Here is an 88,850-nt window from a genome sequence, read left to right as displayed (position 1 = left end):
ATCGCCAGGGCGGCGGCGTTGGCGTACGCGATGGTCTGGTCGGGCTCGACCAGGATCACGCCCTCGCTCAGGCCGGCGATGATCTGCCGGAGTTCATGCCTGTCGACGCCCGCCGTCACAGCTCTCGCACCCCATGCCGCGCTCGCCGCCCCTCCGGCAGCCGGGCACAAACGGGTTGCGCACAAGCAGGTTCCACTGCGCTCGCGTTTTACACTGGTATACCTGCATCATTGACGCTGTCGTTATCGACCAGAGATAAGTTCGCGCCCTTCCGCCGGACGTGTCGTCCGCTGCGACAATGTTTCCATCCCATCGACACGAGAGCTTACCGTGCAGCCCGCCGACGAAAAGCGGGATCTGGCCGACGCGTCCGATCCCGTCATCTCGTATGTCCATGCGCAGCTCGGTCATCGGCTGCGGCAATACTACTCAGAGGTCGTGGCGGTTGATGTCGGCTCGCGGCTCGCCGCCGTGCTGGATCGATTGTCCGCGGCCCTCGATGCAGCCGAAGCCGGCGGGCAGGTTCCCGATGCATTCAAGGACGACCTGATCGCGCTGGTGCCGCGTCTCAGGCGGTACGCCCTGTCGCTGACCTTCGATGGAGCCGAAGCGGATGATCTCGTACAGTTCACGCTGCTCAAGGCCTGGGAGCATCGCGAGCGATACGAGCCCGGCACCCGATTGGTCGCTTGGTTATTCACGATCCTGCGCAACGGCTTCATCAACGGGCGGCGCAAGAGGCGCCTCGAGATCGCGGATCCTGACGGCCTCCACGCTGCCACCGTTTCCGAACCGGCCGCGCAGGACCACGCCCTCGGACTGAAGGAGGTTCAGGCCGCCATCGACCGCCTCGAGCCGGCCTATCGCGAAGCGCTCCTCCTCGTCGCCATCGACGGCCTCCCCTACGAGGCCGCCGCCGCGGTGATCGGGTGCCCCGCAGGCACGGTGAAGAGCCGGGTCAGCCGCGCGCGCGACAGACTCCTGCGGGATCTCGGAGAAGCGTGATCGGGGCGCGCTGCCCTTGCCCAGCGACGTGTCGGACCTCGCTCATTCTTCCAAAGCCGGGAACTTGGGCCGCGGGAAAGGCCAACGTTCCGGAACAGCCGTGCCGCATGCAATGGCGTCCCTCGACGGTCGCGCGGACGCCTGTCCGCCAGGCGTGGCGATCATTCGAGGAGTGCAACAAGCGACAGGAGGCCGCCCGACGATCCGCCGACAGGGGACCGACTGGCCCGGGCGGCGCGCTGCGCAATGGCCGGCGCGGCGGCATAAGGCTGAGCCTGCGCAGGGAATGCGGGGCCAAACTCCGCCACCGTCGTTCCGGAACGTCCCCGATATTCCCGCCAATCGCAGATGGGAGACCCGGCGGTGATCGCGGATGCGTGCGCCGTGCGCAATCCGACACCGGCCACCGCGGCGTCAATCCATCTTTTGATGAGGACGCGGGGGTTTTGTTTTGCTGCTAAGGCGCCGTTGTCGCTGACCGCATCCACCGGACATTCCGTCTTCCGCCCGAGGAACCTCGATGCATGCGATCGGTACGAGGCCCGAACACGCCATCCCCATGGACCAGATCGCTCCCGTCGCGTCCTTTCGCACCCGCAAGAAGCCTCATCCGGCTCTCGTCGTCGCGTCGATTGCTCTGGCTGTCGGGCTCTGGTTCGTCATCTACGCGGTATCCGGCCGCGTCATCTGGTTCTGGTAACGGCGCCGCCTTGGAGCCGGACGTCCATGGTCGCCCGCCCATTCGGAACAGGGCAGCGATAACCGGATCGCCTTCTCCAGCGCCGCAAGTTCCGTGATGCCGTTTGAAGACGCGGCGCGGCTGGCTCGGATCGGCCAGTCAATCGGATACCTCGAACGACGCCTTCCTTGGACGGCGGCCTGGTGAGCCCCTTGCTGGGTCAGCCCGGGTTCCTCGATCCGGATGATCGCGATCATCGCTTTTCCGAAACGGTTGATCCGTTGCTGATGCGGGCGTCTCTGACTGAGTTCGAGGCCTTCCGACCAAAGCTGGCGCGCGCGACATCGGCCGACGGATCGTAGGACGGCTGGCATTGGCCTGATGGGGGGCTCGGAGGGAACTCTTGGCTCCTCACGACGCCCAACAACGGACACGCCGAGTCCAACAAAGCTGCCACCGTCCCCCTGTTACCCGATGAATCGATCCGTCATGCAGGTCTTCGGTGTATCCGAAAGGCTGCTGAAGCCTGTGGCACCCACATGATACATATGAGCCTAACGTAGAATTTTGAAAGCCGATCTATAATCCCGAATGACCGGGCGACAGAGGTGCGGCACTGTATTCTCTGAAACAGCGCTGTCATGCATCCGGCGCGTCCTGGATTCCTCCAATACGACCGCCAAGACATTATGGTCGCCACGAAACCCATCACCGCAGGCAATCGATATTCATACGACTACAAAGTCATTGATTTTACGCCTAAAACGGTTTTGCGACCACGGAGATGGGATTAATCGGCTCTATACTGCGGAGTCAAATCGCATGACAGTCCGCAATACGTTCTAGCGATGCGTCGAGATAGGTTACGCGGCCTCTCGTCCTCGTCCTTCCTGTCGCCTTCCCCACACCGGACACCTAGGGCGATCATTGCGCGAGGCTTGTATCTGAGTGGTCCGGTCTCGAGACCGGGACACGCCTCGCATCTCTCGGCGCGTGCCGTCAGTTCAACCTATTCATGACCGAAAACCGGCCGCTCGGCCCCGCGCGGGTCTGCTCACGAGGCGGAAGAGCGTCCGATCAGAGCCTCGATCTCCTCAGCCGCATCCTGGACGAGCAGCAGGAACCGAAGGCGTTCCTCGGGATCTCGGATACGCCTGTAGGCGTGCAGCAGCGCCTCGCACTGCTGATCGAGGTCGGCGCCATCCGTGGCGCTGTGAGTTCGCGCATTGGCTGCGTCGGGAGCGTAAAGGACGTCGGGTTGAACCTGAAGCGCCCCCGCGATGCGGGTCACGAGACGCCTTGCGTCATCGCCGGCCGAAGCTGAGGGGCGGCTGTCGCTGCGATTTTCCCAGGAACCATCCGACCCGGCCTTCGCTTGAAGCGGCATCTTCTGTCCCATCGCTCGCTCCGCGCTGGCGCGAAAAACGCCAGTTCGGCTGCTTCTTACCACAATCCGTGCCGTATCCGGCACCAATTACACGCTCCGGTTGATATTGTTCTCGATATCGCTTGAAGCCGGAGTGAGTGCTTTTATACATTCGCAACTGAAGGTTGGTCCCGCAGCAATCGTGAGCGTCTCGGTGCCGAAGCTCAAGCTCGTTGACATCCAGACTCGCCCCACTGCATTGCAGCAGGCGTTGGACGCCGTCGAGGTGGCCGGCACCTGGGACTGGGACATCGTCTCGGACTCGGTGCGTGCAGACACGTTCGTGGCATTGATGTTCAACGTCGATCCGGACGCCGCAGCCACAGGCGTTCCGCTATCGGAGTTTGTGGACGGCATGCATCCGGATGATCAGGAGCATGTCCACGCCTTGATCCGCCGCAGCATCGACGAAGACACCCCTTTCGTTGCCGAGTACAGGGTGCTTTCGGCTGATGGTGTTACGCGATGGGTTCTCGACCGTGGCTATACCGTTCGCGACGCATCGGGGCGTCCGATCCGGGGACGGGGCATCATCATCGATCTGACGCGGTCGCGCACCGGCACGAGAGCGGCGACGGGCGGTGAGTTGCACCCACTCTGCATGCCACCTTTAGAACGAGCAGCCGAACTCCTTTTGGCCGCGCAGCAGTCTCTCGCGCAGTTACAGGATCCGAATCTGAAAGCACGCGCCGATGCGCTGCTGTTGGAGGTCGGACGCAAGCTCGCTCAGCAGGAGGTTCAGGCTCGGCGCCGGCACATGAATTAAGTGCGCGTCTGATGGCTTGCTTGGGTCAGGATACTTGAACCCATAAGCGGTGAGCCGACAGCAACGCGGCCCGGGATGGGATCGCAGGGGGTGGTTACGGCGGGGCGCCAGCCTCGGGCGCACGGGCGTCCCGAACCGGCAGCGCAGACGCACACCAGCCTCCGCCGGGTGAGCCTTGAAGCGACCAATGGCCCGCTCGCACGTTGTCTGTGACAACTGTCGTTTCCCGGATTGCCCCATGCTCGCCCGATCCGCACTGCTCTTCATCGTCATGACGACGGGCGCGCAAGCCGCCGCCTTCGACGACCTGAAAGGCTACCTGGCATCCTGCCTGCGGTTCGAGATGAGCGGCGCCGGCGCGCACCGCGGCGGTCCCCTCGCGTCGAAGGTGAGGGATGCGTTGGATCGATGCTCAGACGATGTCGCGCGCCTCGAACGAGCGGATGGGCGTCGTCTGCGTAGCGATGGTGGGATCAGCCCGTCGACCAAGGAGGTGATCCGGAGCGTCGTGGGTGGCGGTGGCGGCGGTATCCGCACCGTCCGGTACTGAGGGAACGGGTCTCGGTGAGAAGACTGCCGACGTGCGTGAGAGGCCCGCGCCGGTGAACCGGGCGGGTCTTTCCAGACCCGAAGCTCAGGTGTCGAGAACACGCGGATCCGCGATCAAAGCTATCACGATACAGCGCAAAAAATGCCCGGTGCGGCCAGGACTGCGGGGCTGAAATGGCGAAGGGTAACCGGGCCGGGACAATCGCACGCCCCCGATCATCGGTCGGATCGACCAGCGATCTGGTCGCAGGACAAAAGGAAGCGGGATTGGCCGCCGCTGGCGCGACGTTGATCCAGATAGACTCAACACAGCGAGCGTGGCGACCATGAACCAGACGGTCACAGCGATTGCATCGGCAATCCTCGCCGGCGCCCTCTTGGCGGCACCCACCGGTGCCCGGGCACAGGCCGGCGGCAGTTTCGCCAACCAAGGCTTCGGCAGCCACAACTTCGGGGCCGCAGCCGCCGGTGGCGGCGGCTTCAGCAATCAGGGCTTCGGCAATCACAACTTCGGAGCTGCAGCGGGTGGCGGCGGCTTCGCCAATCGGGGCTTCGGCAATCACAATTTCGGAGCTGCAGCGGGCGGCGGCGGCTTCGTCAACCAGGGCTTCGGCAATCACAATTTCGGAGCCGCGGCGGCCGGTGGTGGTGGGTTTGCCAACCGGGGCTTCGGCAACCCTCATCTCGGCAGGCCAGGCGTCGGCCACGGGTTCCCCAATCGCGGGCTCGCCCATGACCTCGGCGCCCACCGCGGTTACGGCCTGCATCGGCATTACGGCGTGAACCGAGGCTTCTACGGAAGTCCCTACGGATACGGCTACGGACGACGCGGATATGGTCTCGGCGGGCTCGGCCTTGGAGTGGCCGTGGGAGGCCTCTACGGCGGATACGGTTATCCGGGATACGGCTACGGCTATGACGTCGGATATGGCGGCGGCTACGCTCCGGTCACCTATGGCTACGACGACGTCGATTCGGATCGCACCATCGGTGATGACCGCTACTGCGCGCGTCGTTTCCGGTCCTACGATCCGCAGACCGGGACCTATCTCGGCCGGGATGGACGGCGCCATCGCTGCCGCTGATCAGGGGAGCACGCGCGAGGAACGGAACCGTCTGTGCCGTGCAGACAGGGGACGGTTCCGTTTTCGAGCTTTCATTCGGGGATGACGGGTCGGACGAGCACGTCCGGATCAAGCTCAAGCTGCGACCGAGCGAAAGCCCTGCACAGCCATTCACCGCGGGGTCCAAGGTGGTCTGGCACGGGAGTGTTCACCCGGAAGCGTTTGCACCGCCCAGCCGCATGCGCAGCGCCGCCTGTGGACCCGAACGCTTACGCTCGCACTGGGACGAATGGCCGAAGCCGCTGGCTAATGCGGCCACGCGCTTGCTGATGCCGCAGGCCACCGGCAGGGAGCCAGCGATCGCGCGGCGAGCGGCGGGCCTTCACCCCTCCCGCTTGCGCACGTCCTGCAGGATAGAGCGATCGCGCATCAGGTCGGCGACCTGCCGCCCGACCCGCCAAATTCTCGGCATATCCCTGACGACGAACTGCGTCTTTGAGCGATGGAACGTCGGCACGGCCACAAGGCCTGCGACAGGCGACCGCGGCTAACGCGCCGAGCGCGGCTGCACGCACGAGGCGTAGCAAGCACGGATTGCTGACATCGCGTGGAAAGGCTTCGAGGCGGGACAGCGCGGCCCGCTGGAGTTGCGGGCTCGGGCACCCACCATGGGGTGAAATGCTGCCAACATTTATGAAAAATGCGCCGGTGGCGCTCCCAAGGGGAATCGAACCCCTGTTTTCGCCGTGAGAGGGCGACGTCCTAGACCGCTAGACGATGGGAGCTTTCCGGCGGCGCGGGGGTGCTATAGCCACGACCCGGCGGCGGAGCAAGAGCCTTCGTCAGGAAATCCGCCTCGGCGGGTCAGATCGGGCGCGGACAAGGATCGTGGTGGACAACGGAGACGTCGAAAAAGCCGGGATCGTGGCCGAGGGAGGCGTGCGGCTCGATCGAGCGCTGGTCACGCTGTTCCCGGATCTGTCCCGGGCCCGATTGCAGGACCTGATCCGCGCAGGCCATGTGAAGCGGGACGGTCTCCCGGCGCGCGATCCGGCCGCCAAAGTTGCCGCCGGCGCGTCCATCATCCTCACCGTGCCGCCTCCGGCACCGGCCGAGCCGGTGGCCGAAGCCGCAGACCTGCCGATCGTCTACGAGGATGACGATCTGATCGTCATCGACAAGCCGGCCGGCCTGGTGGTCCACCCGGCGCCGGGCCACGAGAGCGGGACGCTGGTCAACGCCCTCATCGCCCATTGCGGGGCCAGCCTGTCCGGGATCGGCGGAGTGCGCCGCCCCGGCATCGTCCATCGCCTCGACAAGGACACGAGCGGCCTGATCGTCGTCGCCAAGAACGACGCGGCGCATCAGGGCCTCACCGCGCAATTCGCCGATCACGGCCGGACCGGGCCGCTGGAACGCGCCTACGCCGCATTGGTCTGGGGCCTGCCCCAGCCGCGGGCGGGGACGATCCGGGCCAGCCTTGCCCGGTCCCGGTTCCATCGGGAGAAGATCGCCGTCGTCTCCGACGACAGCGGCCGCCATGCGGTCACGCATTATGCCGTCGCCGAGTCCTATCGCGAGGCTACCCTCGTGCGGTGTCGCCTGGAGACGGGTCGCACGCATCAGATCCGCGTGCATCTCGCCCATCGCGGACATCCCCTGCTCGGGGACACGGTCTACGGAGGTGCCTTCCGCACCAAGGCGGCCCGCCTGAGTCTGGAGGCGCGTGCCGCTCTAACGGCCCTGGGACGGCAGGCGCTCCACGCGGAACTGCTCGGCTTCAGTCACCCGCGCACGGGTGAGACGCTGCGCTTCGAGAGTGCGCTGCCGACCGACATGACTGCCCTGATCCTGGCACTCCGGGCCGACGCAGGCGACCCGGCGCGCCTGTAACCGCCCCTTGCGGCGTGCGAAAGAACACCCCGTACCGCGTCACATCGTGACATGGTACGATCAAAATCGCCGGTGGCGCGTTGTTGGCGACGTGGGTGTCATCGACCGTGACCGGCTCCCCGGCGACCCGCATGAGATGGGTGGCCGGCAGGGTCGGCTCAAGAGCGGCCCGAGTGGACGGCACTGTTGTCCGTCGCGTCCGCCCGGCAGGGGGACACAGGTTCAGGAGAAAGCCATGGCCGGTACGCTTCCCGTGCTCGCCAACGAAGGTGGCCTTTCGCGCTACCTCGACGAGATTCGCAAGTTTCCGATGCTGGAGCCGTCGGAGGAATTCACCCTCGCCAAGGCCTGGCGTGATGCCGGTGACCGCGAAGCGGCGCACCGCCTGGTGACGTCGCACCTGCGCCTCGTCGCCAAGATCGCCATGGGCTATCGCGGCTACGGCCTGCCGATCGGCGAGGTCGTGTCGGAAGGCAATGTCGGCCTGATGCAGGCGGTCAAGCGCTTCGATCCCGACAAGGGGTTCCGTCTCGCCACCTATGCCATGTGGTGGATCAAGGCAGCGATCCAGGAATACATCCTGCGGTCGTGGTCTCTGGTGAAGATGGGCACGACGGCCAACCAGAAGAAGCTGTTCTTCAACCTCCGCAAGGCGAAGGGACGGATCTCCGCCCTCGATGAGGGCGATCTGAAACCCGACCAGGTGTCGCAGATCGCCACGCGCCTCGGCGTGCCCGAGCAGGACGTGATCGACATGAACCGGCGTCTGTCCGGTGACACGTCGCTCAATGCGCCCCTGCGCGAGGAGGGCGAAGGCGAGTGGCAGGACTGGCTCGTGGACAACAGCCCGAGCCAGGAGACCGTGCTCGCGCGCGAACAGGAGGGCCAGAACCGCCTTTCCGCGCTGAAAGATGCCCTCGGTGTCCTCAATGCCCGCGAGCGGCGCATCTTCGAGGCGCGACGTCTCGCCGAGGATCCGATCACGCTGGAAGATCTTTCGGGCGAGTTCGGCGTCTCCCGCGAACGCGTTCGTCAGATCGAGGTGCGGGCCTTCGAAAAGGTGCAGGAAGCGGTCAAGCGCAACATTGCCAGTCGCGAGCTGCCGCGGACCGGCATTGAAGCCCGCTGACAGCAGGTCCCCGGCGTAACTGAGCGCCGGGGACGATCCCGTTCATCACTGCCAGGCGTCGAAGGCGCTCTGCATGACCTGGGCGCCGGCGGTCCCTTTCTCGAAGGTCAGCACCGCCCGGCGACCGGAGGTGTAGCGCAGCGCGATGTCGAACCAGTTCCGATGCAGGAGCAGGTCAGTGTTTCGCTCCACGTCGTTCTGCAGCGACGACAGGCCGATCAGGAACAGGTTGTCGCGGACACGGACCGGCAGGCCCGAGACTGGCGAACCGCGGGCGCTCTGCTCATCCTTCGCTTGCAGCAATCCGACATCCTGGACCGTCCGCGCGGTGCCGCTGCTGCCGGTCTGGCTGAACGCGAGGCTCACCGTGTGGGAGGCCGGCAACGTCGTGTCGAGGTTGCGCTGGATGGTCATCACCAGCGTCAGCCCGGCCTCCGGAACGGTCACGGTCGCGACGACCGCGTTCTGAACCGGCTGCCCCTGCTCCCCGTTCACCGTCTCCAGGCGCCACGTCACCCGCCCCTGCGTGACGGTCGGCTGGCTGCTTTCTGCGCCGGCCCCTTCCTCGACGAGTTCAGCCCTCTGGGCGACCGAGACGCCCGCCTCGGCGGGTGGCGCGTTGGTCCGAGACGGAACAGCACCGTCCGCGCGCGCGGGCGTCTTCGACACCGGCGCCGCATCGCCGCCGACCCGATCGCCGAACTTGGACTCGGCCTCGGACTGCTGAGAATCCGCAATCTCCGCACCGCTGGATGGCAGGTTCTGTGGGCGGTCGCGCAGCAGGAAGGCCGCGACGGCGATCAAGCCGATCACGACAGCAAGGACGCTTCCGACAAAGACGTTGCGCAGCACGCGCGAGCGCCCGGCTCGGAGCGGCACCACCTCGATCCGCGGGCGCTGACGGCCCGATCCGACGTCTGCGGTGGCCTCGCCGGCGTCCTGCTCCTCGACCGATGGGCGAGCCGAAGCCGCCGCCTCAGGGGGTAGCCCTTCGGGCGCAGCAGCGGCGGAGGCGCCCGGGCGCCTCGAGGTGATCGGGATCGGTGCCTCGCGCGGTCCGGACTCCGATGCGGGATCGCTATCCCGACCCGGAACTGCGAACGGCGCCTTGGCGGCAGGAAGCACCGGATCGGGCTTCGACGCGACGCTCGGCTCAGGGGGAGACGGTTCGGGGATCTCCGGCTCCGGCTGCACCGCCGGCGCGACCGCGATGGGCTCGGAGACGACCGGTGCAGGCGCCTGTCCCGGAGTGGCCTGAACCGCATCGTTGGCCGGCGCCGGTAGACCGCCATGATCGACCTCGAGCCGTTCGATCGCGGCGTCGAGGGCGCGCCGCTCGAGATCGATATCCGCCTCGGAGAGCGGCGGGTCGAGGGAGCGCAACTGGCTGATGAGCGCGTTGCGCGCACGGTCGTAGACCGCCTTGCGCAGAGCGGGCGTTCGATCCGGTAGCGCATCGAGCGCGCGCGCCAGAAGCGGATAGTAATCGGCCATAATACCCTGGTCCGCCCCTTCGGCCGCCGTCCGGCAACGCCGGTCGAAGGCCGGGGACCGATGGCCGCTCCCGCCGGACAGGTCCGGTCGCGGCCGTCGGCCGGTTTGTCGTATTCCGCCGCACGGACCGGTGCCCGCACGCCGGTTGCGCCGCATACGGCGGATCATTCGCGAGAATGAGGGCCCGACCGCCAGCCCGTTCTAGATCAAGCCTGCGCGGACTGGATACAGGCAGCGCAGCCGGAATCACGCGTCGTCAACGGGATAGCGCGCGACGCGTCAGTCCTCGAACGGGTTGTGCATGAGGATCGTGTCGTCCCGCTCGGGGGAGGTGGACAGCAGGGCGACCGGCGCCCCGATCAACTCCTCGATCCGGCGAACATACTTGATCGCCTGCGCCGGCAGGTCCGCCCAGGATCGAGCGCCTGCGGTCGTCTCCGACCAGCCCGGGATCACCTCATAGACCGGTTCGACCCGCGCCTGAGCGGCTTGGCTCGCCGGCAGATGGTCGATCGGCTGCCCGTCCAGCATGTAGCCCGTGCAGACGCGGATCTCCTCGAAGCCGTCGAGGATGTCGAGCTTGGTCAGCGCGATCCCGTGAATGCCGGAGGTCCGGACCGTCTGGCGCACCAGCACGGCGTCGAACCAGCCGCAGCGGCGCTTGCGCCCGGTGTTGACGCCGAACTCGCGGCCGCGGCTGCCGATGGTCTCGCCGATCTCGTCGAACAGCTCGGTTGGGAACGGCCCCTCGCCGACCCGGGTCGTGTAGGCCTTGGCGATGCCCAGCACGTAGCCGATCGCACCCGGGCCGAGGCCCGAGCCCGTCGCCGCCTGCGCGGCCACGATGTTGGAGGAGGTGACGAACGGATAGGTGCCGTGATCGACGTCGAGTAGCGCGCCCTGCGCGCCCTCGAACAGGATGCGCTTGCCGGCCCGCCGCTCCTCGTCGAGCAGCGCCCAGACGGTGTCGGCGAAAGGCAGGATCTTCGGCGCAATGGCCTTCAGCTCCGACAGCAGCGCCTCGGCATTGACCTCGTCGATCCCGAGGCCGCGCCGCAGGGCGTTGTGATGGGTCAGCACGCGCTCGATCTTGGCCGGCAAGGCGTCGGGATCGGCAAGATCGACGACCCGGATCGCCCGGCGCCCGACCTTGTCCTCGTAGGCCGGCCCGATACCGCGCTTGGTGGTGCCGATCTTCAAGCCGGCATTGGCGGTCTCGCGGAAATGATCCAGCTCCCGGTGGAGCGGCAGGATCAGCGTGGCGTTGTCGGCGATCCGCAGGGACGCGGGGGAGACCTCCACACCCTGGGCCTTGATCCGGTCGATCTCGTCCACGAGATGCCAGGGATCGACCACGACGCCGTTGCCGATGACCGAGAGCTTGCCGCCGCGGACCACGCCCGACGGCAGCAGCGCCAGCTTGTAGGTGACGCCGTCGATGACGAGCGTATGGCCGGCATTATGCCCGCCCTGAAACCGGACGACGATGTCGGCCTGCTCGGAGAGCCAGTCGACGATCTTGCCCTTGCCTTCGTCGCCCCACTGGGCGCCCACAACGACGACGTTGGCCATGCCTGCCTGCTTACCCGCGACGGAAACCGGGACGGCGCCGCCCACGGGTGCAGGCGGCGCACGTCGTGTGCCGTTTCCGCGATCCAGCCAGCGAAATCAAGCAAGACACCGCACGGGCGACCCGTTCTGCGGTCCGGCGATAGGCCCGGCGCGGCTACTTGGCCTCGGTTCCGGGCGTCCGGCCCGGGAGTTCGTGCGGCTTGATGACCGGCATGGTCCCGGACTGATCGGGCTTCACCACGGTCCCGGTCGTCCCGGAATCCGGTGGCTTGATGACCCCGTCGTTCTTTTGAAGCTTGTCGCTGAGCGACTGATCCTGCGGCGGCGCATCCGCGTTCGGGCGCACGCGCTCGGGCGGCGTCGGAGATGGGCTGGTGGTCTGAGCATAGGCGGGCACCGCCGCCAGGGTCGCCGCGAAGGCGGCGATCAGGGTCTTCTTCGGCATGAGAGCCTCCCCGGTTCGGGATACGAATTCGGGGAGGAACAGTCGGAGATGGAATCCGTTCCTGCGGGCCTGGAAGGCCGGAGGGTCCACCTGCGGACGGTATCCGGCCAACCGATGGGCTTCAGCCCCGACGCGCGGCCTCGATGTACAGGTCCCGCAGGCGCCGGGTCAGCGGCCCCGGACGCCCCTCGCCGATGGCGCGGCCGTCGATCTCGATGACCGGCATCACGAAGGCCGAGGCGCTGGTGTAGAAGGCCTCCTGTGCCGCGTAGGCCTCCTCGACCGGAATCAGCCGCTCCTCGATCCGCAGATCCGCCTCCTGGGCGAGGCGCAGGACCGACGCCCGGGTGATGCCCGGCAGGAGCGCCGTGGAGAGCGGCCGGGTGACGAGCACGCGGTCGCGGCTGACGATGAACGCGGTCGAGGACGACCCTTCGGTCACCGCGCCATCCTCGACCATCCACGCCTCGGCGACGCCGGCCTCGGCCGCCTGCTGCTTGGCGAGCACCTGCGCCAGCAGGGCCACCGATTTGATGTCCCGCCGCTTCCAGCGCAGATCCTCGACGGTGATCACCCGGGCGCCGCTCTCGACAAGCGGGTTGGCGAGCACGGTCTTGGCCTGCGTGAACATCATCACGGTGGGTTCGGTGCCGGCCTTCGGGAAGGCGAAGTCGCGCTCGGCCACGCCCCGGGTCACCTGCATGTAGACCAGCCCCTCGGTGACGCCGTTGCGGGCGACGAGTTCGGTCTGCAGGCGCTCCCAGCTTGCCGCATCGTGCGGATTGCGGATGCCGATCTCACCGAGGGAACGGTCGAGGCGGGCGAGATGCGCGGCGTTGTCGACGAGCTTGCCGTCGATGATCGCCGAGACCTCGTAGATGCCGTCCGCGAACAGGAAGCCGCGATCCATGATCGGCACGCGCGCCTCCTCGAAGGGGAGGAACTGGCCGTTGAGGTAGACGATGCGGGGAGCGGTCACGGAGAGCTATCCTGTGTTCGTCGCGGGCCCAAGCAGGAATCGTGCGGGATGCTCAGCGGTCGCCGAACACCCGCCCGAAAATCGTGTCCACGTGCTTGAAGTGGTAGTCGAGATCGAAGCACGCCTCGATCTGTTCGGGCGCGAGCGCTGCGGCGACCTCCGGGTCCGCCTTGAGCAGGGCCAGGAAATCGCCCTCGCCGCGCCAGACCGGCATCGCGTTGCGCTGGACCAGCCGGTAGGAATCCTCGCGGGACACGCCGGCCTGGGTGAGCGCGAGAAGCACGCGCTGCGAGTGGATCAGGCCGCCGAGCCGGTCGAGGTTCTTCTGCATGTTGGCCGGGTAGACCAGCAGCTTCTCCATGACCCCGGTCATGCGGGCCAGAGCGAAGTCGAGGGTCACGGTGGCGTCGGGGCCGATCATCCGCTCGACGGAGGAGTGCGAGATGTCGCGCTCATGCCAGAGGGCGACGTTCTCCAGCGCCGGGGTGACGTAGCCGCGCACCATCCGGGCGAGGCCGGTGATGTTCTCGGTGAGGACCGGGTTGCGCTTGTGCGGCATGGCCGAGGAGCCCTTCTGCCCCTCGGAGAAGAACTCTTCCGCCTCCAGAACCTCGGTGCGCTGCAGGTGCCGGATCTCGATCGCCAGGCGCTCCAGGGACGAGGCGACGACGCCGAGGGTGGCAAAGAACATCGCGTGCCGGTCGCGCGGGATCACCTGGGTGGAGACCGGCTCGGCGGTCAGGCCCATCTTCTCGGCAACGTACTGCTCCACCCGCGGGTCGATATTGGCGAAGGTGCCGACCGCCCCGGAGATGGCGCAGGTGGCGACCTCCTCGCGGGCCGCGACGAGGCGGCGGCGGTTGCGCTCGAACTCGGCATAGGCCTGGGCGAGCTTCAACCCGAAGGTGACCGGCTCGGCATGGATGCCGTGCGATCGGCCGATGGTGGGGGTCAGCTTGTGCTCGAAGGCCCGGGCCTTGAGGGCGGCGAGGAGCGAATCGACGTCGGCGATCAGGATGTCGGCGGCGCGCACCAACTGGACGTTGAGGCAGGTGTCGAGCACGTCCGACGAGGTCATGCCCTGGTGGACGAAGCGCGCCTCCGGACCGACGATCTCGGCGAGATGGGTGAGGAAGGCGATGACATCGTGCTTCGTCACCGCCTCGATCGCGTCGATGCGGGCGACGTCGAAGACCGCGTCCTTACCCTTGGCCCAGATCGTCTCGGCCGCCTCCTTCGGGACGACGCCGATCTCGGCGAGCGCCGTGGTGGCGTGGGCCTCGATCTCGAACCAGATCCGGAAGCGGCTCTCGGGCGACCAGATCGCCGTCATCGCGGGGCGGCTGTAGCGGGGGATCATGGGGGCCTCGGCACGGTCCGTATTGCGTGCGAGGCCGGTAGCATGCGCCGGCCCGGCCGCTCAATGCGCATCGGCCATGACGGGGCGGCAACGGATGTGGACCGTCGGCGGCAGCGGGATCAGTCGATCCGCACCCAGCCCTGGCCCATCAGGCGCTCCTGCGGGCGGAAACGGGACTTGTAGTCCATCTTCCGCGACCCCTCGACCCAATAGCCGAGATAGAGATACGGCAGGCCGAGCCGTTGGGCCCGGCGGATATGGTCGAGGATCATGAAGGTCCCGGGGGAGCGCGCGGCTTCGGCGGGATCGTAGAACGAGTACACCATCGACAGCCCGTCGGAGAGGACGTCCGTCAGGCAGAAGGCGAGCGGCGGCCCGGAGCCGCGGCCGGTGACCGCCGTGTCCGGCCCGTGCCGCCGGTACGACACCAGATGCGTGTCGACGTGGCTGTCCTCGACCATCATGGCGTAGTCGAGCACGGTCATGTCGACCATGCCGCCGTCGCCGTGGCGGGCGTCGAGGTAGCGGCGAAACAGGGCATACTGCTCCGAGGCGGGCCGGTTCGGCTCCGGCGTGCCGATCCAGTCGGCGCTCCGCGCCAGGATGCGTCTCTGGCTGGCGCTCGGCACGAATTCATCGACCACGACACGCACCGAGATGCAGGCGCGGCAGGTCTCGCAGGCGGGACGGTAGGCGATCGTCTGCGAGCGACGGAAGCCGCCCTGGGTCAGGATCTCGTTGAGGTCGCGGGCGCGCCGCCCGACCAAGTGGGTGAAGACCTTCCGCTCCTCCTGTCCCGGCAGGTACGGGCACGGCGAGGGGGCCGTGAGGTAGAATTGCGGTGTGTCGCGCGGATGGCTGGTCACGCTTCTCACAGGCCCTGCGCCGGGTTCGTCCTCTCGGCGCCGGCATGTCAATGTACAGGCGACCGGCCGAGGCTCAATGGCCCGACCGGTCGCACCGTCAGATTTTCATCGCGGGGTTCGACGCTCAGCGGGCGTGGACGACGGCGAGGCCGAGCAGCAGGTCGTGACCGAGACGCCGGTCCGACCGCATCAGGCCGAACGCGATGTCGATGCACCAGAGCAGGAAGGTCGAGATCGCCACGTAAAACAACAGCGCGTGGACCGCGGCCGTGATCACGTCGACCCGCGCGCCGCTCTCGGGTGCGATGGTGCGCAAGCCCATCAACCGCTGGCCGATCGTGCTCTGCTTCGACCCGCCCACCGTGATCGCGCTGTAGATGATGCCGCTCGCCGGCAGCACCGCGAACAGGGTCCAGCCGAGGCCGAACGTGACCACGCCGATCACGGTGATCAGCAAAGTCAGCAGGGCCGTAAAGCCGAAGATGAACAGGATATCGAGGAGATAGGCGACCGTCCGGCCGCCGAGACTCGCCCGCACGAACGGAACCGGCAGCGACGCCGCATAGCCGGGTGCCGTGTCGAAGCGCTGCGCGTATCCGGGTTGGGGGTTCTGCATGATGTCGCGTCCTGCCAGCGAGGCTGCGGGCGAGAAGGTGGGTGCGCGCCGCTCAGGCCGCAAGAGGATGCGTTTGCCCGGCCTCAGCTTCGCGCTGCTGCAGGACTGCCTTACCGTCCGGCCGGGTCGCCGGCCGCGGCGTCCGGCGTGTCGAGATAGAATCGCCTCAGCATGTAGAGCGCGGGCCCCGACAGGGTCGTCCCCTCGGTGGCGAGGGCGACGAGGGTCGTCCCGGCATCGAACCGGCAGGTCAGCCAGTGCGGCCGGGTCCCGTCGGAATAATCGACCCGGACCGAATTCGCCGCCGGTCCCGGCGCCGCCCGCAAGAGCCGGATCCCAGGTTGCGGCGCCACGGCCGGCAACGCCCGCCGGCAGGTGGCGACGCGATCCCGGCGCAGGGTGTCCTGACAGGCGGCGAGCCCGCCGAGAAAGCCGGCGACGACCGCGGCCCCGAGGAGCCAGCGGTGCCCGCGTGTCACGGATGGCTGCGCAGGCGCTCCGCGACCCGCGGCGCATGATAGGTGAGGACGCCGTCGGCTCCGGCCCGCTTGAAGGCGAGGAGCGCCTCGACCATCGCGCGGTCGCCGTCGAGCCAGCCGTTCCGGGCGGCCGCCTCGATCATCGCGTACTCGCCGGACACCTGGTAGGCGAAGGTCGGGACCTGGAACTCGTCGCGGACCCGGCGGATGATGTCGAGATAGGGCAGGCCCGGCTTGACCATCACCGAATCGGCGCCCTCGTCGAGGTCGAGGCGGACCTCGCGCAGGGCCTCGGACGAGTTGCCCGGATCCATCTGGTAGGTGCGCTTGTCGCCCACGAGGGCGGCCTTTGTGCCGATCGCGTCGCGGAACGGCCCGTAGAACGCACTGGCATACTTGGCCGCGTAGGCCATGATCTGCACGTCGAGGAACCCCGCCTTGTCGAGGCCGGCGCGGATCGCGCCCACGCGCCCGTCCATCATGTCGGAGGGGGCGATGATGTCGGTGCCGGCCTCGGCCTGGATCAGGCTCTGCTCGACGAGGACCGCGACGGTCTCGTCGTTGAGGACCGCGCCGTCCTTCATCAGGCCGTCATGGCCGTGGCTGGTGTAGGGATCGAGCGCCACGTCGGTCATGATCCCGACCTCGGGCACGGCCCGCTTCACGGCCCGCACCGCCCGGCAGACGAGATTGTTGGCGTTGAGCGCCTCCGAGCCGGTCGGGTCGCGCAGCGCCACATCCGTGTAGGGGAAGAACGAGATGGCCGGAATGCCGAGGCGCGCCGCGCGCTCCGCGTCGCGGACGACCTCGTCCACCGAGAGCCGCTCGACGCCGGGCATGGAGGCGATCGGCTCGCGCCGGCCCTCGCCCTCGATCACGAACATCGGCCAGATCAGATCGTCGACCGTCAGGGTATGCTCGCGGACCAGCCGGCGCGACCATTCCGATTTTCGGTTGCGGCGCGGGCGCTGGGTGATCTTGAGACCCTCCACGCGGGCGCCCTCGCGGGCGGCCTCCACGGCGAGAGGGCGCGGCTCTGGCAGGGTGTCTGACATGCGGCTTCGCTACCGTTCGCGCGGACCACGCCGCGGATCGCGCGGCGCCCCTGCGCCGGAGGCGTTCGACTACCACACCGGACCTGTGCGGCGAAACCCGACCGTTGACGCAGGACGGCGGAACGGCTTCAACCCGGCGCGTTGCGTTCCCGAAGACCAGGATCCTGTTCCCTGTCCATGAGCCGGCCCATCATCTCCGCGAGTCACCGATAGTGCCCGGCTATTTTCCGATCCGGCGCAGGACGCCCCGGCCCGGGGGGATCCCCAGCGACCGGATCGAGCGCGTCCAGGGGCCGGCACCCGGCACGTGGGATACGGTGCTGATCTGGTTCATGCGGCTCACGGCCCTCGTCTGGCTGCTCAAGAGCGTCTTCGCCTGGGCGACCATCCTCGACGTCGTGCCGGGTGTCCGCCCCTTCGAGGCCGAGCCCTTCGGCCGCCAATCCGCCATCGTCTACTTCGCGGTGATCGATGCCGCCGCGGCGATCGGCCTGTGGCTGACGAGCGCCTGGGGCGGCGTCATCTGGCTGCTCGCCGTCACGTCGGCGATGACGCTGGCGGTTCTGACACCGCAACTCTTGCCGTTATCGGTGCCGCTGCTCGTATTCGGGGGCTGCGTCGTGACGTTGTACTTCCTGCTGTCCTGGCTGGCGGCGCAGGAAGCACGGTGAACGAACCGTTCTTATCTTCATTCAGTTTGTCTTTACCGCGAAGAGTAAATCGCGAATTCATCCTGTCGCTTAAATCGCCTTTCATTCCCGAGCCCTAGCTTAGCCATCATCAACGGCGCCGCATCGAACGGGTGCCGGATCATCGGATGGCGAGGCAGAGATGAAGACCCAGAACGCCCGAGTCGCGCAGATCGAAGCTCCCGAGGAAGGCTTGGGCGCGAAGGGCTCCTACCTGGAGGCGCTCCACCTCGTGGAACGGCTGCACCGCCGCCTGCTCGACGTGATCAAGGACGAGTTCGAGCGCCGCGGCCGCGAGGACGTCAACAGCGTCCAGGCGCTGCTGCTGTACAACATCGGCGACAAGGAACTGACCGCGAGCGAGCTGCGGACCAAGGGGTACTATCTCGGCTCCAACGTCTCCTACAACGTGAAGAAGCTGGTCGAGGCGGGCTACCTCCACCATGCCCGCTCGAAGACGGACCGGCGCTCCGTGCGGATCAGCCTGACCGACAAGGGCCGTCAGGTCCACGAGATCATCCAGGGGCTGTACGACAAGCATGCCCGGACGATCACGCCGATCGGTGGGATCTCCGAGGACGATTTCGCCCGCCTGAATCAGGCGCTCGGCCGCCTGGAGCGCTTCTGGACCGACCAGATCCGCTACCGCCTCTGAGGCTCAGAGGTTGAGGAGCCCGGCAACCCCGGCGATCACCGCATAGGCGAAGCCGGCATTGATGGCGACGCCGAACACGCCGATGACGAGGCCGCCCAGCACGACGAGACCGTCGCGCTCGACGAGGCCGAGCCCGACCAGGCAGACGGCGAGACCGAGCGGGATCTGCCCGACGATGGGCGCGGCCACGATCAGCGCCAGCGCCAGGGCCAGCAGGACGATCCCCATGCCGCGCATGCCGAGCGCGGTCTCGAAGACGCTGACGCGGGGGCGCGACCAGCGCTCCAGGCGGCGCAGGATCGGCACCGCGCGGGTCACAGCGCGCCGGACATCCGTCAAGGCGATGGAGCGGCCCAGCAGCATCCGCGGCAGCCACGGTGCCGACATGCCGGCGGCGATCTGGATCGCCACGAGCAGCAGGAGCAGGCCGCAGATCAGTGGGATCGGCGGCGGCATCGGCAGGCAGTTCGGCAGCCCCAGCAGGACCACGAGCAGCGCGAAGGCGCGATCCCGTAGGACCGCGACGATGTCGCCCACGGTGAGGCGCTCGCCCTCCTGGCTCGCCAGCACGGTGAGGACGTCCGACGTTCGTGCACCGGAGGTCAAGGATCTGCCAACCTTCGCTAACCCGCGGGGGCTCTAGCCGAGAACATCTGGCACGCCAAGCACGGCGGATTCGCGACAGCGCGATGGCGGCCGGCATGTGGCCGCGCACCGCGCCGCGCCCGGCAGCCCGGCCAAGCATTCCCAAAGTCACAGCGCACGCCGGCGGACATGCGGCACGCTTTTGCCGGGCTTCCGGATCATGGCGCCAACAAATCCGGGGATGCCATCGCGCCAATCGATGCAACACGGTTAATTTTATCCTAATCTGATCCTTCCAGGCCGGAGGATCGACCGTGCAAAGCTATCGCACAGCCCCAAAGATCCACACGCTAAGGCCAACGGCTCTGATTGTTCTGGCAGGCATCGTGGGTTTTGCTTCAACGCCACACGCCAGCGAGATCGACACGCTGCTGTTCGGCAGCCTCGACGCGGGCGGCGACACGTTCCTGACCCTCGGCGCGAAGGTCGGCCTTACTTCTCTCGCGCAGGAGGGTTTCGTCGCGCTGGCGACCGTCGGCGGCGGACGGCGCACGGAAAGCGGCGCGGACGGTCCCCGCGCACGGTACACCGTCGCCGCTGCCGCACTCGCCGGGCATCAGTGGTTTTTCGACTGGGGGGTGGTTGCGGCCTATGCCGGCCTCGAGACCACGAGCGAGATGCTGATCGCAGGGCCGACACGCGACGCCCTGCCGACCCGCTTCGGCCTGCGCCTGCACGGCGAGGTCTGGGCACGTCCGACCGCTGCGACGCTGCTTCAGGCGACCGCCGTCGCGGGCTCGGCCCGGGACAGTCTCTGGGCGCGCCTCGCCTGGGGCTATCGGCTCTGGGAGACCTATCTCGGCCCCGAGGCGGCGCTCTACACCGACGCGACCGGCTACGCGAAGTGGAGCCTCGGCCTGCACGGGACCGACTTCGCCCTCGGCCGGTACAGCCTCCGCGCGTCGGTGGGCCTTCAGACCGAGTCGCGCCGGGCCCGGGCTTGTCCCTACGTCACGCTGTCGGTCTGGTCGCCCCTCTGATCGGCGCTCGGCCGGGCCTCGAGGGCATCGAGGAAGGCGGCCGCGTCGCGGCGGATCTCGGCGCGGCGCTTATCGCCGAATCCGCGCAGGGTCCGGTACGGCATCGCCAAGCGCTGATTGCCGGCCAGCCGCTCCTCGTTCTCGATCAGGAAGTTCCAGTAGAGATAGTTGAACGGACAGGCCTCGGGCCCAGACTTGACCTTCACGTCGTAAGCGCAGGACGCGCAGTAATCGGACATCCGGTCGATATAGGCGCCCGAGGCCGCATAGGGCTTGGAGCCCATCACGCCGCCATCGGCCCACAGAACCATGCCGTGAACGTTGGGCAACTCGACCCATTCGTAGGCGTCGGCGAAGACGATCAGGTACCATTCCTCCACCTGCGCCGGGTCGAGGCCGGCGATGAGGGCGAAGTTGCCGGTCACCATCAGGCGCTGGATGTGGTGGGCGTAGGCGTGGGCGCGCGTCTCGGCGACCACTTGCGCGATGCAGTTCAGCGCCGTTTCCCCCGACCAGTAGAACCACGGCAGGTCGCGGCGCGCGCCCAGGGCATTGGTGTCCCGGTAGGCGGGCATCCGCGCCCAGTAGAGGCCGCGCACGTATTCCCGCCAGCCGAGGATCTGCCGGATGAAGCCCTCGACGCAGTGGAGCGGCGCCGCACCGTCGCGGTAGGCGCGCTCGGCCGCCCAGCAGACCTCCTCGGCGGTGAGCAGGCCGGCGTTGAGGGCGGGCGACAGGAGGGCGTGGTACAGGAACGGCGCGCCGGTCTTCATCGCGTCCTGATAGTCGCCGAAGGTCGGAAGGGCCTCGGCCAGGAAGTGCCGGAGCGCCGCGAGGGCGTCGGCCCGGGTCACCGGCCAGGAGAAGCCGGAGAGATCGCCGAAATGGTCGCCGAATTCCGCCTCGACGAGGGCGATGGCCTCGCGCGTCACGGAATCGGGCTGGAAGCCGATCCGGTCCGGCGGACGATGCCCCTTGGGCAGGCGCTTGCGGTTCTCGGGATCGTAATTCCAGCGGCCGCCGGCGGGCTCGCCGCCATCCATCAGAAGGCCGGTCCGACGCCGCATGCCCCGGTAGAAGGTCTCCATCCGCAGGTGATGCCGGCCGTCTGCCCATTTCGCGAAATCCTCACGCGGACACAGGAAGCGGTTGTCGGCGCGGATCTCGAGCGGCATCGGCAGCCTCTCGCGCCAATCCTGCATCATTTCCCAGACGCGCCACTCGCCCGGCTCGGTGACGACGATCCGCTCCGGCCGGTGCCGCGCGACGGCGCGCTCCAGTTCCCCGGTGAAGCTACCGGTATTGCCCGCCTCGGTGAGGCGCACGTAGTCGACGGTGATCCCGTCCGCCTCCAACTCGGCCGCGAAGTGGCGCATGGCCGCGAACAGGAAGGCGATCTTCTGCTTGTGATGGCGGACATAGGTCGCCTCGTCCCGGACCTCGACCATCAGCACCACGTCGCATTCGGGGTCGAGGTCGACGAGGCTCGAGACCCGGCGCGTCAGCTGATCGCCGAGGACGAAACGCAGCGTGCCGCGCGGTGCGGCGGCGCCGCGGCGTCTTCCGGCCATCGTCTCAGCCCTTGGTCCGGAGGGCGGAGCGGCCGCCATCCACGCCGACGACTTGGCCGGTGATCCAGGCCGCCTCATCGGAGACCAGGAAGGCGGCCAGGGCGCCGACATCCTCCGGACGCCCGAGCCGTTGGAGGGCATGCATGGCCGCAATCCCCTGCGCGAGGGTCTCGTTGCCGGTGATCCCCGCAGCGAGCGGCGTGCGCGTCAGCGAGGGCGCCACGACGTTGATGCGGATCTGGGGCGCGAGTTCGGCCGCCAGGGACAGCGCCAAGCCCTCGACGGCGCCTTTCGCCATGGCGACGGAGGCATGCGCGGCAAAACCCTGCGCCACCGCCACCGTCGAGAACAGGACGATCCCGGCCCCCGCCGCGCCGGCACCGGCCTTCAGCGCGCCCGCGGCGGCCTGCACCGCCGAGAAGGCGCCGAGCGCATTGATGGCGAAGTCGCCCTCGACATCGGCCCGCGTCAACCGATTCAGCGGGCGCAGATTGATGGTGCCGACCGCGTAGACCAGCCCCGCGAGGTCCGGGCCCGCCGCCTCGGTCACGGCGGACGCGAAGTCCGGATCGGTGACGTCGCCCGCGGTGATGCGCGTCTCCCCCAGATCCTCGGCGACCTTAGACAGGCGATCCGCGTCCCGGGCCGCGAGATGCAGGGCGTAGCCTCGGGCGCGGAGGGCACGCGCCGTGGCAAGACCGATGCCTCCGGTTCCGCCGTAGATGATCACCCGACGCACGCCGAACCCCTTGCTACCCGCATTGGCCCGATCAAGGTAAGGCGAGGGACGCTCCCGGGCAGACGGCGGATCCGCGCCCTCCACGTGCACAAGGTCGCAGGCGGCAAGGATGAAGTTCGCGTTCGCCGGCATCGACTTCCTCGGCGGAGTCTTCGAGGGACTGCTGGATGCCGGCTGGACGCCGGTGAAGCTGTTCACCCGCCCCTGTGACGGGATCTACGACCACAACGAAGTCATCGTCGCCCGCGCCCGGGCGCTGCGGCTGCCGATCCAGCTGTCGCGGATCCGCGAACGGGATATCGAGGCGCTCCAGGCCGAGCACGGCCGGGATTGGGCGCTCGTGGTCGCGGGATATCCCTGGCTCATCAAGGACTGGAAGGGCCGCGCCGCCTACGGACTCAACATCCACCCCTCCCCGCTTCCGACGGGCCGCGGCCCCTACCCGCTGTTCCGCGCCGTCCTCGACCGCTACGAGAGCTGGGGCGTCACCGCCCATGTCCTTGCCGACGGCTTCGACACCGGCGACATCCTCGCGCAGGATATCTTCGGCTTAAGTTCGCACGAGAGCCACGAGACCCTGCTGGCCAAGTGCCAGATGGCGGCCCGCCGTCTCGCCGCGGGCCCGCTCGGCCGTGAACTGCCCGCACGATGGCGGAGATCCGAGCCGCAGGGCGACGGCTCCTACTGGCCCCGTGCCACCGATTTCGACCGGACGCTCGATTTCCGGCAGGATGTCGCGACGGTCCTGCGCCGGGTGCGGGCCTTCGGCACGGTGGAGACGATCGCGCGGCTGGGAGATGCCCGGGTGTTCGTGGCGGAGGCCCAGGGCTGGCCGGAACGCCACGCGCACACGCCCGGGACGGTGGTGCACCGCCACCGCCGCCACGTCGTGGTCGCGGCCCTCGACGGCTACGTTCAGCTGACCCGCTGGTCGCCGGTGCCCCTCGCGGAAGTTGGGCAGGTCGGCCGCTGACCGACGCCGACCGGGAACCGAAGCGCGAACCCTGATGTTTCCGGCGGCCCAGGACATTACGGAGTCCGACATGTCGACACGCGCCAGCCTCGCCGCAGCCCTCGGGTTTGCCGCGCTGTTCACCGGCTCCGCCTTCGCGCAGGCGGTGATCGTGACCCCCGACGAGTTCGGCCCCGACGACGATGTGGTGGTGCGCGACTACATCGTGCGCCGACCGGTGGGGCCCGGGCCGATCGTCGGATCGATCCCGCTGCGTCCCGGCAGCATCGTGCCGCCCGACGTGCGTCTGGCCCCCTTCACCGAGGCCCCGAATCCGCGCCTGCGGCGCTTCGGCTACTTCGTGGCGCCGGGCGACAAGATCGTGGTCGTCGACCCCGAGACCCGTGCGGTGGTGCGAATCCTCGATCGCTGACGCCCCGCGGCGCGCGGCTCACCAGTCGCTGAGCGCCGCGCGCTTCCAGCGATCGGGCGCGACGCAGCGGTACTCGTAGGCCTCGTCCCAGGCGTGGTCCCCCGGGATGCAGGGTGCGCGGCTGCTCGCGGGCGGCCGCGGCTGTGTCTCGCGGAAAGAGGCGGCCTCGATCTGCCCGGTGTCGCTGACGCGCAGGACCGGTCCGGCTCCCGTGCCATAGACCAGATCGCGCCCGTCGAAGCCGAGGCTGCGGGAGAAGCCGCCGTCGCGGTTGCCGTCGAGCCCGATCGCCTGTCCGGCCGCGAGCAGCATCGGCACGCCGGTAAACCGCGCCGCGGCAGCGTCGATCCCGATGCCGTAGGTCCCCTCCCCCTGGAACGAGATCGCCCGGTCGGTGATGGATCCGGTGAGATTGCCCATGAGGATGCCGTAGCCGGTATGGGCCCCCGGCACGCCGCCGGTGGAGATCTGCAGACCGACCCGCTGGCGGTTCCGATCCGTCGTCGGCGATTGCGCCGAGACGTCGATCTCGGCGCCGATGCACGAGGCCACGGGGTCGGCCTCGTCGGTCATGTCGACGCAATTGAAGTTGCCGGCCCAGGACGGCCCCACCGGCCCCAACCCGTTCGGTTCCTTGAAGATCGTGCCATTGACGGCGACGTTCTGTGCCCCGGTGCTGGCGAGGGCGCGATTGTGCAGTTCGCCCGTGATCGTCCATTCGTAGCCGGCATTGTGCGGGCCGGTGGAGCCGAGCGCCCAGATCGCCTTGTAGGTGTGGGTGGCCTCACCCGACCCTTCGGGCACGTGCCGGTCGACCCGAAGGGTCGAGACCGGATCGAAGGCCTGCGGCCGGTTCCAGAGGAAGACGTGGCCGCCGTCCAGCCCCGGCACGCCGGTTCCCTGGACGCTCCGGGAGAAGGTCGGCAGCCAAGACTGATCGGGGACAGGCGCGGCTGACGGCGGCCGTCCGGGTGCCTCGGCGGCGCCGGAAAGCGGCAGACCGGCCGCGATGCTGGCCAGCAGGACCAAGCCAGGGCGGATGCGCATGATCGTCTCCGATATCCGTACGGCACGGCCGCGCCCGGAACCGGACGGGCGGCCGCCCCTCGGTGCGAGATAGGCTCTGCCAAGCGTCGCGGCGACATCAGCCCCGATCGACCGGGCGGGTTGCGGATTCGGTGCCTGGATCCCGATGTGATCTGATGCAGGCCGGATTTCGCCACCGGTTCGGACCCATGAAAGCCCTTCGTCTCCTGCGAATCTGGCTCCTGTTATCGATCCCGCTGGGCCTCCTGGTCGGCAGGTTCATCAAGGTCGGCAAGGGACCGCCATCGCCCGGAAAGGGCCCGCGGTGATTATGCGAACTCCCACCGATAGACGCGCCACGTCTTGTCCTTCTGCCAGACGATCGGGGACCATCAATCATCTATTAGTAACTATCGCGCATTTTTACTGATATCGCGCCCATCAACGGATCCAGGCAGGAACCTCGGCCGTGTCCCGCACCGCACGCCCTTACAGCGCCCTGGCGGAGCGACGGGCGACCGTGCGGAAGCCCACCGCCCTGCTGGCCTTTGCTCAGCAACGGGACGGCGCGCGTTATCCGTGTCAGGTCAGAAACATCTCCGATCGCGGCGCGATGTTGGAGTTCCTCGGCCAGCAGGCGGCGCTGCTCGAGAACGCGTTCGATCTGGTGTTGACGAGTTCAGAAACGCGGCACGCGGTTCGCCTGATCTGGCGGACGGAGCAGACGGTCGGCGTGGCGTTCGGTCCGGATTCCGATTGAGGCACGCGCCGTCCGGGCTCAGGTCGCCAAGGTCGCCATGAGCATCAGTCCGAATGCCGGGAGCGTCAGCGCCAGGATGGCCAGGGCGTCGAGCGGTGCCGGCCGGCTCGCGGCGAGCCAGCGATGCTCGGCGAACTTCTCGGCTGCGAAGCCGAACAGCACCAAGCCGCAACCGATAAACGTGACAAGCGCGGACATGACCCGGCCCCTTTGCGGAACGCCGCACGGAAGCGTGCGCCTGCCCGGCAGTACCCGCCGCGGAGGCGTAAAGTTTCACCGCAGGTCCGCCGATCGCGAAAATCACCACCCGGGCGCCTACAGGTCCCTGCACTCCGGACACGACCGCAGGGCGGCGCCGCGCCGGCATCTCCACCGTAGACCCGTGCCGAGCGCGTGCCCTCAGGGTCAGGGGGTTGCAATCCCGCGCAGATCCGTCGAGGCGGAAGCAAGCGGCATCGTTGAGGATTGTCGCAGGGAACGGGGGGACTTCGACCTTTGAAGGCGAGCGGCAGCGGCGTGGCCGTGGGACATGAGGGCTGGTTGTACTGGGTCGGGCGCGCCGGCGAGGTGGAGGCCTTCTACGGCGACACCGCGACCTCGCGACGGATCCTCAGACGCTGGACCCGGCTGATCGGGCAACGGGCACGCCGCCTGGACGCCCTCGGAATCCGCCACGTGCATACCGTCGTCCCCGACAAGCTGGCGATCTATCCCGACCTGCTCGGCCGCCCCTTTCCGGGGCTCGACGACCCACCGGGCGTCCGCCTCGCCCGATCGGTCGCCGCCGACAGCGGAGCTCCGATGGCGGATCTTCAGACGCCTCTCGTGGCCGCGCGGGACGGCGAGCCGGTCTACCTGCGGACGGACACGCACTGGACCTATCGCGGCTATCTCATCGCCTATCGCGCCCTTTGCGAAGCCCTGAACGCACCGGTGGCGGACCATGTCTTTGCCGGCACCAGCACCCGCGAGACCTTCACCTTCGATCTCGGCGAGAAGCTCGTCCCTCCGGTCGACGAAGCGTATGTGGCTTACGATTTCCCGCGCCGTGCCGAACGGATCGACGCGAACGCGCTGGTCGAGGTTCGCGAGTCCGGACGCGCCGTGCGACCGCGCGGTCTGTTCGTCGGGTCGCGGGTCGTGCTGCAGAACAAAACGGCCCCTGATCCGCGGCGCGTGATCCTGTTCGGCGATTCCTACATCTACAGCCCGGGGGCGCGTCTCACCGCCATGCTGGCCGAGACCTTCCACGAGGTGCACGCGATCTGGTCGGCGAATATCGACTGGCGCTATGTCGAGGCGGTTCGGCCGGATGTCGTGATCTTCGAGATCGCGGAGCGTTTCCTGCGTCAGGTCCCCAACGACAGGATCCACATCGATCGCTTCGCAGAGGCCCGAGCGCGCCGTGCCGTCCGCCCGACCCTCCGCGAACAGATCCGGCGCTGGCTGCGGTGAGACGATCACGCGGACGCCATCGTCGGTTTCGGCCGCCCCATACGATGGCGCCAACCCCGAAATCTCGCATCATCGACTCGGCGCACAAGGCCGGTTCATCGATGCGGCGGTGAAAAAAGGAGAAAGCCCCGTCGCGGGGGCGACGGGGCTCTGCGTCAAAATCCGTGGCTCGGCTCAGTAGCCGGAGCCGTAGTAACCCGGACCCCGGCTCAGGGCGCCCGCCGCAACGGCTCCGGCGGCCGCACCGGCGATGCCGAGACCGACCGCAGCCCCGGTCGAGATCCCGCGATGACGACGGTAGCCGTAATCCCGGCGCGGGCCGTATCCGCGATGATATCCGTGGCCGTATCCGTATCCGTGATGCCGCCCGTAGCCATAGCCCTGCGCGTCCGCGCTGGTGGCGCCGAGAGCTCCGATGGAGAGGCTCAGGGCGGAGATGAGTGCGAGCTTTCGCATCGATGAATCCTTCACGGTTACGTTGGGGCCCCAACCCAATACGCCGCAAAGAGGTTCCACCGCAGGTTCTGCGAGCGCCAGCGCAATCGGCAACGCACCGCCAATCTGAAAGGGAGTACCCATCAACGACCGAGGGCGGTTCGCCGTTGCCGGTCAGCCGCGTCCGATGGGGATCACCGAGGGTGTGGTGAGCGCGCTGGGACTCGAACCCAGGACCTACAGATTAAAAGTCCGTTGCTCTACCAGCTGAGCTACGCGCTCGCGTCCCGGGCCGATCGCGGTGGCCCGTCGGGGACGGCGCGTCCGCAATAGGTGAGCGGGCCCGGGGGGTCAACATAAGGGACGTGGACAATCCTCAATCCGCCCTCAATCCGCGTCGCCGCGGCTCTGCTCCACGATGCCCCGGGCCTCGGCGAAGGCCGCGTCGGCATCGAGTTCCGTGGTGTCGAGCCGGATCGCGTCGTCGGCCATGCGCAGGGGTGCGGCGCTGCGAGATGCATCCCGGGCGTCGCGGGCTTCGATGTCGGCGAGGATCGTCGCGAAGGTCGCCGACTCACCGCGGCCGACCAGTTCCCGGTGGCGGCGGCGGGCGCGCTCCTCCGAGGACGCCGTGATGAACAGCTTCACCGAGGCCCCGGGGCAGACCACCGTGCCGATGTCGCGCCCGTCGAGCACCGCCCCCTGCGGATCGGCGGCAAAGCGGCGCTGCCAGGCGAGCAGGCCGGCCCGGACTTCCGGCACGGACGAGACGCGCGAGGCCGCCTCGCCCATGGCCCGGTCGCGCAGCCGCGGGTCGTCGAGCTTGCCGGCATCGAGGGCCTGGGCCGCCTGCGCCGCGGCCGCGGCATCCTCCAGCGACAGGCCTGCATCGAGCAGGGCCATAGCCACGGCCCTGTAGAGGAGCCCGGTGTCGAGATGCGGCAGGCCGTAATGATCGGCCAGACGCTTGGCGAGCGTGCCCTTGCCGGATGCGGCCGGTCCGTCGATCGCGATGACGAGCGGCATGCCGGTCACGCCTCGATCCGGCCGCCGAGGGCCTGCATGGTCGGAAGGAAGCTCGGGAAGCTCGTGGCGATCATCGCGCCGTCATCCACCGTGACCGGGTTCCGTGCGGCGAGCCCCATGACGAGGAACGCCATGGCGATGCGGTGGTCGAGATGCGTCGCGACCGTTCCGCCGCCCGGCGCGGCGGCGCCGTCGCCCTCCACCACGAGGTCGTCGCCCTCCACCGCGTGGCGGACGCCGTTGGCGGCCAGCCCCGCCGCCACGGCGGCGAGGCGGTCCGATTCCTTGACCCGCAGCTCGTGCAGGCCGTTCATCCGGGTCCGGCCCTCGGCGAAGCTCGCCGCCACCGCCAGCACCGGGTACTCGTCGATCATCGCGGGCGCCCGCTCGGCCGGGACGTCGACGCCGGTCAGGCGGCTCGCGCGCACGCGCAGGTCGGCCACGGTCTCGCCGCCCTCCTCCCGCTCCGCCACGCGCTCGATCTGCGCGCCCATCTCCAGGAGCGTCGTAATCAGCCCGATGCGCAGCGGGTTCATCATCACGCCTTCGATGACCACGTCGGAGCCGGGGACGATCAGCGCCGCCACCAGGGGGAAGGCCGCCGAAGACGGATCGGCCGGCACCACGACATCGGTGCCGCGCAGGGTCGGCTGGCCGGTCAGCGCGACCTTGCGGCCGTGGCCGCCGGGACCATGCGGCTCGACGACGACCGTGGCGCCGAACAGGCGCAGCATCCGCTCGGTGTGGTCGCGGGTCGCGGCCGCCTCGATCACGGTGGTGACGCCGGGCGCGTTGAGGCCGGCAAGCAGCACCGCCGACTTGATCTGCGCCGAGGCCGCCGGGGTCTCGTAGGTGATCGGGATCGCCTCCTTGGGGCCCCGCAGGGTCAGGGGCACGCGGCCGCCCTCGGCTTCGGCCAGGACCTGGGTGCCCATCCGGGTGAGCGGGTCGAGGATGCGGCGCATCGGCCGCGAACGCAGGGAGGCGTCGCCGTCGAAGGTCGCGGTCACCGGCTGCCCACCGACCACGCCCATCATGAGGCGGGAGCCGGTGCCGGCATTGCCGAAATCGAGGACGTCGGCGGGATCGCCGAGGCCCCCGATGCCGACGCCCCGGACCCGCCAGCGTCCGGCCCCGAGGCGCTCGACGCCCGCGCCGAGCGCCTTCGCGGCGGCGGCGGTCCGCAGGACGTCATCGCCCTCCAGCAGCCCTTCGACCCGCGTCTCGCCCTGGCTGAGCAAGCCGAGGATCATCGCCCGATGCGAGATCGACTTGTCGCCGGGCGGCCGAAGGCGTCCGCGCAGCGGGGTGCCCGGCGCGGCGGTGAGGGGCTGTGGAGTCGAATCGTGCGACACGGGACGTCCGTTCGGGCTCTGACGAGTGGGCCTGGATCCGGCGCGTCGCGCGGCTCGGCCGCGGCGCTGCAATCGGACGGTGAAATCGCCGGGCGGTTAACACGGGTACCGGCCGGCGTCATCAATCCGATGTCTTCGTCGATCCTCCGGCCGATCCTCCGCACGATCCTCGCGCCGATCCTCCGTAGGACGCGGCCCGGAACGCCCCTCACGGGCTCGATTGACAGGGGCCGCCACCGCGACTAACGGGGCCCCTCCCCCGAGACAGAACTGACGACGAGGTGTCCGCCCGTGGCCCGACCGGAACTTGGCTTGAAGCGCCAGTGCATGAGCTGCGGCGCGAAGTTCTACGACCTCGCCCGAGATCCCGCCGTCTGCCCGAAATGCGGCGCGGTCTATCAGGCGGTGGCCACCTCGAGCCGTGCAGCGCCTCCGGCGCTGTCGCGGAGCGCGGCCAGCAACGACGATGAGGACGAGACGGACGAGAAGGGTCCGGAGCTGGTTTCCCTCGACGAGGTCGAAGCCGCCGAGGACGATGCGGATCCGACGCCCGAGGACGATTCGGTCGAGGACGGGGATACCGCTGACGACGACACCTTCCTGGAGGAAGAGGACGCCGGCGACGACGATGTCTCCGACCTGATCGACGGCGATATCGAGAACGACGAAGAGGGCTGAGGCGGTCGTCGCCTCCCCGATCAAAAACCCCCGGCGGCAGCGAAAAAGGGGGTTGAGTCCGCGGTGCGAGCCGCCTATAGAACCGGCCTCGCCGGACGCGATTTAGACCGGCGAGACCCCGTGGGACCCAACCCGCGGTGGATGCTAAAAGTGGGGCCTTAGCTCAGCTGGGAGAGCGCTTCCATGGCATGGAAGAGGTCATCGGTTCGATCCCGTTAGGCTCCACCATCCCACTCTCGCGTGACGCGGCGCTCCACTGGACGCGAAACGCAGTAAAAATTATGGGGCCTTAGCTCAGCTGGGAGAGCGCTTCCATGGCATGGAAGAGGTCATCGGTTCGATCCCGTTAGGCTCCACCATTCATCTCGCGCGCGATGCGGCCCACCATGGCCTCCGCACCCGAGAACGAGACTTTCCAGATTTCGCCGTCGCGAGCGGACCCCGCTGCCACTGATGCGCCGTGGGCGGCCGCGTCCGGTCAGCGGGTCAGGTGCCCGAGCGGCAGCGCGGTCGCGTACTTGACCTGCCCCAGGGCGAAGCTCGATCGGATGTTGGCCACCCCGGGGATCCGCGTGAGGTGGTCCAGGACGAGCTTCTGGTACTGGCCGAGATCCTCGACCACGACCCGCAGCATGTAGTCGGCCTCGCCGCTCATCAGATAGCACTCCATCACCTCGGGGCGGTTGCGCACCGCCTCGTCGAAGGCCTGGAGCGCGGCCTGGGTCTGTTTCTCGAGCGACACGTGGACGAACACGTTGACCGCGAGCCCGAGGCTCAGCGGGTCGACCACCGCCACGCAGCCGCGGATCACCCCCGCCTCCTTCAGGTCGTTGACGCGGCGCCAGCACGGCGACGTCGACAGGCCCACCCGCTCGGCGAGATCCGCGATGCTGATCTCGCTGTCCTGCTGCAGACATTCGAGAATGCGCAGGCTCGCGGCGTCGAGGGGGGCCGGTCGTGCGGGCATCGGTTCGGTCTCCAATCTGGCCGCCGCGAAGCGCAGCCTCCGACGACGACGCGCGAGGCGCTCCGGGCTCGCGACAGAGGCATATTTTGCCGCCTATCGCCCAAATTGCGGAATATCAATCCGGACACGGCGCGATGGAAGCAAATCTTCGGCATGTCCCGCCGTCCCGATCCCCGTATGATCGGGGGAATAAGGGAGGCCGCGTCGATGAACGCCATACCGCCGAAAGCCACGATCGCGCGGTCCGCCGAGGTCGATCACGACCCGGCCGAGACCCAGGACTGGCTCGCCGCGCTGGAATCCGTCTTCCGCACCGAGGGCGCGGCCCGGGCGCGGTTCATCCTCGACCGCCTGGAGCGGCGCTCGAAGGAGATCGGCATCCTCGACGAGGCCCTGCCCTACTCGCCCTACCGGAACACGGTTCCGCTGGAGAAGCAGCCGCGCTACCCCGGCGATCTCGACATCGAGGAGCGCCTGACCTCGATCATGCGCTGGAACGCGCTCGCCATGGTGGTGCGCGCCAACATGGCCTACGGCGAGCTCGGCGGCCACGTGGCCAGCTACGCCTCGGCGGCGGAGCTGTTCGAGGTCGGCTTCAACCACTTCTTCAAGGGCGGGACGGACGGCGACCTCGTCTATTTCCAGCCGCACTCGGCCCCCGGCGTCTACGCCCGGGCCTTCCTCGAGGGGCGGCTCTCCGAGGAGCAGCTGAAGCACTACCGCCAGGAGATCGCCGGCGACGGTCTGTGCTCCTATCCGCATCCCTGGCTGATGCCGGATTTCTGGCAGGTTCCCACCGGCTCGATGGGCATCGGGCCGATCCACGCGGTCTATCAGGCGCGGTTCATGCGCTACCTCGCCGACCGGGGCCTAGCCGACACGTCCGGCCGCCACGTCTGGGGCGTGTTCGGCGACGGCGAGATGGACGAGCCCGAATCGATCGGCGGCCTCGCGCTGGCAGCGCGCGAGAATCTCGACAACCTGACCTTCGTCATCAACTGCAACCTGCAGCGGCTCGACGGACCGGTGCGCGGCAACGGCCAGATCATCCAGGAGCTGGAGAGCCTGTTCCGGGGCGCGGGCTGGAACGTCATCAAGGTGCTGTGGGGTTCGGAGTGGGACGGGATCTTCGCCCGCGACACCAACCACGCCCTGCTGCGGCGCTTCGCCGACACGGTGGACGGCAAGTACCAGACGCTGGGCGCCAAGGACGGCGCCTACAACCTCGCCCACTTCTTCGGCGAGGATCCGGAGGTCCGCGAGCTCGTCGCCCACATGTCGGACGCCGATGTCGACCGGCTGAAGCGCGGCGGCCACGACTTTCGCAAGCTCTACGCGGCCTTCGCCGCCGCCAAGGCCACCAAGGGCCGGCCGACGGTGATCCTGGCCAAGACCAAGAAGGGCTACGGCATGGGCGGCGCGGGCGAGTCGCGCATGACCGCCCACCAGGCCAAGAAGCTCGACGTGGACGCGCTGCGCGCCTTCCGCGACCGGTTCGCCCTGCCGCTGTCGGATGCCCAGGTGGAGGGTCTGGCCTTCTACAAGCCGGCCGAGGACGGCGCCGAGATGCGCTACCTGCGCGAGCGCCGCGAGACGCTCGGCGGCGTCCTGCCGGCCCGCCGCCGCACGGCGCCGACCGTCTCGGTGCCGGCCCTCTCGACCTACGCGGGCTTCGCGCTCGAAGCGGGCGGCAAGGAGATGTCGACCACCACGGCGGTGGTGCGCCTATTCGGAAACCTCCTGAAGCACAAGGATCTCGGGCCGCGCATCGTCCCGATCGTCGCCGACGAGGCCCGGACCTTCGGCATGGCCAACCTGTTCCGGCAGGTCGGGATCTACGCGCCGCAGGGCCAGCTCTACGAGCCGGAGGATGCCGGCTCGATGCTCTACTACCGCGAGGCCCGGGACGGTCAGCTCCTGGAGGAAGGCATCACCGAGGCCGGGGCGATCTCGTCCTGGACGGCGGCGGCCACGGCCTACAGCGTCCACGGCCTGTCGATGCTGCCGTTCTACATCTACTACTCGATGTTCGGCTTCCAGCGGGTCGGCGACCTGATCTGGGCGGCGGCCGACCAACGGGCCCGCGGCTTCCTGATCGGCGCCACGGCGGGCCGGACCACGCTGGGCGGCGAGGGCCTTCAGCACCAGGACGGGTCGAGCCACATGCAGGCGGCCGCGATCCCGAACTGTCGGGCCTACGATCCGGCCTTCGCGTACGAGATGGCGGTGATCGTCGACCGGGGCGCCCGGGCGATGATGGAGGAGGGCGAGGACGCCTTCTACTACCTCACCGCGATGAACGAGAACTACGCCCAGCCCTCCATGCCGCAGGGGGCGGAGGCCGGGATCCTGAAGGGCATGTACCGGCTGTCGGGACCGGAGGTCGGGCAAGGGACGGGGGGCGCCGCCGTGCGGCTCCTCGGCTCCGGGGCGATCCTGCCGGAGGTGATCGCGGCGGCGGAGCTGCTTGCGCAGGATTTCGGCGTCGCCGCCGAGGTGTTCAGCGTGACGAGCTTCAGCGAGCTGGCCCGCGACGCCCGCGAGGCCGAGCGGCAGGCGATGCTCAACCCGGAAGCCGAGGCGCCGGTCAGCCACGTGGCGGCGCTGCTGCCGGGCACGGCGCCCATCGTCGCGGCGAGCGACTACGTCCGGGCCTACCCGCAGCTGATCGCCTCCTATGTCGGCGCGCGCTTCGTCGCCCTCGGCACAGACGGGTTCGGGAGGAGCGACACCCGCAACGCGCTCCGCCGGTTCTTCGAGGTCGACCGGCAGCACGTGGTCATCGCGGCGCTGCACGCCCTGGCGGAAGCCGGGACGGTGCCGCGCGCCACGGTGGCGGACGCGATCCGCCGCTACGGCATCGCGGCGGACGCGCCCGCGCCCTGGACGATCTGAGGCCAATCGGCGAACCCACCCGCGACCTCATCCTGAGGTGCGCGCGCAGCGCGCCTCGAAGGAGCTCTCCAGCCGGCCGTGCGATCCCTGGAGCCCTCCTTCGAGGCCTCCGCTGCGCTCCGGCGCCTCAGGATGAGGGCGTGGCTGGGAGATCCGGCGCGTCGACGACATCGCGCCTCTCTTCCCCTGCCCGCACGCGGACAGGCCGTAACAGCCTTCCAGCAACCGGAATTCCACCCGCATGAGCGCCGCGCTGCAGATCGCCCTTCCGGATATCGGCGACTATCGGGACGTGCCGGTCATCGAGCTTCTGGTGAAGCCCGGCGACCGCCTCGCGGTGGACGACCTGATCCTCAGCATCGAGTCCGACAAGGCCACCATGGAGGTTCCCTCCCCGGTCGCCGGCATCGTCCGCGAGTTGCTGGTCTCCGTGGGGTCGAAGGTGTCGGAAGGAACCCCGATCCTGACGGTGGAGCCCGCGGAGGGCAGCGGGGCCGCACCGGTGCCGGACGCCCCCCCCGCTGCCGCGGCCGCGTCGTCCCCCGAGCGGAGCGCGGGTCCCCTTTCCCGTTCGGGAGAGGGACAGAGTGAGGCATCAGGGTTGTCCGGAGACGGCGCCCCCCTCACCCCAACTCTCTCCCGGACGGGAGAGGGAGCCGGTCGCGCCTCGCCGGAGCCGATACAGGCCGATCCGATCCAGGCGAACCGCGGCGCGGTGCATGCCAGCCCGTCCGTCCGCCAACTCGCCCGCGAGCTCGGCGTGGAGCTGGACCGCGTCGCCGCCACCGGGCCCAAAGGGCGGATCCTGCGCGAGGACGTACACGCCTTCGTCAAGGCGGCGCTCGGCGCGCCGGTCCCGGCGCCCGCCGCCGCGTCCGGCATCGGCGCCGGCCTGCCGCCCTGGCCGGACGTGGACTTCGCCAAATACGGCCCGGTCCGGCGCGAACCGCTGTCGCGCATCCAGAGTCTCTCGGGGGCCAATCTCAGCCGCAACTGGCTCACGATCCCGCACGTGACCAATTTCGACCGGGCCGACGTCACCGAGATCGAGTCGTTCCGGGTCGGCCTGAACACGGAGACCCGCACGCCGCCCGCGAAGGTCACCATGGTGGCCTTCCTGATCAAGGCGGCGGCCTCGGCGCTGCGCGCCTACCCGCGCTTCAATTCCTCCCTGGCGGGCGGCGAGCTGGTCCTGAAGGACTACGTCCATGTCGGCTTCGCGGTGGACACGCCGAAGGGCCTGATGGTGCCGGTGGTGCGCGACTGCGACCGCAAGGGCCTGATCGAGATTGCCACCGAGATGGCCGCGATGGCCGAGAAGGCCCGGGCAGGAACCCTCCCGGGCTCGGACATGCAGGGCGGCTGCTTCTCAGTCTCGTCGCTCGGCGGCATCGGCGGCGACGGCTTCACGCCGATCATCAACGCCCCCGAGGTCGCGATCCTGGGCGCGGCGCGCTCGCGCACCGAGGCGGTGTGGGACGGCAAAGCCTTCCAGCCGCGCCTGATCCTCCCCTTGAGCCTCTCCTGGGACCACCGCGTCGTGGACGGCGTCGCCGCCGCCCGCTTCCTCGGCCATGTGGCGTCGGTCCTCTCGGACCTCCGCCGCGCCCTCCTGTGACCGCCGCCGCCATGCCCGAGACCCTCGACATCCGCGTCCCCGATCTCGGGGATTACGCCGACGTGCCCGTCATCGAGATCCCGGTGGCGCCCGGCCAGCCGGTCGCCAGGGACCAGACCCTGCTGGTGGTCGAATCCGACAAGGCGACGCTGGACATCCCCTCCCCGGCGGCGGGCCGCCTCGTGGAGATGCTGGTCGGCCTCGGCGACACGGTCTCGGCCGGCACCCTCGTCGCCCGCCTCACGGTGGAGGCGCCCGAGGTGCGCACCGAGCCGGCACCTGTGCCGGCCCCCGCCGCGCCGCCACCGAAGCGGCAGGCGGAGGCGGGCTGCGACCTCCTGGTGATCGGCGGCGGACCGGGCGGCTACTCGGCCGCCTTCCGGGCCGCCGATCTCGGGCAGCGGGTGATCCTGGTGGAGCGTGACGCGACCCTCGGCGGCGTCTGCCTCAACGTGGGCTGCATTCCCTCGAAGGCGCTGCTCCACGTGGCTGCGGTGACCGAGGAGGCCGTCCGGCTGGCCGCGCACGGGATCAGCTTCGGCGCACCGACGGTCGACCTGGAAAAGCTCCGGAGCTTCAAGGCCGGCACCGTCCGGCGCCTCACCGACGGGCTCGCCCAGATGGCGCGCCAGCGCAAGGTCGAGGTGATCCGCGGGACCGCACGCTTCACGGGCCCGAGCGCGGTCTCGGTGGCGCTGCATGGTGGCGACACGCGCCACGTCACCTTCGCCAGCGCCATCGTGGCCGCGGGCTCGTCGCCGGTGGCGCTGGCGATGCTGCCGGACGATCCCCGCATCGTGGATTCCACGGGGGCGCTGGAGCTGCCCTTTGTGCCGCGCCGGTTGCTGGTGATCGGCGGTGGCATCATCGGCCTGGAGATGGCGACCGTCTACAGCGCACTGGGCGCCCGGGTCGACGTGGTCGAACGCCTGCCGAACCTGCTGGAGGGCGTCGACCGAGATCTCGTGGCGGTCTGGACGAAGCGGAACGCGCATCGGTTCGACCGAATTCGCACGGGTACGGAGGTGATGGCGGCAGAGGCGACACCGGAGGGCATCGCCGTATCTATCGCTGGCGAGGCCGAGCCGCAGACCTACGACCTCGTACTCCAGGCCGCGGGGCGTCGTCCGAACGGCGCGAACCTGGGCCTCGACGCCGCCGGCGTGGTGCTGGATGGCGGCTTCGTGCCCGTGGACGCGCAGATGCGGACCAGCGTGCCGCATATTCTCGCCATCGGTGATCTCGTCGGGCAGCCAATGCTCGCCCACAAGGCCGTCCACCAGGGGCACGTGGCCGCCGAGGTGGCCGCCGGCCACAAGGCCGGCTTCGATGCCGCCGTGATCCCCTCGGTGGCCTACACCGATCCCGAGATCGCCTGGGTGGGCCTGACGGAAACGGCGGCCAAGGCCTCGGGGCGGGCCGTGGAGGTCGCCCGCTTCCCCTGGGCGGCCTCGGGCCGGGCCATCGCCAACGGCGCCGATTACGGTCTGACGAAGCTGCTGTTCGATGCGCAGACCAAGCGCGTTGTCGGCGGCGCCATCGTCGGCCCGAGCGCGGGCGACATGATCGGCGAGGTCGCGCTGGGAATCGAGATGGGCGCCGATGCCACCGACATCGCCCGGACCATCCATCCCCATCCGACCCTCGGCGAGACGATCGGCCTCGCGGCCGAAGCCGGCCTCGGGCTCTGCACCGACCTGCCGCCGGTCGGGCGCCGGTAGGATCATCTTCGCCCGGGGACGGGTCCGCCAGGCGGCGGGCAGCTCGACGGATGGACGCGTCTTGTATAGATCTTGGCCCGCGTCGCCGACTCGGCCAGGAAACAGCCCGGTCAGCACGTTCTGCCGGGCCTCGACGCTGCGGCGATCGGCGAAGACCTGGTATTTCGACTGGGAGGACATGGCTCGAGATGCTGTGGCACACCGGAAAGTCTTTCCGCCATGCCCTTTGTATTTCGCCATACTTGGCACGGGATCGATCGACGCGCGACGGCCGTCGAACCCGGCAGCCCGCATTCCGCCGGTGGGCGCTGCGCGTGGCTCTGGCGGCGCTTGTCCCGATGACCGGGTCGCCAAGTTCTGCGCGCGATGGGGCGTCCGTGTCCGGTCCTGCCGCCGCGCCGGCGCCGGCTGAAAGCCCGCAGGCGCTCATCGCCTCGCTGCGGAGCCGCATTCTCGCGGCTCACAGCGCGACCTTCGCCCTCGAGAGCTGGTGTGCCGACCACAAGCTTGCGGGGGATCCTCACCTCGTCGCCGAGCGGATACCGGTGGCGGACAAGCCTCTGACGGCGGTGCAGCGGGCGCGGCTGGCGATCGGGCCGGACGAGCCCGTGCGCTATCGGCGGGTCCGCCTCGCCTGCGGCGACCGCGTCCTGTCGGAAGCGGACAATTGGTATGTGCCCGCACGCCTCACGCCGGAGATGAACGCGACGCTGGACAGCACGCGGACGCCCTTCGGCCGGGTCGTGCGTCCCCTCGCCCCGGTTCGCGACACCGTCGCGGTTCGCGCGCCGGACCAGCGCACGGATCCGGGCCCCGACGATCCGCTCTTCGAGATCGATGCCGTGCTCTCAACTGCCGCCGGCGAGCCGTTCTGCGAGGTGGTCGAGACTTATCTGGGCAGTGCGCTGCCCCGAGCATCGCGCTAAGTACCCATCCGCATTCTGGACAGGAGAGGACCAGGGATGGGTTCGAGGCTTCGTCGCTCGATTCTGACACTGCTCGCGATGGGCACGGCGTGCGGTCCGGTTCTGGCGGCCGACCCGGCTGGCTTCTGGCTCACGGAGACCGGCAGCTCCCGCGTTCGGATCACGCCCTGCGGGAGCGGCTTCTGCGGGACGATCGTCAGCGCACCGGGGAAGGGACTCGACGCGAAGAACCCGGATCCGGCCTTGCGCGGTCGCAGCGTCGTGGGCGTTCAAATCCTCGACGCGCGTCAGCCCCAAGGCGGCGGCTACTCGGGTTCCCTCTACAATCCGAACGACGGCAAGACCTATTCCGGTTCGCTGAAGCTCACGGGCCCGGATACGCTCGAAGTCTCAGGTTGCGTGATGAGCGTATTCTGCAAGCAGCAGACCTGGACGCGCGTCAAATAACCGAGGCCCCCGCAGGCCGGCGCCGGCGCCGCAACGATGCAGGATCGGGTCTGCGCCGCTGAGGTCGCGTGGGTCAGAAACCGAAACGGGGGCTCATGACCCAGCCCCTCCTCGCCCGCCTCGTTGGCCTGCCCGCCCTCGCGCCGGACCCAGTCCAGGCACAGTCGCGCCCGCGCCTCGGGCGTTGTGAGTAAGCAGAGCGACGCTACCGGTAACGCCGCGACCGGGACCTACTGCCCCACCGGTCGGCCGGGCGACAGGATGGCGACCGATCTGGCCGCAGCGGGCAACGCCAATCCCCCGTCGCGGGCGACACCACAGGGCGGCGGCGTCGGCGGAAACACGTAAGCCGCCGAGGGCGGGACCCCGACCATCCCGCCGCTCGCCTCCACGGCCGCACCGGAGACGGCGCAGTTCCTTGCGGGCGCGTCTCAGGCCGCTTCGGTGAGAGCCTGCGCGATTGCGTCAAGGGCGGCCTCGGCTCCGGCTCCGTTCGGCCCGCCGGCCTGCGCCATGTCGCGCCGGCCTCCGCCTCCCTTGCCGCCGAGCGCGCCCGCTCCAGCCCGCACGAGCCCGACGGCATCGTAGCGCCCGGTCAGGTCGTCCGTGACCCCAACGACCAGACCCGCCTTGCCGTCCGGGGCGACGCCGACCACCGCCACGATGCCGGAGCCCAGACGCTTCTTCTCCTCATCGACGATCGGCTTGAGGTCGCGCATGTCGAGCCCTTCCACCACCGAGCGGCGGAAGGCCACGCCGCCGATCTCAGTTTGCTGAGCGCCGGAGCCCGGACCACCCTCGCCGCCCATGGCGAGCTTCCGGCGGGTCTCGGCCAGTTCACGCTCAAGGCGCCGCCGATCCTCCATCAGTGACGTCAGACGATCGGGCGCCTCGGAGACCGGGGCCTTGAGAATGCCGGCCAGCGCCGCCAGGGTCCGGGCCTCCTCGGCCCGATGATGTCGCGCCGCGTCGGCCGTGAGAGCCTCGATCCGGCGCACGCCGGACCCCACCGCGCTCTCGCCCACGATGGTGATCGCTCCGATATCGCCGGTGCGCCCGGCGTGGGTGCCGCCGCACAGTTCGACCGAGAAGGTCTTCGGCCGGCCCTGCGCGGCCTCCTCGTCGATAGGCAGCCCCATCGAGACCACCCGCACCTCGTCGCCGTACTTCTCGCCGAACAGCGCCCTGGCGCCCGACGCGATGGCGTCGTCCACGGCCATCAGCTTGGTCACGACCGGCGCGTTCTGCAGCAGCACGGCGTTGGCGATGTCCTCCACCCGGGCGAGTTCATCCGCCTCGATGGGCTTCGGGTGGCTGATGTCGAAACGCAGACGATCGGGGCTCACGAGCGAGCCCTTCTGCGCGACGTGATCACCCAGCACCTGCCGCAGAGCCTCATGCAGCAGATGGGTGGCCGAGTGGTTGGCCCGGATCGCCTTGCGGCGGACATGGTCGACCTTGAGCTCTACCGGCTGGTCGAGGCCCAAGCTTCCCTCCTCCACGGTCACGTGGTGGACGAACAGGTCGCCGAGCTTCTTCTGGGTGTCGGTTACCCGCGCCCGCACGCCCGGCGCCAGGATCAGGCCGGTATCGCCGACCTGGCCGCCCGATTCGCCGTAGAACGGCGTCTGGTTGACGAGGACGAGGCCGGTCTGGCCGGCGTCGAGGCTCTGCACCTCGGCGCCGTCGCGCAGCAGCGCCGTGACGATGCCCTCGGCCGTCTCGGTCTCATAGCCCAGGAACTCGGTGGCACCGACGCGCTCGCGCAAACCGAACCACACCGTCTCGGTGGCCGCCTCGCCCGAGCCCTTCCAGGCCTCGCGGGCCGCCTGCTTCTGACGCTGCATCGCCGCCGAGAAGGCGTCGGTATCGACGCCGATGCCACGGGCCTTCAGGGCGTCCTGCGTCAGGTCGAGGGGGAAGCCGTAGGTATCGTAAAGGGTGAACGCGGTCTCGCCGGAGAGCTTGTCGCCCTGCTTGAGGTCGCGGCTCTCGGCGTCGAGGATCGACAGGCCCCGCTCGAGGGTGCGGCGGAAGCGGGTCTCCTCCAGCTTCAGGGTCTCGGCGATCAGGCTCTCGGCCCGCATCAACTCCGGATAGGCCTGGCCCATCTCGCGCACCAGCGTCGGGACGAGGCGGAACATGGTGGGCTCGCGGGCGCCCAGGATCTCGGCGTGGCGCATGGCGCGGCGCATGATCCGGCGCAGCACGTAGCCGCGCCCTTCGTTACCGGGCAGCACGCCGTCGGCCACCAGGAAGGAGGCCGCCCGCAGGTGGTCGGCGATCACCCGGTAGGATGCGAGCGTCGCCGGCTCCGGCGCCCGCGACACGGCGTGGGCCACGGCGTCGATGAGGGCGCGGAACAGGTCGGTGTCGTAGTTCGAGTGGACGCCCTGGAGGATCGCCGCCATGCGCTCCAGGCCCATGCCGGTGTCGATCGACGGCCGCGGCAGCGGGTTGCGGACGCCCGGCTCCAGCTGCTCGTACTGCATGAACACGAGGTTCCAGAACTCCAGGAACCGGTCGCCGTCCTCGTCCGGAGAGCCGGGCGGCCCGCCCTGCAGCGCCGGACCCTGGTCGATGAAGATCTCCGAGCAGGGACCGCAGGGGCCGGTATCGCCCATCTGCCAGAAATTGTCGGAGGTCCCGATCCGGATGATCTTCTCGTCCGGGAAGCCGGCGATCTTCTTCCACAGGCCGGCGGCCTCGTCGTCGTCGGCGTAGACGGTGACGAGGAGCCTGTCGGACTTGAGGCCGAATTCCTTCGTGATCAGGGTCCAGGCCAGCTCGATCGCCCGGTCCTTGAAGTAGTCGCCAAACGAGAAGTTGCCGAGCATCTCGAAGAAGGTGTGGTGACGTGCCGTGTACCCGACATTGTCGAGGTCGTTGTGCTTGCCGCCGGCCCGCACGCATTTCTGCGCCGTCGTCGCCCGGTCGTAGGCGCGCTTCTCCATCCCCGTGAAGACGTTCTTGAACTGCACCATGCCGGCGTTCGTGAACATGAGCGTCGGATCGTTCTTCGGCACGAGGCTCGAGGAGGGCACGACCTCGTGTCCCGCCTTGGCGAAGTAGTCGAGGAAGGTCGACCGGATCTCGTTGACGCCGCTCATCGGGGCTGACTCTGGCAGGACGGACGGGAAAGGGCGGCCGCGCGTCATCCGCCCGGCGCCCGCATGGCGCCCTCTTAAGGAGGGATGCCGCGCGAGTCACGGGCGGCCTGCCCCGAAATCTCCCCGGGACGCCGCAACTCGGCCACAAGCACGGCCGTGTTGTCGCCACATCTGTCAAGCGATGGTGAGTCCGTAGCGCCACAACGGCGTGTGGAGAGTCGGGATAACGATGCAGGGCCGCACGGTCGGATCGCCGAGGACCATCACCGGCAAGCAGAGCCATTTCGGCTCGAACCGCGCCGACGTGATCGCCGCACAGCCCATGCTGGGCCGTGCCCATGGCAGCCGCCCCGCGCTGTTCCGCTCGCTGCTCACCGTGTCGATGATCGCCGGCGGCCTCAGCGCCGCGCTGATCGGATCGGGCGTGGATCTCGCCAAGGTCGGCCTGTCGCCGGCCGTGTCCACGGCGGAAGCCGCTACCGAACTCCCGATGCCGCGCCCGCGCATCCACACAGTCGCCCTGAATACCGAGCTCGACCAGACGCCGCTCCGCGCCGCCTCCAGTTTCGCCCCCGTGCACGATCTCGACACCGATCTCGGCTCCAACACGGTCGACCGCGTGTCGTACGACTTCCTTCTCTCCGAGAGCGCCGCCGGCGACCCCAACGACATTCTCGAATTCGGCCCGATGAAGATCCGGCGCCACTTGGTGCAGACGATCGTGCGGGCGGCCCAGGCCGTTCAGACCGATCCGGTGCTGCTGATGGCAGTTGCCGACAAGGAGTCGAGCTTCGTCACGGCCGTTCAGGCCAAGACTTCCTCGGCGACGGGCCTCTTTCAGTTCATTGAGCGGACCTGGCTCGGTGTGGTCCGCGACTTCGGGCCCAAATACGGGCTGGAGAAGGAGGCCGCGTCGATCACGTCCGACGCCAACGACCGGCCGGTGATCGCCGATCAGGCGGAACGCGCCCGTGTGCTGGAGCTGCGCCGCGACCCGTACCTGTCGGCCCTGATGGCCGGCGAGATGCTGAAGCGCGACGCCGCCCGCATCGCCCTGCGCATCGGCCGCGAGTTGACCCTCGGCGAGGTCTACCTCGCCCACTTCCTCGGGCCGGACGATGCCGGGGAGTTCCTCGCCAACGTCGTGAACAAGCCGGCCGCCGCCGCGGCGGCCCTGCTCCCGGGCCCGGCCCGGGCCAACCGCTCGATCTTCTTCGCCGCCGGGCGCTTCGTCGGGCGCGGACGTCACCGCAAGCCGATGAGCCTGTCGGTGGCACAGGTCCACGAGAAGTTCGAGGCGATGATGAGCACCCGCGGCACGCGCTATCAGAACGTCCGCGAAGTGTCCGGGATCATGGCTTACGCCGACGCCGACCTGGGCCTCGCCACGCCGTAACGGGCGGCGGGTGCGATGCGGGATTCCCAACGTCGCGCGCAACCAGGGGCGGATTGCCGACTTTCCTCCTCAAGCGCCGCCTCCTTGAGCGGCACGACGTTCGACTTCGGGGGAAGTCCTTGAAAAAGCACGGAACGAGCGCGCCCCTGCCGCTCAATGATACGCTGTCGCCAGGTATTCCTCTCGACCAGATCGGTCAGACACTGGCGTCGTTCTACGATGATCTGGTGTCCGAGGGCATGCCGGAGCACCTCGCCGCGCTGGTGCGCCGCGTCCGGCAGACCGAGGACGACAGGGTCGCCGCAGCCGGGCCGGTCGCCGTGGCGGCCGAAACCGATCCGCGGCGCGTCGCCCTCGTCGTCGAGGACGATCCCGCGATTCGGGCCTTGGCCGAGACCCTGCTCGAAGAGACGGAACTCGACGTGGTCGGCTGCGACAGCGCCGAGGCCGCGCTGTCGGTCCTTCAGGCACGCGGCGGCGACGTCGCCCTGGTCTTCGCCGATGTCCGGCTGGCCGGCCATATGGACGGCCTCCAGCTCGCCCGCGCGGTGGCGACCTTGTGGCCGCGGGCCCGGCTGGTGATCACCTCCGGGCATGGCCTGCCGCGGCCGGAGATGCCGCCCGAGGCCGTGTTCATCGCCAAGCCCTGGCGCCCCCTGGACGTGCTGGTCGAAGCCGAGCGCGCCACTTCCGATCCGGCTCCTCCGGTCGTTTGAGAGCCGGCGGCCTCCCCCGAGTCCGTTCATCGTCGCTTTCGAACCATCCGGCAGAGCCCGGACGCGTCACCCGCGCCTGACGGCAGGGCCGGAAGTCCGGACGGATCGTGAACCCGGATCTGTGCGGGCCGTCGGACCCGTATCGTCGCTGCACGATGCGGATCGGGAAGGCCCGGCCCTTGCATGACCGCCGGTCGTGTCGGCACGAGCCGGGAGACTGTGACGTTGCCGATCCTGTCTGTCCGCCACCGCACGACTTACCGGTATCGACGTCCGGTCGCCTTCGGTGAGCACCGGATCATGTTCCGGCCGCGCGACAGCTACGATCAGCGGTTGATCGCGGCGACCCTCGACATCACGCCCGAACCGGCCTCGCAGCGCTGGCTGTTCGACGTGTTCGGAAATTGTGTGGCCGTCACGACCTTCGACATCCGCGCCGAAGTCCTGACCTTCGATTGCGGCATCACCCTCGACCACACGCCGGAACACGCGCCGGTGTTCCCGCTCGCACCGCACGCGACGCACTATCCGTTCGGCTACGGTGCCGAGGACATGCCGGATCTCGCCCGCTCGATCGAGCGGCAATGGCCCGACCCGCGCCACGAGGTCGATGCCTGGGCGCGAAGCTTCCTGCCGCCTCAGGGACGCATCCCCACGCAGGAATTGCTGGCCGCCATGACGCGCAGCGTACGCGCGAACTTCACCTATCTGGCCCGTGCCGAGAAGGGCGTGCAGGATCCGCTGACGACGCTGCGCACGAAGCTCGGATCCTGCCGGGACTTCGCCGTGCTGATGATGGAGGGCGTGCGCGCGCTGGGCATGGCCGCCCGGTTCGTCTCCGGATATCTCTACAATCCCCGGAACGACCGCGCCCGCCACGTGGGCGGCGGCTCCACCCATGCGTGGCTGCAGGTCTACCTGCCCGGCGCGGGCTGGGTCGAGTTCGACCCGACCAACGGCATCGTCGGCAACCGCGACCTGATCCGCGTGGCGGTGGCCCGCGACCCCGCTCAGGCCGTTCCGCTGCACGGCTCCTTCTTCGGCCTCAGCAGCGACGATCTCGGCATGCGCGTCGATGTCAACGTGGTGGAATTGCCCACCGACGGGACGACGGCCCACAGCCTGCAAGGGCTGCCGCCGCCCCTCGCGCGTTGAGCACGGGTGAGCATCCGGATCCGGGACAGGCATGCGCGGCGAGTGCGCGCGGAAGGCGACAGAGCAAGGTGGCCGCGATGAAGATCAGGACGGGTTTCGAGATTGCGTTCACGCTGTCGCAGCCAACACCGATGATTTTGATGCTCAGCGTCCATCCTTCACGGATGCAGGACGTGACGACCCCGCATGGAATCGGCTTCGATCCGCCGCTCCAGGCCCGTGAATACCGCGACGCCTTCGACAACATCTGCCACCGGATCGTCGCGCCGCCCGGACAGCTGACGATCTCGACGGACCTCACCGTTGACGATACGGGGCTGCCCGATCCGGTCGTGCCGGAGGCCCGCCAGATCCCGGTCCAAGATCTGCCCGACGATGTCCTGATCTTCCTGCTGGGCTCGCGCTATTGCGACACCGACAGGCTCTCGCAGACGGCGTGGTCACTGTTCGGCACCACGCCGGAGGGCTGGGCGCGCGTCCAGGCCATCGTCGATTACACGCACGAGCGGATCCGCTTCGACTACCAACGCGCCGATGCCACGAGGAGTGCGCATGACGCCTTCATGCAGCGCGAGGGCGTGTGCCGGGACTTCGCGCATCTGGCGATCGCCCTGTGCCGGTGCATGAACATCCCGGCGCGCTACGCCACCGGCTATCTGGGCGACATCGGCGTGCCGAAGGATCCGGCGCCGATGGACTTCTCCGCGTGGTTCGAGGTCTACCTCCACGGGCCCGACGGACCGCGCTGGTACACGTTCGACGCCCGCCACAACCGGCCCCGGATCGGCCGCATCGTCATGGCCCGCGGCCGCGACGCCACCGACTGCGCGATCTCGACCAATTTCGGCTACGCCCACCTCGCACGGTTCGACATCCACACCGACGAGGTGACCTGAGCAAGCCGCGGGCCCTGGCCCGAGCCGCGGCGCACCGTACGGTCGAGCGGCCCTGCGTATTCCGCCCAACAGCAGATTCATGGCGGATGTGTGGAACTGCCTGCCTATGCTCACGCTTGTAAAGGCAAAGGTTATTGCACAGGCAGGCCACTCATGAAGACCTCGGTCACCGCACTCGGCGCGCTCCTCGGCGTGGCTGTTCTTGCCGCAACGCCAGCCCTCGCCGCTTCGTCGTACGATCCCTTCGGTACGGACGGCTCCGACGAGTACTACTCGGATCAGGGACAGTACGGTTACCAGGGCACTTACGCCCCGGGCTATGGTCAGGGCGTGCAGGCGGCGCCGCAGGCGCAGGTCCAGCCGATCCCCCGTGAGGTCGTGGCGTTCAACGCGCCCTACGCGCCCGGCACCATCGTGGTCTCCACCGCCGAGCGCCGCCTGTACTTCGTTCTGGGCGATGGTCAGGCGATCCGGTACGGCGTCGGCGTCGGTCGCCCGGGCTTCAGCTGGAGCGGCACCAACAAGATCACCGCCAAGCGCGAGTGGCCGTCGTGGACGCCCCCGAAGGCCATGATCGCCCGCCGTCCCGACCTGCCGCGCTACATGGCCGGCGGCATCGAGAATCCGCTCGGCGCCCGTGCCATGTACATCGGCAGCACCGAGTATCGCATCCACGGCTCCAACGAGCCGGACACGATCGGTCAGGCGGTGTCGTCGGGCTGCATCCGGATGACCAATGACGACGTCACCGATCTCTACGAGCGTGTGAAGGTCGGCGCCAAGGTCGTCGTTCTGAACTGAGTTCGATCCGGCGGGACCATCCTCGCCGGACCCCGCCCCCACGAGACCGGCCGCGCCACCCATCCGAATGCGCGGCCCGTTTCGTTACGGGACGACGCGCCCGACAGCGGTCTGCGGCGGGCTGAACGAGGCGATCGGCATGTCGCAGAAGCAGCGCACGCCGAGGGGCCGCGGGCCGGGCAGAGGACACGAGAACGGCTTCGGTCCGGTGATGCCCTGCTGGACCGCATCGCAGTTGTAACCGACGGGGGCGCGCTGCGCCCGGCGGGGGACAGGCCGGTATTCACCGTCGTAACCCGGATCGTCGTAATATTGGGCCCGCGCCGCGCCGGCCGGCAACGCGGCCGCGAGCGCCAGCGCGGCGATCGCGAGCCGGAACGGACCACGCAGGCCGGATCGGCCCGAAACAGTAAGGCGCATCCCTGATTCCTTCGCTCGGCGCGGACTCAACGCGTCCGCCCGGCGGCTCTCGGCGGCAATACCGGCGAAAACGAGACGACCCGCCCCCGGAGCCCGGGAACGGGTCGCAGCCCCGTTGATCGGTGCGAGCCTCAGTGCGTCGCGCGCTCGGCGGCGTCCTGGGCGTCCTGGGCCGTCTGCTTGGCGGCGTCCTGGCCCTGCTCCATGGCCTTGCGGGCCTCGTCGGCCCCCTGTTGCATCGCCGACTTGGCACGCTCGGCGCCCTGCTGCATCGCGCTCTGCGCGAGGCCGCTGAACTCCTTGGCCTGCGCCTGGATGGCGGCGAACTGGCTGCGCACGAACTCAGCCTGGTGCTGCATGGCCTCCTGAACGTCCTTGGCGCGAACCAGCTTCTGGGCGAGATCGAAGGCCGCGTTCACGTTCTGCTCGGCATACTCGAAGCCGCGCGAGGAGACGTCCAGCGCGTTGGATCGGGCCATCTCGGCCGAACCCTGCACGGTATCGGCCGTGCGGCGGGCCGCGCCGATGAAGCTGTCGAAGGCCTTGCGGGCCTGCTCGACGCTCTTCTCGGCAAAGTCACGCATCTCGGCCGGGACTTCGTAATTCGGGGGGTTGCTCATTCTACGTCTCCTCTCTTGATTGCTCTGTGGATGGCGCTTTGTGCGGTGCACAATATCTGATTCGCCGCCTTATGCCACCCACGCCCATGGCGTTAAGGTTGCCATGACGTAAACGTGTGACGGTTGCGCCCAGAGTCCAGCGTCGCGGCGCAAGGGAGTTTACAATAGGGCTACGGTCACGGGCGTTTCTCGGGCAAAGCGAGCCCATGGAACGTGACGGATCGCGTTTGGGTTCGAGGTCGCGGGCTTTGGAGACGACAGTGACACCGATGGCCGGTGCAGCCCAGCCCGGGCTGGCGACTGCCTTCGCGGCCTGGGCGCGCGTGCCGGCCCTGGCCGCCACGCTCGGCGCTCGGGACACCGTGCATTTCGTGGTCGACCCGTCGGCGGGGCAGATCCTGTACGCGTCCGATGCGGCGGCGCCCTTGGCCGAGACCCTGACCGGCTCCGCGCTCGTCGGTTTGATCCGTCAGATTGTTGCCGCGACCGCAGGGGACGCCGCGCCCCGCCTCGCGCGCCTCCGTTTGGATGTCCGCCGCATCGCCCCACCGGCACTGTGCTGGCTGGCGCGCGGTACTCAGGCGGACGGTCGTCCCGCCATCCTCGTGGTACCGACCACGCCCGTGACGGCCGCCCGCGCCCGGCCGGTCCGCCCCGTCGCGCCCCCGGCGAGCGCAAGCGCGCCGCCGGCGCATCCGCAGGCGACGCCATCCTCGATGGGGCGGGACAACCGCTTCTTGTGGCGCATCGATGCCGCGGGTGTCCTGACCACCCTCACCGGGCCGGAGGCCCTCGCGGGCCTCGTGGGGCAGCGGTGGCAGGACATGGCGGCGACAGGCCTCCTGTCCGAAGCCGACTCCGTGCTGGCGGCCCTGCGCGACCGGCGAACCTTCCGCGGCGAATCGGCGGTACTCGATGGCGGCACCGGGCCGTTCCGGGTCGATCTCTCCGGCGCCCCTCTGGGGCGGGGTGATGCTGCGTTCTCCGGCTTCGGCGGGTTCGGCCTGATCCGGAGCGCGCCGAACGCAATCAAGGTCGTCGCCGAGCCCGCGGCGCCGCCGCCGGAATCGTCGGTTTCGGCGCCCGCGTCGCCTCTCCCCGAGCCCGTCGAAGCCGAAAGCCCGGTCGCGCCTGCGCCGGATCTCATCGCGACACCGCTCTCGACTGATGAGCATGCCGCCTTCCGGGAAATCGCCCGGGCGCTGGGCGCACGCTATGCCGGCGACGAGGTCGATCCTGAATCAGGGGCGCCGAAGGCCGAGAGCGGCGCGGTGATGCCGTTCCCCGCGCCGCAGACCAATCCGGTGGAACTCCCCGTGGTCTCCGAGGAGGCCAGCACGGAAACCGACGGGGCCAGTGTCGAGCAGCCCGTCGATGTGGCCGCTCCTCCGCAGGCCGACCTTCTCGCGGGTCTGCCGCTGCCGACGCTGATCCACCACGACGGCACCATCGTCGCCGCCAATCGCGGCTTTCTGGATCTGACAGGCCATCCCGACCTGCCGAGCCTCGCCCGCACCGGGCTCTCCGGACTTCTCCCGGGTCTGCCGCCTTCGGACGCGCTTGGCGATGCGCTTGGCGACGCGGCACGCCGGACCACGGTGAAGTCGGTCGAGGGCCATACGCGTCCGGTGGAACTTCTGAGCGGCGCCTGCAGCTGGGCAGGCGCCGCTGCGACGTGCCTGATCGCACGCCCTGTCGATGAGGCCGATGTCGCGGATGCGCTCACCGCCGAGCGCCTCGCCCGCGCCGCCCAGACGGAACGGACGGCCCGTGCCGAGGCGGCCCTGAACGCACTGGAGATCGGGGTCGTCACCGTCGACGGGGCCGGCCGCATCGTCGCGTTGAACCACGCCGCGGCCGGCCTGTTCGGATGCGATCCGCGCGAGGTCGTCGGCGGCAGTTTCGTCAGCCTGTTCGACCGTCAGAGCGTCCTGACGATCGCCGATGCCCTGCGCGGCGCGGCCCCGGAGCGGCGCTCCATTGTCCTGGCCGGCAAGCCGATGTCGCTCGCCGTCGCGGGGCCTCTTGGACGACGGGTGGTCACGCTCGACCATGCCGGTCGCGCGGCGCCCGGAGAGGCGGGCGCAGCCAGTCGCCCGGAAACCGTGCCGGGCGGCGGAGAGGCCTTGAGCCGGCTCGACGGCGCCGTGCGCGGCCCCGTCACCGGGATGATCGATCTGGCAAACGCGATGCTGAAGGAGCCCTTCGGGCCCCTCGGCGACACGCGCTACAGGGACTGCCTGGCGGAGATCAAAGCGTCGGGCGAGACGATCCTGGAACGGGTCGGCAAGCTTCTGGATCTTGCCGCAGTCGAGGCCGGTTCGCTGCGCCTCGAACCCCGCGCTCTCGACCTCAACGACGTCGTGGCGGGTTGCGTCGCCCGCCTTCAGGGCGAGGCAGCGCGGGGCCGGGTCGTCATGCGGACGAGCTTCTCCACCGATCTCGGCGACTTGGAAGCCGACGAGCGCTCGGTCAGCCGCGCGGCCAGCCTCGTGATCGAGAACGCGATCCGACGCTCCGCCGCCGGAAGCCAGATCATCGTTTCCACCGGGTCGGCGGAACGGGCGGCCGTTGCCCTGCGGGTGCGCGGTACCGGCGCCGGGCCTGCTCCGCGGGTGGAAGACCCGAAGGAATCCGTCGAGGACGGGCTGGCACTGCCGCGTGCCCTGGTGGAGGCCAACGGCGGCCGCCTCCAGCTCTCCGCACGCCCGGAAGACGGCACGCTCGTGGAAATCATCATGCCGACGCGACGGGTGGCGAACGGATAGGTCCCTGGCCGATCGCGCGCCGACGCGTCCCCGAAAGCGCGCCCTGTACCGGCCATCGTCCGGGGGCGGAAACAGAGGACGGCGGGTGATCGTTCGCCAGGCTCCCCGCGCTTGACAGCGCAGCATCGAAGCCTCAATCAGCTCTTACATTGTGCCCAATTTATTTACGGGACTTGATCTGAGCGCGCGCGAAACCGCGATCATATCGTCATCGTAAATTGTAGGCTACATTACTTTGGAAGTCCTGGCTGCGCGGCCGCCACCGCGATACGATCGGGCACCAATCAGGGATGGAACGCCATGCAAGGCAAGGTCATCGAGGTGAAGGACGCGTGGCGTGAGGGCGCTCACGTCGACGATTCCAAGTATCAAGAGATGTATGCGGCGTCCGTCGCCGATCCGAATGCGTTCTGGGCCGAGCACGGCAAGCGCATCGACTGGATGACGCCGTTCTCCACCGTGAAGAACACCAGCTTCGAGCCCGGCAAGGTCTCGATCAAGTGGTTCGAAGACGGCAAGACCAACGTCGCCCATAACTGCATCGACCGTCATCTGGAGACCCGCGGCGACCAGACCGCGATCATCTGGGAAGGCGACAATCCCGACGAGTCGAAGCACATCACTTACCGGGAGCTGCACGCGCAGGTCTGCCGGATGGCCAACGTCCTGCGCAATCGCGGCGTCGGCAAGGGCGATCGGGTCACGCTCTACATGCCGATGATCCCGGAGGCCGCCTACGCGATGCTCGCCTGCGCGCGGCTCGGGGCGATCCACGCCATCGTGTTCGGCGGCTTCTCCCCCGACTCGCTGGCGTCGCGCATCCAGGGGTGCGGCTCCAAGCTGGTGATTACCGCCGACGAGGGCCTGCGCGGCGGCCGCAAGGTGCCGCTGAAGGCCAATGTCGACGAAGCGATCAAGCGGCTCGACGCGGATCTCGTCGACCACGTGATCGTCGTGCGCCGCACAGGCGGCAGCGTCTCCATGGAGGCGGGCCGGGACGTCTATTACGACGAGGCCGCCGAGCAGGTGACCGACGAGTGCCCCGCCGTGGCGGTGGAGGCCGAGCATCCGCTCTTCATCCTGTATACCTCGGGCTCGACCGGTCAGCCGAAGGGCGTGGTGCACACCACGGGCGGCTACCTCGTCTACGCGTCGATGACGCATGAATACGTCTTCGATTACCGCGAGGGCGACGTGTACTGGTGCACCGCCGATGTCGGCTGGGTCACCGGCCACAGCTACATCGTGTACGGACCGCTCGCCAACGGCGCGACGACGCTGATGTTCGAGGGCATCCCGACCTATCCGTCGACGTCCCGCTTCTGGGAAGTGATCGACAAGCACAAGGTCAACATCTTCTACACGGCGCCCACCGCCATCCGCTCGCTGATGGGCGGCGGCGAGGGGCCGGTGAAGAAGACCTCGCGGGCTTCGCTGCGCGTGCTCGGCTCCGTCGGCGAGCCGATCAACCCGGAAGCCTGGGAATGGTACTACAACGTCGTCGGCGACAAGCGCTGTTCGATCGTCGACACGTGGTGGCAGACCGAGACCGGCGGCATCCTGATCACCCCGCTGCCGGGCGCCACCGCGCTCAAGCCCGGCTCGGCAACCCGGCCGTTCTTCGGCGTGACGCCCGAGATGGTCGATGCCGAGGGCAAGGTTCTGGAAGGGGCCTGCGAGGGCAATCTCTGCATCGCCGATTCCTGGCCGGGACAGATGCGTACGGTCTACGGCGACCACGAGCGGTTCGAGCAGACCTACTTCTCGACCTATCCGGGCAAGTACTTCACCGGCGACGGCGCCCGGCGCGATGCGGATGGCTATTACTGGATCACCGGACGCGTTGACGACGTCATCAACGTCTCCGGCCATCGCATGGGCACCGCAGAGGTCGAATCCTCGCTGGTCGCCCACCCGAAGGTCGCCGAGGCGGCGGTCGTGGGCTACCCGCACAACGTGAAGGGCCAGGGCATCTACGCCTACGTGACCCTCAACGACGGCGAGGAGGGCGACGACGCCCTGCGCAAGGAGCTGGTGACCTGGGTCCGCAAGGATATCGGGCCGATCGCCTCTCCGGACCTGATCCAGTTCGCGCCGGGCCTGCCCAAGACCCGCTCGGGCAAGATCATGCGCCGAATCCTGCGCAAGATTGCCGAGGACGATTTCAGCTCGCTCGGAGACACCTCGACCCTGGCCGAGCCGGCCGTGGTCGACGACCTGATCGAGAACCGGCAGAACCGGGCCTGATCGCATCCGCGCCGCGGCCATAGCGGCGCGGGTTCGGACCGGGACGGGTGCCGGGGCGGCGCCCGTCTCCAACAAGAACCACGAACTTCAACGCGATGAACCGGGGGGCCAGAGTGCCCTCGCGGGAGGAAAAGCCATGAGCGGCACGACACTCGGCCTTCGAGGGCGCACGGCGCCCCCGGGAACACGCGCACTCGGAACGGAGGTCGATCCGCAGGTCGAGCGGATTGTCCGGACACCCGAATTCCAGCAACTCGTCCATGAGCGCACCCGCTTCGCCTGGACGCTGACCATCCTGATGCTGGTGGTCTATTTCGGCTTCATCGGGCTCATCGCCTTCGACAAGTCGCTGCTCGCCGTGAAGGTTGGCGGCACCGCCTCCCTCGGGCTGTTCGCGGGCGTCTTCGTGATCCTGTTCGCTTTCGCACTGACCGGCGTCTACGTGGCCCGGGCCAACACGCGTTTCGACGCGCTGAGCGCCGCCCTCAAGCGGAGCGTCGCCCGATGAACCGGCTCCTCCTCGGCCTGACGCTCGGCACGATCGCCGCCAGCGCGGCCTATGCCGCCGGCCCGGATCTCGGGGCCGTGCAGCAATCGGTCACGAACTGGCCGGCCATCCTGATGTTCCTGTTCTTCGTGCTGCTGACGCTCGGCATCACCTACAAGGCCGCGAAGGGCACGAAGTCCGCCGCCGACTTCTACGCGGCGGGCGGCGGCATCTCGGCGGGGACCAACTCCCTGGCGATTGCCGGCGATTACATGTCGGCCGCCTCGTTCCTCGGCATCTCCGGCCTCGTCTACACCTCGGGCTTCGACGGGCTGATCTATTCCACGGGCTTCCTGGTCGGCTGGCCGATCGTGCTGTTCCTGATCGCGGAGCGCCTGCGCAACCTCGGCAAGTTCACCTTCGCGGACGTGGCGAGCTTCCGTCTCGACCAGACGTCGATCCGCATCATCTCGGCGGTGGGCACCCTCGTGGTGGTGGCGTTCTACCTGATCGCCCAGATGGTCGGCGCCGGGAAGCTGATCCAGCTCCTGTTCGGCCTGCCCTATCTCTACGCGGTGATCATCGTCGGCGTCCTGATGATCGTCTACGTCGCCTTCGGCGGCATGAAGGCGACCACCTGGGTGCAGGTGATCAAGGCCTGCCTGCTCCTCGGCGGCGCGACCTTCATGGCCGGCGCAGTGCTGTTGAAATACGGCTTCAACCCCGAGATGCTGTTCGCGAACGCCGTGCAGGTTCACCCGAAGGGCGACGCCATCATGGCGCCGGGCGGACTCGTGTCGAACCCGGTGGAGGCGATCTCCCTCGGCGTCGGCCTGATGTTCGGCACCGCCGGCCTGCCGCACATCCTGATGCGGTTCTTCACGGTCTCGGACGCGCAGGCCGCGCGCAAGTCGGTGTTCTACGCCACCGGCCTGATCGGCTACTTCTACATCCTCACCTTCATCATCGGCTTCGGCGGCATCGCCCTGCTGATGTCCGATCCGGTCTACTTCAAGCTCGGCGCGGCCGGGACCTTCGACAAGCTGAAGGACATGATCGGCGGCACCAACATGGTGGCGGTGAACCTCGCCAACGCCGTGGGCGGCCCGTACTTCCTCGGCTTCATCTCCGCCGTGGCCTTCGCGACCATCCTGGCCGTGGTGGCGGGCCTGACGCTCGCCGGCGCCTCGGCGATCAGCCACGACCTCTACGCCCAGGTGATCGCCCGCGGGCGCACCACCGAGAAGCACGAGGTCAACCTGTCGAAGATCTCGGCGGTGGTGATCGGCATCGTGGCGATCTACCTCGGCTATGTGTTCGAGAACCAGAACGTCGCCTTCATGGTGGGCCTGGCCTTCGCGGTGGCGGCGAGCTGCAACTTCCCGGTGCTGGCCATGTCGATCCTGTGGCGCGGCACCACCACCTGGGGTGCGCTGGCCGGCGGCCTCGTCGGCCTGCTCGCCGCGGTGATCATGGTGGTGCTGTCGAAAGCCGTGTGGGTGACGACGCTGGGCAACCCGGCCCCGCTTTTCCCCTACGACAACCCGGCTTTGTTCTCGATGCCGTTGGCCTTCGCGACGATCTGGGTCGTGTCGCTCATGGACAAGTCCCGCCGGGCCCAGCGCGAGCGGGCCGCCTTCGAGGCGCAGTATGTGCGCTCCGAGACGGGCATCGGGGCGTCCGGCGCCCACGCGCACTGACCTCAACCAGACGCGTCGGACAGGCGGAGGGCGCGGCGCGCGCCGCGCCCTTCGTCGTTCCGGTGACAACTCGGCGCGCACCTGTGTTGATGAGGCTCTTCACAATCGCTTTACCGGTTGACCCGCCACGCCCTTGAGATAACGCATAGGTGATCTGCGCTTTGCGCAGGGCCGCCCGGGAGCGGGCCGGGAAAGGGCGATCCCATCGTCGGGCCGCCCATATGCGTTTGGGAGGACGTGTCTTATGGCTGTGGCAACCGCGATCCCGCGGGCCGGAGACGCCGCGAGGCCGATGACTTCGGCCGAGAAGCGGGTGATCTTCGCGTCCTCGCTCGGTACTGTGTTCGAGTGGTACGATTTCTATCTGTACGGCTCTCTGGCGGCGATCATCGGCGCGCAGTTCTTTTCTGCCTATCCGCCCGCCACGCGCGACATCTTCGCGTTGCTCGCCTTCGCGGCCGGCTTCATCGTCCGTCCGTTCGGCGCCCTGGTCTTCGGCCGCATCGGTGATCTCGTCGGACGCAAATACACGTTCCTGATCACGATCCTGATCATGGGCCTGTCGACCTTCATCGTCGGCATCCTGCCCAACGCGGCCACCATCGGCATCGCGGCTCCGATCATCCTGATCGTCCTGCGCCTCGCCCAGGGCCTCGCCCTCGGCGGCGAGTATGGCGGCGCCGCAACCTACGTCGCCGAGCACGCGCCCAACGGCCGGCGCGGGTTCTATACGAGCTGGATCCAGACGACCGCGACCCTGGGCCTGTTCCTGTCGCTCCTCGTGATCCTCGCGACCCGGACCTTCACCGGCGAGGCCGCCTTCGCCGAGTGGGGCTGGCGCATCCCGTTCCTGGTCTCGGTGCTCCTGCTCGGCATCTCGGTCTGGATCCGCCTCCAGCTGTCGGAATCTCCGGCCTTCCAGCGGATGAAGGACGAGGGCAAGACCTCGAAGGCACCGCTCACCGAGGCCTTCGGCCGGTGGCGCAATGCGAAGTTCGCGATCATCGCCCTGTTCGGCCTCGTCGCCGGTCAGGGTGTGGTCTGGTACACGGGCCAGTTCTACGCGCTGTTCTTCCTGCAATCGATTCTCAAGGTCGACGGCTATACCGCTAACCTGCTGATCGCGTGGTCGCTGCTTCTCGGCACCGGCTTCTTCGTGGTCTTCGGCTGGCTGTCCGACAAGATCGGCCGCAAGGTCATCATCCTGGCGGGCTGCGCCATCGCGGCGGCGACGTTCTTCCCGATCTTCAAGGGCATCACCTCCACGGCCAACCCGAAGCTCGAGGCGGCGATCGAGAACGTGAAGGTGACGGTGACGGCCGATCCGGCGGCCTGCGGAAACCTGTTCAACCCGGTCGGAACCCGGGTGTTCACCGCGCCCTGTGACCTCGCCCGCGACTTCCTGTCGAAGTCGTCGGTGCGCTACACCACCGCTGCCGGGGCGGCCGGACAGCCCACGACCATCCGGGTCAACGATACGGAGATCCCCTATCCGCAGGGGGGCAACGTCGAGGCCAACAAGGCCACGACCGCGGCACTCCAGGCCGCGGGCTACCCGAAGGCGGGTGACCCTGAGATCGTCAAGATGTCGAATCCGTTCGACATCTTCCGGCCGCAGGTCGCGCAGGTGATCGGCCTGCTGTTCATCCTCGTGCTCTTCGTCACGATGGTCTACGGCCCGATCGCCGCCATGCTGGTGGAGTTGTTCCCGACCCGGATCCGGTACACCTCGATGTCGCTGCCCTACCATATCGGCAACGGCTGGTTCGGCGGCCTGCTGCCGGCGACCGCCTTCGCCATGGTGGCTCAGACCGGCGACATCTATTTCGGCCTCTGGTACCCGATCGTCATCGCGGTCGCGACCGTGATCATCGGCATCCTCTTCGTGCCGGAGACCAAGGATCGCGACATCTTCGCGGATACCTGAGCGGCGCAAACCGGCCAAACGAACCACGCGTCGACGACGCCCAGGCAGTTCCCACTGCCTGGGCGTTTCCATTTCCACAGAGATGTCCGCGCCCCTTCGGGCAGAGGGCCGCCGGGCACGGACCCGTGCCGGGTCGTGGCCGCAAGGCGGGCCGGGCCGTCTCGGCTTGTGTCGAACCCGCAACGCGACGGCGGAATCGCAATCCGTGCGGTCTGTCACGGATTGCGTTGCGGCGGATCCTATACAGAGATCTCAAGTATCGACGGCAGACGGAACCATCACCGTCGAAACGGCGAGCCGACACGGAATGTCCTGATTTCTGACCACCACGTTGCAAGCAGTCAATGACTGCAACTTTCAGTCCGTTTCTCGGCCAATGCCGGTCGTCCAACAAACCTGCCGGCCGCCGGAAACTGTCCGAAATTTAATCTTTCGCCGATCGACCCGGCGGAACCTTAGCGGCACAAGGCCGTATAAGGTTCCCCTACGATCCAGGGCCCCTGGGATTTCCATCGTGAACGATGTCGTGCCACATTTGCGCCGTCAGCCTCATCGGAAGCTGCATCTTCTACTTTTAATTATCTGGATGGCCGTAGCTCTGGGCTTGTGGGCGCTGATCAACACCCTCGCCGGGCGGCTGGTTTGGTGGTGGTGACGCTGGTTACAGCCCGCGATTGTTCTCGGGATAGTCGGTGAGATAGGCGCCGAGCAGATATCCCGCCTGATGGGCCGTCAGATATCCCAGCATAATCAGAACGTGCAGCAGGTCGAGGCCGTAAACGGACATGAAAATGGTCATCGCAGTGAACATGACCACCGATGAGGTCATGGCGATGATCATCACCGAATAGGAGCGGCCGATCAGCGCTCCCACGAGAAACAACAGCGCTGCGACCACCATCTCGTCACCCAACCCGGATTCGTTCCAGGAAGTTCTTCTCACGAGCTTCCGGCGCACATCTGGGCAATGATGGCGTGCAGCCGAGAAAATATCAACCCGCTCCGCAGATGCCACCCATATTCGCAAAGGTGGGGGTATTTGTTCGGCAATAATGCTCAAAAAATAGCATTCGGCGTTACGGGACATCCATTGCTGAGCTTCGGCACAGGCCACGCTTGTTCACGGCAATGCTGAGAGACATCGCAGCCCGAACAAAAATCGCCGCGACCGGCTCCAATCCGTGCGGATCGTTAACGGAAGCGCGGCGGCGCCGCGCGACGGACAGGCCTCTCGGCGGTGCTGGGGCACGGAGGCACGGGAGCGTCACGTCGTGACCCTCCCGACCCCGCCAGATCAATGCCGGAAGTGACGGTGGCCGGTGAGGACCATGGCCAGGCCGGCCGCATCGGCGGCCGCGATGACGTCCGCATCGCGCATCGAACCGCCGGGCTGGATCACCGCCGTCGCGCCCGCTTCGGCGGCCGCCATCAGCCCGTCCGCGAACGGGAAGAACGCGTCCGACGCCACCACCGAGCCGACCGCCAGGCTCTGGGACAGCCCGAGGCGCTTCGCGCCCTCGGCGGCCTTCCAGGCGGCGATGCGCGAGGAATCGACCCGGGACATCTGACCCGCGCCGATTCCCACCGTCGCGCCGGCCTTGGCGTACACGATGGCGTTCGACTTCACGTGCTTGGCAACCCGATAGGCAAACCGGAGATCGGCCAGTTCGGCCTCGCTCGGCGCCCGCTTGGTGACGACCTTGAGCGGCATGTCGTCGACGACCACCGCATCCCGGCTCTGGACCAGCAGACCGCCGGCGAGCGTCCGCACGGTCTCGCCGGGGGCCCGCGGGTCAGGCAGTCCGCCGGCCAGAAGCAGGCGCAGGTTCTTCTTGCCCGCGACGATGGCCGCGGCCTCGGGCGTGGCATCCGGGGCGATGATCACCTCGGTGAAAATCTCGACGATTCTGCTGGCCGCCTCGGCGTCGAGCGTCCGGTTGAGGGCGACGATGCCGCCGAAGGCCGAGGTCGGGTCACAGCTCAGAGCCCGCTCGTAGGCTTCGAGCAGGCTGATGCCTTCCGCGACGCCGCACGGATTGGCATGCTTGATGATCGCCACGGCGGCGGTCCGGGCCGGATCGAACTCGGCCACGCACTCGTAGGCGGCGTCCGTGTCGTTGAAGTTGTTGTAGGACAGCTCCTTGCCCTGGAGCTGCCGGGCGGTGGCCACACCCGAGCGGACCTTGCCGGGCGCGCGGTAGAAGGCGGCCGCCTGATGAGGGTTCTCGCCGTAGCGCAGCGCCTGACCGAGGGTGCCGCCGAAGGCGCGGAACTGCGCCGGCGCATCCGTGCCGAAGCGGCCGGCCATCCAGTTGGCGATGGCGGCATCGTAGGCCGCGGTGCGGGCAAAGGCCTTCTGCGCCAGGCTCCGGCGCAGTTCCGCGCCCAGGGCGCCGTCATGCGCCTCCAGTGCGGCCAGCACGCCGGCATAATCCGACACGTCGGTGACCACGGCCACATCCGCGTGGTTCTTGGCCGCCGCACGGATCATGGCCGGGCCGCCGACATCGATGTTCTCGATGCAGTCGGCATCCGATCGGTCGGCCGCGATTGTGGCCTCAAACGGGTACAGGTTGACCACCAGCAGATCGATGGCGCCGATCCCGTGGGCGGCGAGCGCGGCCTGATGCTCCGGGTTGTCGCGGATGGCGAGCAATCCACCGTGAACCGCCGGGTGCAGCGTCTTGACCCGGCCGTCCATCATCTCCGGAAAGCCCGTGAGATCGGCCACCTCGGTGACAGGCAGGCCGGCCTCCTGCAGGGCACGATGCGTGCCCCCGGTTGAGACCAGCGCGATGCCGCGGGCGTGGAGCGCCCGGGCAAAGTCGACGAGGCCGGTCTTGTCCGAGACCGAGAGGAGCGCGCGGGAGACCCGCACCTGATCGTGCGCCATAGCTTCGTGCCGAAAGTTCGAGATTTTCCGGCGCGGTAGCATGGAAACGGTGAGCCCGGCCAGCCGGCTCCCTCAGGGTGCCACCCCGCGCAGCGGTGCGGACGCCTGACGCTCGAAGCTCCAGCGGACCTCCACGTCCTCGGAGACGCGCAGGTGCAGCACTATCTGGTCGGTGCGGCGCGGCCCCGTCAGGCCCGAGAAGTAGACGCTCTCCTCGATGGCGATCTCGGCGTTCTCGGCGCGGAACACCCAGACCTCGCCGAGCGCCGAGGCGAGTTCGAGCCCGTCCGGGATGCCGCGCACCGCGATGCCGGGATGGAGATGGAAGCGGATCGCCACATCCTGCGGGCGCAACCGCCGCCCCCGGCTTTGCGCCTTGCCCTGGCGCAGGAAGGCGTCGCGGCCCTCCAGCCGCACCGACGCGTGGAACAGCTGCCAGCGGCGCTCGTGCACGATACCGAAATCGGGCGCGTAGCCGTTGTGCCGGGCCGCGAGGACGACGCTGTCGGCCTCCTCGGCGCGCTCGGCGGCCACCGCCGAGGGCCCGCTCAGCACCACGGGCCCGCGCCGGCGAATCAGCCAATCGGCCAGGAGCCGTTCGCCCCACCACCCGGTACGGGTGAGGAACCGGCACGACGAGCTGTGGGCGACCGAGGCCGTCGAGTGGGCCGGCGTCGAACGGGCGAGGAGGCGCAGATCCGCCCCGCTGGCCGGCAGGCCGCAATTGACCACGATGCGCTGGGGGCCGCTCGACATCTCGAAGGCGAGGCAGCCGGCCCCGGCATTCACCGAGTAGGGCAGCGGCGGGCACGCACCGACATCGGCCACGATCACGACCCGGCCGCCTTCCAGGCGCTCGTAGCCCGAGTTCGGCGCGTGCATCAGCGGCCGGGCGAGCGCGCCGTCGTAGACCAGCAGGGTCGCGAGGTGGTCCGCATCCGTGGCGCCCATGCCGTTGAAGTGGCTCAGCGAGGCGTCCGGGTGGCGCAGGAGTCGCAGCAGCGGCAACATCCGGTCGACGGCCCGCAGCAGCGCCATCGGCGGCTCGACGCTGCGGCTGAGGTAGCTCTGGCGCAGGGGCAGGAGGTCGAGGAGCAGATCCATGGCGAAGCGCGGGTCGCGGGACCGGTGGCCACCATCGGTCAGGATCTGGCGGTCGAGCTCCCGCGTCAGAATCCGGGTCGCTCGACGCAGGATCGGCTGAATGCCGTCGCAGCACAGGCCGGCGTAACAGAGCGCCACGGCGGCGTTCAGGCGCCATTGCGGTGGCACGCCCCGCCGCAGATCGCGCTCAAGTTGCTGCGCGTTGCGTCCGATCGCCTTGAGGAAGTTTTGGTAAAAGCCGTGATCGGCCCCCTCCAGCACGAGGGGCGACTGGCACAGGAACGAGATCAACCGGCGGGCCGCCACCGGCGTCTGCCGGGCGAGCGCCGCGTCCCCCCGGCCCGCGATGAAATCGGCCACGAAGGCGCGGGCATTGGCCCTGGCGAGGGCGGTGTCGGCGGCGCGCAGGTGGCGCAGCCAGCCGAAGCCGTAGAGTTCGTCAGCCCATTCCGGCGACGGCGCCGCGTAGTCGAAGGGTGAGCCGCCGCTCGCCGCGAGCGACCGGCCCGCGAAGACGAACAGCCCGGCATAGATGTCGTCCGCAAAGGTCGCGTCCGAGGTCCGCAGGTCCTGCGGGGCGATCACCAGTCCGGTCACCCGCATCCGGGCGAGGATGTCGGGCGGTGCTGTGACGCTGGCTCCGGCCGCGCGGCCCGCGCGTGCAGCCTCGCGCGCGACGAGCCGATAGAAGCGCCAGCGGTCAGGCCCCCAAGCCACGCGATCTCCGAGCTGCGCGTTTTCACAAGGCCCCAAGGCCTTGAGCCCTCGCGTACGAGGATCGGCTGGCACCCGTTTCGTAAGGCTAGTGGGGGCCTCTTAACCGGCGGTTTACGCTATGTCATGCCCGACGCCGTGAAGGCGACAGAGGACGGCACCGCCAGTCGTGGCGGATCGTGACCTGGGCCGGATCGGCACAGCCGCGGAGCACGTCGTCAGGATGGAAGCTCGATCCCGTCCTGTCGGAGCCGGCATCCGGCCATGACACGGGCCAGCCCTCGGCGGAGCGGCTGCAGCGCAATCGATCCGGCGCCGGTCGGATCGGGTCACTTCGGCATGAGCGCGGCGTCGAACGCCGCCAGGTTCGACCGCATCAGGTCGACATAGGTCGCTGCCGGACCGTCCGCCCCGGAGAGCGCGTCGGAATAGACCTTCCCGCCGATGCGGGCGCCGCTCTCGCGGGCGATCTGCTCCATCTGGCGCGGGTCGCTGATGTTCTCCAGAAACACCGCGGGTACGCGCTCGCGGCGAATCTGGCGGATGATCGACGCCACGTCCCGCGGGCTCGCCTCGCTGTCGGTGGAGACGCCCTGCGGCGCGATGAAGCGCAGGCCGTAGGCCGCCGCAAAATAACCGAAGGCATCGTGGGTCGTGATGATCTGCCGCCGCTCCGGCGGGATTTGGAAAATCGCTGCCCGGACGTCCCGCTCCAGGGCATCGAGCTTGGCGAGGTAAGCGGCCGCGGCCTCCTGATAGGCGGCGGCATGGGCCGGATCGACCTTCACGAGGCCGTTCCGGATGTTCGCCACGTAGATCCGAACGTTGGCGATGCTCTGCCAGGCATGCGGATCGAAGGCGTGCTCACCGTGTCCGTGACCGCCCTCCCCGTGGACATGCTCGTCCTGCGCCGGGATCGGCGACACGCCCGTCGAGACGGTCACCACTGGGGCGCGCGTGCCGGAGGCGCGGATCAGCCGGTCGAGCCAGCCCTCCAGCCCGAGGCCGTTGACGAACACGATATCGGCCTCGGCGAGCTTGCGCGCGTCGGCTGGCGACGGGCTGAAGCCGTGAACGTCGGAATCGGGTCCGACCAGGGTGGTCACCGTCACGGACGCACCGCCGATCTGCCGGACGAGATCGCCCAGGATCGAGAAGCTCGCAACCGCCCGGATCGGGACGGTCTGCGTGGTGGCCACCGCCGGCACCCCAAGTCCGAGCCAGACGGACAGGACCGCGAGCGCCGCGATCCGGAATGTTGTTGCCACGCCCCGCACCCTTCCACCTTCCCGCGCCTTCGGTCGCACCTGCCACTAATGTAACATTGTTACATACACAAGCGGGATACATGCCCGGTCCCCAATGCGCGGCGTCGGACGCGTCGCGCCCCGTGGGTTCCGACGCTGTCCGGAGCGTCAAGATGGAGGATTCCATGTCCCGCCGTTTGAGAGCGAGCATCCTGGTGACAGGGGCCCTCGGCCTGGGTGTCGCCAGCGCGGCCGTTGCGCACGACCATGGACCCGACGGCTTCCGCGGTCACGGGCGCTGGAGTGCGCTCACGCCCGAGGATCGGGCGGCCTTCACGGATGCCCGGATCGCCGCCCTGCATGCCGGCCTGAAGCTCAACCCCGACCAGGAGAAGCTGTGGCCGCCCGTGGAAGCTGCAATCCGTGACATGGCCAGGATGCGCCAGCAGCGCCGCGAGGCGATGCGCGACCGCCCCAAGTTCAGCGACGATGCCCCAGCGGCCCTTCGGGCGATGGCAGATGCCGCGACGGCACGTGGAGAGGCCCTACGCAAGCTGGCCGACGCGTCCCAGCCGCTCTACGCCAGCCTCGATCAAGACCAGAAGCGGCGCGCAACGATCCTCGCCCGGCCTATGGGCGGGCATGGTCACGGCGGCTGGCATCGCGGCCGGGAGGGCGGCCGGGAGGGCGGCCGCGGCCCGGACGGCGACGACCGCTGAGTCAAAGGCCTTGATCCGCGGCGATGGCGGCGGCACACCGCTGCCGCCGCGCATCCTGCCCGAGGCCGGCGCTGATCCGACCTGGTAGGTTTCATGGCGCGCCTCCGCGGCGACACGGCTCCCCTCCTCGCGCGCCTCTGGCGCACCTGGCTGTACCCGCACCGGGCCACCCTTGCCGTTGTGCTGGTGCTGATCGCGCTGGTGGGCGCCTCGACCGGCCTCTACCCGGCGCTGATCAAGGCCGCCTTCGACGCCTTCGACCGGAAGGATGCGGCGGCCATCGCCTACGGGCCGCTGGTGGTGATCGTCGTCACCGCCACGCGCGGCTTCGCGCTCTATGGCCAGACCGTTCTGACGAACAGGGTGGTCACCCGGGTCGAGGCCGACATGCAGGCGGCGCTCTACGGGCACCTGATCGAGTCCGATCTCGCCCAGCTCGGCCGCGAGAGCCCGGCGGCGCTGACCCAGCGCTTCACCACCGATTTCGCCTTCATCAAGGAAGCGCTGACCCGCATCTCGACGGTGCTCCTGCGCGACATCGCCATGCTGATCGGCCTCGTGGCGGCGCTGATCTGGATGGATCCGGTGCTGACTCTGGTGGCCGGCGTCACGGTGCCGTTCGTGGCCGGACCGATCGGGCGGATCGGGAAGAAGCTCAGGCGGGTCTCGACCTCGACGCAGGAGCAGATGGGAGCCACCGCCAGCCTCATTTCCGAAAGCCTCCAGGGGGTCCGGGTCGCCAAGACCTACGCCATGGAGGCCTACCTCAAGGGCCGCGCCGCGCAGGCCCTCGACGAGGTGCGCCGCCTCAAGATGAAAGCCGCCAATGCCCGCGGCCGTCTCGACCCGCTGCTGGAGATCGGGGGCGGCATCGCGGTGGCGGGGGTGCTCGTACTGGTCGGGCAACGGGTGCTGGCGGGGGAGAAGACGGTGGGCGACTTCACCGGCTACGTGGCGGCGCTGCTGCTCGCCGCGCAGCCGGCCCGGGCGCTGGGGAACCTCAACGCCATCCTGCAGGAGGCGGCCGCCGCCCTCAGGCGCTACTTCGACGTCATGGACGAGGCGCCGGAGATACGCGAGGCGCCCGACGCGCGGCCGCTCACCGTGTCCGCCGGGACGATCCGCTTCGACGGCGTGCGGTTCCGCTACCGGCCGGATGCGCCGGCCCTGGAGGGGATCGATCTGACGGTCCCGGCGGGCTCGGTCACGGCCCTGGTCGGACGCTCAGGCTCCGGGAAATCCTCGCTGCTCAACCTCGTCCCGCGGCTCTACGACGTGACCGAAGGCCGCGTGACCATCGACGGACAGGACGTCCGCGCGGTGACCCTCGCGTCCCTGCGCGCGGCGGTGGCGGTGGTGTCGCAGGAGGTGGTCCTGTTCGACGACACGATCGCGCGGAATATCGGCTTCGGCCGGCCCGGGGCGTCGCCTGCGGAGATCGAGGCGGCCGCCCGCGCCGCCGCGGCCCACGACTTCGTCGCGGCCCTCCCGGAGGGCTACGACTTCCGTGTCGGGCCCGGCGGCGGCCGACTGTCCGGCGGCGAGCGGCAGCGGGTGGCGCTGGCGCGCGCCTTCCTGAAGGACGCGCCGATCCTGCTCCTCGACGAGGCGACCTCGGCCCTCGATTCCGAATCGGAGCGTCTGGTCCAGGAGGCGCTGACCCGGCTGATGCGGGGCCGCACCACCCTGGTGATCGCCCATCGCCTCTCGACGGTGCGCGACGCCGATCAGATCGCCGTGATGGAATCGGGCCGCGTGATCGAGACCGGACGGCACGACGCCCTGCTCGCGGCCAGCGGCGCCTATGCACGCTTGCACCGGCTCCAGCTGTCGGAGCCCGCGACCGCCGAATAACGCGCATGTGCGGTGACACCGTCATGCGCCGGCTCCGTAGATTCGCGCGCCGGAGCGCGCCATAAGGGCCTCAGTCGATAAGGACCAGACCGTGAGCGACCTGACGTTCGAGATCCAAAGTCATCCCGCCCCGCGGACCGCCGAGGAGCGGGCCGCGCTGATGGCGAATCCTGGCTTCGGCAAGGTGTTCACCGACCACATGGTGGTGGCGCGCTACACGGCCGGTCGCGGCTGGCACGATGCGCGGATCCAGGCCCGCGAGGCAATTCCCCTCGATCCCGCCTCCGCGGTGCTGCACTACGCGCAGGAGATTTTCGAGGGCCTCAAGGCCTACCGCACTGCCGATGGCGGCGCCGCCCTGTTCCGGCCCGACGCCAATGCGCGTCGCTTCCGGCACTCGGCCGAGCGCCTGGCGATCCCACCGTTTCCGGAGGATGCCTTCGTCGACGCGGTGCGCAAGCTCGTCGAGATCGACCGCGCCTGGATCCCCGACACGCCCGACGGTAGCCTCTATCTCCGGCCATTCATGATCGCCACCGAGGCGTTCCTGGGCGTCCGGCCGGCCTCCGAATACCTGTTCATCACCATCGCGTCGGCGGTGGGCTCGTACTTCAAGGACCCGAACAGCACCGTCACGGTCTGGGTTTCGGAGCATTACACGCGGGCCGCCCCGGGCGGCACCGGCGCGGCCAAGTGCGGGGGCAACTACGCGGCGAGCCTCGCCCCGCAATCCGAGGCCGCGGCCCAGGGCTGCGAGCAGGTCGTCTTCCTCGACGCGGTTGAGCGCCGCTACATCGAGGAACTCGGCGGCATGAACGTGTTCTTCGTCTTCGAGGACGGCACGCTGGTGACGCCGCCGCTCTCGGACAGCATCCTGCACGGCATCACCCGCGACTCGGTCATAACCCTGGCGCGGGAAGCCGGCCTGACCGTGAAGGAGGAGCCCTACACGATCGACGCGTGGCGCACCGACGTGCGGGAGGGCCGCCTGACCGAGGCCTTCGCCTGCGGGACCGCCGCGGTGATCACGCCGATCGGCACCGTGAAGGGCCGCGAGGAGAGCTTCACGATCGGGAACGGCAAGGCCGGTCCGGTGGCCCAGCGGCTGCGGAGCCTTCTGGTGGACATCCAGCGGGGCAACACCAATGACGCCCATGGCTGGTTCCAGAAGATCTTTTAAGGCGTCTCGCCAGTTCGAACTCATGGCACGGGGGTCGAGCAGGCTTGGCTCGCACCCTCGGCGCGGCACCCGCACGTCCAACCCATCCCCGCATCGTGAAATGGCGCAGCGCAACGGAGGCCTCGCAGGAGGCCTCCGGACGGCCGCGCGATCCCTGGACCGCGCCTGCGAGGCTGCTGGACAGCACCTCAGGATAAGAGGGATCGATCGGACAGACCGCGTCGTGCCACGGCGGTTGCGCCCGTGACCGCCGCGGCGGGACAGGTTCCCGATGCGGCCATCATCGGCCCGTGGAACCCCGGCGTCCGGTCCGATCTGCCGTCCGCCTTCCTGCCGCTGGTGACCGTCTACCGGTCCGAGCACGTCGAGACGCCGCTGCGCGACGCCCTGGATCTGAGCGACCTCTGCGGACTGCCGGCCCGCCAGCTCAGCCGGTTCCGGGCCCGCCGCCTCGTCGTCCACGAGGTGCTGATCCGCGTGATGTCGGACCTGTCCGTGCCGGTCGGTGCGGTCTATGCCGATCTCGGCGTGAACTTCCGGGCCATCGTGTCCACAATCCTGCGCGAGGGCATCGAGCCCCGCCTCAGTGAGATCGAAGCAGCCCTCGCCCAGATCCGCGCCGAGGCCGACGCGCTGCTCGATCGTGAGGTCGCCGCCATCCTCGACGAGGCGCCGGCCCCGCCGCCGCCCGAGCCGCGCTGGCTCGATAGGCTCCTCGGACGCCGCCCCCCGGCGGTCGTGGCCCCGCGCGAGGATCTCGCGACCCGGTCCCTGCGCCATCTCGAGACTTGGCAGCGGCGCGCCGCCGAATCCGGCGACGGCCTGGAGATCGCCGCCTGCGAGGCCCTGCGCAGCGTGGTGTCCGGCCTTATCGCGCGGCAGAACACCTTGATCCGCGACGGATCCCTGATGCGGACCATCGCCGGTACGCTGGTCTCGAACGGCTACGGCAGCCGCCGCATCGGCGAGCTGATCGAGCCCTGGATCGCCGCAGTGGTGGAGGCGCATGGCTATCGCCGGCTGGCGCCGCAGGACTTCCCGGTGGTGATGAACGTGAAAGGGGCCTCGGCCTCCGGCAAGAGCACGATCCGTCCCTACCAGCTCGGCCTCGCCAGACGTCTCGGCATGGCGTGGTCGGACTTCGCGGTGATCACACCCGACGTCTGGCGCAAGTACCTCCTCGACTACGACAGCCTGGGCAAGGCCTCCCGCTATGCCGGGACGCTGACGGGCTACGAGGTCGAGATCATCGACATGAAGCTCGACCGCTACGTCACCCGCAAGGCGGCCGAGCGGCGGATCTCGAACCTGCTCATCGACCGGTTTCGGTTCGACAGCTTCCAGGCCGAGGCCGGCTCTGACGGCGGCGGGCAATTGCTCACCCGGTTCGGCGACCGGGTCTACATGCAGTTCATGGTCACGCCCCCGGCCGACACCGTCGAGCGGGCATGGAAGCGGGGTGAGATGTTCGGCCGCTACAAGGCGGTGGAGGACCTGCTGGCGCACAACGTCGAGGCCTATACCGGCATGCCGCGCCTGTTCTTCAACTGGGCGCTCTCGCGCGACAAGCAGGTGGTCTGCGAGTTCCTCGACAACAGCGTGCCGCTGGGCGAGCGCCCGCGCACCATCGCGTTCTGGGCCGACGGGATCCTCAACATCCTCGACGTGAAAGGGCTGATCGACATCGACCGGTTTCGGAAGGTCGACATCTTCGCCCGCAGTCCCGAGGCGGTGTTCAAGGGCGCCGACCTTTCGGCATCCGCCAACACCACCTTCCTGCGCGAATGCCTGCGCCGGATGGCGATCGTCCGCTTCGTTCAGGCCGAGACCGGCCGTGCCATCCTGCGCCTCGATCGCGGACGGATCACCGCGCTGCATCCAGCCACCCTGGCGGCGGTGAAGGCGGGTCCGGACTGGGAGGCGGCCTGCGCGGTCATCGGCTTCCCGGCCGATCCGACCGCGATTCCCACGCTCGATGAAACGCTGCACCCGACCGACGCGCCGACGCTCGGTGCCTGGGGCCCGATTTCTCCGTCGGGGCAAACGGAATAATATCGCCGCCCTGACAGTTCATCCCGTCCGTCTCAGGCTGGTATATTGCATACCTAGAACGGATGTGCATGATCGTCGGTGCACGAGAGACGCCGCCACAGCAAGGCCGCGCCGCCCAAGAGAGAGGCTCAGGGATGGAACGCCAGGATTCGCCGTCGGCGAAATGGTGGCAGCTCGCCTTCGGCGTGATCTGCATGGCCATGATCGCCAACCTCCAATACGGTTGGACGTTGTTCGTGGACCCGATCGACCAGCGCTACCACTGGGGACGCGCGGCGATCCAGCTCGCCTTCACGCTGTTCGTCGCCACCGAGACGTGGCTGGTCCCGGTCGAGGCGTGGTTCGTCGACCGCTACGGCCCGAAGATTGTGGTCGCGTTCGGCGGCGTGATGATCGCCCTCGCCTGGACGATCAACGCCTACGCCGACAGCCTGGCGATGCTCTATCTCGGCGCCGTCATCGCCGGCATCGGTGCGGGCTCGGTCTACGGCACCTGCGTGGGCAACGCGCTCAAGTGGTTCCCGCATCGCCGCGGCCTCGCCGCCGGTGCCACCGCGGCCGGCTTCGGCGCGGGTGCCGCCATCACGGTGGTGCCGATCGCCCGCATGATCGCGTCGAGCGGTTACCAGGACGCCTTCCTGTATTTCGGCATCGGTCAGGGCGCCGTGGTCCTCGCGCTCGCCTTCCTGCTGCGCAAGCCGTCGACCAACTCGCCGGTCCAGCGCAAGAGCACCCGCCTGCCGCAGACCAAGGTCGACCGCAGCCCCCGCGAGGCGGTGCGCACCCCGGTCTTCTGGGTGATGTACGCCATGTTCGTGATGGTCGCCTCCGGCGGCCTGATGGCGGCGGCGCAGATCGCCCCGATCGCCCACGACTTCCAGGTGGCCGGCGTGCCGGTGAGCCTGTTCGGCCTCCAGATGGCGGCGCTGACGCTGGCGATCTCGCTCGACCGGATCTTCGACGGGTTCGGGCGGCCGTTCTTCGGCTACGTCTCCGACAACATCGGCCGCGAGAACACGATGTTCATCGCCTTCTCGACGGCGGCGCTGGCGGTGATCGTGCTGCTGACCTACGGTCACATCCCGATGGTCTTCGTGCTGGCCACCGCGGTGTATTTCGGGGTGTTCGGCGAGATCTACTCGCTGTTCCCGGCGACCTGCGGCGACACGTTCGGCTCCAAGTACGCCGCCAGCAATGCCGGCCTGCTCTACACCGCCAAGGGCACCGCGGCGTTCCTCGTCCCCTTCGCCAGCCTCCTGTCGGCGGCCTACGGCTGGTCGGCGGTGTTCACGCTGATCATCGTGCTCAACGTGACGGCGGCGGCGATGGCGATGTTCGTCCTGCGCCCGATGCGGGCCCGCTACCTCGCCGCGGAGGAGCATCCCGCGGCGCTCGGCGCCCATCCGATCCGGGCGGCCTGAGCAGCCCCCGCTCCACGACGTCGCCCGAGCGACGCCCAGCCTTCACGGATCTCCCGCCCTCCCCTCCTCCGGGAGCGTGGGGGATCCCCCGCCAGCCGGCGCCCAGAGCCGCCCGTACCGATACCGATCCTCCGGGAGAAACCGTGATGACCGCACTCGCCAAGATCGTCCACACCGCCCCCGAGGTCGAGGCAGAGCCCGAGCTGACCGACGGCTTCCACCTCGTCATCGACGCGCTCAAGCTCAACGGCATCGAGACGATCTACGGTGTCCCGGGCATCCCGATCACCGATCTCGGCCGCATGGCCCAGGCCGAGGGGATGCGGGTGATCTCGTTCCGCCACGAGCAGCACGCCGGCAACGCCGCGGCGATCGCGGGCTTCCTTACCCAGAAGCCGGGCATCTGCCTCACGGTCTCGGCCCCGGGCTTCCTGAACGGCCTGACCGCCCTCGCCAACGCCACCACCAATTGCTTTCCGATGATCCTGATCTCGGGTTCCTCCGAGCGCGAGATCGTCGACCTGCAGCAGGGCGACTATGAGGAGATGGACCAGCTCGCCATCGCCAAGCCCCTGTGCAAGGCGGCCTTCCGGGTTCTGCATGCGGCCGATATCGGCATCGGCGTCGCCCGCGCCATCCGCGCCGCCTGCTCGGGCCGGCCGGGCGGCGTCTACCTGGACCTGCCCGCCAAGCTGTTCTCCCAGGTGATGGACGCCGAGGCCGGCGAGAAGTCGCTGGTCAAGGTGATCGATCCGGCCCCGGCCCAGCACCCAGCCCCCGAGGCAATCGCCCGGGCGCTCGACGTCCTGAAATCCGCCAAGCGGCCGCTGATCGTGCTCGGCAAGGGCGCCGCCTACGCCCAGGCCGACGCGGCGATCCGCAGCCTCGTGGAGACCAGCGGCATCCCCTACGTGCCGATGAGCATGGCCAAGGGCCTCCTGCCCGACACCCACCCGCTCTCGGCCGGCGCGGCGCGCTCGACGGCGCTGAAGGACTCGGACGTGGTGCTGCTGATCGGCGCCCGGCTGAACTGGCTGCTGTCGCACGGCAAGGGCAAGAGCTGGGGCGAGCCCGGTTCGACCAACTTCATCCAGATCGACATCGAACCCCGCGAGATGGATTCGAACGTCGAGATCGTCGCGCCGGTGGTCGGCGACATCGCGTCCTGCGTGCAGGCGCTGCTCGACGGCATGGGCCAGGGCTGGCAGCAGCCTCCCTCCGACTGGATCGAGACGCTCAAGACCAAGCGCGAGGCCAACGTCGCCAAGATGGCGCCGAAGCTCATGAGCAACGCCTCGCCGATGAACTTCCACGCGGCGCTCGGTGCGCTCCGCACCATCGTCAAGGAGCGGCCGGACGCGATCCTGGTCAACGAGGGCGCCAACACCCTCGACCTCGCCCGGGGCATCATCGACATGTACCAGCCGCGCAAGCGCCTGGATGTCGGCACCTGGGGCATCATGGGCATCGGCATGGGCTTCGCGGTCGCGGCGGCGGTCGAGACCGGCAAGCCGGTCCTGTGCGTCGAAGGCGACAGCGCCTTCGGCTTCTCCGGCATGGAGGTCGAGACCATCTGCCGGTACGGGCTCCCGGTCTGCATCGTCGTGTTCAACAACAACGGCATCTACCGCGGCACCGACACGGATCCGACCGGCCGCGATCCCGCCACGACGGTGTTCGTGCCGGATTCCCGCTACGACAAGATGATGGAAGCCTTCGGTGGCGTCGGCTACCACGTCACCACGCCGGACGAGCTGACCCGCGCGGTCAACGAGGCGATGAACTCGGGCCGCCCGGCTCTGGTCAACGCCGTCATCGACCCGGCGGCCGGAAGCGAGAGCGGCAACATCGGCAGCCTCAACCCGCAGAGCGGCATCAAGAAGAAGAAGTGAGGGCGGCGGGCCCCTGAAGCCCGCAACCGGGATGTCTGCACGCCGGCCGGATCGCTCAGCGGTCCGGCCGATCATGACTGCGCGGCACGCTTTGAGGCCGAGCCGCGGGCCCCCTCTCCCGTGCGGGAGAGGGACAGGGTGAGAGAACAGGTCCGTCCGGAAAGGGCGCGACCGGGACGCGCCTCAATGGCGTGCTCGTCCTGAGAGTTCTCGCCCCTCACCCCAGCCCACTCCCGCACGGGAGAGGGAGTCTGGCGCCGCTGGCAAGCCACACAACGCGAATCCAACACCGATCCGACGAGTTCCTGCGATGATCGATCCCGACCTCGCCGGCCGCCTGCACTTTCGCCACCGACTGCCCGGCCGCGAACCCCTTCCCCCGGGCAGGCATGACCTCGGCCTCTTCGCCGAGCGCGACGCGGTGCTGGTGGTTCCCGAGGGCCTCGATCCGCGCCGGCCCTGCCCGCTCGTGGTTCTGTTCCACGGCGGCGGCGGCAGTGCCGAGCGCATCCTGCCAATGCTGGAGGCGCATGCCCGCGCAGCGCGCTTCCTGCTCCTCGTGCCGCAATCCCTCTTCCCGACCTGGGACATCGTCATCGCCGGCCACGGGCCTGACCGCGAGAGGGTCGCGGCGGCACTGGCGCACGTGGCGGACCGGTTCCTCCTCGATCCGGGGCGGCTCTGCTTCGCCGGCCATTCCGACGGTGGAAGCTACACCCTCTCGCTGGGGCTCGCGAACGGCGATGTGGCGAGTCACCTGATCGTCTCGTCGGCCGGGTTCCTGTCGGTCCATCTGCAGGTCGGCGCACCGCGCATCTTCCTGTCGCACGGGACGCAGGATGAGCAGATCCCGATCGACCGGAGCGCCCGGATCCACGTGCCGACGCTGCGCGAGGCCGGCTATCCGGTCACCTATGTCGAGTATGACGGGCCGCACGCCCATCAGCCGACCGTGGTGGCCCAGGCAGTGGACTTCTTCTTGAGCGATCCGCCCGACGGCGTGTGAGCGTCAGGCCAGAGCGGTACGGGCCGAGGCGCGGGCGCGGATCGGCGCCTCGGGCGCGTCGGCTTCGGACAACAGCGCCGGGATGAGGTCCGTCTGCGAGACGATCCCGACCAGACGGCCGTCGGCGTCGACCACCGGCAGGTGGTGCAGCCCCGCCTCCGACATCCGCGGCACCAGCACGGCGATGGGTGTGTCGGGGCCGACGGGCTCGACCGCGCTCATGATGTCGGCGGCGCAGCCATGGGGTGCGCGGCCCCGCTCGGCCGTGAGCCGCAGGCGGCGGCCGAGGCCGAGGCGCGGCCCGGACCGGTCCCAGGCGGCCTTGTCGAGGAGATCCGTCTGCGTGACGATGCCGAGGACGCGTGCCCCCTCGTCGGTCACCGGAAGCGCCTTGATCCGGTGCCTGCGCAGCAGCCGCAACGCCTCGGCCAGCGGCGCGTCCGGCGCCACCGCGATCACGTCGCGCGACATGATCGCCGCGCAGGTGATCGGACTCGAGAGGCGGCCGTAGACCTGCATCTGCACGCGCCGCAGGATCTGCTCCAGGTCGCTGCGGTCGACGTCGAGGAGCTGGTCGAAATCCTCCAGCGCGGCGTCGAGGTCCGAGGCCCGGAAGCCTACCCGGGCGCCGGAGGGCGGATCGGCCGTTCTGGGACCCGCCGGGCGCAGATGCGGGTAGGCGCGCCCCGTCAGGTTGTTGAACAGCAGGGCGGTCGTCAGCAGCAGCAGCGAATTGGCCGCGACCGGCCAGAGCACGAAGCCGTAGCCCAGCTCGCGGATCGCCGGGCCGCCGAGAACGGCCGTCAGCGCCACGGCTCCGCTCGGCGGGTGCAGGCAGCGCAGGGCCATCATCAGGGCGATCGCAACCCCGATGGCGCAGGATGCCGCCACGAACGGATCGGCGATCCACGCCCCCGCCGTGACGCCCACGAGTGCCGCCACGATGTTGCCGCCGAGGATCGACCACGGCTGCGCCAGGGGGCTCGCGGGCACGGCGAAGAGCAGCACCGCCGAGGCGCCCATCGGGGCGATCAGGACAGGCAGCGCCTCGGAGCCCAGGGCGGCGCGGCAGACGAGGCCGGTCGCCAGGATGCCCGCCAGGGCACCGGCGGCGGAGCGCAGGCGCTCACGCTTGCTGATCGGGGTCAGCTCCGGCAGGAAACGGCTCAGGAATGCGCGCATCGGATCCGGGGCTCGCACATGAAAAGGACGGCGCTGGGGGAGCGCCGTCCTGTCTCAGGAACGCTGAGGTCGGGCGCTGTCTATCAGACCGCGCGAGCCTCGTGCATCGCCCGGATCTGCTCCGGCGAGTAACCGAGGTCTGCGAGCACCTCATCGGTGTGCTCGCCGAGCAGCGGCGACGCCTTCACCTCGACCTTCATGTCGGAGAACTTGATCGGGCTCCCGACCGTCAGGTACTTGCCGAGCTTCGGGTGCGCCACCTCGACGACGGTGCCGCTCTCGCGCAGGGACTTGTCCTCGGCGATCTCCTTCATCGACAGCACCGGCGCGCAGGGGATGTCGTAGGTGCGCAGGATGTCCACCGCCTCGAACTTGGTCTTGTCGGCGAGCCACTCCTCGATCGTCTTGAAGATGTCGAAGATCTTGTCCTGGCGCGCCCGGGCGGTGTTGTAGCCCGGATCGGTGATCCACTCCTCCTTGCCGAGCGCCTTGCAGATCGGCGCCCAGGCATGACCTTGGATCGTGAAGTAGATGTAGGCGTTCGGGTCGGTCTCCCAGCCCTTGCACTTCAGCACCCAGCCCGGCTGGCCGCCGCCGCCGGCGTTGCCGCCCCGCGGCACCACGTCGGAGAACTCGCCGTGGGGGTACTGCGGGTACTCCTCGAGGTAGCCGAGGGCGTCGAGGCGCTGCTGGTCGCGCAGCTTCACGCGGCAGAGGTTGATCACCGAGTCCTGCATCGACACGGCGACCTTCTGGCCCTTGCCGGTCTTGTTCTTCTGGTGAAGCGCCGTGAGGATGCCGATGGCGAGGTGCATGCCGGTGTTGGAATCCCCCAGCGCGGCTGCGCTGACGGTGGGCGGCCCGTCCCAGAAGCCCGTGGTCGAGGCGGCACCGCCCGCGCACTGGGCGACGTTCTCGTAGACCTTCAGGTCCTCATAGTGGTGGCCGTCCGAGAAGCCCTTCACTGAGGCGAGGATCATGCCCGGGTTCAGCTCCTGGATGCGGGCCCAGGAGAAACCCATCCGGTCGAGGGCGCCGGGGCCGAAATTCTCGACCATGACGTCGGAGTCTTGAATGAGCTTCTCGAGGACTTCCTTGCCGGCCTGGGTCTTGGTGTCGAGGGTGAGCGAGCGCTTGTTGGAGTTCAGCATCGTGAAGTAGAGCGCGTCCGCGTCCTCGACGTGGCGCAGCTGGGTCCGGGTCACGTCGCCGGCGCCGGGACGCTCGACCTTGATCACGTCGGCGCCGAACCAGGCGAGCAGCTGCGTGCAGGCCGGGCCGGCCTGGACGTGCGTGAAGTCGATGATCTTGATGCCTTCCAGCGGCTTGCTCATGGGGCGTTCTCCCTGTGCGGTTTGGTGATCGGGACCTTCGGATCGTCCGGCGGGCTCATGGCGCCCGGCGGGCCGGATCCGAGGAAGCTTCGAGTTCGGCCACGCGTTGGCGCAGGCGCTTCTCTTCGGCCCAGCGCTCGGTCTCGTCGCGGATCACGGCGACGATCCCGGTCACCCGGTCGGAGGCGTCCCGCACCATCCCCACCGTGAAGGCGATGGAGAGCTGGCGGCCGTCCTTGTGGAGCGCCGGCACCCTCAGGGTCTCCGCCCCGTAGCGGGTGACGCCGGTGCGCATGGTCTTGGCATAGCCGTCCCAGTGGCGGCGCCGGTGCCGCTCGGGGGTGATCAGATCGAGACTCTGCCCCAGCGCCTCGGCGGCGCTGAAGCCGAAGATGCGCTCGGCGGCGGCGTTCCAGACGGTGATGGCGCCGTCCGGATCGGACACCACCACGGCGTCTCCGATAGCCCTGACGAAGTCGGCGAGATCGGAACCGTTACGCTCCGCCTGCGCCAAGCCCGTCACCGGCGACATCCGGCCAACGGGCCAGGGATGAGGCGGATTGCAGAAGTCCGAAGCTGCGTCATCCGCGGCCACCCTCCCTGAACGTCGCCCGAATGAGCGGCGTTAAAATTCCAGTCCGGTCTTGCTAAGGAACCGTGACCAACCCTTTCGCTGGTATTTGGTATGCCAAATGGGGAATTCCGTCAACGCCTGCGGTGACAGGTGGAACTTTTCTTCAACTCGATACCGCGAGACGCGGCCCCTGACGGAGTGCCGGCGGGCGGTCTCGACACGGGCCGAGCAGCCCGGCATTTCGCCCTGGGCCTTCCGAACGCGATCGCTTTCGACACGCCGATGATCGCCGCTCAGGATTTCGGGCTCCGGGCTCGACGATCAGATATGTCTACGGGTATCGACAGTATTTCCTGAATGAGTGCGCCGCGTCTCACTCTGGTCGCCTCGATTACGATTTTAATCTCGGACCGCAACGATTGATGGACCGTCACGCCGAATGATTTCCGTATCGGCTTTTATCGGAAGCTGATCATAAGTGACGGGATCACCGCCGACGCGTCATAGATCCGGCGCCTTAGCGCAGGTTTTCCGAAGCGAGATCGGCTTGAGCGCGGCTTCGTGTGTCTCCGACAGAACGCGGGCACCACCATGGCCACGCATTCCGCGAGGACGACCGGGCGGCTGGATCCGGCAGACTGCCTCCGGCCCAACAGCGATGTGGTCATCGATGGCACGCACGGATTCCATCGGACGAGGCCGCGCCGCGACACGCGCGGAGGCGACGCCGAGGCATCCATAACGACATGCTTTTGCCGTCTCCCCGTGCGAGAGGCGATCGGCGTGCGGATTGCGGCGCGGTCATGATCCCGGTGACGGGTCGACCTTCTAGGCCGGGAGGGCCGGGAATCAGACCATGAATATGGAGATCCGGAAGGCAGAGGGACAGCCGGTTACGTCTGCCGACCGTCAACAGGCGGTCACTGAGTCGCTTCGGCAGATCGCGCGCATGTCGCGCTTCGCCGATCGCAAGAAGGGGATCCGGTCCTATCAGGTCCAGACCAAGAACGACCCCTGGATCCCGGTTCTGTTCGTGCTCTGTTTCATCCTGCCGGCCTTGGCCGGTGCCGTCTATTACGGCTTGATCGCGTCGAATCGCTACGTCACCGAAGCACGCTTCGCGATCCGACCGGCTCTCGGCTCGTCCGACAAGACATCCTCCGAAACCGGGGGAACCGCTTCCGGCACGTCGAACCAGATGGTGGCGCAGGATACACAGATCACGCGCGAGTTCATCCTCAGCCGGCCGATGCTGGAGATCCTCGAGGGGCAGCTGCCGCTGCGCCAGTGGTTCAGCAGCGATTCGATCGATTACTTTTCACGGTTCGATCCCGAAAAGCCGATCGAGAAGTTCGTCCGCTATTGGAAGCGGCGCGTCGGCGTCGAGGTCGAAGGCGGCTCCGGGATCATGTCCGTCACGGTCGAGGCCTTCGATCCGGACGAATCGCTTGCCATTGCCAAGGCCGTCATGAAGGAGGCCGAGCGCAAGGTGAACGACCTCAGCGTCAAGTCGCGCGAGGACGCCGTGGCGGAGAGCGCGCGCGAACTCCGTCTTGCCGAAGAGCGCATGACCAAGATCCGCCTCGCCATGCGCGACCTGCGCAACCGCGAAGGTGTGCTGGACGCCCAGAAGACGAATGACATCAATATCAAGATGATCGCGGAGCTGCGGGCATCCCGCATCAACCTCGCGGTCCAGCTCGCGATCGGCCAGCGCGACCTCGGTCCCGATTCGCGCCGGATCATGGATCTCAAGCAGCAGATCAAGGATATCGACGACAACATCGCCCGGATCGAGCGGCAATCCGCCAGCCAGGATCCCGATCAGAAGCGGCTGCTGTCCGACGCGTTGACGCGGTTCGAGATCCTGGAGAACGACCGGAAGAACGCCGAGAAATACTACCAGCAAGTGCTGACCGCCTACGAGCGCGCCCGCATCATCTCGGCCCGGCAGATCGAGTTCTTCAGCCCGATCGTCGAGCCCGTGAAAGCGGAATCGTCGACCGAACCGCGGCGGCTCCTGATGATCGGCCTGATCATGGCGGGCGCCGGAATCCTGTTCGGAGCCTCGATGTTCGCTCGTAAGATGATGACCTGACCCACGCCCGCCCCGCGGATTTGCCCGGGGCGGATACGTATCCTCGCCTCAGCGGGTTGACTGGGCGGCCGGGCCGATCGTACCGCCGGTCCAGCCCTGTGCCCGCCAATCCTCGGCGCGCTCGTCGATGTCGATCGAACCGGCTTGATCCAGAATGGCGAGGACGCGCTCGCCCCGCGACTCGTCGGCCCGAACGGTGACCAGAGTGCCGCCCCGTCGCACGCCTTCCGCATAGGTCTCGGCTTCGTCGGCGCTGAGACCCGCCGCCGTCAGGCCGCCGATCAGGCCTCCGGCCGCGGCGCCGACCCCGGCGCCCGTGACGGCGGCCACGAGCCAGCCCGCCGCGACCACCGGTCCGAGCCCGGGGATGGCCAGCAGCCCGAGGCCGGCGAGCAGCCCCGCGCCACCGCCCAACACCGTCCCGACCGTCGCCCCGGTGCCCGCCGACTCCGCCGCGTCCGACGGGTGGGGCACGGCGGAACCGGGCGCGTGCGGTTCAGCGGGTGAGTCGGGGCGGTTCGCGACAATGCTGATCTCGGCATGGGGGATGCCGGCAGCTTCCAGCCGGTCCACCGCGTCTGCCGCGGCCTCGTATCGGTCGAACAGGGCGGTCAAGATGCGGACGGCCATCGGATCCTCCCGGACATACCCGGGTCGGAGCCCGGAGACGTGGCGACATCGCGGAAAGCCCGCAAAGGGCTCGGACGGGTCCTCATCAAGCGCTTGCGGCAGCCCCGGTTCCCGGCACCGCCCGCCACATCTTAACGCCGCGCTAACCATCCACCCGGCAGATCTTGCCGAGTGATCCCCGGCCCGTCCGGGGGGAACGGCGACGGATGGAATCGATGGCAGAAGCGGCGAGCGCGCCGGCACAGGCGGGCGTCACGACGGTCCTCGGCCAGCTCACATTGCCGACGCGCGGCGACCTCCACGCGCTGTCCAAGCGGTCGGACCTGCTGTTCGCCACAGGCGTGCTGGGGATCCTGGCGGTCCTCATCTTCCCGCTGCCGGCGGTCCTGCTCGACCTGCTCCTGGCGGTCTCGATCATCATGTCGGTGCTGATCATGATGACCGGCCTGTCCATCGACAACCCGCTGGAATTTACCGTTTTCCCGACGTTGCTGCTCATCGCCACGATGCTGCGGCTCGCCCTGAATCTCGCCTCGACGCGCCTGATCCTCGGGCACGGACACGAGGGCACCGCCGCCGCGGGTCACGTCATCGAGGCGTTCGGCCATTTCGTCATGGGCGGCAACTTCGTGATCGGGATCATCGTGTTCGCGATCCTGATCATCGTGAACTTCGTGGTGATCACGAAGGGCTCGGGCCGCATCGCCGAGGTCGCGGCCCGCTTCACCCTCGACGCGATGCCCGGAAAGCAGATGGCCATCGACGCCGATCTCTCGGCCGGCCTCATTGACGAGAAGGCCGCGAAGGCCCGGCGGGCGGCGCTGGAAGAGGAATCGTCGTTCTTCGGCGCCATGGACGGTGCCTCGAAATTCGTCCGCGGCGACGCCGTGGCGGCCCTGCTGATCACCTTCATCAACGTCGTCGGCGGCATCATCATCGGGGTGGCGCAGCAGGGCATGAGCTTCGGCGACGCCGCCAAAAGCTACACGCTGCTGACCATCGGCGACGGTCTCGCGAGTCAGGTCCCGGCCCTGATCGTCTCGACGGCGGCGGGCCTGCTGGTCTCCAAGGCCGGTGTGCGGGGCGCGGCCGACAAGGCCCTCGGCAAGCAGCTCGCCCATTACCCCAAGGCGCTGGGCATGTCGGCGGCCGTGATGCTGCTGATCGCGCTCCTGCCCGGCATGCCGATGCTGCCCTTCGTGCTGCTCGGCGGCGGCGCCGGCTACGCCGCGTGGCGCATCAACAAGACCGCCAAGCTGGCCCCGCCCCTCGACGCCCAGGGCGTACCGATGGATGCGGCCGCGGTGGCGGCCGCGGCCGCCCCCAAGGAGGAGACGGTCACCGACCTCCTGAAGCTCGACGACCTCAAGCTGGAGATGGGCTACGCGCTCCTGGCGCTCGTCAACGGCGAAGGTCAGGACCGGCTCACCGACCAGATCAAGGCCCTGCGCCGCCAGCTCGCGGCGGAACTGGGCTTCGTGATGCCGTCGGTGCGCATCCTCGACAACGTCCAGCTCGACGCCAACGCCTACGTGGTGCGGGTGAAGGAGATCGAGGCCGGCACCGGCCGGATCTTCCCCGGTCAGTTCATGGCGATGGATCCGATGGGCGGCCAGGTCCAGCTGCCGGGCCAACACATGCTGGAGCCGACCTTCGGCCTGCCGGCCACCTGGATCGACGCGGCCCTGCGCGACCAAGCCCAGTTGAAGGGCTACACCGTGGTGGATGCCGCAACCGTGGTGTCGACCCATCTCACCGAGGTCATCAAGGCCCACGTCTCCGAGCTCCTCAACCACGTCGAGGTCTCGAAGCTGCTGCGCGAGCTGTCCAAGGAGCACGCCGACCTGCTGAAGGAGATCGTCCCCTCGCAGATCTCGACCACCGGCATCCAGCGCGTGCTGCAGTTCCTGCTCGCCGAACGGGTCTCGATCCGCGATCTCGGCGCGATCGTGGAGGCGATCGCCGAAGTGGCGGGCGGGGTGAAGAACCCCCGGGACGTGGTCGAGCACGTCCGCGCCAGACTCGGCCGGCAGATCTGCGCGCAGTACCAGGACCAGAACGGGATGCTGCCGATCATCACCCTCTCGCCGGCCTGGGAGCAGGCGTTCATGGAATCGATCGTGGGCGAGCGCGACGAGCGCTACCTCGCGATGCAGCCCTCGAAGCTCAGCGAGTTCGTCAATGCGGTGCGCGACCGCTTCGAGATGGCGGCGCGCCAGGGCGAGATGCCGGTCCTCGTGACCTCGGCGCAGACGCGGCCGTTCGTCCGCTCGATCATCGAGCGCTTCCGCCGGGAGACACCGGTGATGAGCCAGGCCGAGATCCATCCGCGGGCGCGTCTGCGGACGGTGAATTCGATCTGAGCGCAGACGCTCCCTCGCGACCGGACGGATCGCGGCCCCTGGATGTCGGCGTCGGGCTCCGGAACGCCCGGCGGATCATCGCCTCAGGCCGAACGCGGGAGCCCGTTGCACCCCGCGCGGAGACCGGCCTCAGAAGGGTGAGGCCCGCACGACAGGGCTTCGTGCGCTGACTTCCCAGACCGGACGCGAGCCGCGACGGCGCCCCCTGAAGGAATTCTTAAGGGCGGGTCAGATCGCCTTCTGCTTGAGCTCCCGCTCCATCTCATGGGCGTCGAGGCCAGGAGCGGTGACCGGCGGTTCCGGCACGACGGTCGCCTTCGGTCCGTTCGCTGGGGTGCCGATCGCCGCGGCCAGACGCGAGCGTTCGAATGCGATCACCACGATCACCGAGATCAGCGCCGGAAGCCAGAAATAGAAGACGCGGAACACCAGCAGCGCGGCGACGACGGCGTTCTTACGCGCCTCGTCGGTCTCCGCGATATTCATGGCGGTGAGGAAGACGATCTCGAAGACGCCGAGGCCACCGGGCGCGTGCGAGGCGAGCGCCACCGAGAAGGAGGCCAGGAAGATCGCCAGGACGGGGATGAAGCCCGGATTGACCGCGTCCGGCAGGGCAAAATAGATGATCCCGGCCGCCCCCAGAAGCTCCAGCGGTGCAGCCGCGAGCTGGCGCAGCATGATCCCCGGGCGCGGGTATTCGAGCTTGAATTTCCGCAGGCTGATCGGCGGCAGCCGCAGAAGCGAACCGGCGACGTAGAGGGCGACGAAAGCCAGCATCCCGATGCCGACGGCGACGGCCGTACTCGGATTGGTCAGGATCGCCGGGAGCTTGTCCTGCAGGCGGGCCAGCAGATGCGGATCGTAAACCAGCGTGAAGCCGCCGAGCAGCACCGTCCCGAGGAAGAACGTGAAGGAGCAGAGCGCCACCAGCACGGCGACCTGCGCCGCCGACAGGCCCTTGGCTGTGTAGGCGCGATAGCGGACCAGGGCGCCGGAGAAGACCGAGGCGCCGATATTGTGCGAGAGGGCGTAGGTCGTGAAGGAGCAGAGCGAGACGAACAGCCACGAGATGTGGCGCACGCCCAGATGCAGGAGCGCGATCCGGTCGTACCAGGCGAGCGCCGCATAGGCGACCAGGGTCGAGAAGGCCGCCAGCAGGATCCGGTGCGGCGGGATCGCGAGCACCGCGGCCCAGATCGCCGAGAGCGAGGTGGTCTTCAATTCCTGATAGAGGAAGTAGCCCGATACCACGACGGCCGCGAGGCCAATCATGGGCCAGATAAACTCGCTGATCTTCTTCATGAACACCGACGCCCTGGGGAGAGCCCCTGATGCGCCGGCACGCGACGCGCTGCAAGCGGCATGTCACCGCCGCGATCCCCCTTGTCAGGTGATCGTGACGGTTTCGTGCCGCGGGAGCCTGCCGATCGGTCCGTCGGCCGGGCTCAGCCCCGGGCGCGGTTCAGGCCGATCCCGTCCATGGCGGCTTGGTCCCGAGCCGATTCGGCCGCGCGCTCGGCGGTCCGCTCGCGGTCGTTCAGGATCTCGACCTTCTTCAGTTCCTCGAAAGCCTCGCCCAGCTCGGCCTTCGCCTCGGCGAGCTGACCCTCGAGAGCCTGGGCGGACTGAATCATGTTGTCCCGGCGCGTCGCCGCCGCGCGGGCATAGGTCGGGTAGGCGAAGTGACCGACATCGGTGATTCCGGCCCGGGCCTCCTCGACGGCGACCTCGCGATCGAGCTCCACCGCCATGCGCTGGAAGTCGGCCATCATCATCTCGATCTGGGTCACGCGCCGGCGCTTCTCATCGACCTGGAAGCGGCGCAGGCGGATCAGCGTGTCACGCGATTTCATTAGGACGCTCACTCCACGCAACGCTTGAGGCCGCGCCCGGGATCACGCCCGGACAGTGCCCATGTGCGAGCCTGCCCACGGCAGCCTCGCCCGGATCCCCCACCTGCACCATGTGGTTCGCCGAAGCGTCGCCGCCCCGAGGCATGGTGCCTAGGCCCCGCCGATGATCTCGGTGAGCCGTGCGTAACCATCGCCGATGGACGTTGCTTCTTCCTTACCCTGCCCCAGAAAAGCCTCAAGATACGGCATGAGCGCCACGGCCTCGTCGACCTCCTGGGAGGAGCCGGCCCGGTAGGCGCCGAGGCGGATCAACTCCTCCATATCGGCATAGGTGGACAGCACCCGCCGCGCCCGCCGGACCACCGGCAGATAGGCCGGATCGCACGAGCGCGGCATGGTCCGCGAGACCGAGCGCAACACGTTGATCGCCGGATAGCGCCCGCGCTCCGCGATGGCGCGCTCCATGACGATGTGACCGTCGAGGATGCCGCGCACCGCGTCGGCCACGGGCTCGTTGTGGTCGTCGCCCTCGACCAGGACGGTGAACAGGGCCGAGATCGTCCCCTGCCCCACGCCGGGGCCGGCCCGCTCGAGCAGGCGCGGCAGCTCCGAGAAGACGGTCGGCGTATAGCCCTTGGCGGTCGGCGGCTCGCCGGCGGCAAGGCCGATGTCGCGCTGGGCCATGGCGAATCGTGTGATCGAGTCGATCATGCACAGGACCTTGGCGCCCCGGTCGCGGAAATACTCGGCCACCGATAGGGTCATGTAAGCCGCGTTCCGGCGCATCAGCGCCGGCTCGTCGGATGTCGCCACCACCACGATCGAGCGGGCGAGGCCGGCGGCTCCGAGGTCGTCCTGAAGAAATTCCTGGACCTCGCGGCCGCGCTCGCCCACGAGGCCGATCACCGCCACGTCGGCGGCGGTGTAGCGGGCCAGCATCGACAGCAGCACCGACTTGCCGACACCGGACCCGGCGAAGATGCCCATCCGCTGGCCGGCGCACATCGTCAGGAAGGTGTTGATGCACCGGACGCCGAGATCCAGCGGCCCGCCCACCCGCGTGCGGGCGTGGGCGGGCGGCGGGTCCGCGCGCAGGGGATAGACGTCGGGCCCGTGCGCCAGGGGGCCGAGCCCGTCGACCGGCCGCCCGAGGGCGTCGATCACCCGGCCGAGCCATGCGTCGGACGGCCGGATCGCGCCGGCCGATTCGTCGCGGACGTAGGCGGGGCAGCCGCGCCGCACGCCCTCGAGCGAGCCGAACGGCATGGCGAGCGCCCGGTCGCCCTGGAAGCCGATGACCTCGCAGGGCACCAGCCCGTGGCCGTTGGCGCCCTCGACATCGACCCGTCCCCCGAGCCGCATCGCCGCCACCGGCCCGGCGACCTCGACCAGCAGGCCGCGGATCGCCACGACCCGGCCGAACGTCTCCAGCACCTCGATCCGCTCCAGGGCGGCCTGCGCCGACGCGAGGGAAGCTACGGATCTTGCCGGATCCTGTGTCATCGGCCTGGCTCTCAACGCTTCGTTTACCGGCCTCCTTAACACTGCGGGTCACGGGCTCGTAGCGGCTCGATCCGGGTGGCGGCTTCGGCCGCGCCCGACGAAGTCGTACCGGTGTGTCCCATGGACAACAGCGGGGATCGGATCGTTGCGGAGGAAGTACTTACGCCGAAGGGGGCGAGCGGCCTGGACGCGGGCGGATCGGAATCGGGGTCGGGGCGAGACCGGGGAAACGCTGTTTCTCCTGTCAAGCTCGCGGAACTTCGAACGAGACGCTTGCGGGCAGGAATCAGGTTTTGTTAACGATTAATCCATAGCGTTCCACGTCAAGAGCGACGGAGCGCCCGTCCACAGGCCGGTGGCGGGCGAACGATAGGGACGTGTCTGCGCGCTGATGCGGCCGGCGGGGCTGGGGACCGACGATGCGGGTACTTTTGATCGAGGACGACAGCGCGACCGCGCAGAGCATCGAGCTGATGCTCAAGTCCGAGAATTTCAACACCTACACCACCGACCTCGGGGAAGAAGGTGTCGATCTCGGTAAGCTCTACGACTACGACATCATCCTCCTCGATCTGAACCTGCCCGACATGTCGGGTTACGAGGTGCTGCGCTCGCTGCGCGTGGCGAAGGTGAAGACGCCGATCCTGATCCTCTCCGGCATGGCCGGCATCGAGGACAAGGTGAAGGGTCTGGGCTTCGGCGCCGACGACTACCTCACCAAGCCGTTCCACAAGGACGAGCTCGTGGCGCGCATCCACGCCATCGTGCGCCGCTCGAAGGGCCACGCCCAGTCGGTCATCACCACCGGCGACCTGATCGTGAACCTCGATCAGAAGACCGTCGAGGTCGGCGGCGCCCGGGTGCATCTGACCGGCAAGGAGTACCAGATGCTGGAACTCCTCTCGCTGCGGAAGGGCACGACGCTCACCAAGGAGATGTTCCTCAACCATCTCTACGGCGGCATGGACGAGCCCGAGCTCAAGATCATCGACGTGTTCATCTGCAAGCTGCGCAAGAAGCTCGCCAATGCCAGCCAGGGCAAGAACTACATCGAGACCGTCTGGGGCCGCGGCTACGTGCTGCGCGAGCCGATGGACGGCGAGGAGCGCATGGCGGTCTGATCCGCCCGGCGCATGTCTTCCGAAAAACCCCGTGCGGCCAGGCCGCGCGGGGTTTTCGCGTTTCGAAGGGGCTCCTCCGCGACGGCATCGCCGACGCCGCGCAGGGACATCGGGCCGCGCGCGACCGTGGCGGGCGTGGCGCAGGCCGGAGCTTCCGGCTCGCGATGGACGCTACGCTCACCGCATCCCGGTCGCGGAGAAGACCTGTGCGGCCGGCGCGATCACCACGTAGCCGCCGCAGGGCGCGGCCCGGCTGATTACCGCACTGGCCACGCCCCAGATGTAGGTGCCGCGACGATCCTGCGCGACGACCGGACCACCGGAATCACCGAAGCAGACCCGGGCGCCGTTGGCCCGGGCGATGGTGAGCCCGGTATTGCTGGCCGCGATCGGCGTCAGCGTGGCGGTGCGCAGGCGTCCGACGGTGCGGCCGGACAGGCCGGCGCCGGCGATCCGCAGGCTCTTCGGGACCCGCCCGGGATCCGCCGCCAGCGGCACGGGCCGCCGGTCGCGCACCGGCTCGGTCAGGCGGAGCACCGCGAGATCGAGGGAGAGATCGGACAAACTGACGCCCGACGCCTCGTTCGGCAGCATCTCCCCCGGATCGGGACTGTAGCGGGCGGCGACCCGCGCCCCGTAGACCGGCCGCGCCGGCTCGCTGCCGCGGAAGAAGACCACCAGCGCGCCGAGCGGATCGCCGTTCACGCAATGGGCCGCCGTCAGCACAAGATCCGGGGCGATGAGCACTCCGCTACAACGGGTCAGGCGCAGCGCCTCCTCGGGCTGGGTGATCGTGCCGATCGCGACGGTGGCCTGCGCCAGGGCATCCCGCCCCGCGGCCGCCCCGCCGTCGATGGCGAAAGCCGGCCCCGACAGCCCCAATCCGAATGCCAGGGCCGATGCGGCGGCGGCGCAGCGCGCCCCGATGGTCGCGAAGATGGTCACGTGCTGCTCTTCCCCGGCGCGAGCCCCCGGACCACAGATGCCGCGCACGCCGCATCGCGCAAGCGGGCGCGAGGACGCGGCCGCCGTGACATCCGTGACGTCGGCGGCCGGCTCAGCAATCAGCGCGCCACCGTCCAGGTGGTGGTGCCGTCCTTGTTGTCCTTCACGGCGACGCCCATCGCGGCGAGGGCATCGCGCGCCCGGTCGGAGGCGGCCCAGTCCTTCGCGGCCCGCGCGGCGCGGCGCTCGGCGATCAGCGCCTCGACCGCCGCGACGTCCACGCCGGACGCCGCAACCTGCGCCTGCTCGCGGTCGCTGCGGGTGCTGGCGAGGAAACCGAGGAGGTTCGCACCGGCGCGCAACGCGCCGGGCTGCGTCTCCGCGCTGCTCGCGAGCCGGTGCAGCTCATTGATCGCCGCCGGCGTGTTGAGGTCGTCGCAGAGGGCCTCGACCACCCCGGCGGGGACGTCGGACGCGGCGGGCGCATCGCCGGCGGCATTGTACCAGCGGTCGAGCACGCGGCTCGATTCCTCCAGGCCGCGCAAGGTCCAGTCGATCGGCTGCCGGTACTGGGTCTTGAGCATGGTGAGGCGCAAGACCTCGCCCGGCCAGTCGTTCAGCACGTCGCGGATGGTGATGAAGTTGCCGAGCGACTTCGACATCTTCTCCCCCTCCACCTGGAGGAAGCCGTTGTGCAGCCAGACGTTGGCCATGACCGGCGTGCCGAAGCAGCAGCGCGACTGCGCCACCTCGTTCTCGTGATGGGGGAAGATCAGGTCGATGCCGCCCGCGTGGATGTCGAAGGTCCGGCCGAGATGCTTGGCCGACATCGCCGAGCACTCGATGTGCCAGCCCGGCCGCCCCGCCGCCGCGATCCCCGCGGGCGACGGCCAGGACGGCTCGCCGGGCTTCGCGGGCTTCCACAGGACGAAATCGAGGGGCGAGCGCTTGTAGGGGGCGACCTCGACCCGGGCGCCCGCCTCCATCTCGTCGAGGGGCCGTTTCGACAGGCCGCCGTAATCCGGCATCGACGGGACGTCGAACAGCACGTGGTCCTCCGCCACGTAGGCGTGGCCGGCCCGGACCAGCGCCTCGATCATCGTCACCATCTCGGCGATGTGATCGGTGGCGCGGGGCTCGACGAAGCGGGGCCGCTCGCCCGGCACGTTGACGTCCTCCGGCATGAGCACGCCGAGGTCGCGCACGTCCCGGTGGAACTGCGCCAGCGTCCCGTCGGTGAGTTCGCGGATGGTGATGCCGCGCTCGGCCGCCCGGGCGTTGATCTTGTCGTCCACGTCGGTGACGTTGCGCGCGTAGGTGACGTGCCCCGGCCCGTAGAGGTGGCGCAGCAGCCGGAACAGCAGGTCGAAGACGATGATCGGCCGGGCATTGCCGATATGGGCGGCGTCGTAGACGGTCGGGCCGCAGGCGTAGAGGCGGACATGCTGCGGATCGATCGGCGCAAAGGCTTCCTTGGCGCCGGTCAGAGTGTTGTAGAGCCGCAACATCGGCGCCATGAAACCCATCCCCATTCCGGCGCCGCGGCCTGATCCCGGCGCCGCGCCGGCGCCG

Annotated in this window: 76 protein-coding genes and 4 tRNA genes; 41 read left to right on the top strand and 39 right to left on the bottom strand. The window is 68.8% G+C overall.

Annotated elements, in window-relative coordinates; genetic code table 11:
- The first annotated feature begins 330 nt into the window (after positions 1 to 330).
- Positions 331 to 1,005, top strand: a complete 675-nt coding sequence (locus ABIC70_RS21865; RefSeq protein ID WP_111473182.1) for a sigma-70 family RNA polymerase sigma factor — start codon at positions 331 to 333, stop codon at positions 1,003 to 1,005.
- 161 nt (positions 1,006 to 1,166) lie between these two features.
- Here the strand turns inward: ABIC70_RS21865 and ABIC70_RS21860 are convergent, their stop codons facing one another.
- From ABIC70_RS21860 to ABIC70_RS21850, 3 genes are all read right to left on the bottom strand, one after another.
- Positions 1,167 to 1,493, bottom strand: a complete 327-nt coding sequence (locus tag ABIC70_RS21860) for a hypothetical protein (RefSeq protein ID WP_354441104.1) — start codon at positions 1,491 to 1,493, stop codon at positions 1,167 to 1,169.
- A gap of 175 nt (positions 1,494 to 1,668) precedes the next feature.
- The gene (locus ABIC70_RS21855) at positions 1,669 to 1,941 is read right to left on the bottom strand and encodes a hypothetical protein (RefSeq protein ID WP_354441102.1); all 273 of its coding nucleotides are present in this window, start codon (positions 1,939 to 1,941) and stop codon (positions 1,669 to 1,671) included.
- Between the two features lie 797 nt (positions 1,942 to 2,738).
- A complete protein-coding gene (locus ABIC70_RS21850; RefSeq protein ID WP_354441100.1) occupies positions 2,739 to 3,083 on the bottom strand; it encodes a hypothetical protein in 345 nt (114 codons plus the stop codon).
- A 181-nt stretch (positions 3,084 to 3,264) separates the two neighbouring features.
- Here ABIC70_RS21850 and ABIC70_RS21845 point away from each other — a divergent pair, with 181 nt between their 5' ends.
- The 3 genes from ABIC70_RS21845 to ABIC70_RS21835 all read left to right on the top strand — a co-directional run bounded on the left by ABIC70_RS21845 (position 3,265) and on the right by ABIC70_RS21835 (position 5,510).
- Positions 3,265 to 3,876: a PAS domain-containing protein gene (locus tag ABIC70_RS21845; RefSeq protein ID WP_354441098.1), complete on the top strand. Its 612-nt coding sequence runs from the start codon at positions 3,265 to 3,267 to the stop codon at positions 3,874 to 3,876.
- Between the two features lie 238 nt (positions 3,877 to 4,114).
- Positions 4,115 to 4,426, top strand: a complete 312-nt coding sequence (locus ABIC70_RS21840; protein ID WP_279899692.1) for a hypothetical protein — start codon at positions 4,115 to 4,117, stop codon at positions 4,424 to 4,426.
- A gap of 325 nt (positions 4,427 to 4,751) precedes the next feature.
- A complete protein-coding gene (locus ABIC70_RS21835) occupies positions 4,752 to 5,510 on the top strand; it encodes a BA14K family protein (protein ID WP_354441096.1) in 759 nt (252 codons plus the stop codon).
- Between the two features lie 688 nt (positions 5,511 to 6,198).
- Here the strand turns inward: ABIC70_RS21835 and ABIC70_RS21830 are convergent.
- Positions 6,199 to 6,274: transfer RNA gene (locus ABIC70_RS21830), tRNA-Glu, on the bottom strand.
- Between the two features lie 103 nt (positions 6,275 to 6,377).
- Here ABIC70_RS21830 and ABIC70_RS21825 point away from each other — a divergent pair.
- Together ABIC70_RS21825 and rpoH are read left to right on the top strand one after the other, a co-directional pair.
- The gene (locus ABIC70_RS21825; protein ID WP_170861843.1) at positions 6,378 to 7,382 is read left to right on the top strand and encodes an RluA family pseudouridine synthase; all 1,005 of its coding nucleotides are present in this window, start codon (positions 6,378 to 6,380) and stop codon (positions 7,380 to 7,382) included.
- A 235-nt stretch (positions 7,383 to 7,617) separates the two neighbouring features.
- Positions 7,618 to 8,511 carry an RNA polymerase sigma factor RpoH gene (gene rpoH, locus ABIC70_RS21820; RefSeq protein ID WP_043350239.1) on the top strand — a complete coding sequence of 298 codons (894 nt, stop codon included), beginning with the start codon at positions 7,618 to 7,620 and terminating at the stop codon, positions 8,509 to 8,511.
- A 45-nt stretch (positions 8,512 to 8,556) separates the two neighbouring features.
- On the opposite strand, the gene ABIC70_RS21815 is transcribed toward rpoH, so the two are convergent.
- The 9 genes from ABIC70_RS21815 to hemB form a co-directional block, all read right to left on the bottom strand.
- Complete coding sequence (locus ABIC70_RS21815) at positions 8,557 to 10,005, bottom strand: histidine kinase (protein ID WP_354441093.1); 1,449 nt, start codon at positions 10,003 to 10,005, stop codon at positions 8,557 to 8,559.
- Positions 10,006 to 10,284: 279 nt separating this feature from the next.
- Positions 10,285 to 11,577 (bottom strand): adenylosuccinate synthase, encoded by a 1,293-nt coding sequence (locus ABIC70_RS21810; protein ID WP_043350287.1) that lies wholly within the window; start codon positions 11,575 to 11,577, stop codon positions 10,285 to 10,287.
- Between the two features lie 154 nt (positions 11,578 to 11,731).
- Positions 11,732 to 12,022 (bottom strand): hypothetical protein, encoded by a 291-nt coding sequence (locus ABIC70_RS21805; protein WP_075381450.1) that lies wholly within the window; start codon positions 12,020 to 12,022, stop codon positions 11,732 to 11,734.
- Between the two features lie 121 nt (positions 12,023 to 12,143).
- Complete coding sequence (locus ABIC70_RS21800; protein WP_043350243.1) at positions 12,144 to 13,001, bottom strand: D-amino-acid transaminase; 858 nt, start codon at positions 12,999 to 13,001, stop codon at positions 12,144 to 12,146.
- Between the two features lie 52 nt (positions 13,002 to 13,053).
- Complete coding sequence (purB, locus tag ABIC70_RS21795) at positions 13,054 to 14,361, bottom strand: adenylosuccinate lyase (RefSeq protein ID WP_043760520.1); 1,308 nt, start codon at positions 14,359 to 14,361, stop codon at positions 13,054 to 13,056.
- A gap of 119 nt (positions 14,362 to 14,480) precedes the next feature.
- Positions 14,481 to 15,227: an arginyltransferase gene (locus tag ABIC70_RS21790; protein ID WP_043350247.1), complete on the bottom strand. Its 747-nt coding sequence runs from the start codon at positions 15,225 to 15,227 to the stop codon at positions 14,481 to 14,483.
- 124 nt (positions 15,228 to 15,351) lie between these two features.
- Entirely contained in the window at positions 15,352 to 15,843 is a 492-nt protein-coding gene (locus tag ABIC70_RS21785; protein WP_354441090.1) for an RDD family protein, read from the bottom strand.
- Between the two features lie 110 nt (positions 15,844 to 15,953).
- Positions 15,954 to 16,322, bottom strand: coding sequence for a hypothetical protein (locus tag ABIC70_RS21780; protein WP_043350251.1), 369 nt, complete (start codon positions 16,320 to 16,322; stop codon positions 15,954 to 15,956).
- Positions 16,319 to 17,377, bottom strand: coding sequence for a porphobilinogen synthase (gene hemB, locus ABIC70_RS21775; RefSeq protein WP_043350254.1), 1,059 nt, complete (start codon positions 17,375 to 17,377; stop codon positions 16,319 to 16,321). The genes ABIC70_RS21780 and hemB overlap by 4 nt, the downstream gene beginning before the upstream one ends.
- 212 nt (positions 17,378 to 17,589) lie before the next feature.
- Between hemB and ABIC70_RS21770 the strand changes: the two genes are divergently transcribed.
- The gene (locus ABIC70_RS21770; RefSeq protein WP_043381621.1) at positions 17,590 to 18,048 is read left to right on the top strand and encodes a DUF6163 family protein; all 459 of its coding nucleotides are present in this window, start codon (positions 17,590 to 17,592) and stop codon (positions 18,046 to 18,048) included.
- Positions 18,049 to 18,208: 160 nt separating this feature from the next.
- The gene (ldtR, locus tag ABIC70_RS21765; protein ID WP_043350258.1) at positions 18,209 to 18,721 is read left to right on the top strand and encodes a transcriptional regulator LdtR; all 513 of its coding nucleotides are present in this window, start codon (positions 18,209 to 18,211) and stop codon (positions 18,719 to 18,721) included.
- Between the two features lie 3 nt (positions 18,722 to 18,724).
- Here the strand turns inward: ldtR and ABIC70_RS21760 are convergent, their stop codons facing one another.
- Entirely contained in the window at positions 18,725 to 19,327 is a 603-nt protein-coding gene (locus tag ABIC70_RS21760) for an exopolysaccharide biosynthesis protein (RefSeq protein WP_210274666.1), read from the bottom strand.
- A gap of 365 nt (positions 19,328 to 19,692) precedes the next feature.
- On the opposite strand from ABIC70_RS21760, the gene bcsS reads away from it, so the two are divergent.
- Complete coding sequence (bcsS, locus tag ABIC70_RS21755) at positions 19,693 to 20,346, top strand: cellulose biosynthesis protein BcsS (protein ID WP_354441087.1); 654 nt, start codon at positions 19,693 to 19,695, stop codon at positions 20,344 to 20,346.
- Here bcsS and ABIC70_RS21750 read toward each other — a convergent pair.
- On the bottom strand, positions 20,313 to 21,917 hold the full coding sequence (locus ABIC70_RS21750) for a cryptochrome/photolyase family protein (protein WP_354441085.1): 1,605 nt from the start codon (positions 21,915 to 21,917) through the stop codon (positions 20,313 to 20,315). The genes bcsS and ABIC70_RS21750 overlap by 34 nt on opposite strands.
- Before the next feature lie 4 nt (positions 21,918 to 21,921).
- Positions 21,922 to 22,656, bottom strand: coding sequence for an SDR family NAD(P)-dependent oxidoreductase (locus ABIC70_RS21745; RefSeq protein WP_179698940.1), 735 nt, complete (start codon positions 22,654 to 22,656; stop codon positions 21,922 to 21,924).
- A 109-nt stretch (positions 22,657 to 22,765) separates the two neighbouring features.
- On the opposite strand from ABIC70_RS21745, the gene ABIC70_RS21740 reads away from it, so the two are divergent.
- Together ABIC70_RS21740 and ABIC70_RS21735 are read left to right on the top strand one after the other, a co-directional pair.
- On the top strand, positions 22,766 to 23,629 hold the full coding sequence (locus ABIC70_RS21740; protein WP_354441083.1) for a formyltransferase family protein: 864 nt from the start codon (positions 22,766 to 22,768) through the stop codon (positions 23,627 to 23,629).
- A gap of 70 nt (positions 23,630 to 23,699) precedes the next feature.
- Entirely contained in the window at positions 23,700 to 24,041 is a 342-nt protein-coding gene (locus ABIC70_RS21735) for a hypothetical protein (RefSeq protein WP_043350294.1), read from the top strand.
- 18 nt (positions 24,042 to 24,059) lie between these two features.
- On the opposite strand, the gene ABIC70_RS21730 is transcribed toward ABIC70_RS21735, so the two are convergent.
- The gene (locus ABIC70_RS21730; RefSeq protein ID WP_354441081.1) at positions 24,060 to 25,088 is read right to left on the bottom strand and encodes a hypothetical protein; all 1,029 of its coding nucleotides are present in this window, start codon (positions 25,086 to 25,088) and stop codon (positions 24,060 to 24,062) included.
- 448 nt (positions 25,089 to 25,536) lie between these two features.
- Between ABIC70_RS21730 and ABIC70_RS21725 the strand changes: the two genes are divergently transcribed.
- Positions 25,537 to 25,827 (top strand): PilZ domain-containing protein, encoded by a 291-nt coding sequence (locus ABIC70_RS21725; protein ID WP_354441079.1) that lies wholly within the window; start codon positions 25,537 to 25,539, stop codon positions 25,825 to 25,827.
- Positions 25,828 to 25,845: 18 nt separating this feature from the next.
- Here ABIC70_RS21725 and ABIC70_RS21720 read toward each other — a convergent pair whose 3' ends face one another.
- Positions 25,846 to 26,025, bottom strand: a complete 180-nt coding sequence (locus ABIC70_RS21720; protein WP_043350277.1) for a hypothetical protein — start codon at positions 26,023 to 26,025, stop codon at positions 25,846 to 25,848.
- A 318-nt stretch (positions 26,026 to 26,343) separates the two neighbouring features.
- Here ABIC70_RS21720 and ABIC70_RS21715 point away from each other — a divergent pair, with 318 nt between their 5' ends.
- Positions 26,344 to 27,282, top strand: coding sequence for an alginate O-acetyltransferase AlgX-related protein (locus ABIC70_RS21715; RefSeq protein ID WP_354441077.1), 939 nt, complete (start codon positions 26,344 to 26,346; stop codon positions 27,280 to 27,282).
- A gap of 174 nt (positions 27,283 to 27,456) precedes the next feature.
- Here the strand turns inward: ABIC70_RS21715 and ABIC70_RS21710 are convergent, their stop codons facing one another.
- The 4 genes from ABIC70_RS21710 to aroA all read right to left on the bottom strand — a co-directional run bounded on the left by ABIC70_RS21710 (position 27,457) and on the right by aroA (position 30,098).
- Positions 27,457 to 27,738 carry a hypothetical protein gene (locus ABIC70_RS21710; RefSeq protein WP_043350305.1) on the bottom strand — a complete coding sequence of 94 codons (282 nt, stop codon included), beginning with the start codon at positions 27,736 to 27,738 and terminating at the stop codon, positions 27,457 to 27,459.
- Positions 27,739 to 27,923: 185 nt separating this feature from the next.
- Positions 27,924 to 27,999 (bottom strand) — tRNA-Lys (locus ABIC70_RS21705).
- Positions 28,000 to 28,104: 105 nt separating this feature from the next.
- Positions 28,105 to 28,743 carry a (d)CMP kinase gene (gene cmk, locus ABIC70_RS21700; RefSeq protein ID WP_051044950.1) on the bottom strand — a complete coding sequence of 213 codons (639 nt, stop codon included), beginning with the start codon at positions 28,741 to 28,743 and terminating at the stop codon, positions 28,105 to 28,107.
- A 5-nt stretch (positions 28,744 to 28,748) separates the two neighbouring features.
- Positions 28,749 to 30,098 carry a 3-phosphoshikimate 1-carboxyvinyltransferase gene (aroA, locus tag ABIC70_RS21695; protein ID WP_043381639.1) on the bottom strand — a complete coding sequence of 450 codons (1,350 nt, stop codon included), beginning with the start codon at positions 30,096 to 30,098 and terminating at the stop codon, positions 28,749 to 28,751.
- Between the two features lie 291 nt (positions 30,099 to 30,389).
- Between aroA and ABIC70_RS21690 the strand changes: the two genes are divergently transcribed.
- The 3 genes from ABIC70_RS21690 to ABIC70_RS21680 all read left to right on the top strand — a co-directional run bounded on the left by ABIC70_RS21690 (position 30,390) and on the right by ABIC70_RS21680 (position 31,135).
- Positions 30,390 to 30,776 carry a TIGR02300 family protein gene (locus ABIC70_RS21690; protein ID WP_075381438.1) on the top strand — a complete coding sequence of 129 codons (387 nt, stop codon included), beginning with the start codon at positions 30,390 to 30,392 and terminating at the stop codon, positions 30,774 to 30,776.
- A gap of 152 nt (positions 30,777 to 30,928) precedes the next feature.
- Positions 30,929 to 31,004: transfer RNA gene (locus ABIC70_RS21685), tRNA-Ala, on the top strand.
- A 55-nt stretch (positions 31,005 to 31,059) separates the two neighbouring features.
- Positions 31,060 to 31,135, top strand: a tRNA-Ala gene (locus ABIC70_RS21680).
- Positions 31,136 to 31,254: 119 nt separating this feature from the next.
- Here ABIC70_RS21680 and ABIC70_RS21675 read toward each other — a convergent pair.
- On the bottom strand, positions 31,255 to 31,743 hold the full coding sequence (locus ABIC70_RS21675) for an Lrp/AsnC family transcriptional regulator (protein ID WP_043354596.1): 489 nt from the start codon (positions 31,741 to 31,743) through the stop codon (positions 31,255 to 31,257).
- A 207-nt stretch (positions 31,744 to 31,950) separates the two neighbouring features.
- Between ABIC70_RS21675 and mdeB the strand changes: the two genes are divergently transcribed.
- The 5 genes from mdeB to ABIC70_RS21650 all read left to right on the top strand — a co-directional run bounded on the left by mdeB (position 31,951) and on the right by ABIC70_RS21650 (position 39,350).
- A complete protein-coding gene (gene mdeB / locus ABIC70_RS21670; RefSeq protein ID WP_354441074.1) occupies positions 31,951 to 34,638 on the top strand; it encodes an alpha-ketoglutarate dehydrogenase in 2,688 nt (895 codons plus the stop codon).
- A gap of 241 nt (positions 34,639 to 34,879) precedes the next feature.
- Positions 34,880 to 36,256, top strand: coding sequence for a 2-oxo acid dehydrogenase subunit E2 (locus tag ABIC70_RS21665; protein WP_354441072.1), 1,377 nt, complete (start codon positions 34,880 to 34,882; stop codon positions 36,254 to 36,256).
- An 11-nt stretch (positions 36,257 to 36,267) separates the two neighbouring features.
- Positions 36,268 to 37,977, top strand: coding sequence for a dihydrolipoyl dehydrogenase (lpdA, locus tag ABIC70_RS21660; RefSeq protein WP_354441070.1), 1,710 nt, complete (start codon positions 36,268 to 36,270; stop codon positions 37,975 to 37,977).
- Between the two features lie 338 nt (positions 37,978 to 38,315).
- The gene (locus ABIC70_RS21655) at positions 38,316 to 38,903 is read left to right on the top strand and encodes a hypothetical protein (protein WP_043381805.1); all 588 of its coding nucleotides are present in this window, start codon (positions 38,316 to 38,318) and stop codon (positions 38,901 to 38,903) included.
- A gap of 36 nt (positions 38,904 to 38,939) precedes the next feature.
- The gene (locus ABIC70_RS21650) at positions 38,940 to 39,350 is read left to right on the top strand and encodes a DUF2147 domain-containing protein (protein ID WP_043353773.1); all 411 of its coding nucleotides are present in this window, start codon (positions 38,940 to 38,942) and stop codon (positions 39,348 to 39,350) included.
- A 431-nt stretch (positions 39,351 to 39,781) separates the two neighbouring features.
- Here the strand turns inward: ABIC70_RS21650 and alaS are convergent, their stop codons facing one another.
- A complete protein-coding gene (gene alaS / locus ABIC70_RS21645; RefSeq protein ID WP_354441067.1) occupies positions 39,782 to 42,460 on the bottom strand; it encodes an alanine--tRNA ligase in 2,679 nt (892 codons plus the stop codon).
- Between the two features lie 229 nt (positions 42,461 to 42,689).
- Here alaS and ABIC70_RS21640 point away from each other — a divergent pair, with 229 nt between their 5' ends.
- From ABIC70_RS21640 to ABIC70_RS21620, 5 genes are all read left to right on the top strand, one after another.
- Complete coding sequence (locus tag ABIC70_RS21640; RefSeq protein WP_043760503.1) at positions 42,690 to 43,856, top strand: transglycosylase SLT domain-containing protein; 1,167 nt, start codon at positions 42,690 to 42,692, stop codon at positions 43,854 to 43,856.
- Positions 43,857 to 44,032: 176 nt separating this feature from the next.
- On the top strand, positions 44,033 to 44,572 hold the full coding sequence (locus ABIC70_RS21635) for a response regulator (protein WP_043353767.1): 540 nt from the start codon (positions 44,033 to 44,035) through the stop codon (positions 44,570 to 44,572).
- A gap of 225 nt (positions 44,573 to 44,797) precedes the next feature.
- On the top strand, positions 44,798 to 45,727 hold the full coding sequence (locus tag ABIC70_RS21630) for a transglutaminase family protein (protein WP_043760501.1): 930 nt from the start codon (positions 44,798 to 44,800) through the stop codon (positions 45,725 to 45,727).
- A 77-nt stretch (positions 45,728 to 45,804) separates the two neighbouring features.
- Positions 45,805 to 46,623 carry a transglutaminase-like domain-containing protein gene (locus tag ABIC70_RS21625; RefSeq protein ID WP_354441065.1) on the top strand — a complete coding sequence of 273 codons (819 nt, stop codon included), beginning with the start codon at positions 45,805 to 45,807 and terminating at the stop codon, positions 46,621 to 46,623.
- A 153-nt stretch (positions 46,624 to 46,776) separates the two neighbouring features.
- A complete protein-coding gene (locus ABIC70_RS21620) occupies positions 46,777 to 47,424 on the top strand; it encodes a L,D-transpeptidase (protein ID WP_043353755.1) in 648 nt (215 codons plus the stop codon).
- Between the two features lie 84 nt (positions 47,425 to 47,508).
- Here ABIC70_RS21620 and ABIC70_RS21615 read toward each other — a convergent pair whose 3' ends face one another.
- Positions 47,509 to 47,844 (bottom strand): hypothetical protein, encoded by a 336-nt coding sequence (locus ABIC70_RS21615; protein ID WP_051044905.1) that lies wholly within the window; start codon positions 47,842 to 47,844, stop codon positions 47,509 to 47,511.
- A 131-nt stretch (positions 47,845 to 47,975) separates the two neighbouring features.
- The gene (locus tag ABIC70_RS21610; protein WP_043353754.1) at positions 47,976 to 48,464 is read right to left on the bottom strand and encodes a phasin; all 489 of its coding nucleotides are present in this window, start codon (positions 48,462 to 48,464) and stop codon (positions 47,976 to 47,978) included.
- A 116-nt stretch (positions 48,465 to 48,580) separates the two neighbouring features.
- On the opposite strand from ABIC70_RS21610, the gene ABIC70_RS21605 reads away from it, so the two are divergent.
- The 5 genes from ABIC70_RS21605 to ABIC70_RS21585 all read left to right on the top strand — a co-directional run bounded on the left by ABIC70_RS21605 (position 48,581) and on the right by ABIC70_RS21585 (position 57,593).
- Positions 48,581 to 51,232, top strand: coding sequence for a sensor histidine kinase (locus ABIC70_RS21605; RefSeq protein ID WP_354441062.1), 2,652 nt, complete (start codon positions 48,581 to 48,583; stop codon positions 51,230 to 51,232).
- 300 nt (positions 51,233 to 51,532) lie between these two features.
- Complete coding sequence (gene acs, locus ABIC70_RS21600) at positions 51,533 to 53,479, top strand: acetate--CoA ligase (RefSeq protein ID WP_354441060.1); 1,947 nt, start codon at positions 51,533 to 51,535, stop codon at positions 53,477 to 53,479.
- 136 nt (positions 53,480 to 53,615) lie between these two features.
- Positions 53,616 to 53,987 carry a DUF485 domain-containing protein gene (locus tag ABIC70_RS21595; protein WP_043353744.1) on the top strand — a complete coding sequence of 124 codons (372 nt, stop codon included), beginning with the start codon at positions 53,616 to 53,618 and terminating at the stop codon, positions 53,985 to 53,987.
- Entirely contained in the window at positions 53,984 to 55,666 is a 1,683-nt protein-coding gene (locus ABIC70_RS21590; protein WP_043353743.1) for a cation acetate symporter, read from the top strand. The genes ABIC70_RS21595 and ABIC70_RS21590 overlap by 4 nt, the downstream gene beginning before the upstream one ends.
- Before the next feature lie 292 nt (positions 55,667 to 55,958).
- Positions 55,959 to 57,593, top strand: coding sequence for an MFS transporter (locus tag ABIC70_RS21585; RefSeq protein WP_354441058.1), 1,635 nt, complete (start codon positions 55,959 to 55,961; stop codon positions 57,591 to 57,593).
- A 661-nt stretch (positions 57,594 to 58,254) separates the two neighbouring features.
- On the opposite strand, the gene ABIC70_RS21580 is transcribed toward ABIC70_RS21585, so the two are convergent.
- The 4 genes from ABIC70_RS21580 to ABIC70_RS21565 all read right to left on the bottom strand — a co-directional run bounded on the left by ABIC70_RS21580 (position 58,255) and on the right by ABIC70_RS21565 (position 63,572).
- Positions 58,255 to 58,707, bottom strand: a complete 453-nt coding sequence (locus ABIC70_RS21580) for a hypothetical protein (RefSeq protein WP_286963388.1) — start codon at positions 58,705 to 58,707, stop codon at positions 58,255 to 58,257.
- A 180-nt stretch (positions 58,708 to 58,887) separates the two neighbouring features.
- Positions 58,888 to 60,486, bottom strand: a complete 1,599-nt coding sequence (gene purH / locus ABIC70_RS21575; RefSeq protein ID WP_274926176.1) for a bifunctional phosphoribosylaminoimidazolecarboxamide formyltransferase/IMP cyclohydrolase — start codon at positions 60,484 to 60,486, stop codon at positions 58,888 to 58,890.
- Positions 60,487 to 60,558: 72 nt separating this feature from the next.
- The gene (locus tag ABIC70_RS21570; protein ID WP_043353729.1) at positions 60,559 to 62,307 is read right to left on the bottom strand and encodes a heparinase II/III family protein; all 1,749 of its coding nucleotides are present in this window, start codon (positions 62,305 to 62,307) and stop codon (positions 60,559 to 60,561) included.
- A 326-nt stretch (positions 62,308 to 62,633) separates the two neighbouring features.
- On the bottom strand, positions 62,634 to 63,572 hold the full coding sequence (locus ABIC70_RS21565; protein ID WP_354441055.1) for a metal ABC transporter solute-binding protein, Zn/Mn family: 939 nt from the start codon (positions 63,570 to 63,572) through the stop codon (positions 62,634 to 62,636).
- Positions 63,573 to 63,736: 164 nt separating this feature from the next.
- Between ABIC70_RS21565 and ABIC70_RS21560 the strand changes: the two genes are divergently transcribed.
- The 7 genes from ABIC70_RS21560 to ABIC70_RS21530 all read left to right on the top strand — a co-directional run bounded on the left by ABIC70_RS21560 (position 63,737) and on the right by ABIC70_RS21530 (position 73,675).
- Positions 63,737 to 64,270 carry a Spy/CpxP family protein refolding chaperone gene (locus ABIC70_RS21560; protein WP_354441053.1) on the top strand — a complete coding sequence of 178 codons (534 nt, stop codon included), beginning with the start codon at positions 63,737 to 63,739 and terminating at the stop codon, positions 64,268 to 64,270.
- Between the two features lie 93 nt (positions 64,271 to 64,363).
- Positions 64,364 to 66,124, top strand: a complete 1,761-nt coding sequence (locus tag ABIC70_RS21555; protein ID WP_279899729.1) for an ABC transporter ATP-binding protein — start codon at positions 64,364 to 64,366, stop codon at positions 66,122 to 66,124.
- 91 nt (positions 66,125 to 66,215) lie between these two features.
- Positions 66,216 to 67,304, top strand: coding sequence for a branched-chain amino acid aminotransferase (locus tag ABIC70_RS21550; protein ID WP_043353724.1), 1,089 nt, complete (start codon positions 66,216 to 66,218; stop codon positions 67,302 to 67,304).
- A gap of 243 nt (positions 67,305 to 67,547) precedes the next feature.
- Positions 67,548 to 69,356 (top strand): DEAD/DEAH box helicase family protein, encoded by a 1,809-nt coding sequence (locus ABIC70_RS21545; RefSeq protein WP_354441051.1) that lies wholly within the window; start codon positions 67,548 to 67,550, stop codon positions 69,354 to 69,356.
- Positions 69,357 to 69,490: 134 nt separating this feature from the next.
- The gene (oxlT, locus tag ABIC70_RS21540; RefSeq protein WP_043353715.1) at positions 69,491 to 70,777 is read left to right on the top strand and encodes an oxalate/formate MFS antiporter; all 1,287 of its coding nucleotides are present in this window, start codon (positions 69,491 to 69,493) and stop codon (positions 70,775 to 70,777) included.
- A 146-nt stretch (positions 70,778 to 70,923) separates the two neighbouring features.
- Positions 70,924 to 72,669 (top strand): oxalyl-CoA decarboxylase, encoded by a 1,746-nt coding sequence (gene oxc, locus ABIC70_RS21535; RefSeq protein ID WP_354441049.1) that lies wholly within the window; start codon positions 70,924 to 70,926, stop codon positions 72,667 to 72,669.
- A 310-nt stretch (positions 72,670 to 72,979) separates the two neighbouring features.
- Positions 72,980 to 73,675 carry an alpha/beta hydrolase gene (locus ABIC70_RS21530; RefSeq protein WP_354441047.1) on the top strand — a complete coding sequence of 232 codons (696 nt, stop codon included), beginning with the start codon at positions 72,980 to 72,982 and terminating at the stop codon, positions 73,673 to 73,675.
- A gap of 3 nt (positions 73,676 to 73,678) precedes the next feature.
- Here the strand turns inward: ABIC70_RS21530 and ABIC70_RS21525 are convergent, their stop codons facing one another.
- The 3 genes from ABIC70_RS21525 to ABIC70_RS21515 all read right to left on the bottom strand — a co-directional run bounded on the left by ABIC70_RS21525 (position 73,679) and on the right by ABIC70_RS21515 (position 76,714).
- Positions 73,679 to 74,857, bottom strand: a complete 1,179-nt coding sequence (locus ABIC70_RS21525) for an HPP family protein (RefSeq protein WP_354441045.1) — start codon at positions 74,855 to 74,857, stop codon at positions 73,679 to 73,681.
- Between the two features lie 83 nt (positions 74,858 to 74,940).
- Positions 74,941 to 76,191: a formyl-CoA transferase gene (gene frc, locus ABIC70_RS21520; RefSeq protein WP_043353710.1), complete on the bottom strand. Its 1,251-nt coding sequence runs from the start codon at positions 76,189 to 76,191 to the stop codon at positions 74,941 to 74,943.
- 55 nt (positions 76,192 to 76,246) lie between these two features.
- The gene (locus ABIC70_RS21515) at positions 76,247 to 76,714 is read right to left on the bottom strand and encodes a PAS domain-containing protein (protein WP_374701349.1); all 468 of its coding nucleotides are present in this window, start codon (positions 76,712 to 76,714) and stop codon (positions 76,247 to 76,249) included.
- 907 nt (positions 76,715 to 77,621) lie between these two features.
- Between ABIC70_RS21515 and ABIC70_RS21510 the strand changes: the two genes are divergently transcribed.
- Complete coding sequence (locus ABIC70_RS21510) at positions 77,622 to 78,863, top strand: KpsE/RkpR family capsule polysaccharide export protein (RefSeq protein ID WP_043353709.1); 1,242 nt, start codon at positions 77,622 to 77,624, stop codon at positions 78,861 to 78,863.
- A gap of 48 nt (positions 78,864 to 78,911) precedes the next feature.
- Here the strand turns inward: ABIC70_RS21510 and ABIC70_RS21505 are convergent, their stop codons facing one another.
- The gene (locus ABIC70_RS21505; protein ID WP_354441043.1) at positions 78,912 to 79,493 is read right to left on the bottom strand and encodes a hypothetical protein; all 582 of its coding nucleotides are present in this window, start codon (positions 79,491 to 79,493) and stop codon (positions 78,912 to 78,914) included.
- Between the two features lie 215 nt (positions 79,494 to 79,708).
- On the opposite strand from ABIC70_RS21505, the gene flhA reads away from it, so the two are divergent.
- Entirely contained in the window at positions 79,709 to 81,856 is a 2,148-nt protein-coding gene (flhA, locus tag ABIC70_RS21500) for a flagellar biosynthesis protein FlhA (RefSeq protein ID WP_043350527.1), read from the top strand.
- 228 nt (positions 81,857 to 82,084) lie between these two features.
- On the opposite strand, the gene ABIC70_RS21495 is transcribed toward flhA, so the two are convergent.
- From ABIC70_RS21495 to fliI, 3 genes are all read right to left on the bottom strand, one after another.
- The gene (locus ABIC70_RS21495) at positions 82,085 to 83,158 is read right to left on the bottom strand and encodes a lysylphosphatidylglycerol synthase domain-containing protein (protein ID WP_043350518.1); all 1,074 of its coding nucleotides are present in this window, start codon (positions 83,156 to 83,158) and stop codon (positions 82,085 to 82,087) included.
- Between the two features lie 143 nt (positions 83,159 to 83,301).
- The gene (gene fliJ, locus ABIC70_RS21490; RefSeq protein ID WP_012322462.1) at positions 83,302 to 83,709 is read right to left on the bottom strand and encodes a flagellar export protein FliJ; all 408 of its coding nucleotides are present in this window, start codon (positions 83,707 to 83,709) and stop codon (positions 83,302 to 83,304) included.
- 150 nt (positions 83,710 to 83,859) lie between these two features.
- Positions 83,860 to 85,212 (bottom strand): flagellar protein export ATPase FliI, encoded by a 1,353-nt coding sequence (gene fliI, locus ABIC70_RS21485; RefSeq protein ID WP_043381683.1) that lies wholly within the window; start codon positions 85,210 to 85,212, stop codon positions 83,860 to 83,862.
- A gap of 419 nt (positions 85,213 to 85,631) precedes the next feature.
- Between fliI and ctrA the strand changes: the two genes are divergently transcribed.
- Positions 85,632 to 86,333 carry a response regulator transcription factor CtrA gene (gene ctrA / locus ABIC70_RS21480; RefSeq protein ID WP_010683835.1) on the top strand — a complete coding sequence of 234 codons (702 nt, stop codon included), beginning with the start codon at positions 85,632 to 85,634 and terminating at the stop codon, positions 86,331 to 86,333.
- Between the two features lie 177 nt (positions 86,334 to 86,510).
- Here the strand turns inward: ctrA and ABIC70_RS21475 are convergent, their stop codons facing one another.
- Both ABIC70_RS21475 and cysS read right to left on the bottom strand, forming a co-directional pair.
- Positions 86,511 to 87,278: a trypsin-like serine protease gene (locus ABIC70_RS21475; protein ID WP_051044778.1), complete on the bottom strand. Its 768-nt coding sequence runs from the start codon at positions 87,276 to 87,278 to the stop codon at positions 86,511 to 86,513.
- 119 nt (positions 87,279 to 87,397) lie between these two features.
- Complete coding sequence (gene cysS, locus ABIC70_RS21470; RefSeq protein WP_354441040.1) at positions 87,398 to 88,795, bottom strand: cysteine--tRNA ligase; 1,398 nt, start codon at positions 88,793 to 88,795, stop codon at positions 87,398 to 87,400.
- Positions 88,796 to 88,850 lie beyond the last annotated feature (55 nt).

This window comes from Methylobacterium sp. 1973 (assembly GCF_040545035.1).
Classification (GTDB): Bacteria; Pseudomonadota; Alphaproteobacteria; order Rhizobiales; family Beijerinckiaceae; genus Methylobacterium; species Methylobacterium fujisawaense.
This window is presented reverse-complemented; position numbering and strand designations above follow the sequence as displayed.

Coding starts and splice junctions, on each gene's coding strand:
- ABIC70_RS21855 (WP_354441102.1), bottom strand. CDS start 1,941: ATGATCGCGATCATCCGGATCGAGGAACCCGGGCTGACCCAGCAAGGG.
- ABIC70_RS21850 (WP_354441100.1), bottom strand. CDS start 3,083: ATGGGACAGAAGATGCCGCTTCAAGCGAAGGCCGGGTCGGATGGTTCC.
- ABIC70_RS21840 (WP_279899692.1), top strand. CDS start 4,115: ATGCTCGCCCGATCCGCACTGCTCTTCATCGTCATGACGACGGGCGCG.
- ABIC70_RS21835 (WP_354441096.1), top strand. CDS start 4,752: ATGAACCAGACGGTCACAGCGATTGCATCGGCAATCCTCGCCGGCGCC.
- rpoH (WP_043350239.1), top strand. CDS start 7,618: ATGGCCGGTACGCTTCCCGTGCTCGCCAACGAAGGTGGCCTTTCGCGC.
- ABIC70_RS21815 (WP_354441093.1), bottom strand. CDS start 10,005: ATGGCCGATTACTATCCGCTTCTGGCGCGCGCGCTCGATGCGCTACCG.
- ABIC70_RS21810 (WP_043350287.1), bottom strand. CDS start 11,577: ATGGCCAACGTCGTCGTTGTGGGCGCCCAGTGGGGCGACGAAGGCAAG.
- ABIC70_RS21805 (WP_075381450.1), bottom strand. CDS start 12,022: ATGCCGAAGAAGACCCTGATCGCCGCCTTCGCGGCGACCCTGGCGGCG.
- purB (WP_043760520.1), bottom strand. CDS start 14,361: ATGATCCCCCGCTACAGCCGCCCCGCGATGACGGCGATCTGGTCGCCC.
- ABIC70_RS21785 (WP_354441090.1), bottom strand. CDS start 15,843: ATGCAGAACCCCCAACCCGGATACGCGCAGCGCTTCGACACGGCACCC.
- hemB (WP_043350254.1), bottom strand. CDS start 17,377: ATGTCAGACACCCTGCCAGAGCCGCGCCCTCTCGCCGTGGAGGCCGCC.
- ldtR (WP_043350258.1), top strand. CDS start 18,209: ATGAAGACCCAGAACGCCCGAGTCGCGCAGATCGAAGCTCCCGAGGAA.
- ABIC70_RS21750 (WP_354441085.1), bottom strand. CDS start 21,917: ATGGCCGGAAGACGCCGCGGCGCCGCCGCACCGCGCGGCACGCTGCGT.
- ABIC70_RS21740 (WP_354441083.1), top strand. CDS start 22,766: ATGAAGTTCGCGTTCGCCGGCATCGACTTCCTCGGCGGAGTCTTCGAG.
- ABIC70_RS21735 (WP_043350294.1), top strand. CDS start 23,700: ATGTCGACACGCGCCAGCCTCGCCGCAGCCCTCGGGTTTGCCGCGCTG.
- ABIC70_RS21730 (WP_354441081.1), bottom strand. CDS start 25,088: ATGCGCATCCGCCCTGGCTTGGTCCTGCTGGCCAGCATCGCGGCCGGT.
- ABIC70_RS21720 (WP_043350277.1), bottom strand. CDS start 26,025: ATGTCCGCGCTTGTCACGTTTATCGGTTGCGGCTTGGTGCTGTTCGGC.
- ABIC70_RS21710 (WP_043350305.1), bottom strand. CDS start 27,738: ATGCGAAAGCTCGCACTCATCTCCGCCCTGAGCCTCTCCATCGGAGCT.
- cmk (WP_051044950.1), bottom strand. CDS start 28,743: ATGCCGCTCGTCATCGCGATCGACGGACCGGCCGCATCCGGCAAGGGC.
- ABIC70_RS21675 (WP_043354596.1), bottom strand. CDS start 31,743: ATGCCCGCACGACCGGCCCCCCTCGACGCCGCGAGCCTGCGCATTCTC.
- mdeB (WP_354441074.1), top strand. CDS start 31,951: ATGAACGCCATACCGCCGAAAGCCACGATCGCGCGGTCCGCCGAGGTC.
- ABIC70_RS21665 (WP_354441072.1), top strand. CDS start 34,880: ATGAGCGCCGCGCTGCAGATCGCCCTTCCGGATATCGGCGACTATCGG.
- lpdA (WP_354441070.1), top strand. CDS start 36,268: ATGCCCGAGACCCTCGACATCCGCGTCCCCGATCTCGGGGATTACGCC.
- ABIC70_RS21655 (WP_043381805.1), top strand. CDS start 38,316: ATGACCGGGTCGCCAAGTTCTGCGCGCGATGGGGCGTCCGTGTCCGGT.
- ABIC70_RS21650 (WP_043353773.1), top strand. CDS start 38,940: ATGGGTTCGAGGCTTCGTCGCTCGATTCTGACACTGCTCGCGATGGGC.
- alaS (WP_354441067.1), bottom strand. CDS start 42,460: ATGAGCGGCGTCAACGAGATCCGGTCGACCTTCCTCGACTACTTCGCC.
- ABIC70_RS21640 (WP_043760503.1), top strand. CDS start 42,690: ATGCAGGGCCGCACGGTCGGATCGCCGAGGACCATCACCGGCAAGCAG.
- ABIC70_RS21625 (WP_354441065.1), top strand. CDS start 45,805: ATGAAGATCAGGACGGGTTTCGAGATTGCGTTCACGCTGTCGCAGCCA.
- ABIC70_RS21620 (WP_043353755.1), top strand. CDS start 46,777: ATGAAGACCTCGGTCACCGCACTCGGCGCGCTCCTCGGCGTGGCTGTT.
- ABIC70_RS21615 (WP_051044905.1), bottom strand. CDS start 47,844: ATGCGCCTTACTGTTTCGGGCCGATCCGGCCTGCGTGGTCCGTTCCGG.
- ABIC70_RS21610 (WP_043353754.1), bottom strand. CDS start 48,464: ATGAGCAACCCCCCGAATTACGAAGTCCCGGCCGAGATGCGTGACTTT.
- acs (WP_354441060.1), top strand. CDS start 51,533: ATGCAAGGCAAGGTCATCGAGGTGAAGGACGCGTGGCGTGAGGGCGCT.
- ABIC70_RS21595 (WP_043353744.1), top strand. CDS start 53,616: ATGAGCGGCACGACACTCGGCCTTCGAGGGCGCACGGCGCCCCCGGGA.
- ABIC70_RS21590 (WP_043353743.1), top strand. CDS start 53,984: ATGAACCGGCTCCTCCTCGGCCTGACGCTCGGCACGATCGCCGCCAGC.
- ABIC70_RS21585 (WP_354441058.1), top strand. CDS start 55,959: ATGACTTCGGCCGAGAAGCGGGTGATCTTCGCGTCCTCGCTCGGTACT.
- purH (WP_274926176.1), bottom strand. CDS start 60,486: ATGGCGCACGATCAGGTGCGGGTCTCCCGCGCGCTCCTCTCGGTCTCG.
- ABIC70_RS21560 (WP_354441053.1), top strand. CDS start 63,737: ATGTCCCGCCGTTTGAGAGCGAGCATCCTGGTGACAGGGGCCCTCGGC.
- ABIC70_RS21555 (WP_279899729.1), top strand. CDS start 64,364: ATGGCGCGCCTCCGCGGCGACACGGCTCCCCTCCTCGCGCGCCTCTGG.
- oxlT (WP_043353715.1), top strand. CDS start 69,491: ATGGAACGCCAGGATTCGCCGTCGGCGAAATGGTGGCAGCTCGCCTTC.
- oxc (WP_354441049.1), top strand. CDS start 70,924: ATGACCGCACTCGCCAAGATCGTCCACACCGCCCCCGAGGTCGAGGCA.
- ABIC70_RS21530 (WP_354441047.1), top strand. CDS start 72,980: ATGATCGATCCCGACCTCGCCGGCCGCCTGCACTTTCGCCACCGACTG.
- ABIC70_RS21525 (WP_354441045.1), bottom strand. CDS start 74,857: ATGCGCGCATTCCTGAGCCGTTTCCTGCCGGAGCTGACCCCGATCAGC.
- frc (WP_043353710.1), bottom strand. CDS start 76,191: ATGAGCAAGCCGCTGGAAGGCATCAAGATCATCGACTTCACGCACGTC.
- ABIC70_RS21510 (WP_043353709.1), top strand. CDS start 77,622: ATGAATATGGAGATCCGGAAGGCAGAGGGACAGCCGGTTACGTCTGCC.
- ABIC70_RS21505 (WP_354441043.1), bottom strand. CDS start 79,493: ATGGCCGTCCGCATCTTGACCGCCCTGTTCGACCGATACGAGGCCGCG.
- flhA (WP_043350527.1), top strand. CDS start 79,709: ATGGCAGAAGCGGCGAGCGCGCCGGCACAGGCGGGCGTCACGACGGTC.
- ABIC70_RS21495 (WP_043350518.1), bottom strand. CDS start 83,158: ATGAAGAAGATCAGCGAGTTTATCTGGCCCATGATTGGCCTCGCGGCC.
- fliJ (WP_012322462.1), bottom strand. CDS start 83,709: ATGAAATCGCGTGACACGCTGATCCGCCTGCGCCGCTTCCAGGTCGAT.
- fliI (WP_043381683.1), bottom strand. CDS start 85,212: ATGACACAGGATCCGGCAAGATCCGTAGCTTCCCTCGCGTCGGCGCAG.
- ctrA (WP_010683835.1), top strand. CDS start 85,632: ATGCGGGTACTTTTGATCGAGGACGACAGCGCGACCGCGCAGAGCATC.
- cysS (WP_354441040.1), bottom strand. CDS start 88,795: ATGGCGCCGATGTTGCGGCTCTACAACACTCTGACCGGCGCCAAGGAA.